Origin of the sequence: Psychrobacter sp. Choline-02u-9 (assembly GCF_002836505.1) — a bacterium.
Classification (GTDB): domain Bacteria; phylum Pseudomonadota; class Gammaproteobacteria; order Pseudomonadales; family Moraxellaceae; genus Psychrobacter.
In genome coordinates this window covers 1-115,343 of record NZ_PJBF01000059.1, presented here as the reverse complement: position 1 = coordinate 115,343, position 115,343 = coordinate 1, and the positions used below count along the sequence as shown (strand labels likewise).

Genomic DNA, 115,343 nt, shown 5'->3' with positions numbered 1-115,343 from the left:
ATGCTGGCACCGTTGCCTCATAAAACGGTGCTAAGCCACGAACCCAACCTGAATTGCTAAGATAGTTGGCCGTCGAGGCTAGTGCATCACCAGTCGCCCAAGGATTGCGATGCCCATTGCCATCACCATCGACCCCTTGTTTGAGCCAAGTCTCAGGGATAAACTGGGTTTGTCCCATACCACCTGCCCAAGAACCGTCCAACTGTGACCATGATACATCACCGCGTTGTAGCAGTGTCGCTAACGATAGCAACTGCGTTTCAGCAAACTCTTGACGACGACCATCATAGGCAAGGCTGGCAAGCGAACTTGGCAAATCACTATTACCGGTCACAGCGCCATACGATGACTCCATGCCCCATATCGCAGCGATAATCTCTGCATTGACCCCATACTGAGACTCTAGCTGAGACAAATAAGCACGCTGCTCGGCAAATTTACGCTTCCCTACACTGACGCGTCCACTTGATACCGCAGAATCTACGTATTCCCACGGCATCTTGGAAAACTCGGGCTGACCTGAATCTAATGAGATGACTTGCTGGTTTAGATAAGCAGAATCAAGCAATCGACCAATAACTTGGGCATCATAGCCTGACGATATGGCACGCATAGAAAAGTCTGACTTCCAATCAGAAAAGCTACTATAGCTAGGCTTGGGCGCAGGCTGCGGTTTTACGACTGGTGCAGGTGTTGGTTTGACCTGAACGGTTTGGGTTTGAGTAATCTCAACGCCGCCTTGACGAACAGGCTTACTTTGCATTGCCTGCTGGCTTGTACACCCGACCATCACTAATGCTGGCATAAGGGTGAGGTATTGCTTTTTTAATCTCATAAAAAATCTCAAACATGAATAAATAAAATGGCTCACAGTGGCCAAGCTATCCGTAGCTATTATTTAAGTCTAACGCCCAAGTACGCTACGTGGGTCAATAGGATTACCATTTAAGCGAACTTGAAACTCTAAGCCTACCTCATTGGTCTGACCACTGCTACCCATACTAGCAATACGTTGGCCACGCTGTACTGTATCGCCCTCTTGCACCAATAATTGGCTATTGTGCGCGTAGGCTGTGATGTAGTTATCACTATGACGAATCATAATTAGATTGCCATACTCTGGCAGACCGTTGCCTGAGTAAAGCACAGTTCCTGATTGGCTGGCAAGTACTGGATCACCAACCTTGCCCGCAAACCACATTCCCATATTACCCGCAGCAGGGTCAATATTACGAGTCACTGGGTTACGCGTAGGATAATCATAACCAGAGGTCGAGTTGGCAGTGGCTTCATAGGCTGGTATTTGAGATTGGGTCACAGGTGGCGTATAAGTTGGTTGCGTTTGAACTGGAGCACTGTAGCTATTGTTACTTGCAGTGGTGGCCACATTGCCTTGCCATAGTTTGAGCCATTGGCCACTATAGATGGTGTATTTACTATCTAGATTGTTCATCGCTCCGATTTGACGGTAGTTCAGACGATAACGCGCTGCAATCTGGCTGACCGTATCGCCGCGTTGTACTCGGTGATAGTTAGGGACGCCTTGCGCGTTAGTAATAATCTTAGGACCTGCTTGGTTTGCTGATTGATAGGTAGGCTTCGTTGCACAGCCAACGACAGATAGAGTAGCGACTGCCATAGTACCAATCAACGCGGCTTTAACAAGATGCGATCCAGCTATGATTTTTTTCATACAAGGTTCCTATTCTTTGTGTTGCTCATTCATTGTTTAATCATTCAAAAGCGCTTGATATCATACAAGAGTCTTCTGATATTCTCATAACACGTCAGTGTTTAATAAGCCGGTATGGACTATATCTTATAGAATTTATAGCGCGAGTGTTGATAATCTCTCCAGCGCTGCCGTTGGCGTATGATGTAGGCGTACTGGTGATAAACTGACATACCCTGCCGCTACAGCCTGATAATCTGTCATCACATCCTGCTTTGCTTGTACCGCATCGATTGACGTTTCTAATGGTCGCTCATTTTTACCTTTGCGTAGAGACAACCAGTATGCATCTCGGCCGCGTGGATCTATCATATGGCGTACTGGCTGAGCAGCTTGCTTATGTCCTAACGAGGTTATTTTTCGACCCTTGATACCGTCAGCATGCTGCACATCAGGAATATTAACGTTTAATACATGATAGGGCAAATTTTTGAGCAGCTCTAAAACCGAAGTCTCGGTAAGCAGTTTGACGATTTCATGTGCGGCCACTTGATAATCACTGGCTGATTCTTGCCCGCCATTTTTGACACCCCCACCTACCAAAGACGTTGCTATAGCAGGGATACCAGATAGTTGCGCCGTCAATGCAGCACCGAACGTACCAGAGAACATCACATCCTGTCCCAAGTTAGCCCCTGAGTTGATACCTGTAATCACGCAGTCAAAGTCACTACCACGATATAACTCATGCAGGGCCAAATAAACACAGTCAGCTGGTGAACCATTTACCGCTACAAATCCAGAAGGCAGCTGATGCGTATGCAGTGGTCTTGAAACACTTAATGCACTGGCATAACCGCTTTGTTCATCGTTCGGGGCGACGACCATCACTTCACCAATAGTCGATAATGCTTGAGATAGTGCCAATAATCCTGGCGCATATACACCGTCATCATTACTAATTAAAAATCTCATTTCTACTCAGTATGTGGTTAATGTTTTATTAGCTGTCTTTCTACATCTCTATTTGGTAATTCTACTATCGCGCCATGTCTGTTCAAGATATGGCATAAAAATACGATGATCATATTTAAAATGAAAACATGATACTCTAATTCTTCAATGACATGACATCTCAGTCTAACGAAAAAGTATCATTTTGATAGCATGGGCGATTATAACTGAATAATATACAGACACGAACCCTGTCATTAGCAAAGTATCATGTTCTTCTTATGCTAATGATTATATGAGAAAAATAACGTGACAAATATTTGTATAGAGCGGATGACAACCAGTAGATTCAGCATCGCGTTACAATACGCAACACCCCACAACAATACAAACCGATGTACTGATACTGAAGTAACGTCATTAGGGTATGCTACTGATATGTTGCTAAAAAATGGTTTTGGCTCACAAGATATCTACACATAAATCAATATTTTGTGTGACTTTTGTTTTTTTACCGATTAACATATGACCATTAAATAAAGACGAGCGAGTGTAATACTGAATGAATAAACAATCGATATTATCTATAGCTTCTGTGATAGCAAATACTGCCTCAAAAGTTGGGATTGCAGGACTGATAACGTCTGTTGCTATGCTGTCTCAAGCTTCTAATGCTGCGAATAACTCTGGCACTACCATTCCGCTAGACATGTCTGGCATCAATATCACTAAGCACGAAATTGCGGTGATGCAGGTACTATCAGAGATATGCCCACCCATGCTAAATGGTAAGCAAAAACAGCGGTTCTATAAGTCGTACACTGTACAGCTGCATGAGCTAATGCCTTCTCTAGAAGATCCAAAAGCTGCGATTCAATACCTATCTACACAGCAAGACTACCGCCAGATACTACAAGGTATTCGTAGTTGGACGATGGGATTCTCAAAGCAAGAAAACAAAGCACTATGTGAAGATTTGGCAAACGCGGATTATTAGACAACTAGCTAGTTTAATTCAATAACTAGCGTCCTCTGCTTAATGTGTTAATAATATTGGTATCAATGATAATAAAATAAAAGCTATGTACTCTTTATAACATTGGTTAAGCAAATATTATCAACTGGTTGTTTAGACGTCTGTAGCATCAAAGCTTGCTGTCACTTTACTTGTTATTCACAAGCAGTGCAGCAGGCTTTTTTGTGAGCGTTGAATTCTCCATTGCAGAGACTGGTCAGATGATAGTCAGAATAAATATATGATAGGCCTTCATTTTTCTTTTCAAACTTGCCTTATTTTTGCATTTATCGATTCCCCATCGGTAGTCATTTTGCTAAGATAAGGCGTTAATTTTATGTCTATTGTGTAGGCGTTACTATTTTCATCGATACATTATTTTAAACACTGCATTTAAGACATGCTGCTTAAAATAATGTATGGAAATAGGTACAAAACATAAGCGATAGATACATTTGGTTCCATGATGCGGTGTAATGATATATGACAGTAAAGCGTGTAAAAAATCAGCTGATACAGCTGGTAGTTGGTGTAAGTATCTCGATGAGTGCAGTAGTGGCAAACGCAGCCATTCAACCACCTGAAATGGACAATACTGCCTATGTGTTGATGGACTATAACACTGGCGAAATTTTGGCTCAAAAGAACGCCAATGAGGCGCTGCCGCCAGCATCTCTGACTAAGATGATGACCAGTTATATCATTGAGCAACGCTTAGCATCAGGCGACCTGAAAGAAGATGAACAGGTATTGATGAGTCCAAACGCATGGTGCCGTGGTAGCAGCAGCCAATCTTGTATGTATGTGCCTGTGAACAAAACCGCCAGCGTCATCGATATGCTACGCGGTATTATTATTCAATCAGGTAATGATGCATCAAAAGCCATGGCTGAACATATTGCTGGTAGCGAAGCCTCGTTTGCAATATTGATGAACGAACAAGCACAAAAGATTGGCATGGAGAACTCTAACTTTGTCAATGCTACGGGTATGCCTGATGAAGGTCATTTAGCATCTGCTTTGGATTTGTCTAAACTCGCGCGCGCTATTATCAAAAACAGCGGCGACTACTATAGTATCTACGCAGAAAAAGAGTTTACTTATAACGGTATTACCCAAGGTAACCGTAATGCTCTGCTGATTACTGACCCAACTGTTGATGGCTTAAAAACTGGCCACACTGATGCTGCAGGCTACTGCTTGGTTGCATCAAGCAACCGTGAAGGCATGCGCCTAATCTCTGTCATTATGGGTACCAAGAGCCAACAGGCTCGCGCCGATCAGTCACGCGAACTACTTAACTGGGGTTTTGGGCACTTTACAACGGTTACTAAGGCGCCTGCTGGACAGTTCGTTAGCAAGCTTCCAGTATGGTTTGGAGAAGCTGACGAGGTAGAACTGGCAACTGGCGACAACTTGCAAATTCTAACCAGCAAAACCCAGAAAAATAAAATCACTACAGTGGTCGATATTCCTGAGAGCTTAGAAGCACCGATCAAAAAAGGTCAGGAAGTTGGTAAAATGATGGCTGTCATTGATGGTAAAGCGGTAGCCTCAGTTCCTATCATCGCAACCAATGATATCGAACAGTCAGGCTTTATGAGCCGTACGTGGGAACATATCGTACGCTGGGTAAAGAATCTTTTCTAAGAGAAACTTTTAAAAAGCAATTCTAGCTAAAAACTGTTTAAAAAAAGACGCCTCAAAATGGGCGTCTTTTTTGTTTTTATGCCTACTTTATTTTAAAAGTGCTTCGGTATTGAAAGGTAGTAAATATATAAAATGCTACCTAGTAAAATAAAACCAACTAGGAACACGGATTTGGTAGAACAGTACTACGTCCAAACCAACCATTGTTTTAATAAGTCGCTTAACGCTTTGTCCTTATAAGTAGCAATATGACAATAGTCAATGCCAGCTGCCTTTAAACCATACTCAAAACTGTCTACATGGCGCGCCCGATGCTGCGGATACCAATATACCAATAACGCACGATGCTCGCTCTTACTACCCTCATCGCTTTCATACTGACGAATACGTTTGGCTAGTATCTCAGCTTTTTCTGGGAAAACATCTTCACCAAACATCACCATGTCAATTTTCTGCTTACGCATCTCGTCTATGACAAGTTGGTTACCTTGGCGACAAATAATCGTAGCACCTAAGTATTCCAGTTCCTCTAACAAGGAGCCTGTCTCATGATAGTAATAATAAATAATCGTCAGACCAGACAGTAAGCGCTGCTGTTTTGATTGCTGTTGATTGGGCATCGCTATGGTCAGCGTAAACTGTGTACCTACACCAAGCACACTATCAACATCAATCGTAGCACCCATAAGCTGTGCCATTTGTCTAACAATCGGTAAGCCAACCCCTGAGCCTTCGTACTGGCGAGTTTGCGACGAATCTACCTGAAAGAACGGATTAAATATATCGTCTAGGTGCTCATTATTGATACCAATACCCGTATCTTTCACGCTAATCTGCCAACGATTACTTTTATTAAAATGTGTCAGTTGCGACGTAATCGTAACTTTCCCGACAGGCGTGAACTTAATCGCATTATTGAGCAGTATCGATAGTATCTGATATATTTTTTCTGAATCACCATATAGGCTATAGTCTATATGATGAATATTACTGATTAACTCTAGCCCTTTTTGAGTAGCCATATTTTCAAACTTAGCTAACAGATCAGCGATTAGCTGTAATGGGTTAAACTCATTTTTATGAATTCTTATCTGGCCTTTTTGGATCTGGTTCAACTGTATAATATGATCTAACGACAATACCAATTTATCACTACCACTACTGATAATCTCTACCGCGTCTTTTTGCTCTCTGTTTAGCGCCTCATGATCCAATAGTTGTAAACCGCCTACAATTGCATTCAACGACGTTTTTAACTCATGAGAAATCATGCTTTGAAAATTGTGCAATTGCACATCAAGTGACACGTCTTTATTGTGCAATTGCTGTTCAAAAGCTGCAAGGGTTTCATAACCTTGCCGTGCTTCTTGTAAACGATTGAATAAAACAATCAATGTTTTCTTGATTTGGGTCAGTTCTTGAAAATTAAATTGTTGCGGAATGACGGGTAGTTGCTCTAGATTTGCGTTGTTTATGACAATGTCACAAACATCAGTTAACACTTCAATATCTCTAACTGGCCAATTAAGCTTTCTAAAAATATATAAGGCGAATATAACAATCAGTACCACTGTTGTTAGCCATAACCACAGGATATTTTGGAACCAATGTAAACGTATCAATTCTACGTCCATCGTAATATTAATATAACCAATCAATGTACTATTTTCGGTAGCTGTATCAGTCGCCTCATCTGGCGCTGACGATTCGCTCATAATGTTTGATAAAGTCAGTGCTAACTGTTGATTGGAATCGGACTTATTGGACGCCATAATACTGGCATCGAGGTCTTTACTAATCACTGGATAGTTGAAACTGACCGTATGCGCAAATAAAGCATTTTTCCAATCAGCAAGCGACTGGTCTATATCCTCAATTGGCTCAGAGGTTGAATAGAAAACAATGCTCTGAATCGTCGGCTCGTTTTCTAACAAGATATTGACTTGTTCAGCCACAACATCTGCCCCATCTGCAGTCGATGCGCTAGTCGTTAGTAGCGATGCCAATTGCTGAATATGCTGTTCTTTTTCTTGATAGTGATGCACTAAACCATAAAGAAAAGGCAATAAAAAACCTGCCAGCACTGCCAATACGACAGCTTGTATGACAGAACGCCAGATAAGTACGGGAATGGTTTGAGACGAACGGTTGTTCATATCACTCTACTGAGTCGCGTGCAGCTTTCATTTATAGTACAGGTATTTTAAAGATGTGATAAGTAAAACATTTGAGTATTTTTTGAAACTAAGATAGTTATTTATAAGCCCAAACTATAGCGTATTAATAGAAAAATGTCATCGCGCTATCGAACGCGATGACATTAATCATAAAGCTAAAGATATAACGCCTAAAATATGAGGATTAACGAGGCTTTTTATCTTTGGTAGTAAATTTCTGTGATCTATTACGCTCACGCTGACGCAATTGCTGGGCTTTTGCCTTAGTCGGCGTGTCGCTTTTATTAGCATATGGGTTGTCATTTTGCTTCAAGATAACGTTAAGCGGTGTGCCTTCTAACTTAAATACTTGACGGAATTGGTTCTCTAGATAACGCTGATAGCTCTTAGGAAGCGCACTGGTTTGGTTACCATGAATAACAATAACGGGTGGATTGTGGCCACCAATATGCGCATAACGTAACTTGATACGACGACCAGCAACGGTTGGTGGCGGATTGGCCGTTACCGCATCTTGCAAAATCTGAGTCAAACGGTTGGTCGATACTTCGAACATTGAAGATTTGTACGCACGTAAGATAGACGGATATAAATTACCGACACCTGTACCATGCAGTGCTGAGATCAAATGTATTTTTACATAAGGAATAAAGCTAAAGCGGCGATCCATTTCAAGCTTGATATAGTCTCTTTGGTCTTGCGTTAGGCCATCCCACTTATTGATCGCAACGACTAACGCTCGTCCAGCGTCAAGCGCATAACCAATCATATGCAAATCTTGATCCACGATACCTTCGTGAGCATCAATAACAATCACGGTTACGTTAGAATCTTCAATCGCTTGCAAGGTCTTGATGACAGAGAATTTTTCTACTTTTTCATCGATTTTACCACGGCGACGTACACCAGCAGTGTCGATCAAAACATAATCACGACCTTCACGCTGATAAGGAATATAAATACTATCGCGCGTCGTGCCTGGCATATCGAATACCACTACTCGGTCTTCGCCAAGCAGGCGGTTGACGAGCGTCGATTTACCCACGTTTGGACGACCAATAATGGCGAGCTTCAAGCCTCTTGGTTCTACTATGTTTTCTTGCTCAGGCATATCAGCCGTTAGCACTTCAAGCAAATTGCCCACACCGCGACCATGACTGGCTGCCATCGGATACGGCTCGCCCAATCCTAGTGCATAGAACTCAGCAGGCGCTGCATCATGTACACCGTCGACTTTATTGGCAACAACATAGACAGGCTTGCCTAACGTATGCAAAAACTTACCAATTTCAGCATCTGCGCCAATCATACCGGCACGAGCGTCAACGACGAATACAATAATATCTGCTTCATGGATTGCTGTATGCGACTGCTCAGACATATAGTCATCGATATTACCGCTACCGTCGTCAGCTTCACCGATACCACCCGTATCTACAACGATAAAGGATTTGTCTTCATAAGTTGCATCACCGTACTGACGGTCACGAGTCAATCCTGAAAGGTCAGCGACCAATGCCTGCCGACTTTTTGTGAACTGATTAAATAAGGTGGATTTACCGACGTTTGGACGACCAATTAAGGCGACCACAGGCTTGATACTCATGGGTTACTCTCAGTGAAAGGCACAATGACGGGCAGTACAGTTATTCTTATAACCAGTGACATAACAATAGTAATAGTAATAGATATGCTGCAATTGACCGTGAATTAAAATGAATGATAGAACAATAGCAAAAATAATAGATGGCTATTTTACGATTAAAAATAGTATATAGGATGGCTTCATTATACATAAATAAGTAGTGTATATGGATAGCACATCGGTCGCATAGAGTACGCGAAAGCCTGTGTTTAAACAAGCAATTTACACAAAGCACTAAACGCTGACTAAGCAGCGTTTGTGTTTCATAAATGACAATCAAGAATAGGCTTAAAGGCTATAGTGAAATATTAAAATTCGTTAATCACCTAACTACATAGTTATTAGCGTACTAACTGCCAGATAGCAACTTGTCCTGACGTACTTTGAGTCATTAAACGGCTACCTTGTACTTGCAAGTTGGTCAACGCACCTTTTGTCTCTACACGACTAACGATGCTACCCGTAGCAGGATCAAGCAAATGCACTACGCCATCGAAATCACCAATGGCGATATAGTTGCCAATCATCACAGGATTGGTGAGATCACGGTAAGCCAATTCGTCACTTTCCCATAGCGTCTCGCCACTGTTGCGATCATAAGCAACTACTTTGCCATCTAGACTGGTAGCGATAACTTGCTGAGTATTTACCGCCAATGATTTGAGACTCGCAATTTCATTGACAAACATCACCTGACGCGAGGCCAAATCAATACCTAATAGCTGACCACTATAGCTGATCGCAAACAACTGATTTTTATCTACGATAGGTTTGCCATCGACGTCACTCATGCGTTCAACTTCACTACTACCAGCACCTACGCCAACACGTCTTGACCATAGCGGAAGACCGTTATCGACAGTAATTGCGTGCAGGCGACCATCAGCTGTGGCCAAAAGCGCTGTCTCATTGTCTAATAAAGTTGGCGCAGCGCTACCGCGAACGCTGATAGCAGGTACTTGAGTTGCGAACTGCCATACCGATTGTCCAGTTTGTAGTGACAGACCATGTAAGAAACCATCATTCGCTGATAATACCACACGATTATTGGTAATCAGTGCTGGCGTCAAAACCGAACCTGATAACTGCTGCTGCCAGCGTTTTGCACCAGTCGTGCTATCAAACGCCATGACCTTGCCACCACGAGTACTAACGATAGCTGTCTGGCTCAATGCATCTACTGCAACACCGCCGGTGATTTGGTCGTCAACATTGATTGACCATACGCGCTCGCCTGCACTATTAAACCCTGACAGCTCACCACCGCGTGATGCAGTAACGATTTGACCATTGGCATAGCCAACTTGCAAATCTAACGGATCTTTTTTGCTGGCTTTTTTATTGCCAACATCGGTACTAAAAACAGGCTGTACTACGCTAATCGGCTGAGCGATTTGTACCAATTTTACCGGATCATTAACCACAGGCTTAATACCGCGATTACATCCAATCACTGCCGTGCTCATTACTGCCAGTACGGCCACATGCATGACTGTCTTTTTGATAGTCTTGGTGTTTAACATTTTGCTAGAGCGAATAGATTGAGTCATTGTATGTTCTCACTACAGATAAATTATTATTAATTGGTAAATTGGCCAACCGCAAATTAGTAATCATTAGGTTATATTAAAAAAGAGCTTTGGATGATTACCAACTCTCAATACTATACTACTGACTTAATATCTAGCCTACTGACTTACTGCCCTGCTTCGACAGCGACTTCGTTCGAGGTATCCATCACTAGCGACGGCTCAGGAGCAGATGGCTCTTGAATAAGACTGGTTTGCTCAGCAATCGGCTCAGCCGTGATACCTAAGCTTTCCATCTTTAATGCCAATACTGCACGCGTTTCTTGACGGCTACGTAATAGCTCCCACGCATTGCTATAAGATTTAATCGCTGAATCTTTATTGTCTTGCGCTAAGTAAATATCCCCTAGCAGCTCCTGCTGACTTGCTTCAAACGAGCTTGGCATATCATTGTTTGCTTCTGAAAGTGCAGCATCTGTATCACCTGCAGCCAATAATGTTTTTGCATAGCGTAAACGAGTAATCGCTTCTAGACCAGCATCACCCAAATCGATGGCCAATGCTTTTTTGAATGTCTCAGTCGCTGCTGCAAAGTCATCATTGTCTACTTGTTGACGTGCCTTTATCATTAGCGCTTGCCATGCGTAAACCGACTCACCGTGCGTACTGACCAAGGTATCAATATCTTTGTCTAGCTGGCTACGACTTTGGGTAAGTGCTTCTTGAGCCTCTGCCTCCAAATCTGGGTTTTGCGAGGCCAGTTTGACCTCTTCGTTTAGCTGCTGAATATCAGCATATTGATCGGCGGCGACGGTATCTACTCGCGCATGGTTGTTTTGCCAGTATGTCCAACCAAAGTAGGCGGCCAGTGCTAACAAAATCGCAGTAACGATATAACTACCATATTGCTTTAGCGCTTGCATGGAGTTATCTGCATTCGGCGAATTAGGTGTCAGAGCCATATATATTTACCTGATAAAATTTACATTAAATTGCTAGTGCGACAAACAAAGCTTATTAGTCAAAGTCGGTTAGCGACGAGAAAAGTTATCTTTATTTGATAGCCAATCTTGGGCGACCGTCTTTTGCTCACCTGTCTGCATATCTTTAATACTAATCGTATTATCATCCAGCTCTTGCTGGGCGATGATGACTGTCAATGCCGCGCCTGACTTGTCTGCCTTCTTCATTTGCGCTTTTAGACTCGTGGCACTGGCCATCTTTACTCGTACATCTGGACGACTGTGACGTAAGTTCTGTGCATAGCTTATACCAGCACTATACACCTCAGGATGGGCCACCACGAATACATCACAAGCAGGTACGTCAGCAATCGGCGCAACCGCTTCTATCAATAACAATAGACGCTCAAGCCCCATTGCAAAACCAACACCAGGCTCAGATTTGACTGGTTTACTGCCATCTGTACCGATTGATTTTAATTGCCCTACTAGCCCATCATAACGACCACCAGCACAAACGGTAGCTTGGCTTCCAAGCTTATCCGTTACCCACTCAAATACCGTTTTATTGTAATAATCAAGGCCACGTACTAAGTGCGGATTGATTTCAAAATCGATATTAAGCGCAGTCAGATAGGCTTTGACCTGCTCAAAATGCGCCACACTCTCTTCACCTAAGAAGTCAGCAAGCTTTGGCGCATCTGCCAATACTGCTTGCGTACTCGCTTCTTTACTATCCAAGATACGTAAAGGGTTAGTCGTTAGACGGCGCTTACTGTCTTCGTCTAGCTGGTCTTTTTTATCAGTCAAATAAGTAACCAATGCTTCGCGATAAGCATAGCGCTCATCCAGCTCACCCAAACTGTTTAGTTGCAAACGCATCTCATTGTTGAGGCCTAGCTCTTGCCACATCAGATGAGTCATTGCAATCAGCTCAGCATCAGCATCTGGTAATGCACTACCGAAGCTCTCGACACCTAACTGATGAAACTGGCGATAGCGGCCTTTTTGCGGACGCTCGTAGCGGAACATCGGACCGATGTACCAAAGCTTGGGCGTGTCACCGCGTAGCAAGTTGTGCTCGATAACTGCGCGTACTGCTCCAGCTGTGCCTTCAGGACGCAACGCTAATGGCGTTGGTGGCTCAGATTTATCAGTAAAGCTGTACATTTCTTTTTCGACAATGTCAGTCGCGCCGCCAATAGCACGGGCAAATAGATCCGTTTGTTCAACGATAGGCAAGCGAATATGCTCGTAACCGTACCTACCAAGTACATCAGCCAATATCGCTTCTAAATGCAGCCACTTTGCTGATTGGTCAGGCAAAATATCATTAAAACCTTTGATAGCTTTGATCATGGTACGGTCGTATCCTTAAATGTTTAACAGGTATTCTATTATTGTTTTCTATATCTTCAAATAAGCGCTATATCTAATTGATGCTATGACGATATAGCTTAACGTATCAATCTAATGTATGGCTTATTTTACGCGAATGATTTCATTCTCACGTTTTTTCGCCAACTCTTCTGCATGGGCGCGAACCATACCTTCTATTTCATCGACCAGATTGCCTGTATCAATAAGGTGGCTTTTTTCACCCATACGATAGACCAATGATCTAGGGGCAGCACCAACGATACCGATATCGGCCTCTTTTGCTTCTCCTGGACCATTCACTTTGCACCCAATCACAGATAGATTCATCGGTTCACGAATATCTTCTAGGCGAGACTCTAACGCTGTCATTACTTTAATCACGTCAAACTCTTGACGCGAGCAGCTTGGACAGGCAATAAAATTTACACCGTTCGAACGAATATTAAGCGATTTCAGAATGTCAAAACCAATCTTAATCTCTTCTTCAGGCTCGGCGGCTAATGAGATACGAATAGTATCGCCAATACCGTCTAGCAATAATCCACCTAGCGCGATAGCAGATTTGACAGCGCCCGTACGGTAGACACCCGCTTCCGTCACGCCCAAATGTAATGGATTGTCAATTTGCGCTGATATTAAACGATAAGCATCCAATGTCAAAAACACGTTACTGGCTTTAACAGATACTTTATATTGGTCAAAGTTAAGACGCTCTAAAATATCAATATGGCGCATTGCTGATTCAAGCATTGCCTCGCCAGTTGGCTCAGTATACTTGCGCTGTATGTCTTTTTCTAAAGAGCCAGCGTTGACGCCAATACGAATAGGAATATTATGATATTTGGCGCAAGCGACCACTTCACGTACTTTGGCATCGCTACCAATGTTACCAGGATTGATACGTAAGCAGTCAGCGCCCGCTTCAGCAACGGCCAAAGCGATTTTATGATCGAAATGCACATCAGCGATCAAAGGCACGCTTACCAATTTGCGAATTTCACCAAAGGCTTTGACCGTATCCATCGTTGGCGTTGATACGCGCATCAAATCTGCACCTGCTTCGACACAACGCTCGATTTGAGCGACAGTGGCTGCTACATCACAGGTATCAGTATTGGTCATGCTCTGTACGCTAATTGGTGCATCACCACCAACCGCGACATCACCGACATAGATTTTTTTGGTCAGACGACGATTAATAGGCGATGGCATTGACATACATAAATCCTTGAATCAAAAATAGAAAAGCCCTAGGCCTTTGTACATATAATATAAACCAGCTAAATCAGCATACACATATTCGCTTTATTCAAACACATAGATGCTTCATCTAAACATATTAGTGCTTTATTTAAATTTGGCACTTATGCAACTGGCTATGGTGCCAATTCGAAAGTAGCTTGCTTATCTGTTGCATACGTCTCTAACGCGACTGGTTGTTGATCGAGCATCAAGCTAACATTATCGATATTATCAATTTGCACATTAAACGGTGGCATACCTGACAAGTCATAGTTACCCGCAGACTGAGAACCATTTATTAGACTGTTTCCAGAAGCATCCGTGATACTAACCACAGCGTCGCTTGTCAATACAAGGTTTAGGGTAGCAGTCGTTGCAGCATCACCCAGATTCAATGCAGAGCCAGAAGCACCAACGCCACTTGCATCACTATTGATGGCGGCACCTTGGGCTTGCTCTATCGCTGACATGTCCTCCACAGCTGATACAGGCTCTTGGGTGTTTTCTTTGCTAGCGTTACTCACCATACGGAATAGGAACACCGCCAAGATAATCAATCCGATAACGCCTATGATCAATAGCGGGTTAAAGCGGATACGGTTATGAGTATCACGCTGCAAAGTCCCCATTGGGCGCAGCGGCGTATCGATATTGCTGGCTGATTTGGCCTTTAATTCATTAGGATAGGCAGCATCGAAGCTACTAGCGATTTTTGCTGAATCTAAGCCCAAATATTTGGCATAGTTAATCGCAAAACCACGAGCAAATGCAGCCTGTGGTAGCTCAGCGAAGTTTTCGCTTTCTAAGGCCTCCAAATGACGCTTTAGAATGAACAGCTCAGCCGCCGCTGCTTCTAAAGTTACTTGCTTGTTTTTACGGGCTTGCTGCAACACGGCACCAAATGATCCCTGAGCGTTAGATTGAGTGTTAGATGATGGGGTGATCATTTCCATGGTGCCTCTGGATTGTTAAGCCAAGTCTTAAGTTGTTTTGCTTCATCACTTAGCGGATAAGCGGATAAAAGCTGCTGTGCCAATTGCTGGCGCGTTGTTATATTACTTTGTGCTGCTGCAAGCTTGATACCTTGTAAGAGCAAGCGCGGGCTAACACCCTGCCCCTGCACCAATATCAGCGTCTCATCATACAGTCTCTGTGCCTGCGGTACACGCTGTTGTTGCAGCAGCAAATCTACCAATTCGATATGAGCAATGATGCTGTTACGATTGCCATCGAGTGCGCGTAAAAATGCTTTTGAAGCGGCACTATTATCACCTAACTGTAGATAAGTGCGACCTAGGTTTTCTAGCGCGCCAATACGGCCTTCATAGCCTAGCGTCGCCCCTGCAATCTCAAACTGTTCTGCTGCTTCACGATAGCGCTTTGTCTGTGACAGATATACGCCATAATTATTGTGTGCTTGTACAAAGTCTTTATCTAGCGCGATTGCTTTTTTGAAGTACTCATCAGCTTTGGCTAGATTGATACGGCTGCCTTCTTGCTGCAACAAAACGCCCATCATATCATAGGCTGGCGCATAACGGCTATCGGCAGCAAAGGCTTTTTCAAGCTGCTGCTGCGCGGTATCAAGCTCATTTTTTCGGATGTATTGCGCGGCAAGTGAGGTACGTACACGGGCGATTTCCTGCTGATCTAAATTTCGATCGTTGCTAGCGCGCGTAGATGTTTGATAAGGAGAGTTACCTAGCAAATCATTAGTCGGGGTGGTCTGACAGCCACTTAATACAAGGACGCCAAATACTGCCGACAGCACTGCACGCTTTGGCAAAGCGGTTTGGGCAGCATTGATACTCGACTGCTTATAAAATTTAGAAAATGATTTTTGATATTTGAACTGACAAGAATTTTTAGAAGTCATCATAGCCGCCATCATAAAACTGGGATTCAATGCGTTCGATCTTCGAGACCTCAGTTTAATAGATTTAACCCCTATAAGTACAATTTAGTTGTTATTAATTGCCACGTTCTGCAATCTTGACAGTCATTGCTACATTTTCTTACCATTGCGACAGACAAAAGACAGCTAAAACGCTATACCAGTCGAATATAACGTTTATCTTCTAGAGAACGTGCTAAACGCTTTCACGATCTTTAATGCTCTGCTGCCACGCGGCTGAGCGTCTAGTACGATCGGCAACTTGTCCAACCAACTGACCACAAGCGGCATCGATGTCATCACCACGTGTTTGGCGAATCGTACAAACGAAACCCGCTTCGCTCAATATATTACTAAACGCATGAATACGGTTGTTGCTTGATTTGTCATACGGTGCATGTGGGAATGGGTTGAACGGAATAAGGTTAATCTTACTTGGTAACCCTTCTAATAAAGCAACTAACTGATGGGCATGCTCATTACTGTCATTGACGCCATCAAGCATCACATATTCAATCGTAACGTGCTTCTTATGACGTGGATTGACATCATAGACATAGTTTTTTGCCGCTGCAATCAGCTCTTCTAACGGATATTTTTTATTAATTGGTACCAGCTCGTTACGCAGCTCATCATTTGGTGCATGCAGTGAAATAGCCAATGCCACATCGATGTCTTGTGCTAGCTGATACATTTTCGGAACGACACCAGAAGTCGATAACGTGACGCGACGCTTTGACAGTCCATAAGCATGATCGCTTAGCATCAACTCCATTGAACCTACTACAGGTTTATAGTTCAATAGCGGCTCACCCATGCCCATCATCACCACGTTGGTGACGTTATTTTCCCATAGGCTATGATCAACGTTTTCTAAACTTTCATTTTCATCTGTCATATATGACGCATTAGCGACCCATAACTGACCGATAATTTCAGCCGCACTTAAGTCACGCTCAAACCCTTGCTTACCTGTACTACAGAAGCTACAGTCTAGTGCACAGCCTACTTGAGAAGACACGCATAATGTCTTACGGCCATTTAACTTGCTATCATCTGCAGGAATAAGCACCGTCTCAACCAACGAGCCGCCAGTAACTTCAAATACCCACTTACGCGTACCATCATCGCTGTATTGACGATGAATCACTTTGGGCGGTACCACACAAGCATTAAGCGATAATTTGTCTCGCAACGACTTACTCAAATTGGTCATTTGCTCAAAATCGGTCACGCCATGCTGATAAATCCACTTGATTACCTGAGTAGATCGAAATGGTTTTTCACCAATACTCTTGAAGTAATCAGCCAGTTGCGCTTGCGTCATACCCAATAGATTGGTTTTGGCATGTGCCTCATCTACTAGCTTAATGCTATCAGTAATCTTAGCAGGTACGTGCTGAGTAGGTGCTTGAACAGTTGACATAATAGGTAACCTTTTTGCAGAAGCTTAGATAAGCGGTGCAATTATTTATATGGGCTTTGCCATACATACATGAGTGCATGAGCAATCCGCTATGAGCGCAGTTTTTCGAATTAATGAAAACATGCTGATAAGGGATTGATAACGCTAAGTAAAATCAATAATGAGGCAAGTCACTAAGAATTTCAATGAATAATATAATTACAGAACTCTAAAGCAGATACAAGGCAGCCAACTGTAGATTGTACAAGTAGTACATCCCAGGAGGGTAACGCCCTAGCAGTTTAGTAACTCTTGGACTATAGGATTATTATAATAGCTAAAACGGCCTATACCCATAAGATATAAGCCGTCTCGCAAACCAATTATGAACAATCAATGTTGTAAATAATTCGTCTGTAGTCAATCAAGTATAAAACTCATACAGGTAAGATCAGTTTAAATCGTAGCTGTCTTATTATAGCAGTTACCTCGAACAAATCGAATGCCGTAAAAGCTTATCGCTGATTTACTATATTAGCGTGTACGTGCACAAACTTCATCATCGCTGAAGAAGTAGCTGATTTCACGTGCTGCTGATTCAGCTGAATCTGAACCATGTACTGCGTTTTCGTCGATGCTGCTAGCGAAGTCAGCACGGATAGTGCCTTCAGCAGCTTCTTTTGGGTTAGTTGCACCCATGATTTCACGATGCTGAGCGATAGCGTTTTCGCCTTCTAGTACTGATACCAATACTGGACCTGACATCATGAAAGATTTTAGGTCGTTGTAAAATGGACGCTCAGCGTGCTCAGCATAAAAACCGCCTGCTTTTTCATCATCAAGTTGTAGCATTTTAGCTGCAACGATTTTTAGACCAGCTTGTTCAAAACGGCTATAGATAGCGCCGATGTGATTGCCAGCAACTGCGTCAGGTTTGATGATAGATAAAGTACGTTCGTTAGCCATGAGAAGCTCCTAATAAATGATAAATTCAATAAAATATGAAAAATTAATGCGTTGTTTTAGCTTTAGCCACAATGTTGACTTGGACTGTTTTACACAACTCATGGTATATCAGTGTATAACCATAAGTGCCAACATCGGATTGCTGCCTATTATAATGATTAAGGCCATAAATGATAGGGTTAATTTATGACCATACCTTGCATAAAAGTAAATTTATAACAGTATCTTACTTACATCCAAGTTAAGTACTCATCAACAACAGATGCATGAGCTATCGACTTACTTACCTTATCGCTACTCATATTTATCACTTATAGCTACCAGACTGATTTTATAGAGTATTTATATCATTATTAATGATTAGAAAACCCTCAACACACCTTGCTAAGAGTTTTGCTAATACATACTACCAATCAAAACATTTAATCATCTAAGCGACTGTCTCGACAACTACCTGCATTGCATTCACGCACACGTTCATTCAAAAAATTAACTCGATTAGCTGTCTTATTGGTGGCACAGCTCATATTGACAAAGAAACCATCACCATCGTTATAACTACATTGGTCGTTGCGCTCGCGCATCCACGCTAATTGTCCGCGTTTAAGCGTGGCTTTTTGCTGTTTGTTTAGGAGTTTACTCAATTTACTGTAAGAGTTGTTAAGCTCTTTATCTGCTTCTAAGTATACTTTCGTCAGGCAATATAGCCCATCAAAGTCATTGTTTGGTTTGTCACAGTTTTCTGCACCCCAAGCAAACATAGGCAACATGAAAGCTGCGGATGTAACTATTGCTATAGAGGTATTGCGAATCGTGGATTTAAGCGTATTCGTTGTCATAGCAAATTCCTTTTTGTATGTTGATAAAACCAAATCCGTCTATAATATCTTACACTTAATTAAGCCAAAATAATGTCAGTATATCCATTATTTATGATATTTTTAGATGATATTATAGCTAGTAGCCCTACTCTTACACTGTTGAAATTCAAGGTAATCAATCAATTTCTTGAAGTAGCACACACAAAAAACCCCAACGCTTAGCGTTGAGGTTTTTTATTAATACTAAAAACTATTTAATCAAGTTTGTAGTAAAAACTAAGCGTCGTACGGATCACGCAATACGATAGTCTCTTCGCGATCAGGACCAGTTGAGATAATATCAACTGGGCAACCGATCAATGCTTCGATACGTTTGATGTATTTTTTAGCGTTTTCTGGAAGCTCATCATAGTTCGTAATGCCAACGGTAGACTCGCTCCAGCCTTGCATTGTTTCGTACTTAGGTGTGACTGACTCGTAGAATTCAGCATCATGCGCGCCTGCACACTCAGTTTCAGGTAGGTTGTAACCTACACCGATTAGCAATTCTTCAAGACCATCTAGTACGTCAAGCTTGGTCAAGCAAATACCTGACATAGAGTTAAGTACTACTGCACGGCGTAATGCTTCAGCATCGAACCAACCACAACGACGGGCACGACCAGTCGTCGCACCAAATTCATGACCGACTTTGGCTAAGTGAGCACCAACATCATCGAACAATTCAGTTGGGAATGGACCACTACCAACGCGCGTAGTGTACGCTTTGGTGATACCAAGTACATAGTCTAAATACAATGGACCGATACCTGTACCCGTTGATACACCACCAGCAGTTACACTTGAGCTGGTTACAAACGGATAAGTACCATGGTCGATATCAAGCAGCGTGCCTTGAGCACCTTCAAACATTAGGTTTTTGCCAGCCAGACGTAATTGATTTAGGTCTTCAGTTACATCAGTAACCATACCTTTAATCTCTTCTTTCCACTCTTTACAAAGCTTAAGTGTCTCATCAAAATCAATCGCTTCAACTTTATAGTATTCAGTCAGTTGGAAGTTATGATATTCGATTAGGTTACGTAGCTTTTCTTCTAGATCTTCACGGAACAAATCAGCAAGTTTAATCGCACGGCGTGCTACTTTGTCTTCGTATGCAGGACCGATACCGCGACCTGTTGTACCGATTTTACCAGAACCACGCTTGGCTTCACGAGCTTGATCAAGTGCCACGTGATAAGGCATGATAAGTGGGCAATTAGGAGAGATACGTAGACGCTCACGTACTGGTACGTTGTTGTCTTCTAGCTCTTTCATTTCCTTTAGTAATGCGTCAGGTGCTAACACCACGCCATTACCGATAAAGCAAGTGACGCCTTCACGCAAGATACCTGATGGAATCAAATGCAAGACAGTGGTTTTGCCATCGACAACCAACGTGTGACCAGCATTATGACCGCCTTGGAAGCGGGCTACTGCTGAGGCTTTTTCGGTAAGTAAATCAACGATTTTACCCTTACCTTCGTCGCCCCATTGGCTACCCAAAACTACAACATTCTTACCCATGATCAATCCTTACCTTTATGTATTGAGGTGTGTGCAATAAAAGCTGAAAATTAAAATGATTTTCTTAGCTATATCTTTTTATCTCAGTGATTTATGAAATAGAAACACTGAAATATCTAACAAATAATTTTACGTTCTCGTAATCTGTACTGAATAATTTTGGCTACGTGTGCCGCGTGCGCCATTTAATCGCCTACTATTAGACAATTAAACAGTTTGTAGCTGCCATTGACTGTCATCATCCATGCTCAAACGATGCGTAACATCATCTGGACTGTCCTGTGCATCTAATGGCATAGTAACGCGATAGCCTTGCTGACGTAGACTCTCTACTTGTTGCAGTAGCGTCTGCATCTCATCTGTATTTGCATTAGACAAAGCGGCAAAATCAACCAAGACAACGGTTGGCGCATCTAACTGTGTATGAGCCAGCAATCGGCTGACATCCATACTAAAGCCTGTGGCTGCACGTAATGCTTGCGTCTGGCTTTGCATACCATCAAAACGACCACCACGTACGAGTGGCTGAGTCTCATTATTGATATAACCATTGAAGACGATGCCAGTATGATAGTGATAGCCTGATAGCTCAGTCACATCAATACTGACTGGGCACTGCCATTGGTCTTGTAGATAGTTTTTCAAACGCTGTAGCTCATCAATTGCCGTTGCGATTTGGCTGTCTTGCTGCGCCGCATCTGATAATTTGGCTAATAGGTTTGCGATATCGTGACCAAAGCGTGCCAACACATAAAAATCATCACCCATTGGCAAAGCGCGACAAACACGCTTGAGCTCTGGTAAGTTTTTATTGGCATATAAGTACATCAATTGTTCAGTATCACTGTCTGACAATTCAGCCAATTCAGCCAAACGTTTGAATATCGCTACGTGACCCAAATCGATATGGAGCGCTGCACTCATATTGAGTTTATTCACCATCGTAAATAGTACATCTATCAGCTCAATATCTGCTGCTAGTGACGCACAGCCAAATATCTCAGCACCTAACTGTAGCGGCGTACGAGAGCCAAACAGTCCTGATGGCAAGGTATGAATAACATCACCAACGTAACAATAACGCGCAATACCCGTACCGCCATGATGCGCATCTATACGCAAAATCTGCGGGGTGATGTCAGCGCGCACGCCCATTAGACGACCCGTCAACTGATCGATAATTTTGAAGGTTTGGCGTTTTAGATCTTCTGACGCATCACTTAGTAAAGACTCAGTAAACTCGATCATCGGTGGACAAACCAGCTGATAACCATGAGTAATAAGCTGCTCGATTAACTGATGTCTAAGCACTTCTTGCTTATGCGCATCTTCAAACAGGACATCAACCACCCCATCAGGCAATAGCCAACTATTGGCAACATCACTGCCAAAGTTACTCAAATATGGCATGCGATTGGGTGCAGCACTGTTTTCGGCAGGCTGAGACACTGTTTCGTTGGTAGAATTTGGCTGGGCAGGTTTTGCAGAATCAGAACTAACAGACACAATAAATCCTTGTTTGGCGTATCGCTTACCAAAAACGCGGTACTGATGCGGTACTTAAAGGGTGATTTGCCGGGTATTGACGCTGTGTGTATTTATTTTTAACGCGCAACATCATTGACCCAATTATTTATAAACAAACCAGGTAACCGCAAAAGGGTGAATAATAAGTATAATTTAGAATGATAAGACGAGTATCTTTATGCGCTAAAAAATTGCGACAAATAATCAAGGCACTTTATGCTTTAGTTTAGCATAGCACTCAAGGTTCGCCTAGTGACAATTAGCCACAATCACTATCTAATTACAGTTCAATTGCCACTTATTAGCTTAGCAGATGTAACAGTCATCGTTGATGTATTTGGCTTAATATTGGGCGAATAGCCGAGAGGTTTATTTTTTGTTAACCATAAGATAATGAGCGTGATTACGGCAGCGTCATCAACACAGACTCATGATACACTAACACATATTTTTATCTCGGAAGCCTTATGTCATCTGATTACCACCCAAACCCTGCCATCAACCAAACCAATGTCTTAGGCACCGCCCTTGCCAGCTGTTGTTTCGATCCCATCACTGGCTATTATCGCAATGGTTTTTGCCATACTGGCAACCATGATGTTGGTCAACATACTGTCTGTGCCAAGATGACCAGCGAGTTTTTAAACTTCTCTGCCAGTCGCGGTAATGACCTAATTACCCCACTACCTGAATACAATTTTCCTGGTCTCAAACCTGGCGACTACTGGTGCATCTGCGCGCTACGTTGGGTTGAAGCATTGGACTTTGATATCGCACCGCAAATCAAACTAGAAGCGTGTCACGAGAGCCTGCTAGCATTGGTAGATATCGATACGCTAAAAAGCTATGCCCTATAGAAATCTATGCCCTATAGATAGTATTGGCACACGATAAAACCGTAGCCACGTTCACAGCATATTTGGATTATTGAAGTTTTTTATTATATGACAGGAAAGTATATGGAAAATGATAATAATCAATTGATTAAAAAAACGGCTCATATAGCGCCTGATTCCAATATGAATCATATCTATGCCAATATGAGTGACAAGCATCTCTATTTGGACGATGATGATAGCTATATCTATGGTGATGTGGACGCCACTACTGAAGACACTATCGAGACCATGACGGTCTACGATCCTGACTCTGAACGCTATGAAGATATTGACTCATCGAGCGCAGGCGAAGTGGTCAATTGCTACGCTTACTCACGTAAAACAGGTGAGAACCTTAATAGAGTGGCGCTCAATGATGTGAGTCGTACGCTAGGGAACAACGGTCAATTTATTTGGCTTGGGCTATATGATCCAAGCTTAGAAACCATGGTCAAAGTAAAAGAAGCCTTTGACCTGCATGAGCTAGCGATTGAAGATGCTTTTGCTGATCATCAACGCGCCAAGGTCGAAAACTACGATAATGATATGGTCTTTGTGGTGCTACGTACAGCCAAGCTCGAAGACAATGTCATTCGTTATGGTACTACTGCGATATTTATGGGTAAAAACTACCTCATTACAATTCGCAATGGTCCGTCAAACTCTTATGCGCCAGTACGTGAGCATTGCCATCGTCGCCCTGAGAAGTTACGCATGGGCCCTATCTTTGTACTGCATGCTATCCTCGATTTTATCGTTGATAACTATATGCCGATTACCGATCGATTGGGCCGTTACTTGCGCGAGCAAGAACGCTATGTATTTACCTCTGAGTTTGATAAAGGCACCCTAAAAAACCTTTACGAGCTAAAGTCACAACTGGTACATATGCGTGCCATTATTTTACCTGTGCAAGACATCTGTAGCTTTTTTATCAATCATAAAAAAAGTGAGATTATCTCTGGATTTTCTCAAGCCGCTAAGCCGTATTTTCGCGATGTTAACGATCACCTATTGCACTCCTTAGATGCTATTAATGGTCTTAATGAAATGCTGAGCGTGGTGATGAATACCTATATGGCGATGGTCAATATGGGTCAGAATGAAGTCGTGCGTAAGCTCGCGGCATGGGCAGGTATTCTAGCAGTGCCGACAGCCATCGCTGGTATCTATGGCATGAACTTTGACTTTATGCCTGAGCTGCATTGGAAATACTCTTACCTTGTCATAATGGTCATTATTATCGCCCTATGTAGCTATCTGTACTATAACTTCAAAAGATTGAAATGGTTGTAATACCAAACGCTAGGCATAAAAAAAGAGCAACCACTGGTCGCTCTTTTTTTATGTTGCTATCTTTTTGTAACGCTATCTAATTATTCACGGCGATGCTTATTATTCACGACGATGCTTAGTATGGCTATCGGGCGCTTGAGCATTATCAGGCAATAGCGCCTTAACTGTTAGATTTGCATGCTGCTTATCAAGATTATCCTCTGGGCGACCAAATGTTTTGGCCGTCCAAGTCAGGATTACAATAGAGCCGCTCAGTAGCATGATGGCCACGGAAATTGTCGCAAGCAGCCATAAATGGAAATAGTCTGAAACCGCCTGCACATCAACCACCAAATGTCGTGACAATGCTGTTATGGCAATAAATATCAAAAACTGTACTGGCAGTCGGTGGGTTTTAAAGTAAATACCTATCATAGCCAGTAGCTCAAGGTAAATAAATAACATTAATATGTCTTTTAGATCCGCTGAACCCTTTTGGACAATATAAATAAACTCTTTACCTGCAGTCCAAACGACAACCACACTGATTAGAAATAAAATAACGTAATGACAGACATCGACAAACTCTCTACCAATACTTTGTAGTCGCTCATGAACACCTACGTTTTTTTTAGCCATGTTTAGGTCCTATCAACTGAAATGTGGTTGATTTAGCCTGAGTCTATGTTACCTCAGGCCCCTTATGTATCGGCAATCAGTATTCGTATGACTATTTTTTTAGCCTTTATTCAAACCCGCTGATTTTTCAGCAGCATCGACCGTTTGGCGAATAAGCGTGTTGATAGTCATCGGTCCAACGCCGCCTGGTACTGGCGTATAAGCGCTGGCAATGTTTTCCATGCCTTGCATTTCGATATCACCAACACCGCCATCATCTGTTGGATGGAAACCTGCATCAACGACAACCGCTCCTGATTTGATCCACTCTGCTTTAATCAGCTCAGGTACACCTACGGCACCAACCACGATATCTGCACGCTTAATATGCGCCGCCAAATCTTGAGTTCTTGAATGACAGATAGTCACTGTACAGTTAGCATTCAATAGCATCATCGCCATTGGCTTACCTAAGATAGCACTACGCCCTACGACCACTGCTTCTTTACCTGATAGCTCGATATTATGATGCTCTAGCAAATGCATGATGCCCTGCGGTGTGCATGAGCCATAAGCTGACTGCTGCATCGCCATACGACCAAAACCAAGACAAGTCACACCATCGACGTCTTTTGCTAAACCAGTCTGCTCAAAACAAGCACGCTCATCAATATGCTCAGGAACCGGATGCTGTAGCAAAATACCATGTACATCTGGATTGCTATTTAACTCATCTATCTTTGCCATGAGCTGCTCAGTGGTCGTGGCACTTGGCATCTCAACGCGTATAGAGTCCATGCCAACACGCTTGCAAGCGTTGCCTTTCATACGAACATAAGTGGCAGAGGCTGGATCGTCACCAACCAATATCGTCGCTAAACTTGGGGTGCGGCCAGTCTTTTCCTTAATCGTATCTACGCGCGTGCGCAGATCCTGTTCTATTTGTTTGGCAAGTGCTTTGCCGTCCAAAACGGTGGCGGATTCTTGGGCAGTAGACATAGTAACTCCAATAGAGGGTACGATATAAAAAAATAAAGACAGCGCGCGCAAATACTTTGCATGCCTGTCCTTTGCTTCGTCAATCTTTGACTAAGAGTAATATTGTACCTGTGTACGCTACAAAATCCTAGCGTAAGATAAAGCTTGCACACTGATAATTTTTTATAATAAGTCAATTAAACAGTATTGCTTATATATAGGCAAATGTACCTTATGCTTTTAGTAAGAGTAGCATCGACCACAAAGTAAATTTCTAAAAATAATCATTCATTGCCATTTTATTCGACCATCGAACCAAATACACTATCGATCGCCCGCATCGTCAGTTCAATTTCAGCCGCCGTAAGCGTAGGATGCACTAGAAACATGAGACTACTCTCTCCTAGCTTCTTCGCCATTGGCAATCTAATACTTGGACGCAACCCTGTATTATCAAAGGCCTTCTCCAAATAGACTTCTGACGCAGATCCAGAGAAGCAAGGCACATCTTGATTATTAATTGCTTCAATAATGCGGTCACGTGTCCAGCCATCAGGTAGATTATCGGACTGTACATAGACATATAATTTGTAGTAAGCATGGTTAGCGTTTGAGAATTGCGCTAAATGCTCTAGTCTCGGCACGAGAAGATAACCTTTGGACTCCCATTTACTACAGGCGTCTAGTATGGCTTGCGCATTAGCAGTCCGTTTAGTTGTCCACTCACTCATTTTATTTAGTTGAATACGCCCCAAAACGCCTTGCATCTCAGTCATACGCAAATTGGTGCCAAAGCTTTCATGCAGCCAATTGTAGCCAGGTGATTGCTCCGTTTCATAGACTGCCGCATAGCTCTTACCATGATCCTTATACGCCCACATTTTCCGCCATAGTAGCTCGCTATCGGTGGTGACCATACCACCCTCACCTCCTGTGGTCATAATCTTATCTTGGCAAAAACTCCATGCCCCAATATGACCAATACTGCCCACGCTTCGCCCTTTATATCGTGCACCATGAGCTTGTGCGCAATCTTCAATGACATATAGGTCATGCTCATCTGCCAATGCCATAATGCTTTCCATATCACATGGCCAGCCAGCCAGATGGACGCACACGATACCTTTGGTTTTATCACTCAGTACAGCTGTGATGGTCTCAGCGGTAATATTACCAGTTGCTTCATCGACATCTGCAAAGATGGGGGTCGCACCTGCATTGACGATTGATGAAATACTGGCAATAAAGGTACGCGGTGTGACGATGACCTCATCACAGGCACCTATATCAAGTGCTTGTAACGCGACATCCAATGCCAAGGTGCCATTACCCAACGCTATTGCGTATTTACTACCTGTCCAGTCAGCAAACTCTCGCTCAAACTGACGACATTCTTCGCCTGTCCAATAATTGACTTTGTTAGATAGTAGCACTCGACTGACAGCATCAGCCTCATGTTGCGTAAATTTTGGCCAAGGTGAAAAAGGGGTATTTAGCATATGTTCCTCTATGGTACTTATGTCTAATGTTGTGTCAGCTCTACAATAAACTGCTCACTATGTTATTAACCTTGCTATCTATAATGACTTTCTTGATGCCTAATATCTTTTGGTTAACTGTATTGCTATTAGCAAAGAGTACTTTTAAAGCATTTCTTCATTAATACTATTGCCCGTGAATTTACTCATAGTCGCTTCTCCCTCAGCACTAATGCCATCTTTGATAATGACCTTTTCCACTGTTTTAAATAAAATCTTGATATCCAGCCACAGCGACTGATTATCCACATACCATGTATCAAGTGCAAACCTTTCATCCCACCCAATAGCATTGCGACCATTGACTTGAGCATACCCTGTAATACCTGGGCGGACATCGTGTCGGCGCGCTTGTTCATCATTATATAAGGGCAGATATTCCATCAATAATGGTCGCGGGCCCACTAGACTCATATCACCTTTTATGACATTCCAAAGTTCAGGCAACTCATCAAGGCTGGTATTACGCAGCGCTTTACCAAACGATGTTAATCGCGCGCCATCTTCCAAAGGGTTGCCATCTGCGTCTATATCATCCTTCATTGAGCGAAATTTTATCATCTCAAATGGCTTGCCATACAGACCTGGACGAATCTGACGAAATAGAACAGGCGCACCAAGATTTTTACTCACCTTGTATGCAGTTGCAGCATAGACAGGAGACAGCACTACTAACGCTATCGTTGCACCTACAATGTCAAATAGTCGTTTTATCATTTATAAACCCAACATATTTATTAGTCGTTTATTGACTTTATCTGCATCAAATTTCTCTTGTGCTAGCTTGTAGCTTTCATCACCCATCTCTTTAATTTGTTCAGGATGTTCTATAAAGTAAATCATTTTCTCTGCCAAAGCTTTTGGGTTCCATTTCTCTACTAAAAACCCATTTACTCCATCAATAACCGTCTCACGGCAACCAGGTACATCAGTAGTGATAATAGGTCTTCCAATTGCCATCGCTTCTTGAGTGCTGCGCGGCACACCTTCTCTGTAATAAGATGGGAGAACAAATACGCTAGATTTTGTTATCCAGTCTGAAACATTATTAACATGACCTGGATACTCTATAATACTCGCCTTTATAACTTGTCTTAGTTCTACTTCTGTCAACGCACCTAAAGCTACTTTATCTATTGCTCCTAACACAACAAACCTTGCCTGTGGATATATATTTTTTACAATTTTAGCAGCGGCTATATAATCATGAATACCCTTTTCTGCTAATAATCTTGCTATGAAAATAAATACTGGGTTTTTAGGGTAGTTGTTTGAATAACTATAGTCATCAAGGTTTAAACCAATCCCCCCTAAAACCTCTACTTTTCTAACTTTTATTGAGTATTCTTCCAATAGGTCATTTGGATCATCTGGGTTAAGAAAGATGAGAGTATCTAACCTTGGTAAAGAAATTCTATACAACGCTATTTGTATTTGCTTTATTAATTGCGTTCTTTTTATCAAGCCTTTGGGTTGCTTAGTAAAGGTATACCCTAATCCCTCAAGCATACCTATTACCTTAGGTACTTTAGCCCACCTAGCTGCCAAAGTACCAAATATTACTGGTTTAGAAAAATAAGAAAATACTAAATCCGGTGCTATAGCTTTAATTTTATTTGTTAAGAGATATGTTGATATTACATCTACCAAAGGGTTTAAACCACCTCGCTTTTGCTCATAAGTGACTGGTATGGCACCTAACAACTTAATTTTCTCTAGTTCAGAATTTGTATATTCTGACGTGAACGCATAAACAATATGATTTTTCTGAATCAGTATCTTTATCAGGTCAGCACGGAAACCTAAAAAACTAGAAGCTACCGTACCAATAATAATAATAATCATCTAGAATAATCCTATTCTTTTTATTTCTGAATAACTTTCACCATAATCACTAATATCTTGGTCTTTACAATCATCATGCCTACTTTTGAGCAAAATACTCATGAGATTAAAAAAACCTAAATATTTCACCACTAGTTTTTTTAACCTAAATCTCCTAATTATTTTATTTTTTCTACTAACAGACACTATACCTTTATAATTACTATTAATGATTTCCATTTGCATATCATAACCTTGAATCATTTTTTTTACAGTTACATTCTCAACAACTCTGTACCAATATAAAGGTTGTTCAACAACTAAATAATTTAAGTCATTATTTTTTGCAGCTTGTAACCATAAATCGAAATCTTCTGCCAAAATTCTACTTTCATCATAATTATTTCTTATATACCAACTTTTACGTGCTAATAGCGAAGCATGTAACAGATTAGTCACTCCCTCTAGAATCATTTTTGCATTCATTTGGTAATTATCACCTAATCGCACACCTGTCAGCTCATTATTTTTACCAATGGTAAAACAACCTGTAGTAACAAAATCAATTTCCTTATTACTTTCTAATACTTGTATTTGCTTCTCAAGACGATGGTTACTCATCAAGTCATCAGCATCCATGCGTGCAATATAATCATATTTGGCTTCACGAACAATTTGATTTAATCTATAGGGTAATTTTTTATTTAAACCATCAGATATCACCCTGATCCTAGTATCTCTACTCTCAAAATCTCTAGCAATTTCCAATGATTTATCGGAAGAACCATCATCAATTAAAATCAATTCCCAATATTGATACGTTTGAGCTAAAACTGAACATATAGCATCTTCTAGATATTTTTCTGTATTATAAAATGGAATGCCAATTGAGATATAAGCGTGACTTTTCATCAGAACACCTCAAACATAGGATTGATAATATAAGGACTCAGATTGCTGAACTTTGATGTCGTCAATATGAAATACGCAAGGAAGATAAACACACTGATGATATAGACATAAATGTTATTTATCTTTTTCAAAGCCACAGGCAGTAACAAAACCAAAGTCCATGTAAAATACGAAATGATTCTTTGCGGGCCTGAAGCGCTAGTACCCAACAGCGCTAGCGGTATAACAAAAACCACGCCTGATGCATAAAACATCAATAGCTGTTGAAAGCTTTTGTCTTTAATTTTATATACATAGCTCGCAATAATGATGAGAAGCATGAGCACTGTGTAAAACCCAAGTGTCAAAAACCCGCCCGACTCTTCAGATACTTTTGCATAGTCTTCATATCGATCATTAGTAGATGAAATATAAGATACGAGTAACCTACTAACGAATAACGACCCAAAAAACGTCGCAAGTATTTTATAAGCTGGCTTCACTCTCAAATTTACAATGAAATAAAATGGAATGATAAATAAAGCCGTGATATGAAAAAACGATGCAATGGCACATATTAATAGATAAGGAAAAAGCCGTTTCTCTAGCAGATAAGGAATGGCCAAAGTAAACAAAGCCATTGCGATTCCTTGACGCAATCCATTGAATGAAAAGGTATAGACGCCTAGCGTAATAAACAGAAATACAGAGAGCCAATAGTTCACACTGTATCTTCTGATGACTTTCAAATAACAATAGACGATAACGAAACTGGTGATAATCAGTAGCCAAAAATAGTTATTTGTCACATGCAGTAACGAATACTCAAATAGCTGGTAGCCGTACTCAACATCTTCATTAAATCTAAAGGATTCATGACTCAATTTATTATTAAAATTTCTGGTATAGCTCCCTGTATCTGTACCGACCCAATAGCTACGACCGCCTGCGAATAGGGCTAAAGTAATTAAGGGCAGCCAAAAAGACGTACGATTGAGAGATTTTTTCTCCAGTACTATCCAGAAAACAACAAGGCTAAGGACTAACAGATAAGGAAGCATTTAACCCTCTATAAAGTAGCTGAATATTAAGTAAAAGCCTTATCGCATATTCAAATACATTTGCGTTAACTTCTGCGAATTGGTCGCGGCGCTAAAGCCATGTAAATTTAGCGTCTTTATTACTTCTGCTTCATTGGATATTGGAGGCTGAAAACTCAGCAAACTATCCACCCAAACATTGGCTGACTGTATAGGCAAAAAACATACAAGTCCAAGTCCTAAATCTACTTCAGTTGATACTTGATCAGAAACCAATGCCATAAGTCCTACTGTCTGGCTTTCTACTAAGACTACTGGGAAACCTTCATGCAGGGATGGCATAATCATATAGTCAGCACTGGCCATTAACTCAGTAATATCAGTGCGCATACCCAAAAACTTAATGTTATCCCCTAAGGCCTGCTCTTTCACTTGTCGTCTTAACTGGTCTTCCAATGGACCTTGTCCAACGATATATAAGGTAAAGTCGATCTGACGTTTTTTCAGCTGCTCAGCGATTTCTAAAGAAAACTGATGGTTTTTAACCTCATTGAGACGACCAACTTGGATGATTTTTAACCCTTCATCTCCAAGTCTTTTAGCACCAAACTTCTGATCGATATAATGCCGTGATTGGTTAGCGACTGATATCATCTTCTGTATATCAACAGCATTGGGCAGTAGCCAAACATCTTTTGTAGTACCAAATAAGTAATTTGCAGCACGATCACCGCAGCTGATTCTCTTAGTAGCCAATGTACGATTGGTAATTAATGCCCATTGTTCATATATTTTTTTAATAATATTGGTTTTACCATTACTGGTGCTATGAGAGTGCGAAATGCGATGCGGCACGCCAGCACCTTTAGCAGCCAACAGATGAAAAGCATTGTTTAATAGCATATGAGCATGAACGATTTGATAATCAGGCTGCTGTTTAAGGAATTTGTTAAGTTTGAGCATGCGCGTTAATGAATGACCAGCTAAAATCGGTATAACCCTACCGCCCAACGCTGTTATCTCAGCATCATAGTCGCCGATCTCGTCGGTAAAAGTGACAAAATCAAACTGAATCTGGCTATGATCTATATGACGATATAAATTCATAAGCATGGTCTCTGCCCCAGCACGATCCATTTTCCCCACTATGTGCAGCACTCTTCGGATAGTCATATCATTTACCTTTTAAGAAACATAAAGCCAACTTTGCTTCTCTTAACTATTTCCAATTTACTTCCTTTTAACCTTGTTTCTTTCTTTAATGCTTGACGAAGCACCTGCATTATAGGCAGCGCGATTTGGCTTGGCATACGTACTATATTGCTGATTACTATATTTCTTAACGTCCACTTGTTCTGATAGCCTTTTAGTCGTAGCGCTTTATCTGCTTTTTTAGCTTGTACTAATGCCTTTACTAAATACTCATTGTCTATACGGGTGAGAATACTCCAATGACTTTGTCGTATTTTATTAGCGAGTATTTTTTTAACTTCATCCGCTTGATAGTCTTCTACTAGATTCATGACTTTTGAATGAATAACGAAAAGGTCTAATAGCTTTTTATCTGTTGAACCCGTAATCGACGTGTCTCGCTGTCTATACAGGTAAAAATTAATAGGCAACTGATATCTAACCTTAGTAGATAAGCCAAGATGCCAATGGAAAGGCCAATCCTCGTAATACAAACCCACTGGAAAACTTAGAGAAGCCGTTTGCACGACACTGGATTTAATAAATTTAAGCCACGCAAAATGCGGTAGGCTAAAATACGAATCGTCTATCTTGGTTGTCTCGGATGCCAAGCTAGCAGCTGGATACGGTAGTTCATTCTCTGCCGCTCCTTCTTTGAACGGTGCAAAACCATATGTCACTACTTCTGCATTCGTAGTAAGAGCACAATCTACACAAGCTGCCACTAAGCGAGTATCTACAATGTCATCAGAATCAACAAACATCATATAATCACCTACTGCAGATTTAATACCAGTATTGCGAGCAGCAGAAAGACCACTGTTTTCATTATGTTGAATGACTCTGATACGCTTATCTTTGAGATGTAAGGCAAGCGCTTGTTTTGAATTATCAGTAGAGCAATCTTCAACGACAATGATTTCAATATTCTTATAGGTTTGCTGCTTGATAGATTCTAAACACGCGTCGATATATAGCGCGACGTTATATACTGGCACGATAATGCTCACCAATGGCTCTGCTACGTTAGTCATATAATAACCACCGACTTTTCTAAATCATGGTATTCATTGATATGAACGGGTGACTCATTCATGGTGCCATGAGACAGGGATAGAAGTTTGTCGATATGTTTTGAAATCTCAGCAACCTCATCTAATTCTAAAAACACAAGCCTTGGATGATTACGTAACCAGTCTGATTGCGTTTGCCTTATCTTATGATTGGAGTTCGGCAATACCAAGCAAGGTGTACCCGATAGTAAACATAAAATCATGCCATGTAGGCGGTCAGTCACGACCAATTTTGCAGCTCGAAACTGGCTAAGTTTGTCAGTCAATAATTTTTTGCAATGTACCTCATCGAGTTGCGAACCACCAGCATGGGTATCTGTCTTTTCAATATGATAGCCAGTATCTGCTAAGGCTTTATCTATAAAGCCGTATTGTTCAGTGGAGAGAGCAGCTTCTTTGTCATTCCTTAAGCATCGCAGAATAGTTGACGACTCTACGTCATTTGTCGTCCCAAGTACTGCTGCATTTGCACTCATAACGATATCTGGCACAAGCCCAACATGGACATTGCTATACTCGGCAAAAAGCTTGATAAGTTTGGCCGCTGTCATCGACTCTCTAGCGAAAATGTGTATATCTGGATGCTTGGCGTAGACCTTTACGATACGATGCAATGCTCGCTTAGACTTAGCAGAATCACTCCAATCCAAGGTTTGAGGAAAACACACAACGCGATTCTTAGGAAATGTATTGATAACTAATTGGCGCAGCTCTTCAATATCAGGATACGAGCTACCCATATTTCCTCCCCCAATAATAGTGACAATATCTCCGTGCTGTATTTGTTGTTTAATCGAATTAAGCACCAATCTGGTTTGACTAATAGGAACACTGACAACTTCATAATCAGTCATCACATGTTGCAAATATTGCTTTTGAGCATAAGAGATAGCGATATCACCAATATTACCGTAGTCAGCCGCCAGAAAAATGAAGCATCGATTACTACTAGGTAAGGGTAAATCTCGCGCGCCCATATAAGTAACTAAGTGTTTTTTTAGTCTAAGTGGTATGAGCTTTTTTATGGCGGTAGTATTCATTTTTGACACTCCCTTATTTATTTCTCATTAATATTTTTTTTACCCACATGCGACGTTTTGACCCAAAAGGAAATAACCTACTCAATTTTGGAGATGATTTACGTTTGAGTACTTTTTCAATATACGGAAGCCATTCAAGACCCCTGCCCGTTTCAATCATCTCTTGACGAATTAGAGACCAGTCTATGCGTACAGCGTCACTTTTCAGAACCATGAACCTGAAAAGTGACGACTCTATCGGGGTGTCAAAACAAGCAGGGTTATCAACACCTGCAAGTAAGAGATTCAGTCGAGTTCGTACACATTTTTCACAGTAACCGCAGTTTCCATCATGCCTATTACCAGCCCAGCAAACACGTAAATTTCGTATGCCTATAGACCAATTTGAAAGAATGATTAACTTCTCAGATCGACGAAACCCTGCACCATCATGAATAATTCTAAAATTGCCACAGCTCAATAATGGATCTGTTATGGGATGTGATCCCCATGGAGTAAGTAATACATCATAAGAATCGCCACTACCGATGAGTCCAATTCCTGCATATCGTTTCAATCCACATAGAACGGAGGCAATGGCAGCCGCGTGATATTCTTCCCAATCGATAGACCACAATACTCGAACATTCGTCTTAACCGGCAGTAGATCAACATTAATATCAGAAAGTACTTTGGTTGCTATCTCTACAGCACTATCAAAACCTTCTGTATCATCTAAAGGTATATCAAAACCATGCACGAAAACTCCTGCCTTAATATCTCGCGTGGCATATCCTGCTCTGCCTGTCGCATGACGATAAGCGGTAAATTGTGCATCCACACCACCAGAAAATGCAGCAATCGCACCTTCTACTTGTACGTCGCGCGCTCTAATACGATCAACTTGTATATCAATCAAAAAATAACGCTCTGGTAACCATTTATTCCAGACATACTGTAGTTCTGTCAGATTGGCTAATAGCTCGTGGGACACACTGCCATGGACACGAATAGCCGCACGCAGTTGCATCGCAGGCAACAATGTGGCTAACAAGTAAGAGTCGCAATCATCGGCTTCTGGCATTGGTAGATTGATAGGATATGCAAACCACAACTCTTGCTCAGTGACACTTTCACCCATGGTTGTTTGTTTCAGCAAACAAGAACGAGTCTGTCCATTTTTGTCACTTTTTAAAGCCTGAGGAAACAAATCAATATTAAACATGTCTTTTTACCTTCGCTTTAGACCAAGACAGTTGTAAAAAAGCCAATGTCATCACATACCAACGTCGTGAAAAACATGAAATCAAAATACGAATGCCGCGTGCTGGGTGCAGTTGATGGTAATGTGGCAAACAGCTCTGGTAAACGAAAGACTGACGTATCTTCATCAACTCTGCATGGCGTTTTCTCATCTGAATATGAGCCAAATTATTGAGTAAATATGGCAGCATATGCTCGATATAACTACGTGCGAAATCTGATAGCAATATTTGTCTCTCTGTAGCACCGATAGACCAGTCATGTATCCTGACTCTGGCGTTGTAGTCTGCTTCTATAGACTCGATCAGCCCTGGCTTATATTGCAAACTCGTCATCGAAGTAACATTTTCATAGTAGTTATAGGGACAGTCGAGTACGACAGATAAATGACTAGCTCTGTTTAAGCATTCAATATTGAAAATACCGTCTTCACCAAGTTTTATGTCACAATCAAACCGTATATCGCCTATTAATTTTCTGTTATAAACTTTAGTACATGCATACCAATATATATTTCTATTTTCTGTCACTCTCAGTTGCAATGCTTGAATTTCCTGCTGTGAATATTCTGCTGTAATGTTACGGCGCTCGAGCACATCGCCATTTAGCATGATGCGCTTATGACCAAACGCCAACATCTCAATATCCCGATTAACCGTTTGTGCAATGATAAAGTCAAAATACCAATCATCGATAGTGTCGTCCGCATCTATAAAAACGATGTAGTCGCCGATTGCGGTATCAAGCCCAGTATTACGAGCATCTGCCAGGCCTCCATTTTTTTGATATTTCACCGTAACCCATGCCCTATCACTTTCCCACCTGTGCAATAACCTAGCAGTGTCATCATTAGAACCATCGTCAATAACGATCAACTCAATCTCATGGTTCTTTTTCGCAATGTCAATACTACTAATACAACGATCAATAGTGACAGCGGCATTAAATGCGGCAATAATAACTGAAATCATAGTGAGCCTCTTGAGTTGAGACTTCTAATGCATATCCTTTGTGCCATCCAACGCAGTCAACATATTTACCTACTGCTGCACTTTATGAATATGAACCAGACGCCGAAAAGCGACATAAACGATAGATAAGCTAAGCAAGACCCCAACAAATGAGAACAGGGCAATGGCTACCATATCTGACTCAAAAACGTAAAAACCTACATACAGCGCTGCAGCACGAAATATCACTGCAAAAATCTCTCTAATCAAAAGAAAACGCTGCAAACGTAATGCTGGCAATGCCGCAGTGCTTGCACCTGATACCAAGCTGGTCAAAAGCCAAATAGAAAGCCACTGCGAATAACTCCCTGCTAATGCCCACTCTGTGCCAAATACTAAAGAAAAAAGGTAATCGCCAAAAACGAACACTGTACCGAAGGGAACAATACCAACCACCAATAGAATTACCGTCACTTTTAATAAAAATTGATAAGCTTCTGGTGACTTTGATGTGATCGCACGCGTAATCTTAGGATAAAAAACCTCTCCAACAGCTTGCCCTAACAACATCGCTGGTGCACCAAGTACAAGAACAGCCAACGAATACTGCCCAGCAGCAGAAGCACTAAATAGTGATGCTAACAAGATAGTTGGCAGCCCTACTGAAGCAGCATTAAGCATACTTTGCGGCATACGGTATATGGCAAAGTCACGCTGCGATATAGCAGCGTTACGAATACCAACTGTGCCAAACCAGTCTCGGACATTTAATACACCAATCCTAGGCACCCGAAGCATCTGCATCATAAAATTCGTGAGCTGTCCTGCTATCGTTAATAAAATAAGCAACATACTAGAGGGGGCCCACATACCCCCTACTAACTTACTGATATCTGTCACAAACTTGCTCTCTACATAAGCACGAGCCTTGGCTTTGAACAAACCTACTCTGATAGCAGACTGATCAGCAACAGATAGAAACGCGCCGGCCAATAGCGTCAACGGTATGAGATACAACATGTATGGTGCACTTTCCATACCCGTCCATCGTGCCAAATAAACATTGCCGAAATAGACAGCGATGAACGCTATAGCCGTTATAAAGAAACTGAGTAATACAGACAGTCTAATAATGGCAGCGGCATCCTCGTCACTGTCAGGCATCACAATGGCATTGGCATAACCCATGGTCGCAATCGGAGTAATAATACTAATGACTGCGGCAAATGCGGCAGCGATACCAAAATCTTCAGGACTATATAATCTGGTGAGAAACGGCATAAAGACCATAGCGATTGCCTGACCAGCAGCAATACCGCCTCCAACCATGGCCACATCTCGTACAAAGTGACTGGTTTTCAATCGACTGATTACGCTCTGTATCGATAAAAACGCTTCAGAGGCCATTACTCATCATCCAATTTGGTATGTCACAGCATTTATATAAATCACCATATCCTAAACAATCTTACCAATAAGTGATTTCATCATCTTTTCAATATCAACCCTATCACCGCTATTTAATACCCTTACTTAGTATCACTACTACTCCTTAACCGACCACCTCTAACTGCTCTACATCTGTCTTTGTGACATCAGCTTCATCGCCTTCTCGGTAGCCTTCAACGAAGGTCCTAAATTGTGCTTTCAACCATTCAGTATCGTGCCGCTTTGATCTTTCGATAAACTCAAACAAGATAGCTTCGATATCTTCCAATGGAAAACTATGCTCCATTGCTTGCATAATGAGTGGATGAAACGTGGTCTCTATGTTGTCAGCACCAATGATTAACTCTTCATAGAGCTTTTCACCTGGCCGCAATCCAGTAAACACAATTTCGATATCACCATTAGGATTGCTCGCATCTTTTAGCTCGCACCCTGTCAGACGAATCATACGTTTGGCAAGATCGACGATTTTGACGGGTGCACCCATATCAAGTACAAATACTTCACCACCGAACGCCATAGCCCCTGCTTGGATAACCAAACTGGCTGCTTCCGGTATAGTCATAAAATAGCGCGTGATGTCTGGATGGGTGATGGTAATCGGACCACCCTGCTCAATTTGTTTGGTGAATAGTGGTACTACAGAGCCCGATGAACCCAAGACATTACCGAAACGCACCATACTAAAACATGTATGACTGTTGCTTTGGCTCAGACCTTGGCAGACAAGCTCAGCCAAGCGTTTGGAGGCTCCCATCACGTTGGTCGGACGCACTGCTTTGTCAGTAGAGATCAGTACAAACGTATCAACATGAGCTTTTATCGCGGCACAGGCACAATGGTAGGTGCCTTTAGTATTGTTGATTGTGCCTTCAAATGGATTGGACTCGACAATCGGTACATGTTTGTATGCTGCAGCGTGATAAATCGTTTTTATATGGTATTTTTCGAATATATTGATTAATTTTTTTTCGTTGCCCACGCTTCCAATGATGCTGACAATCTCAGTATCTTGATATTCAATATTACTAATGACATTACTAGCGATGAGACTTCTAAGTTCCTGATCGATTGTGTACAAAGCGTATTCAGACTGCTCGTATAACACCAAGCATGCAGGTTTATTTTTCATGATTTGTCTACACAGCTCACTCCCAATAGAACCCCCTGCCCCTGTTACGAGTACGTTTTTACCCGTAATGTTTTTTTGGAGGAGCTCAGCAACTGGCTCTACAGTCTCTCTTTCAAGCACATCTAGTATATCAACCGGACGTATATGGCTGACTGTTACGATCTCATCAGCAAGCTCTCGTAAGCTCGGTAAATCTTTTAATTTGACAGAAACACCTGACAGGCTATCCATAATCTGTTTTTTACGACCACGGCTCATAGAAGGCATTGCCAAAATCACTTGCGCGACATTTAATTTTTCTATTAACCAAGGTAACGCATGAGCAGCATATATTTTTTTACCATGTAAATAAGCCCCTATCAGCTGCGGATCATCATCAATATATGCCACTACATTGTATTTATGAGAATGTCTCAAGCTCTCTAATAGCTCTCTACCAGCCGATCCTGCACCATAAATAATCACGTTATCACAGCAACTATCTAGGCGATCTTGATTGTCTGGTTTCTGTAGTCGATTCAGCAACCCACGAATCATTAGCCGACTGTTCCATAACCAAATAAAGAATAAGAACAAAAATATAATTGGCGCTGAGCGCGGCATCATTGACACTGGGTTCACATAAATGATGAACTGATAAACGATAATAAGTAATAAAAACAACTGTAGTACTCGACCCATCGCCGCATCGAAAAACCCTCTAGAGGCGCCTCTATAAAAGCCAATCAGATATAAGCTGACGACAGGTATCAATGCATAAAAAGCCAACACCATAGGGCCAATTTGATCATCGACATAACCTTGACGCAGTGCCAATGCCGCTATCAAACAAAGGACAGCAACTGAAAAGTCGATGCCAAATAAGATAGAGCATTTCGCAAAGCGTGGTAAGGCTAATAAAAACAGCGTCATACGCTTCGACCATCGATTGAGATCGCTTGGCGTGTGATAAGCATTGTTAGACTCTGTTTTTATAAACATAAGATCCACCTACTTAAGTTATGACGCTCGTTTGCCATGGACAATGAACAGTCACTAACTATGAATTGTGTCCATAAGCATAATGGTAGTGATAGCTGTACCTGTTCAAGATACTTTGCTGTATGTCATTTAAGATGATGCCATCGACTTGTACGTTTGCTTTACTCATCTGTTTGATGGCATAGACCAGCTGACCTTCTACTGAATGATCAAATTTGGTGACGATCAGTACTTTGTCTGCATGCTGTGCCAATACCATGGCGTCTGATGCAGCCAATATAGGAGGTGCATCAATAACGATATAGTCGTACTTCGTTTTGAGCGCTGCCATCAAATGATTGAACCTCTCTCCTATCAATAACGAAGTCGGGTTATGCGATGGTCGCCCCCGCGATATAAGGTCGATATGCTCCATACCAGTCGGCTGAATAAAGCTCTCAAGGTTTAACTTAGCCATATCAATATCTAATCGAGGCTTATCGGCTGATAGAGTGCTATCTTTATCTTGCAATAAATAATCTGTGAGACCACTGTCTGGATTCATACCAAACATTTTATGCAGCTCTCCTAAACGCATATCTCCATCGATAATCAGCACTTTTTTGTCAAGCTGTGCAAACACCTCAGATAAATTGGCCGTAATAAAAGACTTACCGACACCTGGACTTTCTCCAGTGATTAATATGGTCTGAGCGGATTTCTCATCTGCTGTCTTCGTCGTCTTACCAAATAAAAGGTTTGTCCGTAAATTTTTAATTGCTTCATAGCTCAAGCCGTTGTGATCAACGTGAGCAAGCATCCGACCAGTATTTTTTTTGTTCCTACCTAGCTTAGATATCGAGGTCGAACGTGGAATCGTTGCAATGACAGGAATTCCCGTTTTAGACTCTAGATGCTCTGGGTCCTTCACGACATTTCTAATTAAGTTTCTGATTAGAACCAGCATTACCCCAAGTACAGTACCTACGAGTAGCGCCAACAGCATAATTTGGAATTTGTTTGGCGCAATGGCGTCGAAGGTACTGGTCGGTCGGTCTAGAATACGGGCATAACCAACCTGACCAGCTCTAACGATTTTTAGTTGCTCATAGTTTTTGAGCAGCGTGAGGTAAATCTCTCTATTGATAGCTGTATCTTCTGATAGCTTTAAGAACTCTCGCTGTATTTCAGGCAGTCCTGCGACGGTGCTACCTATCGCTCCTATTCGACTGTTGAGGACTTTTAGTTGCTCATTGATCTGGATGACGAGTGGGTGTTCATTGGTATAGTAAGTCGTTAGATCGGCTCTCTTTAATTTGAGATCATTGAGCTGCTCATCGATTCGAGACTTTTCATTTAATAATAACTCAGCTTCTTTACCTACATCGATGGTGCCGTGCTTTTTACGAAACTCATTGAACTGAGCTTCAGAGGTGTCTAATTTCTCTTTTAATGCTGGAATCTGCGTCTCCATAAAAGCCAATGTTTTGGTGGTTTCTTCTGTACCACGAGATTGGTTTTGATCGATATATGACTGGACTATCTGATCAAGTGTGGTCGTGATTTGCTGTTGGTTTGTGCCTGTCATCGACAGCTGAATAATATTGGTTTTATCGCCTTTTTCTTCCACAGACAATGCGCTATTCATTGCGTCTGTCGTGGTCTTTAAGGTCTGCTGAGTGATGCCAATAGGGTAACCGTCTGCAGGTAGCTCAGTCACCGTAATGTTAATCTCACCGTTTACCCCATTGAACTGATGCGGCTGACCCAATTGTCCTTTGAAATCATCTAGTCCATTACTCAAGACAAATCCTGTGTCAGACTGTGACAGCGTAAAAGACTGGTTTAAATACGCTGGTGAAACATCGAACTGATTGATTTGTACGGAACCGTTTTTTGTGCTCAAAGACACACCATCATTTGTGTTCAACTGAGTATTAATGCGGTCGTTTGTTATTTTATCGAGATAGCCAATATTAGGATCGGTCAGTTTGATGTCTAGATGTAGCATATCGACGACTGGCTCTAGTATCATCCGAGACCGTATAAGCTCGGCTTCTGCCTCAGCCTTGCTCACTTCTTCTCCGACCAACTCTGAGATATTCGCCCCAAGCGCATCGACTCCTTGGGAATTTTCTTCAATTTGGATCAGCGCATCAGACTTGAAGGTCGGATTAATATAGCGTGTATAGAAAAATCCTATTAAGAGTCCGATTGCTGCCATGAGCGCTATGACTTTCCAGCCACGCAACAAAACCAAAACCAGCGCTGTTAAGTCGATGTTGTCATTGTCGTTGTCACCCTTAGGTGTCGATAGGTCTTTTGAATCTATATTATTCATAACCATATACCCATTATTCAATGTTAATCGCTTAATAGCTTTCGCTTAGCTCCAAGACCCTAACTGCCCTTGACTGCAGTTAGATTGCTCTCTGCCTAATCGCACCTTATAAAATCTATCACTCTACTTCCTATTCTTATCTCTCAATTTCAGTATTAAAATTCAAAGCACATCCAGTATTTTCACTAGCTATCATTTATAACCCTGATATCACGTTTATGGCAGATGTTGACGGTAGTATCGCGCTAATCACACGATTCCAGCGAGCCAAGCCTGTTGGATCCACATAAAGAATGTCATTGGCTTGCATGTCAAAGCGACTGGCTAGTGCCAAGCTTATGATGCTCTGCATGTCGACGTAATAGATATTGGTGTACTGGTACTGAGGGTTGTCGCGCACGATATATACTTTGGCTGCATTAGCCGTATTGGAATTTAGTCCATTTGACTCGCCCAATACATGCGCTAAGCTCAGCCCCTGTTCTGGAATTGCCACTGGCTCAATTTTGCCAAACTCACCCAATACGTAGACCTTATTGCGGCTTTGGCTATTGACGTGAATAGAGTCACCATTCCGCAGATAGATTTGATTGGCAGACAGTCCCATTTTATGTAGTGACTGCACTCCTAAGCGATAGCTGTTGCCCTGACGATTTAGCACAATGTTATTTGAATCGCCTGTCTCAGTGGTACCACCTGCCATAGAGATAGCCCCATATACCGACACTGGCACATCAGCAATAGCAAACTCACCAGACTGCTTCACCGCACCATCTACGAAAAACTTGCTGCCACGGTAATTGATGATTTTGACTTGAGGATCTGAGTACTTGAGATAGCGCTGTAGTTTGCTTTGCAATGTGGCGGTGAACTGCGGCACGCTCAGCCCACTGGCTTGAACTCTACCTATCAATGGAAACTGTATATACCCTTGTTGATCTACCGTTAAGCTAGCAGTTGACGCATTAATATCTGGATAATTGGTAAGGATGATATTCAGCACATCCCCTTTCGCAATGCCGTAATTGACTCGTCCAGAGGTTTTGATCAAATGAGAGAGATCTTGAGTAACAGTAGGCGGCGCTGTACGTGGTAAAGTTGCCAGACTTAAAGGCTGAATATGAAATTGAAGACCGTTATCTGCGGTAAAGGTGCCAGATTCAGGAAGATTTCCTGACTGAAGTCCTGAGTTGATCGTACAGCCACTAAACAACCCCATCAGAAATAAGCAAAATATGCTCATTACCAAAAAGCGTTTGTGTACAAAAATGAAATATTTATTAACCATAACAGTTACTCATATTTATATTTGTGAATCAAACCAAAAACCTCACCACAGCATTTATATTCGTAAAAAAGAATATATTTAATAAATATACACCTAAACTATATTCAGTGCAATACATATAATCTGTCATAAAATAATTAAGTGACTATTTTGCAACTTCTCATCAAGCCCTTTATTTTCGGCTAATTGCAAAAATTTATATCGACTTTTAGATTGTTGAGCGATAAAAAAACGCAAGTAAAAACAGCTTCGTCATAAATAAAATTTTTATTTTTAATTTGAAAAACTTTAACTTAATAAAGGATTGTTTCGATTGCATTTATGATTGGAACTATCCCTTTAATGCCGGAGTAGTGTAAGTGTTTGTATCTATGTATTAACTTATATAGTCAGTCACTAAGACTCTTCGAGTCTATATTTCGTATACGACTAATAAACTTTTATTGATTAGCACAATGTTTGCTTATGCATTAATAATCAGTAAGCTATTGGTTTACGTGCTAAATTTGTTAAAATAGCGTAGAATAGTCAATCCAATTTTTTACATTGAGAAATGTAAACCCACCGACTCAAGGATATTATGATGAAAGATGAAAAATTACAGAAAGCACTCGCCCGTATGGGACTTGGTTCACGCCGTCAAATGGAAGAAGTCATCAAATCTGGCCGCGTAACGGTTAATAACGGTCCTGCGACCATCGGTGATCGCGTCTCGCAAGGTGATGAGATTCGCGTTGATGGCCGTCAAATCAAATACACTTCTGAAAATGAGAAGCGTCGCCGTGTTATCGCTTACTACAAGCCTGAAGGCGAAGTTTGCTCGGCTAAAGATCCAGAAGGCCGCCCAACTGTCTTTGAACGTTTGCCAAAGCTGACGCATGACCGCTGGGTAATGGTTGGACGTTTGGACATTAACTCAACTGGCCTATTGTTATTTACTAATGATGGTGAAATGGCGCATCGCTTGATGCACCCATCTGGTGAAGTCACTCGTGAATATGCGGTACGTGTATTGGGTGAAGTAACGCCTGATATCGCTCGTGCATTGACCGCTGGTGTCATGCTAGAAGATGGCCTTGCAAAATTTGAAGACATCAAAGAAGGCGGCGGCGAAGGCGTCAACAAGTGGTATCACGTCCAGCTAAAAGAAGGCCGTAACCGCGAAGTACGTCGTTTATTTGAATCACAAGGTCTAAAAGTTAGTCGTCTACTACGTACACGCTATGGCACGATTGTTCTACCAAAAGAGCTACGTACTGGTCGTTTCTTAGAGCTTGATAAAAAAGAAATCAACACGTTGACGGATTTGGTCAGCTTACGCCCACGTTATGGCACGGGTCTACATGGCGCTGCTAAAGAGAAGCAAGAACGTATCAGAAACAAGCCGCTTAAAGCGCGTCGCACTGATACTCGTAGCGATAACCGCAACAGCAGCGCGAAACCTAAAAGTAGCGCTAGCCCTGCCAGCCGCGGTACACGTAACACCCGTGATCGCAATGATAAGCGCTAGTTAAATTGGTTTAACATTATTCTAAGTCTTAAATAGATTTGGGATAAACATAAAAAAGCGGTCAATGATAAATAGTCATTGACCGCTTTTTTTGTGTCTTTTTACAGGCGTCACAGTTTTCAAGCATCACAGTTTCTCAGTATAGATATAACGGCTCAGCTATCGTGGCTATTAATATAGTGCTTCATGACTCGCAGCTCTTGTAGCTGTTCCTCGTCCATTTGCGCCAGTAGTCTATCCAAACGCTGTTCGATATTATCTAAAACACTCTGCAATAATTCATTAGCTTCCAATCTCTTTTCGTTATTTCTATTCTTGGCATTTATATCCGTTAATTGGTAATGAGTAGCCAGCATCTCGGGTAACCGTGTTTGCAACATTTTATTTAATACAAACTGCGCTTCTGTTATCGCTGGTGTCTTATTCTGAGTTTGTAGGGCTGCTTGATAAGCGTGATAGCTGCTTACTTTCTCATCGATACGTTTTAACTGGCGTAGTTGCTGCTCTGACAAGTTTTTTAAGTGCTGTTTATCTAACGTTAACTGCTGCAAGCTTAATGTGGCTAATGACAAGGGCGTATCATAATCTTGATAAGTGAGTACGCCAGGTGAGATACCGACGGCTTTATGAAAAGCCTGCCAGCCTTTTCTACCTAGATAGAAGGTAGTGATGGTCGTTACAATACCGATGCCTATTAAGATACTCATATACGCTTGCTCTTTACCCTTTCACCATTCAACTGTGTGTTCATAGCTTAATATCTTCAGCGCTCACATTTTCACCAGTTGGGCTTTCAATCGTTTGGATACTTACCTCACTGCTCGCATCACTACTGGCATTGCTATCGGGCTTTTGAAACTCTGTATTGCTAGCAGGTTTCTCAAAACGTTTCTGGAGATAGCGATTGGTTGCAAGTAGTTTTTGACCGTCTTGATGATATGACGCGTTGAGCAGGTCATCGAACTGTGTGTTAATTGTCTTAAGCACGTCTAACAAGGCTTCTTTACCAGTGACATTAGAATGTTTAATTTTGGTAGTATCAGCAAGCGCACTATCTGTCACATCTAAATCGTGCAAGCGGCGATAGTCAGAGAGGGCTTGTGGCACATGCCTATCCATGAGGTTCTGAATCATAATATAAGTTTCGTTGACGGCATCCTTATCATCAATCTTTCCATCATTATTGGTATCGCCATACATGACACGCAGCTTTTCACCCTTTGTGTTAATTTGCTCCAGAGCAGTTTTAACGGCGACGGGTAGGCTTTTTTCAGGTATATAACCCAGTTGCGGCATTGCCTTATATTCGAGCATTTTGGGTGCTGTGACTTTTTTAATGCCACGATAACCTAGATATAACCCAGCCGCTGGCAACAGCCCATACAAAACAAACATTACGAACATTGCAGTCATTTGGGTCATTATATTGTCCTTATTACTTATCAGAATGTCGTGGCTGATTTTTTATGGTTGTTATTATTAAACAAAAAAATAAGGCTCTATTAAAGCCCTATATTGTTATGCATTGGGTCGATTGTGTTTTTTGATAATACTTAACCTTTGCAAGTGTTCAAAAAAACATCATCAAAGAACATTTAACTTTGCGTACGGCTCTTAACATAACGGTGGGTTGAGGCAAGGCGGTTCAAAACTGTCTGATGCAATTCATCCAATAATTCGTCCAGCTCATAATCAATCTCTAAGAACAAATCTGTCAGCATATCACCAGCAGTCATCTTGCCCTGCACCATGTTATTTTTGGTGCGATGCGGACTAAAGCGTTGTAGCTGCTCATAATGATGTAATGCTTCAGGGATACTTTCGGACACCAATTTATCGATGACGAACTGACGCTCGTTATGCTGCTGCTGTTGCTGTTCGTTCAGCTCACTACTCCATTCACGATAACGCTTTAGCTTACTATTGATACGATCTAATATCGCAACGGCTTCAATAGGCATGGCATTTAGGGTGGCCTCATCGACCACATCAACAAGTTCAGTCATAATCGGACAACGTCCATGTTTGAGATACCACAAAGTATCTGGGTCAAAAGGCGGTCTATTGGTTGGGCGCATTTGAGCACGATTGCTCAGATAGCGATCGGTCAAAGGCGTGGATGATTGGCTATCACTGACTTGTGCCAACGCATCACATATACGGTTTACACGTTCAGGCGGAGTCAGTGTAGAACGCTCTTGTACTGCGTGATTGCTATCACTATTGGCAGTAGCATCTTGTTCATGATTGACGCTCATCTCCTGAGCATTCTTTGCTGCCAATGTCGGTAGGTCATCTTGAGCTTGCCCAAATGACTGTAGCATTCTTGTCAAACTGACTACCATGACTTGCTCTGCCCCTCGTCTATTACACTCACATTGTGCGCATATTGCATACATTCATTCAATAGCGTATCTTAGCAGGTTTTTGCTGGCCTGCCAGTAAGCAAAATGTCACCATTCCTACACGCCAACCGTTAAGCACCGTATTATGAATGCTCCCGATTATATTTCTGGTTTCCTACTTGGGTTATCTCTCATCATTGCTATTGGTTCCCAAAACGCCTTTGTACTCAAACAAGGTCTCAAACGCGAGCACATATTTTTTGTTTGTTTATTTTGTGCGGTGAGCGATGCGTTTTTAATATCAGCAGGTGTTGGTGGTTTTGGTGCAGTTACGGCCCGCTATCCTCACGTTATAGATATCGCAAAAATAGCAGGCGTTATATTTTTATTAGGATATGGCTTACAGAGTTTGTATGCCAGCGTACGCGTGTCACATGCTTTGACTGTCGAAGGACAAGTCGTGACTAGCTTAAAAAAAGCCTTGTTACTATGCTTTGGTTTTACTTGGCTAAACCCGCACGTCTATCTAGACACATTGGTACTCGTCGGCATGGTCTCTACGGGTGCAAGCAGTAAATTGACGTTTGCCGCAGGTGCAATTAGCGCTTCGTTCTTTTTCTTCTTTGCGCTTGGGTATGGTGCACGATTACTCAGGCCTCTATTTGAGAAGCCTAAGGCATGGAACATACTGGATGCTTTGGTAGGGTTGTTAATGCTGTATCTGGCTTGGCATTTGTATCAAAGTTGATAGAAATATAACTGAGAAATGATAGATAAGCTGAGTGTTGAATAAACTGAATGACGTCGATAACTGCTAACCACTGTATAAATATATATGGTTAGCGGTAATATTGTATTGATCATTTACATCAAGCTAGGAAAGAGCGTACGCAGTCCATTAACGATAATCTCGATAGAAACGGCGGCCAATAGCATACCCATGATTCGGCTCATGATATTCAAGCCAGTATCGCCTAGTAAGCGACTGATACGACCTGCCGCCATCAATGCCAAATAGCAAAACAGACTGATGAATAAGCCTGCAATCAAGATGGCAGATACCTGCAAAATACCTGATACTTGTGAAGAATAAATGATAACCGTGGAGATACCACCAGGCCCAATCATCATCGGAATCGCAAGGGGAACCACGGCAGCTGCCATCGAGACTGGCGCATCTTTTACATGGTCAACATCGAAGTTCTCTTGATCAGGTTTAACAGGGTTACCCTCTCCATTCATCATATTTAAGGCAATTAAAAATACCAATATACCGCCTGCCAACTGGAACGAGCCGATAGAAATACCAAGGGTTTTTAGTAGCGTCTCACCTGCAATCGTAAAAAAGCTGATGGTGATAAAAATGGTCAGACAAGCAACGCGCGCGACCTTACGTCGATTGTTCATCGAATAGCCGCGAGTCAAATCTAAAAATAACGTCAATGCGCTAAATGGATTGATCAATACCATAAAGGCTAGGATTATCTTGATAATTTCAGTATTCACTGAGCGCTCGCTTGTCTATTGATACCGCTTGTGCAAAAAGATAAGGTCATCGTGCGAGTGCAACGATGACCCAATAGGCAACTAAAAATAGCATTGTAGCATAGGCAGATAAGCTAATAAAATTATTAACTTTGCGCCGTTATGCCTATATGTCACCTTAGTAAAGCTTCAGTGCAAAAACAAGCATTTAACCGATTATCAGTACAAGCTGTCAGTATAAATTGCCATTCTATTAACTCGGTGATAGTCCTTTCGCTAAAATCGAGCGCATGTAGCGCTATTAACCTTTAGCACATCTATATTTATGCACTAAAATCTAGCCCAATATCCAAAGCAGTAGTACTGTGCGTCAAATAACCCATCGCGATAAAATCAACCCCTGTACTTGCAGCCGCTTGTACCGTTTCGGGCGTAATACCACCTGAGGCTTCAGTCTTTGCGCGCCCCTTACACATAGCAACCGCTTGCGACAATGTTTCAGGCGACATGTTATCTAATAGCACTAAACTCACACCTGCATCGAGCGCTTGCTCTAATTGCTCTAGCGTATCGACTTCGACCTCAATAGGAATCAGATGCCCAGCAAATCTCTGTGCTTGCTGAATGGCTGTTTTTATATCACCAGCAATAGCGATATGATTGTCTTTAATTAAAATCGCATCATCCAACCCTAAGCGATGATTGCGTCCGCCGCCGCAGCGTACGGCGTATTTTTGTACAATACGTAAGCCTGGAATGGTCTTACGTGTACAGGTAATTTGTGCAGGATATTGGGCCACGCTATCGACAATTTGACGAGTCGCTGTCGCAATACCGCTGAGATGGGTCATAAAGTTCAGAGCCGTGCGTTCTGCTGTCAATAAATGACGCGCGTTACCTTTTACCGTCGCTAACACCGCGCCAGCCTCTACTGTTTCGCCATCCTGTACTTGTGCAATAAACTCAATTTGTGCATCGACTAAGGCAAAAGACAAACGTGCCAAATCGATACCACATATCACGCCTGCTTGCCGCGCCTTGATCTGTAGCTGCGCTTGCATATCGGCTGGGATAGTAGCTTGTGAGGTTACATCACCACGCCTACCCAAATCTTCAGTTAGTGCATTCTCAACCAATGGTTTAAGCAATACGTCATCCAATGCTGGCTCTTGTTCAATTGTCATCTTTGACCCTTATCTAGGCATGATATTGATAGAAACTGCTCGTTATTTAAACTCAAAATGAGCATAAATATAGCGTAAAGTTAGCGACCCTGCAAGGAAAGGTGACAAATTTTTCGTATTACAAACCGATTTAGAGATAAAACGGACTGGCTTGAAATGACTACTTGCGCTTAGGAAGTTTGCTGTCCATCAATAAACTCTGTAATTCAATATCATGACGGAAGCGATATAGCTTGGCAGGACGACCGCGCTGGGCAGTGCTACTCTCTCCTGTCTCCATTACTAGGTTTTGCGAATCAAGCAACCGACGGAAGTTTTGCTTGTGCAAACGCACGCCTGATAGTGCTTCAACACTCTGCTGCAACTGCGATAAGGTAAAGACGTCTGGCATCAAACCAAAAATAAGCGGTCTATATTCAATTTTCGCGCGCAGTCTTGAGATAGCAGTAGCGATCACGCGACGGTGATCGTAATACATGGGTACACCTATGCGTTGTGACCAGTCCTCTGGCAAGGCAACAGCTTGATAATTGGGCGGATAATTAGGGGCTTCGGGTATCAGACCTGCTTCATAAAGCATCTCATAGCGTAGTAATACATGCTCTGCAATCCATTCTCTACTTTCATTATCGTGTTCGTTGACTGATTGGCTGTCAGTGAGTTTGCCGCTTGCCAAAAACGCTTCGTCCAGTCCCCAACATAAACCAATACGCTGACGCCTGCGCTGTTGGACAATCGAGTCGTTGGCAGTATTGGCCCATTCAAGTAGTGCTGGTACGATAAAGTCCATAATAATACTAGGCATACCGTCCAAATGATTTTCCCATGGGAAATAATCATACCAATCTCGCCAGAGTGCTTTGCTTTGGAGTGCCTGCGTTTGCGTCTCTTGCACCAAACCTAAATAACTCACATACACCAACGCATGGCCATCAATATTACGCCTGTTAGTATCGACAAAGGTATATAACTGCTCCAAATATCCAAGCGGTTGCTGCGTTTGCTCCTCTACCCATTGACGCACACCTGCTTGTAACGAGCGATGTAGCGGCATAAGTGGCCCATTTGGCAACAGCTTGCCTTGGTCAACGGTTAGGACACGCGCGATATGATCTGTGATAGCGACCAACACGGCGACCACTTCTGTCGTGCCGCTACCTTGCTGGTGCGCATGTGAATAAGACAACGTCATGGCTTTGGGGATTATCCTTTTTCTCTGAAAAACAAAAGGCTATCAAGGTTAATAGCTACCGTATGGCTTAGTATAGCTTGAATCTAAAACTATCATAGTCTGTCGTTGTAAGTATAAAAAATCAATATCGACATACCGTTTTGAAAGGCTAAAACCGAATATATTGAATAGATCAGTATAAAAAAATACTTGTAATTATGCTCAAAATGAGCATAATTAAGATAACTTATAAATTTGTTATGCCCAATTACCTATTTTTTAGCTCATACATTTATCGTTATTGCACCAACAAAGGCTGCCATTATGAAAAAATATCCTTACGACGCACCTATCATGAGTACGGACAATCGCATCGCCACTCAGATGAATATTGAATATGCCAAGGCTAAAATACCAGCAGACTTGCCTCGCGCTGAACGCATCGTGGTTGAAGAAAACATCAAGAAGCTACTAAAAGACAATAATGCCGTACTGGTAGCACACTACTATGTCGACCCTTTTATCCAAGATTTGGCATTGGCAACGGGTGGCTGCGTCGGTGACTCACTTGAAATGGCTCGGTTTGGACAAGCTCATAGCGCTCAAACATTGGTGGTCGCTGGTGTGCGCTTCATGGGTGAATCGGCAAAAATATTAAGCATGGAAAAGACTGTCCTCATGCCAGATTTGGAAGCCGAATGCTCGCTTGACTTGGGCTGCCCTGCTGATGAGTTTTCAGCATTTTGTGATGCCCATCCTGAGCGTACTGTGGTCGTCTACGCCAATACCAGCGCCGCGGTAAAAGCGAGAGCTGATTGGGTGGTAACCTCATCTGTCGGTATAGACATCGTCAGTCACTTACATGCCCAAGGTGAGCCTATCATTTGGGGGCCTGATCGCCATTTGGGTAAATATATTGCGCGTGAGACTGGTGCAGACATGCTGCTTTGGCAAGGGTCTTGTTTGGTACATAACGAATTTAAAGCCACTGAACTCCTGCAACTGAAAGAGGAGTACCCAGAGGCCAAAGTCTTGGTGCATCCGGAGTCACCTGATAGCGTGGTTGAACTAGCCGATGTGGTCGGCTCGACTAGCAAGCTTTTGCAATCAACGTATGAGATGGATGCTGATACCTTTATCGTCGCTACTGATTTGGGCATATTGCACGAGATGCAAAAACGCTCACCAAACAAGCGATTCTTGGCCGCACCGACTGCTGGTGAGAGCGCAAGCTGTAAGAGCTGTGCGTTTTGTCCTTGGATGGCCATGAACGGTCTAAAAGGGATTGAACAGTGCTTAGCCTATCAAAGCGGCGAAGTGCTAATGACACCTGAGCTAGCGACTGCAGCAAAAAAACCATTACAACGGATGCTTGATTTTGCTGAAGCGCAAAAGCAACGCGTAGCCGCCAGTGGCGACATTGTAAAAGACCGTGCGCTGTTCGCTAACGTTGGGGCAGCCTAGCATGAATCAGTCGCATTCAGTTGATCGTCCCAGCACCACTCGCTATGAAAATAACAGGAGCAGCAGTGATATGAGTAATATGATAAAAACTGATGTTCTTATTATTGGGGCTGGTCTGGCAGGCTTGAGCACCGCGCTATCTCTGCCGAAATCACTGAATATCACTGTTTTAAGCAAAGCCGCACTTGAGGTGTGCTCAAGTCACTACGCTCAAGGTGGTATCGCAGCCAGCTTAGACAAAGCAGACTCTGTGACTGAGCATGTCGCTGATACCTTAATCGCTGGTGCAGGATTGTGTGCGACTGACAATACTGCCCGTATCTTGGGTGCAGGACAGCAAGCGGTGCAGTGGCTATGCGAACAAGGTGTGCCATTTACTCAATCTACTTTAACTAAAGAAAATGATAATACACCTGATTTTGTAGTCTTAAAAACCAGTGACTTACACTTGACCAAAGAAGGCGGTCATGGCTGTAGACGTGTGGCTCATGCGGATGATGCAACGGGTCGGCACGTGATGGATGCATTAATTACCAAAGCACAAGCTGCAACCCATATCACTATCTTGCCTTATCATGAAGCATTAGAGTTACTGACTTCACCTATAATTAGCAGCTCCTCTTTTAGCATGAACGATAGCGAGATTAGACATTGCCGAGGAGCGTTAGTCTTTGATCATATCAACGAGCGCCAACTCACCATTCATAGTTCAGCTGTCGTACTCGCTAGTGGTGGCTTAGGTCAACTATTTAAGCGTGCCAGCGCGCCTAACGTCTGTGTTGGTGATGGCGTCATGATGGCATGGCAGGCAGGTTGCCGCTTGGCAAATTTAGAATTTATTCAATTTCACCCAACGGGTCTGGCATTAGATGACAGCAGCTTTCTGATATCTGAAGCATTACGCGGTGAAGGTGGACGACTCTATTGTCCACAGACTGGCGTGCGCTTTATGTTAGACGTTGATGAGCGCGCTGAATTGGCGCCACGCGATATCGTCGCTCGGGCAATAGCCAATCAGATTAGTAGTAACGGACTTGGCTACGTGCATCTTGATATCAGTCACTTGCCAGCCGCATTTATACAGGCACATTTCCCGCAGATTTATCAGACGCTGCTAGCACTCGGTATCGATATGACGACAGACCCTATTCCGGTCGCTCCGACTGCCCACTATAGTTGTGGCGGCGTGGTGACTTGCGCCAATGGTTTGACCGACGTCGCAGGACTATATGCAGCAGGCGAAGTTGCTTATACAGGGCTACATGGAGCCAACCGTTTAGCAAGTAATTCATTGTTGGAGTGTGTGGTGGTTGGTCGCAACATTGCCGCTAATTTGCCACGTTACTTAACAAAATTGGATCGCTTAAAGAACTTAGAAGCTTTAGAAAAAATGCCACAGCCACATACGACTGCCTACTATGAACTGCATCAGTTAGCTGCCGGTATTTGGCAATATCCGACATTAGAAAACACGCAGTTTGTTATTTTACCTTCTTCTAAGCAGTCATCACTCCCAACTTATAATGCCGATAAGGCGTTTCATTCTGACGTAGCTATTGCAGAGATAACTATAGCGTTGAAAGCTCTTTTGACAGCCAATATGGGCATCACACGTAGCGATGAAAAATTAGAGCAAGCATTGCGACAAATTGAGCAGTGGCAAGAGTCAATCGAACATAATAAAACCATGCTATCTGATATGAGTAGTAAAGCCCTTACTACTGACAGTGAGCTTGACATTTTTCAATTGGTGAGGCAATTAGCGTTAGCAACGATGATTGTCCAATCGGCTTATCAGCGCTTTGAGAGTCGCGGTGGACATTATCGCGAGGATTATCCTAACTTAGCTGAAACGCCTTTAACCAGTATCATTCTGCCATTAAGAAAAACTACGCTTAGCTCCTTTTCTCACATTATAGAAAATGAGCGTTGTCCGATACCAGTTACTGACCATATTTAAACCTACGACAGATAACAGATAATAGCCAAACCCATCAAGAGGATATCTAACACTATAGTTAAAGAAGCATTTAAGCTATCATTATGGATAGGCTTAAAATATTACCTCTTCTTTGAGTGTCCATGGCATGGCTTCTGATATTGTGTTTGTAATTGCCCTGATGATAATTGTCAGCTTGGCTTGGAGTGTACTTGCCGTACATCGTCTGCGCAAACGCTTGCCAAAAATCTACCTGATAGCACGCTCGTGGTGGTTGATGTTAGCCGCGCTCTGCACTTGCTATGTGATTGCAAAAATAACGAACGATACGCAAGGTTCTCATTTGCAAGTATATCCCTATCAATGGCTGTTCATTTTATTTTTTATATTAATTGGTTTACGCGGTAGCTACGAGATTAAACGCCTATGGTGTTTACGCAGTAAAGCCGTGCTCATTCATAAACTCCAAGCGCAAGGCTTACAGCCAAGTACGCTCCTGCTACCGAAGACCTCTCTCAATCCGACTCAACACTATACGCGGCTCAACTACTTAGACCTACTACTGAGTGTTACCTTCCTCTCACTCATCATTAGCCTTGTAGCCTTACAGCAATTGACCTGGCAACGCGAACAATATGGCGTTTTACTCTTCGTATTATTTGCCAGTCAGTTTAATGATATTGCCCAATATTTATGTGGGAGACTGCTTGGACGTAAGCTCTTTAAACGAGGTCTAGCGCCGACTATTAGCCCGAATAAAAGCATTGAAGGTGCTATCTTTGGTAGTTTAGTTGCGGCAATCTTGGCAACAGCACTAGGTTTTGGGCTCACCCCTTTTGATTGGTGGGTCTGTCTATTAGCTGCCTATGGCTTGGCTGTAAGCGGTATATTTGGAGACTTGTTGGAATCAGCATTTAAGCGTCAACATGGGGTAAAAGATACCGGAACGATGCTCGCTGGTCATGGTGGGGTATTAGATCGGATAGACAGTTTGCTGATTGGAGTGCCAGTATTTACCCTACTGTACTGGTTATTTGGTTAAATACAATCAAAGCACAGATAGCATAGTCATCTATGCTTTATCTAGTTTACTGCGCAATATCCAATTGAGCACAGGCTTAGGCAAATGATTTAAGGCACTCGTGATATAGCGCATTGAGCGTGGGAATATCGCTAGTTCTACATCATCGTCAATCGCCTGCATAATACGAACAACAGCTGCTTGCGTGCTCATGATAAATGGCTTATGGCTAGCATCGCCATCGTTTAAATCACGTAGTGCTTGAGTATTGATATAGCCTGAAGCAATACAGTTCACTTGGATGTTGTAAGGCGCAAGTGCTGCTCGATAAGCGCTAGCCGTAGCAATCATTGCACGTTTGCTTTTTGCATAAAGGCTAGCATAAGGATAATCCATCGTACCTGCGATAGAGGCAATACAGATGAGGCTAGTTCTGTCACTTCCAGTCAAATCCAACGCCTGATGTGATTGTTTTAACTGCTGCTTTAACTGATCACTTGCCCATCTAAAAACCTGCTCAAATGCCTGTAAATTAATTGCTAGCATTTGGTCGCTATCTGCTTGATTTAAGTGATGGATACGCTCATTGGTATAGCTACCAGCACTATAGATCAGCCTTTGAAATGGAATACCTGACAAATTGTCTAATAACGTTTGCGTTTGATTTGGTTCAGTTAAATCACACACATAAGTTACGATAGCAGGATGCTGGCTATTGATATCGGCTATCTTTGCTGCGCTACTACCAACAACGCTCACCTGCCAGCCAAGCATCTGATGATGCAACGCCAATGCCAAGCCAATGCCACTCGTACCACCAACGATAATAATATGCGGCGCATGGTTTCTAGTGATACCTTTTGCGATGTTTTTCATAATTTATGTTGCTGTATATAGTTGACCGTACGCTGATAGCCATATTGCCATTGCGCCTGCATTTGCTGCACAAAACCGTCATAGTCGCTGTGTATTAGCTCAACAGTCATTTGCTTTAGGTTAAACCGCTTTTGCACATTTTGACCTGCTAACTGCTGTTCATTATCGGCAAATGGTAACCAATGTAGCTGACGGTTTTTATTAATGGTTTCAGTGAGCGCCGACACACTGACTGGTTGATAACTGTGTACTGCTGCCAAGCGCTCATTGGGATCAAAACCAAAGACGCGCTGAATCGCTGGGGCGGCAAGCCATGGGTCATAACCTGCCTTGGTTTCTGCAAATACACTGTTACCCAACTGACAGGCCAGTTCGATAGGTGTGAGATTAATCACCCCACCTAAGCACCAGCCAAGCTCTGCGATGTGTGTGGGCGGTAGATAGTACATGTCAGCCATAGACGCGCGAATCACTGGGGCAAAATCCCATTGCGTCTGTACTTTTACAGACGGGTGTATGCGTCCGTTTGCAAACATATGCGCTGGTGACGTTATTTGTTCGTCAGCCAGACCTGATACGAAATTTGGTAAGCACGGCGGCGCAAATAACAACTCTTGCAGTGCGAGTTTTTCATTATACAAACCATCAGCAGGTGCTTGATACAGTCGGCTAGCAATGATTGCTATCTCTGGTGCTGCCTTATCAGTATTGCCACTATCATTATTACTAGTAGCAAACTGCGACAGCTCATCTAGCCAATACTGCTCGTTATCGATACGAAACATCGCCAGCTGCTGCACCTCACTTAACAGTCGCTCGTAGCTGTCTGCTTGACGTTGTCCTTGTCCATTATCCCTTTGCTTTGATAACCGCCAACGTTTGAGTGCATGTGTCATATAGCGCAGCTTTAGACGTTTATTGGCTTCATCTGGCGCGACATGTCTGATGGCAGTGATGACACGATATAACTCACGGCTGCACATCAATGCTTGCAAATCTTTAGGGTCGGGCGCAAGGTGTACTAAGTAGGCAGACAAACTACCACCGCAAGTACCGACGATAATATCTGGCGCTAAATCATGAGACACTAAGGCTGCATAACTGCCCAAATAGTAACCGAAACGTGACCCTCCCCCTGAAAACAGCTGAACACGTTCATAAGGTTTAACCTGCTCATTGTTCATCTATCACTCATCATCAGTTGATACAGTTTTAATCGCTAACGAAACAGTAAATATCCCAAAGCGATCGATACGCATCGTGACTTTCTTAAAGCCTGCACGCTCAACCAGTTGATCCATTTCTGCTTGCGAACGACAACGCATTACCCAACTACTACCACGGTGATTATTTAGTGTTTTACTGATAAACTCCTGCTCAGGGTGCCACGGTTGGTTGGTATAAATCAGATAACCGCCCGATTTTAAACTGTCATAAATACCTGCCAAAGCTGTCGCTGGTAGCGCATTATCAGAGAATAATTCAAATAACCCTGAAGCAATAGCAAGATCTGATTTTTTAGTATCGGTACTAGTATCATTCGTATGTGCATTGATATAACTGGAAGGATCAAAGGCATCCTTCTGACTGGTCACTACTCGATCAGCAATCACTAACTGCTGTGCTTTTGCTTGCAGTGCCTGAATATTATGCATCTCATAATCACGCAATTCAGCATACAAATCTGTAAATTCTGTCAGCAGATCAAACGCATAAAAACCATGTCCACTAGCGATATCTAATAATTTCGGTTGATATGGCTCAGCGTTTTTTTGCTTGGTAGTCCTAATGTCGGCTAATGCTTCACGTGCCAACTCCAATATATGCTCACGGCGAATGCGAATACCTTGCCAGCCGATATTGTTTAAATAAAATTTATCGACTGCCTGTCCGAATTTATTCTGACCGCTGGGTTTATTATAATAGACATGATCCAGTGAATGACCTGAATCAAATCCATGCTCAAGTCCTGTCGCAATCGCATCGCTAACATGACCAAACTTCTGCATCGCAAAACGGGTAATCGCAAAGTTTGGATTGAATGGTTTAATCGCCAAACGATCCACTTTATCCTTACTGGCACTGTTTAAGTGAGCCGTACTTAGATCAGGGACTTGTACTTGGGTGCTAAATATTTGCTCAGCAAACTCAATACAGTCGGCAAAGACATCGGCTTTATTGGTCTCATGAAAGATTGCATGGTAGCTGTCTGGATACAACTGCCAGCGTTTGATCGGTGTGTTAATCGCTTCATAAAATGTGCGCTCAGCCTGTTTATCGACCACATAATCCTTGCCCGCACATAAGACGAACGTCGGTACGGTGATAGCACCAGCATCATCGAGTAGACGCTGACCCGTTGCATGAGTGTCGATGAGTAAGTCGGTCGAGATACTGTTGGAAATTAACGGATCAGCATTGTAAGCTTGCTGCGCGTCTTTATCATGGGTCAGTACTTGTGCTTTAACATAGCTGCTGACACGTGACATCAGACCTAGCGTACGTGCCACCTTTAGCGATGGTATAAGCAAAGGGCAAATACAAGCGAATACTGAGCGCAGGCGTGCCAAGTATCATGCCGCGAATATTGGGCGCATAATCATGTACCCATGCTGCTGCCAATACCGCGCCGATACTACTGGCGACAATCAATGTATCCTCGATAGCAATGCCAGTCTGTCCCATAACCAACTGGACAAAACCCTCTAAATCTCGCTCAAGCTCGGTAACGCTATCAGCATGATCTTTGATACCCCCTGAGCGCCCATTGCCGCGCGCATCCCACGCAAACACCTGATAGCCAGCTGTTGCAAACTGCTCTCCTAGCTCTGCCAATCGTCCCGAATGCTCATGCCCTCGGTGCAATAAAATAACTTGGCGCAACGGTTGGTTGGCTTGCTTGATAGCTGATTTTTTCATGTCTTCTAAAGGCGTCGTTAGCCAATAGCGATAATAAATAGCCGTGCCGTCGTAAGCGTTATAACAGCTTTCACCATTGATGATTTTAGATGCAGACAAGTCAAAACCAACACTGGCCTGTTCTTCGAATTTTTGACTATCAACGGTTGTGGTTGGCATTTCTTTGAACTCCAATGGGCGAGCGTTATCAGTAGAAGTATTTGGCAAAACAACAGTAAGAGATAGTGAGTTGTTTGTTGACTCACCCAGTACGGATCGCAGCTCAGGTGGGTTACGCCTCAAGTATAACTCTGTCATATAACGTAGTCGATTGAGACAAGTCTTTAATAGCATTATCTCTGTTAGTATAAATAATTGACCTATTCTGACGGCAGGCGAAGCCACCTGCGTTTTAATACCGACTGGCGCTTTGGCTCTAATGCCCATAAACGCACCAAGCATACCTAATAAGAAGGCACGATCGCTTTTACCCAAAAGCCCTTGATTAGCACGAACACCTAACATGGTATCACTAGTAATACCTAACAGCTCAGTGCCAATACTAAGGGCGATCAGAGCAGTGATATGATGCTGAGAAGTTAATATATTCGTTGGCAAATTAACTATTAACGTTTGCTGTTCTTTATCATTGATATGATGGGTCAGAATATGAGGGGTCAGGCTCGCCAATAGCGCTGTATCGGCAATCATATCACCTACTTCGTTTAACACGGCTCCTAGCGTTGATGCCTGCCCATGTTCACGCGCCATCATGCCATCGATGGCATTGAGTGCCATACGTACAAACAATGATGAAGGCAATAAAAGCCACAGCCGCTGCTGTTCAGCTGCTGGTTTGGCAATGATATAAGCAGTACCGATACTTAATAAAACAGCGGATACCGTCACTTGGTTAGCGGTAATATTTTGCTCAACCAGCGTATTGCTTATCGGGCGTAGTTGATTTTGAAACTGAGTTTTGAGCTGATATAGTGACATGAGTCTAGCCAAATATTTTCAGTACTTTAATGTAGCAACAAAAGTTTATAAGGTAAAGAATTACAAAGCGCTCAAAAACGTTCAAACATTTTGAAAAAGATATTTATTAACATCATTATAATCGTCTAATTTTTCCATTTTAGTCAACAATGAGCGATGATTTGCAATGAATCTCAGTGGCTCATATCAATATTGTTAACCTTATATGGTACAATCTTCAGCTTCTTAAAAACGCCTTATTAAAAATGCTGCGAGCCCGTCATCATGGAAAGCCTAGTCACCCTTGTTCTGGTATTAATGCCAATGTTTATTGGCTTTGCCATTCCGTCTAACCCTACTATGACAAAAGTGGCCGACAAAGGTCTATCATACCTGGTATTTATCATCCTAGCTTTGATCGGCATTGAGCTGTCTCAGGTAGAAGGTCTGGGCAATCAGCTGGGTGAAATTGCCTTATATGTCACCGTCCTATCAATATTAACAATTGGTTCAGGATTATTTGCGCTTATGGTGTTTGACCATATACGCCCGTGGCATGCCAAAAAACCAAGCGTAAAATCTAAAGAGCATCGGGTGAGCATTCGAGGTAGCTTGGCGCAAGTGGTTTGTGTGGTGATTGGGATGGTGATTGGCTATTTCTTGCCTGCTGATTATATGCCGCCTGAAAACTCTATGACCGTCATGCTGATGATTTTGATATTACTGGTCGGTATAGGCTTAAAAGGCTCGGGCATCACCTTAAAAGAAGTATTACTGAATAAACGCGGCGTAGAAATGAGTGTCATCTTTACGCTAGCGGTATTGGCAGGCGGGCTTATTTTCGCGCTACTATTTACGGATGTGTCATGGACGAAAGGCTTAGCACTATCGTCAGGGTTTGGTTGGTACTCGCTGTCAGCGATTGTCATGACCGATGCTTATGGCGCGGTTTGGGGTAGTGTCGCGTTGTTTAATGACTTGGTACGTGAGTTCTTTGCATTAATCTTTATTCCGGTATTTATGCGCAAATACCCCTCCGCTGCGGTTGGGCTTGGCGGCGCGACCAGTTTAGACTTTACCTTGCCTATCATTCAGCAGTCAGGTGGTCTAAAAGTCGTGCCACTAGCGATTAGCTTTGGTTTCCTAATTAATATTGTCTCGCCAGTACTGATGGTGTTCTTTTCAGCGCTTGGCTAAGCTATATTTTGTAGATCAGCTTATTCGTATTTGATATTACGATTATTTTATTACTAACCATCTGTTTAACTAGCTTATCGATGGTTTTAGAGTCTTCATTACGTAAATGGCTTTTAAGATAGTTTGTTAAACTTGACTTTTTGGATGGTCGAGTACCTGCTGGTCTACTTTTTAGCTGTGCTATTGCACGTTGATATGTTGTAGCAGAGTCTTTGCTATTCTTATTATCATCTTGTGAAACTTTACTCGAATTTCCTTTGATATTATCGAAAGGTGAGTAATAGATAGCTTTGTTATCCTGTTTTATTATTGCCTTTTTTTTGAGGTAAGTTACAACTAAATCAATTTGATCCTGACTATTTGCTTGGCGATAACTTGCAAGTTTTTGCTTGATCACATTATTCAATCCATCAATTTCTTTTGCCTTACTTCGTAAAACTTGATCAGTGACTAAATCTAATATTCCTTGACTATCTATTTTATAAATTAATTTTTCTTCATTTTCATTAAGGCTAATAAGTCCTGCTTTGATAAATTTTCCAAAAACCTGTTCAAAAATATAATCTTGCTCAGTACTATTAAATCTCTTTAGTACTGTCACTGGAACGTACTTCTTTATCGAGTACAATAGGTTAGATTTATAGCCCGGTAAAAACACCTTACGATTGACAATGCTATCAAAAACCAACACGTAACACTCATGTATAACCGATTTGGGAACACTCTCTTCAAGGCTTTGCTCTAAAGATTTTTTATTGTCCATGGCAACGCTAGTAACGTCATCACACAAAACATGATGACTGTCTTCGATGACAAGTTGGCTTTTTTTTATATCTGATGCACTTTCTATGTTTGACTCGTAAGCCACAGTTAGCTGATTAGCATTTTCTAACCGCATGATACTCATACCATCATAGGCACTATTGAGATGCTCAACCAAGATATCATAACCACTATCTCTTGCTAAAATACAAACATCAGCACTAGGATCAATTTCAGAGATTTTGCCAAGATAAAAAGACAAGTAAAAATCTAGCGCATTCTTCCCTGCATGTTGCATCTTAATAATGTGCAAATTTTCATTATCAAACCTGAGCAAGTTTTCAACCAATTCAAGAGGTAGACTCTTCTGCTGATTAATACCCAAAAAAAGCCATACATGACATTCATCCACCTCTACATTATCGAAGCTTTTGGGCTGAATGTTCTCATAGTCGATTAAAATGTGCTTCATGAAAATATTCTTATTATTTAATTTAAATTGTTATTCCTAAACCCCACTCGCTTGCTTAGCAAATAAACGCATCAATGGCTTGATTTTGCTGACTCGGTACATACCCTCATTACGTATCTGCTGCACAGGACGCATTTGTGCAAGCGACCCTGCAAATAACCAATTAAGCGCAGAAAAGCTGTGCATCATCAGGCTATTATGCGGACGGCGCGAACGCTCATAATGACGTAGCGTTTGATTGCTGCCCCAAAGCGTACCGCCACTACGGGTAAAGTCATGCGTTAGCTGCTCACATAATACTTGCACGTCCAGCATACCAAGGTTCAGTCCTTGACCTGCCAGCGGATGTACGCCATGAGCTGCATCGCCAATAAGTACCAAGTTATCAGCGACGTAGCTTTTCGCTTGCTGTGCCGCTAATGGAAAACTAGCGATAGACTCAATCTGATTAATCGCACCCAACTCGTAATTGCTGGCAGCTGCTAACTTATCAGCAATAAATCGATCTTCTTCCTCTATCAATGCCAACGCTTGATTGCGCGGCAATGTCCATACGATCGACTGCCAATGCTGCGGGCTTGCCTTATCAACATCGGTTATATCAGCTAGTGGCAATAGTGCCAACGTACCTGTTGGTAGCATAGCTTGACGTGCTGTCGCTTGATGTGGTTTCTCAGTCTGAATCGCACAGCAGATGGCAGTTTGTTTATAGTCAAGTGTATCTACGCCAATCCCTGCTTGCTGACGGACAAATGAACCGCGCCCATCAGCACCAACTAATAGACACGCATCAATCGCTTCGCCATTGTCCAGAGTTACACGGTAGCCTTGCTGCACCCCTAGCCAATCCATATTGACAACTTTATGACCAGCGATAAGGGTCAGATAGTCACTGACATCAGCTTCATGCAAGCGTTGCCATAATGCGTGCTCGATAACAGCAGGCTCAACCATACTACCTAATAATATAGGCTCATAATTTTTACTGCTATTATCCTCGGCGCCGCTGTCTTCACTTTCGCCAAATAATAACTCACCCATCCCATTGAGCTGCCATACCTGCATTTGCGAGTAGTCTGCTTTGCGCTTAGAGACGGTAATATGTTGCCAAGCGCTAATATCTTTAAGCAAATTAATACTAGCCATACTGAGTGCATAGACACGTGCATCACGTTTGCTAAGTATATCTTGCCAAGCTGATTCATCACGCTCAGGACGGGCATCAATCAACGTCACTGGCATTTTATCTTGCGCCAACTTTAGAGCAAGCGTTGCCCCAACGATACCGCTACCGATAATCAGCGTATGGTTGTTTTTCATAAGGTGTCTCTCAATATTGTTCAATATTAGAATGCTTATTATCAATCTTAATTACAGTTAGTTGATTCAGTTTAAAAGAGAGACAAGGCAACCGAGTGCAGCTGTATAGGCAATACTTCAAGCGAGGTTAACGCTGTCACTCTTTTAAAGAGGATTTAACTATAGCGCTATGATTTTAGACCCATCGCATAAGTGGCGACTAGTGGTTTAAGATTTGGCAATTTATCAAAGGCCAATAGCGCCATATTTCGTGCCAGCTTAATCGCTGGGTTAGGATGCGTGAAGCCATGTACCACCGCATCACAAAAACGAATCACTCGCTTCTGGTCAGTTTGGCGTGCTTTTTCATAACGCTTTAATAACTGTGCATCACCAATATCTGCGCCTTTGAGCACTTGTGTGTTCAGCATTTGTGCCAATACATGAGCATCTCGCATACAGAGATTAAAGCCTTGACCAGCGACAGGATGCAGAGTGTGAGCTGCATTGCCCATAATGACGCAGCGCCCTTCTACCTGCTTATCCGCTAGTACGCGGGTCAATGGATAGGCGCCGCGGCGACCAGCAGCGGTAAACTTGCCAGCGCGTTGATCGAAAGCTTGTTGTAATGTCTGCAAGAAATGGGCGTCGTCTTCTAAATATCTGGTTTCTTCACCTGTTGGGCATACCCATACGACAGAGCGTCTGTAACCCTGTTGATAATCATCATTGCCATCGCCTTCTGGATCAGTCAATGGGAGCACGGCAAGCGGGCCTGCTGGACTAAAACGCTCAATCGCTGCATGCTCGTGTGGCGTATCTGTCTCTACTACTCCAACGATCGCCGTTTGCTGATAGTCATACGTGGTTGTACTGATATCTAGCAGTTGGCGTACCGTAGAGTCGCGCCCATCACAAGCGACTAATACGCTGGCTTGCAGCTGCTGCTCGTTTTCGGCTTCATCATTGTAATTAAAGCTAAGCGTCACACTATCGGCCTGCTGTTGGACAGTCGTCACATTGGCATTATCTATCAATGTAATTAGTGGCTCTTGCTGTGCGGCTAATAAAAGCTTACGACCCAGCCAAGCGTTTTCGATGACTTGTCCAAATGACTCGACCTTTTCCTCTGCTTTATTCAGCTGCGCACGCCCAAAACTGCCTTGCTCACTAATCTGTACGGTATCGATACGGCAGGCATGGCTTTGTAACTCATCCCACAGGCCAATCTCTTGATATATTTGTACCGTGCGCCGTGATAACGCTGTATTGCGACTGTCTAAATAATGGCTGCGAGTCCTATCATCCGTTGGACTGATGGTTGGATAGCTGTTTTTTTCTAATAAGGTGCTCGCAATACCGTGATGGGCCAATAGCAATGCAAAGGACAAACCGACATGACCACCACCCGCGATAAGCACTTGCTGGTCAGTTATCGCTTCTTTGTTTTTAGAGATGCTGTCGAACTTTTTAGGTATGCTATCAGCATTGGATAAATGTGAATCAGTATCTTGCATCGTTATTTTCCTAGTATAATTTTTTAGACAAGCAATTTATTAATGATAGATAGCCGCTCGTCACTGACGTTATTTTATAATTTTTATCATTTCACTACTGTTGTTAGATAGGTTGCAGCAAACTATGGTATCGCCCATAGATTACCACAAATTGTCTATTCTGCCGTGGTCTTAACCGTAGACAAATCGTTTCTCCACTCTCATCATAAACGAGATTTATATTTATAAAACTCAAAAACCTTAGTCTTATTAAAGCGCTATCATACGATGGGCAGCGATGAATCATATAGAACTGATAGCAATATCAAATCGATCTATAGAAAATCGCTGTAGCAGTTGCAATCCGCATACAAAAACAGCGTTATCTATCTGATGTATGGCTTGAAATTTGAAAATTCTCTACCATAATGAAGGCAAGACTTTTCATTATTTTCATTACTTTTATTTACGACCTTCCACAAAAACAACAATAATATTGCCGTCATTTTTATCATCTACAATTTTTTACCACCTAAATACTGTAACGCCACTAACTATTTTATCTCTGCAACCCGTCACGCAATTAAAACCAAATCATAGCGTCGGGTACACAATAAAAGGATAATCGCTTGACTGACTCCATGAGCCGCCGTATAAAGTTTGAATCACTGACCCCAGCACAGCTAAAAACCGTGCTTGGTGAATACAACAATCACATGAAATATATCCAAGAACGCCTCGATATTAAAATCATGCAGCGCCAAGGCGATTTTTGCCTGAGTGGCGATGTGACCAATGTCGAACGTGGTGAACGTATTATCTACAAAATGGTAGATGAAGCACAGAACACCAAAGACATCAGTGCAGAAGAGCTGCATCTCATCATCCAATCTAGCCTCTCTCGTGATGAAGACATCGAAGAAGACGAACAAGATCACGATGACATGGAATATGATGAAGATTTGGATGAGGCTAGCGAGTTTACGCCCATCAGTTTACGTACACGTAAAGGCCGTATCGTTCCGCGCGGTGGCAATCAACAGCGTTACGTAAAAAACGTCCTGAGCTCTGATGTGTCATTTGGTATTGGGCCAGCTGGTACGGGTAAAACGTATCTAGCGGTGGCATGTGCTGTAGATATGCTTGAGCGTAATGAGATTGAGCGTATTTTGCTAGTGCGTCCAGCGGTAGAAGCTGGCGAAAAACTGGGCTTCTTGCCAGGTGATTTGACCCAAAAGATCGATCCGTACTTACGCCCGCTATATGACGCACTCTATGAGATGATAGGCTTTGAGAAAGTCGGTAAAATGATTGAGCGTCAGATTATCGAAGTAGCACCGCTTGCCTATATGCGTGGTCGTACTCTGAATAACTCATTTGTCATTCTAGATGAAGCGCAAAATACCACGCCTGAACAGATGAAAATGTTTTTGACGCGTTTGGGCTTTGGCTCACGTGCCGTCATCACTGGGGATATTACTCAGGTCGATTTGCCACGTGGTCATAAGTCAGGCTTGGCACAAGCAATGGATATTCTAAAGGATATCGAAGAGATTCATATCACAAAGTTTGATTCAAAAGACGTCGTACGACATCAATTGGTACAACAAATTGTTGAAGCCTATGACGTATTTGATGAAGAGCAAATGGCTTTAGAAGAAAAACGTAAGTTTGAACGTATTAAAGAACAAGAGCGTAGACAAGCCGTCGCTAATGCAGCAGCCAATCTGTAATAATCAAGCTAATCATTGAATTACAATCATTTGCTATAAGCATTTAGCTTGTACAAGAAAACCGGATTACTAAAAGTAGTCCGGTTTTTTCTTACCAACAGTTTATTGAATTTAGCCCTTTCGCTACTAGTCGCCTACCAGTAACTTAGCTATAGTAGCCTCTATATATTCTATACATAGGTCTCTATTTATTAGCCAAAAATTTAGCGATAAGATAAACAGTGATTGAACTACTTTTATAGTAAAAAACTGGCAAATAAATCACCTAGAAGATGCAGCGTTAGAAACGCATTTATTTATAATAAAAAGGACAGCAATATGAGCCAACCTGACAATACTAATTTCGATGACAAGATTGCTAGCAATCATGCCAGCTTAGCAGCACTTGATATCAGTGCGACCGACAGTATTGAAGATGAAATATTAGATACTTTTTATAATCGCGAGCATTTACTATCAGTCCTGATGGCGACTTTAGATTATATAGACGGTCGTATTAATAATGGTCTGACCCTACCCTATTTTGCAGATATTGATCCTGAGCTGTGGCAAGAAAAGTCTAAAACGCTAGATATATATATCACTGATGACGTCGAAGGCCGTGCTTTAAATCTAGAAGCACGCGGCAAGGACTATGCGACCAATATTTTGTCTTATCCAAGCGAATTGCCTGCTGCCGTCATTGAGCTAATGCCAACGTTGCCTCTTGGAGAGCTGGTTATCTGTCATGAAGTGATGGTACGTGAAGCGGCTGAACAGGACAAAACCGTGGCGCAGCACATCAGCCATTTGCTAGTGCATGGCGTGCTACACCTACTGGGTTTTGATCACGAGCTCGGACAAGCTGAGCAAGATGAGATGGAGTACTTTGAAATTGAGATATTGGCAGGCCTAAACCTACCAAACCCTTATGTCTAAACTAGCACTGCTTTATTAAACAGTCTTCTAACTATTAAGCAGCTACTCATTAATCTTTAGTTAATGGTAGCTTTTGCGCTTGACCCATTTGGTTGATCATATGGTCTAAGCCTTTAACATGGACACTGCGCTGCGGGAATGGAATCTCGATTTTCTCATCATCTAAAGCTTGCTTGAATTGCTCCAATAGCTCGCATTGCATCGACCACCAGTCGGCATTGGTTGTCCAAACGTTTAGGGTAAGATCTACTGAATTATCGCCTAGATTGGTTACTCGTACGATAGGCTCAGGATCAGTGAAAGCCAATGGGTTATTTCTTGCCAGACTTAACATCACGTCTTTAGCCGTTTTGATATCAGCATCGTAGCCAATACCGACTGTAATATCGACGCGGCGATTGGGTAGCGCTGTATAATTGACCACAGGTGAAGTCGTGATATCGCTATTAGGAATGATGATATCGTGATTGTTAATGGTCGTCAGATGGGTATTAACCAAGGTAATCTCTGTCACTGTACCTGTGTAGCTACTAATCTGTACGTAATCGCCGCGTACAAACGGGCGAAACGTCACAATCATAATACCAGCGGCAAAATTTGATAGCTGGTCTTTTAATGACAAACCAACGGCAACAGCGGCACCACCTAAGATCGCAACGACCGAAGTAGTCTGTACACCGACTTTGCTAAGTGCAGCTAAAATCACTACGACCAGTAGCACGCCATACAATAGACGACTTAAAAAACTAGCAACTGTCTCGTCCAGATGGCTACGCGTCATCAAGCGATCGGAAAAAGCGACTGCCTTTTTGGCAAGCCAACGTCCAACGATAAATATAAGTATTGCTAAAGCGACTTTAATGACCAGCTCTAGGGCATTGCTCGTTAAGGTAGCGACATCGACGGTAAAACCTAAAAATTCCATACTGACTCTTTATTTTATAGCTGTGTGTTATGAACTTGGATATCTGTGATTATAAAAAATAGTGCGTTAAGCGTTATTCTTAACAATTGTATTTTCAGTGACATTTTTTCAGTAACTTTAATTTCAGTAGCTTTTTTCTTAGTGCTTGTCTTCTTAGCACCTATCTTCTTAGTGCATGAATACATTAACCTTAGTACGTTACTTCGACTGTATCACTATAGCGGTAAGTACGTATCAAGCGCAGCTCGACGATATCGCTCATGTCTTCGGTGAACTTACCAAAGGGTGCAGCTTGTCGTACCGACTGCTTGGCCGCTTCATCCAATATCGTAGAGTTTGAGCTTTCAAGCAAACGAATGGCCTTGATATTGCCGTCGTTACTGATGATAACCATTAGCCGTACTTCGCCCGTAATGCCTTGAGCGCGCGCTTGCACGGGATAATGCAAGTTACCCACACGCTCGACATGCTCGCGAAATGTATTGATATAATCGGCTGCCGCACCCCGTGTGGTCGAATTACTATCCATCGTCACGACTTTGGATTTGGTCGCATAGACCTGCTGACGCTGAGATAGCTGAGCTTCTAAGGTTGCAATCTGCTTACGTAGCCGCTCTTCTTGTGCCATCGCATCATCTTGCGCTTGCTCGCTGTCATTATCCGACTCTACAGTGGCCTGACGCCAACTTAACGTCGTGCGTAGGTAGCTTTCTTGATAGCGCTGCTGACGCACTTTACGCTGTAAGTTAACGATGTCTTGAGTCTCACTCATTTGCTCAGCAGACGTTGCACTTAGCTGATTGTTCTCTTGTCTTAGCTGCTCTTCTATTGTACCGCCGCCTTCTTGTGAAGCATTGGCAATAAAGTGTGCATCTTCACTGGGTTGCATATTGTCGGTCAGTACCTTTGCCACATCTTGCATCATAGCAGCTGGGTCTTTTCCCATAGAGAAGCTAATTCCGAAAATAATCAGCACATGAACAGCCACTGCAATAACAATGGCGACAGGCAAACTTATATCGCGCTTGGGCGCTTGCGCGGAAAAATGATAGCTCTGTGAGTCTTTTATATAGGCCACAATGAATCTCAGCTTATGAGCACATCAGTACAAAGCACTATTTAACAAGTGTTGTAACGATAGGCATGATTTATACTGGCGCTATCATAACATGACATAGAATTATGTCGCCAGTATAAGCACTGAGACGGCATTTTGACATTTACCATACAGTATTGGTAACCTTATCCGCTAATTGAAAAACATGCATTTAAGAATGTACAAGGCAGACGAAACACTGTCTATACCAAATGAATTGCTATAAAACGCATGTGTTCATTTTGAAGCCACTGGATTTGTTATATACTGCTTTAGCATAATAGCATTAGTAGCACGATACTTTGCAACAATCAGAACTGTGCATCGTGTTGATTAGGCACGGCAGATTATCAAGCAGCACAGTAAATGTAGATTCACTATGCACCAGTATCAGAGGTCAGTTTTTCGCTTTTGCTACCTATCAGTATAAAAATTACTAATGGTCGTAGATATTTAGAAATTATAGATGATTAGCTTTCGTTCAAATTAACGATAGCATGCAAAGTTTGTTTAGCCATTTTTACGTCACCGATTGAATGACGCGCCCTATAAGGATAATAAGTTTGAGTGACTTTGATAACGTGAATAATTCAGACAATTTTGATGAGTTCTTCGAGAGTATTGGCTATCGTTTTGACGAGTCATTCGGCAGTGGTTGGGAGCGTATCGCCCAATCGGTTAAAGATATCTATAATAAGACGACGGACAAGTTCGAAGATGAGTTGTCATTGCCAGTGGCACAGACTTACGTTAATGATGCACTACAAAAATTCGTCACCGACAATGTAAAAGCCATTTTAGAGCTACGTGTCGAGATGCATGAGGATTGGTTTCGTTTGTACTGCACTGTCAATGCAGGCGGCATCTATGCCGAGGTGGCAAGTAACTTTAGCTTAGTTCACGTCCAACTCGATCGCAATGTGCAGCGCTTTGTATTTGGTCAGCAAACTTATACCGATATATTGAATCTGCGCTGCGAATCTTTCGTGAAACGTCAAGGCGTCAAACTGGCGATTTGGTTTTATCATAGCGTCCTCAAAAAAGACCCTTTAGGCTTTATTCTGTCGTACGTCAATATTGCTCGCGCAAAAGACGAAGTGATTTATCTCGATATCCATCGTTGGTTAAAAAACAACAAGAAAATCATGAGTACCTTGCATAAGGTACAGATAAATTATGGCGAGCTAGAAGAAGAGCAAATGATTTTGAAGGCTCAAATCAACTATCGTGATTTACTGGCGGCCAGCAGTAACGAAGATATCATCGGTGATGATGATGATCCTGAATTGATGCAAGGCCCTATTAACCCCGTAGACGATGCGACTGAACCAAGCCAAGAGTAAGTCGCTAATTTTTTATCCCATAAGACAATACTTTATCCCATAAAAAAACGCTGCATCTTAGAGGTTATTGGCCTTATAGATACAGCGTTTTTTTATTGGAGTCGATAACTACCAGTAGTTCTCTACGGCAATATTACCCTCACCGCGGCGATTCATCACCAGTCCCAATGTCTTTAATGCCTCTTTGGTATCTTCTACCATATCTGGGTTGCCGCATAGCATGACATGCGTAGTATCAATATCTAATGCGATACCCGCACGCGCTTGCAACGTGCCCTCTAGCAACAGCTTCGGCAGACGCTCTGACAATGCACCTTCGACAGGCTCACGAGTGACGATTGGGATAAAGATAAGCTTTGCTGGATTATCAACCAGTGTACCGAAGTCTTCTTGTAGGCTTTCGATTTTCTCAACGTAAGCAAGTTCATCGAGCGAACGTGCGCTATAAGCCAATACGATGTGCTCGTAATCTTCCCATGTCTTTAAATCTTGCAGCATTGACAAAAACGGTGCTAAACCAGTCCCTGTTGCTAGCAGCCATAAGTCTTTGGGCAATGGTTTTTGGTAACGTGCTAACGTCAAAAATCCAAATGGCATCGTATTAAGTAGCAGTTCATCACCCACTTGTAAATGCTGCAATTGCGAGGTAAATGCACCATCAGGAATCACGATAGAGAAAAACTCTATCACCTCATCAAAGGGCGAAGAGACAATCGAATACGCGCGAAAGACATCTTCATTCAATGCGCTATCAGCAGTTTCATCACTTGCATCAGTCTGCTGGTAATATTTCAATTGACTGGGATTGACGCCTAAACGTACAAACTGCCCCGCTGTAAACTTAAAACTATCGGGACGGCTGACGGTAAAGCTAAATAAGTTCGGCGTCCATGTAGTTTTACTGAGCACCGTTACTGTTTGAATATTATCACTCATAATTATTCGTCACTTATACTTTATTAAACTGTATTTTTATAAGATACCTTTGATAGGCAAAAGAAAATAAATACCAAAAAGGTGAGCATAAAAAAAGATGCGCCAAGCTTATCATAAAGCTGGCGCATCTTGGTTTTTTAACCGTAACAACAGATAGATCGCAGCGACTTATCTGCCGTATTAACTCAGCGACATTACCAAATGCGAGCCAAACTTGCCCACTCAATCATACTATTTGGCAAGATACCAAAGAATAGGATAATCGCCGTCACAGCGATGACCATAATACCACCGGTTCGAATACCCCATTGCCCAGACACGTCAAACTCGATGAACTGCTTAGGACGTTTGAACAGCGTGAGTAATACACGTAAGTAGTAGAATAAACCAATCGCACTACCCAAGATAATCATCGCAGCTAAGAACCAGTTGGTGCCTTGTACCGCAGCTAAGATAGCAAATAGCTTGGTGATAAAGCCTGCCGTCAATGGAATACCAGCCAATGACAACATCATGATTGTCATGACAGCGGTCAATACTGGACGACGCCAGAATAGCCCTTGATAATGAGTCAATTCATCCGCTTCACCAGATAAGCGATACGGGCTCGACATCAACGTCACTACGCCAAAAGCACCGATAGAGGTAAAGGCATAGACTGCCATATACATACTAGAGATACTATCTGCGGCTGAGCCAATGCTGACAATCACGATCATCACATAACCCATATGGGCAATAGATGAGTAACCGAGTAGACGCTTAAGGCTAGTTTGACGTACTGCCAATAAGTTACCTACCAAGATAGATAATGTTGCCATGACCATCAATAGCATCTGCACTGATGGCAATGCCAGCAAAGCAGTATCGATTAAGAAACGCACAGCCAGTGCCATCATCGCCACTTTTGATACTGATGCTAAAAAGGTAGCAATAGGCGCTGGTGCACCTTCATAAACATCTGGCGTCCACATATGAAAAGGAGCAGCCGACAGTTTAAAGGCAATACCAAACATCATCATCGCCGCGCCAAGTATCAATAGCGGCGACTCAAACAGATTGCCCAATACCATGCTGATTGGCTTAAAGGCCAAGGAGCCCACTTCAGCGTAGATAAAGGCCATACCCATCAACAAGGTAGCCGATGCCGTCGCTGACAACACTAGGTACTTGAGTCCCGACTCCAGCGAACGGTTGCGCATATAGGTATAAGACAATAGACCATAAAGCGGCACTGAGAGCATCTCTAAGCTCATAAAGAACGATGCCATATGCTGAGCACTGACCATCAGTAGCGCACCAACCGTCGATAGCAAAATGAGCAGATACAGCTCATCTTTATTGTCTTTTAGGTCAGCTAAGTACGCATAAGATAACGTACAGCAAGCCAAGGCACAGATTAAAATCACCACCATGTTGAACTGAGCAAAGTTATCAATAACAAATAACTGCTCAGCGTTTGGTACCATCGTACCGCTTTCGATGACACCAGTCATCTGACCGATTAAGGTAAACAGGCCAATATTTAAACCGATTACCGTGACAGTACCCGTAACCATATGCGAGCGTTTGACGGTGATGGCAATCATTACCAGCAACACCGTAATCACCACGGAAATGATTGGTGCGTAAGGTAGCAATCCCATCAAATCATTCATCGTAATATCATTCATGACTTAACGTGCCTCCATTGCATCAAGCAGTTGCGACGCATCTACCTGTGTTACTTGACTGTATATATAAGCATTATTAATCCACTGCATCGCATGGCTTGAGGTATCAAGGAACGGCTGTGGATATAATCCGAGCCATACCAAACCAGCAGCCAACATCAATAATAGCGACAGCTCACGTTTGCCCAAATCTTTTAGCTTACGGGGTGGTAAACCATGTGACTTGGTCTCATGCGCAGCCAATGCTTCGATGTTGTTTTTACCAAACAATGCACGATGAATTAAAATGAGCGAGTATAGGCCTGCGAGTACCAAGCTGAAAGTGGCAAATACCACAAACACTGGATACTGAGCAAATGAGCCAAATAAAATCATAAACTCGCCAATGAAGTTACCGGTCCCTGGAATACCAAGTAAAGCGGCACAAAAGAACATTAATATCGGCGCATAGTAGCGGAACTGACCCCACATACCGCCCATCAGCGTCAAATCACGCGTGTGCAGACGCTCATATAATTGCCCTGCCATGATGAACAATGCCGCTGAGCTAAGCCCGTGCGCGAGCATCTGAATCATCAACCCTTGCAAGCTGAGTAACGTTCCGGCATAAATGGCCAATACCACAAAGCCCATGTGCGAGATACTGGTATAAGCCAATAGGCGCTTCATGTCAGTTTGCATAAAGGCTAGCCAAGCACCATAGAAGATACCAATGGTACCCAAAGTCATGGCGATCGGTGCAAACTCTTGTGAGGCGGCTGGAAACAATGGCAAGACAAAACGAATCAAACCATAAGCAGCTGTCTTAATGAGCACACCGGCCAAATCCACCGAACCTGCAGTAGGTGCCTGTGCGTGCGCATCTGGCAACCAGCCATGGAAAGGAATGATTGGCAGCTTCACCGCAAAGCCAATAAAGAAGCACAGCATAATTGGGTATTCCCAACCACCAAGTGAGGTGCCGAGTAAGTCATTATAATTAAAGCTCACTACCCCTTTTTGGGCGTAGCTGATAATGACCAACACCAAGATACCGATGAGCATGATAAGCCCAGACGCTTGGGTATAAATAAAGAACTTGGTTGCTGCATATTCTTTGGTCTTGCCAACGACATCATGACCCCAAATGGCGATCAAGAAGTAGATAGGAACCAGCATCATCTCCCAAAAGAAGAAGAATAAGAACAGATCAATCGCTAAGAAAACACCGATGACGCCGCCCAAGCTCCACAGCAGGTTTAGATGGAAGAAACCAACACGACGTTGAATCTCATTCCACGAACAGGCAACCGCGGCTATACCGAGCAGTCCTGTCAATCCCACCATCAATAAAGACAAACCATCTAATGCCAAGTGAAAGCTGATACCGAAGCTTGGTATCCATGGCACACTGAACTCAGCTACCCATGGCACGTTTGCATCCGGCGCAATCACTTGCTTACTCATGCCACTATAGTCGCCGTATTGCCACAGCACTAGTGACAATGCAAAGGTCAACGTCATACCAATTAAGGCAATCCAGCGCGGCAGACGTTTATTAAACCGCTCTACCAACCAACACAGCAACCCTGCAATAAAAGGAATTGCGATTAATGCTGGTAGCATCCACGTTTGTTGTAACTCAATCATCTTATACCACCGTCATCATTACCAGCACTAGCAATACAGCAACACCCAAGCCAAAGCTTGCAGCGTAGCCTCGAAGTGACCCTGTTTGCGTCGCAGACAATACTTTATTACCCGCTGAAGCCAGCTTAGGTAACAACAGCCACGTTTTATCGATAGGGTCGGCTTTAAATAAGCGGCCGATGAATAAAAAGGGTTTTACGAAAATCACATCATATAGCGCGTCGAAACCTAGGCCATGATAGCACCAGTGATATAGCGCCCCACCAATACGTGAGCGCTTAAAGCTGGTGAGCAAGCGACCTTTGTTGACGACATACAATAGTGCGGCCAATATCAAACCTGCTGCCATGGCACCCATCGCGATATATTCTGCAGTGTGCTTAGCATGTGCTTGACCTGCGACTTCTAATAGATGGCCAACGCTCTCTGGCAATACCCCATCTAATGGCGGTGTAATCCAAGCACCAACGGCTGTAGATAGCACTAGCAACACGGTCAAAGGCAACCAATACGACACACCTGATAGCTTATGAGCATGGGTTTTCTCTTCACCAAAGAAGATAATCCAAATCATACGGAACGTATAAATGGCCGTTAAGAACGCACCAAATACACCCATATAGAATAATACTAGATGACCTGTAGCATAGGTTTCCCAAAGAATTGCTTCTTTAGAATAAAAACCAACGGTAACCCAAGGTATGGCAGCGAGCGCACCACCACCGACGATATAACACCAAAATACCAATGGTATCTTTTTGCGCAGACCGCCCATCTTAAAGATATCTTGCTCGTGATGTACCGCAAGAATAACCGCACCTGATGATAAGAATAGTAATGCTTTAAAGAAAGCATGGGTCATCAAATGGAAGATTGCCCCTTGCCACGCACCCACGCCGAGCGCTAAGAACATATAGCCAATTTGACTCATGGTTGAATACGCAAGGATACGTTTAATGTCTGTTTGCGCGAGCGCACAGAATCCAGCAACGACCAGCGTCAATGCCCCGACGCCGCCAACCCAATACAATAAGATACCTGGGGTCAGCTCAAACAATGGATGTAGACGAGCAATCAGATAAACACCTGCCGTCACCATTGTTGCCGCGTGAATCAATGCCGATACTGGTGTTGGACCTGCCATCGCATCAGCAAGCCATGTATGTAGTGGCAACTGGGCTGACTTACCCATCGCGCCGCCGACCAACATCATCGTGGTAAGCATCATCGTTGGGTTATTAACATCGAATACTTCTGGCGCGCGCGTAATAATCTCTTGAATATTAAGCGTACCGAACTCGCGGAACAATAAAAACAAACCAAAGGCTAAGAACACATCACCGACACGCGTGACGGTAAAGGCTTTCATAGCAGCGCGACCATTGGCTCTGTCATGGTAATAATAACCAATCAATAGGTACGAACAGATACCCACGCCTTCCCAACCGAGATATAGCAAGAACAAATCATCTGCGAGTACCAGTAACAACATACTGGCCACAAACAAGTTCATATAGCTAAAGAAACGAGCAAAGCCAGTGTCGCCTTTCATATACCAAGAGGCAAACAGATGAATCAAAAAGCCAATCCCAGTAATGACACCTGTCATGGTCAATGCAAGACCATCAAAGCTCAAACCGAAATGTGGCGCAAAGTCGCCAACTTGGAACCATGTCCATAGCGGAACTTCAATTACCGTTCCAGCTGGATTGGTGGTCAAAAAGGTATAGCTAACCACTAGCGTGCATAATGCTGAGAGCAGCATGCTACCCACGCCAACAATCGCTGCGACCGTCTCTGATAATTTGTCGCGCATAAAGGCTAAAATCAAAAAGCCAATGAGCGGGAATATAAAGGTTAATGGTAATAAACTCATGACATCATCCTTTCATCTCATTGGCGCTATCGACATCGAGATGCCCACGCTGATGATAAAAACGCAATAATATTGCCAGACCAATCGACGCTTCAGCCGCGGCCAAGGTCAAAATAAAGATAAACATAATCTGTCCGTCTGGATCGACCCAGCGACTACCTGCTACTACAAATGCCAATGCTGCCGCATTCATCATGATCTCAAGACTCATTAGCATAAATAGGAAGTTACGTCGTACCATGACGCCGCACAGACCGATGGCAAATAAAATACCTGCCAAAATCAGTCCATGACTCATGGGTATCATACCCAGTACATTTTGCGCCTCAGCAACTGGCTGTACTAAGCCTGCCACCTCGTGGGCAAACGGCACGTTTGACACATCTTGTGCCACGCTTGCTGCTAGTACCATTAGTCTGACTCCTTGCGCGTAACTTTGTTCGCACCTACTTGACTGCCTGCTTTCGTGCCTACCTTCATACCTACATAGTCATGCGGATCAACATCTTTATATTCGTAAGGCTTAGCCATTTCTACGCCATCATGCTGTGTAAGCGTACTATCATTGTCGTATTGTTTGATACTACCTACGCTTGGCTTGAAATTTTGGCTATCATTACCAATGACCTCATCGTCGACTGTCTCTTTACCTAAATGATAAGCGGCGACCAAGGCTGCTAATAATAGCAATGCTGCTACTTCAACCAGCATAATGTATTTGGTAAATAACACCGTACCGACTGCTTTGGCAGAGATAGTCGTGCCACCCATCATGACAGCTTCATCATGATTCAGACCAATCATCGCGTAGAGCACAACGGCAATGATTATCGTCAACCCTGTTGGAATCGCCCAAGTTCCTGCATCGAGCCAACGCTCTTCGCGCTCGTCATTACTCATGCCCAAGTTCAGCATCATGATAACGAAAACAAATAGCACCATAATGGCACCAGCATAAACAACAATCTCTAGCGCACCTGCAAACGGCGCTCCTAATACAAAAAATATCCCAGCAATTGCCAATAACGACACAATCATCGATAAGATAGCATGCACTGGATTGGCCTGAGTCACTACGCGCAGACTGGCAAATATCGCCACTGCTGCAAGTGAATAAAACCCAGCCAATTCAGGATGGTTCAAAATATTCATCATGGTAGCAAGCTCCTTAGATCAATCGGTGCAGACTCATTTTGTGCTGCGCCTTTTGGTTTATCTGCTACCGCCATACCTGTCACACGATAATAGTTATAATCAGGGTATTTACCTGGTCCTGAAATGAGCAAATGCTCTTTTTCGTAGACCAAATCTTGGCGTTTATATTCACCCAGCTCAAAATCTGGGGTCATTTGAATCGCTGTCGTTGGACAGGCTTCTTCACACAATCCACAAAAGATACAGCGTGAGAAATTGATACGGAAAAACTCTGGATACCAACGTCCATCTTCACGCTCGGCTTTTTGTAATGAGATACACCCTACCGGACATGCCACCGCACACAAGTTACAAGCGACACAGCGCTCGTCTCCATCAGGATCACGCGTTAGGACAATACGTCCACGAAAACGCGGCGGTACAGGTACCGGCTCTTCAGGATAAAGGATGGTATCACGCGGTCTGAGCGCATGACTATTGACCATCCACATGCTGCGGACAATGGTAAATATACCAATGACGGTCTTTTTTATGGTAGTAAACATGGGATTATTATCCTTATCAGCTTTACCCTAGTTCATCAGTGATGGCTAGTAATGACTATAACGTTGGGGAAAAGATCAAAATGACCGCAGCAGTAATCAACAGATTGATCAAAGTTACGGGCAGACATACTTTCCAGCCAAAGTTCATCACCTGATCATAACGCGGACGCATGAGTGAGCCTCGAGCCAAAACAAACATGGTCATAAAGAACAGCGTTTTAATCATGAACCAAAAAGCTGGTGGAATAAATGGAATATCTAAATTGAACGGCGCAAGCCAACCGCCAAAGAACAAGCAAGTCATCAAAGCAGAAATCAAGACAACGTTGACATACTCACCAATGAAGAACATACCAAACTTCATGCCAGAATATTCGACATGATAGCCTTCGGCCAATTCTTGCTCTGCCTCTGGCTGATCGAATGGGTGCCTATGAGTAACCGCAACACCAGCGACAACAAAGGTCAAAAAGCCAAAAAACTGCGGAATGATATACCAGCCGTCAATCTGTGACTCAACGATTTCGCGCAAGTTAAATGAGCCAGTCAATGCGACCACGCCCATTAATGATAAGCCTAAGAACACTTCGTAACTGATGGTTTGTGCTGCAGAACGAAGACCACCCAATAGTGAGAATTTGTTCGCAGACGCCCAACCGCCGAACATCACTGCATAGACTGCAATACCTGCCATGGCAAAAAAGAACAAAATACCGATATCCCAATCAGCCACCCCAAGGGTTGGCGAGATAGGAATAATGGCAAATGAGGCCAATGCGGTAAACATGGCAACCGCAGGTGCCAAGGTAAACATAAACTTATCGGTAAAGTTTGGCGTCCAATCTTCTTTAAAGAAGATCTTTAGCATATCAGCAACCAGTTGTAATGAACCAAATGGCCCGACACGGTTTGGACCGTAGCGGTCTTGCCACAAGGCCAACATGCGGCGCTCATAGACAATCATCATCGCGGCAACCATGACCACCACTAAGAAAATAACCAGTGATTGCCCTACCATAAATAAAATGGACCAAGTATCAAAGCTCATACTGCCGGCCAAAAAGCTTGGCACATCAGGGATAATACGGGTAACTTGCATATTACACCTCCTGTGTGGTGGTCGGCGCTGCGTTTATTTGCGCTGTGTCATTATCATTAATCATATCGTTAGCCATGCTACCCATTATCGTCACTGGTGCATCCACTTTACGCACCGACGCTGGCATTGATGGGTGAATGATACTCACCTGCCCAACGGGATAGCCAATACAGCCTTCTGCTAAATAGCCGACGAGCTGAACGGGCAAGGTAATTTGTTGCTTATCAATCTCGATGGCTAAGTAATCACCAGCTGCAATGTTCCAGTCCTTGGCATCGTCCATGCCGATATGCCATGCCGCAATAGGCAGTTGCTCGGCAACAATTGGGCTACGTGATGCCATCATTGAGCTGGCATAAATATTATAGATAGGTACCAATTTAGCTTGTCCCTGCTGCATGTCAGTCGTGGTTGCAGACATGGCTTCTGGTGCCACATATTGACGCGTGGCCAGACGCTCTAGTTGGTCGAACAAGCGCACGCCTGGGTCACCGTTTTTGAGACTGCCGCCGACTTTGTCTTGATACTTATTCCATGCTTGCGGTGAGTTCCAACCTGCCGCATTGGCAAATGGAATCATCGAGCTTGGCGTTTGTTTACCACTATAGCCTTCCATTGAGAAAGTTAAGCCCGTATCCAAATCTTTTGGCTGCATCGGCTCATGTACTGAGATTGGGGCACGCATAGCAGTACGACCTGAGTAGCGGCGCGGCTGACGAGCGATTTTTAGACCCGTAATACGGTAATCAGCATCAGGCGCAGCGCCTTTGATGCCAGCAAGTTTAGGGTGTGTGGCAATCAACGCATTGATAACATCATCAAGCTGTGTCCAGTCAACATCACGACCTTCAATGCTGCTATGTACGGCATGTAACCAGCGCCAGCCTTCTTTGATGCTGCTCATCGGATGGTAGTATTCGTTATCATAAACTTGGAAGAAACGCTGCGCACGACCTTCAGCCGATATCAATGTACCATCCGCTTCTGCAAAGCTCGCCGCTGGCAATACAATATCGACATCTTTATGCCAATCAAGGAGCTGATGATCTAATGCGATGACTGTTTTATCAGTCAGTAGCTGCGTCAATTTATTAGCATCAATCGCATCTGTTAGCTGGTTTTCTGCAACCACAACCACATCGTAATCAGTGGCTAACAGCTCTTCAACTGACTGACCACCAAGCATACAGACACCCATGCTGTTGGCATCAGGAACAGTTAAGTAAATACCCGCTTGTGCATGATATTTTTTATTGACTTCTTTTAGCTCAAGTTTTTCCGCAGGCTCGCGTTCGACGTCATCTTGTGCTTCTGTATTCACGCCCGTTTCAGGTTTGTTTGGCTTAGCAGATAAATCTTGGTCTTCTTCAGGCTGGTCATTAGCCGCTTTTGCTTGCGCTGCCTGTACCTTGGCATTATGTGCCTCAACCTGCTGTTGCTCAGTCGCTTTAATTGCTGTGCGTTTTTTCGTGAGTACCTGAGTGATTTGCGCGCCTGCTTCTATTAAAGCAGTCGATGACAAACTGCTACCCGAGATGATTAATGGCTTATCCGCTTGAATCAAGTCATAAGCAATCTGCTGAGCGAGCGCCTGCATCGCATCAGTATCGACATCTTGTTCAGTCGATTGTGGATCTGCTATTGCTGCCAAGTCATCAGCAAAGTTAGCAATCTCATCAGCCACTTTAAAACCCAGTTTAATGATATCTTCAGGTGTGGCAACCACGCTGACTTTACTGATGTCTTCTAGCTTGGTTTGGGTCACATCGATGACATAGACTGGGCTTAACGCATCTTGCGCGATACGCTTAACCGGTTCAGCAAGCCAATGCTGCGTTTGCAGCGCCGCTGCCATTTTTAGGCCTTCGTTCTTTGCCGCTTGGCGTACTGATAGCGCTACTCGTGATGAGGTTTGCGTGATATCTTCACCCAATACCAACACCGCATCATGACTTTCAATGTCCGTCATACCTGGGTTATAAATACCCTCTGTGCTGAGCACTTCGATACATTTATTGACCAGTGCTTGCTGCTGATGATTAAGACCGGTTGAGAAGCTATCAAAACCAACCAAGTTCTTAAGGGCAAAGTTGGTCTCAAGGCTGGCACGCGGCGAGCCAATACCGATGACTTTTTTATCTTTGATGCGTTTGATGGTTTCATCCAACGCATAATCGATATTGATTTTGACATGCTTATCGTTGATACGCTCAAGCGCTTGCGTTGGACGATCGTCACGATTGACATAGCCGTAACCAAAACGGCCACGGTCACATAAGAAGTAACGGTTTACTTCGCCGTTATAGCGGTTTTCGATACGGCGCAATTCGCCATAACGCTCACCTGGAGAGATGTTACAACCTGCTGAGCAGCCATGACAGATACTTGGCGCATACTGCATGTCCCATTTACGGTTATAACGCTCAGAATGCGTTTTGTCAGTAAACACACCGGTTGGGCAAACTTCCGTTAAGTTGCCTGAAAATTCGCTTTCAAACTGACCATCTTTATCACGACCAAAATAAACGCGATTGTTTGAGCCATAAACACCCAAATCTTCGCCGCCTGCATAGTCCTTATAAAAACGTACACAGCGATAGCAAGCGATACAGCGGTTCATCTCATGCGCGATAAACGGACCAAGCTCTTGGTTATGATGGGTACGTTTGGTAAAGCGATAACGACGACGGCTATGACCTGACATATACGTCATGTCCTGCAAATGACAATGTCCACCCTCTTCACAGGTTGGACAGTCATGCGGATGGTTGGTCATCAGTAGCTCAACCATCGACTTGCGGAATGCTTTGGCTTCATCGTCAGTGACCGAGATGTACATGTCATCGCCAGGGGCAACCATACATGACATCACCAGACGACCGCGACCGGCTTCCATATCTTCTTTATTTTGGAATTGCTTGACCGCGCACTGACGGCAAGAACCGACTGAGCCAAGGGCTGGATGATAACAAAAATACGGCACATCAATGCCGAGTGATAAGCAGGCTTGTAGCAAGTTATCTGCGCTATCTACTTCGACAGTGGTCCCATCAATATGTATGACTGCCATGCCGCTCTCCTTATTTCACTTCTGGCTGTTGATTGGCTGCAGCATCAATGACATCTACACCAACCGCCTGCGCGATTTTTTGATCAAACTCTGGACGGAAATATTTAATCGCACTCATTAGTGGTTCCATCGCACCTGGCGCATGCGCACAGAATGTTTTACCAATCCATAAGTCACGCGTCAGGCCTTCTAGTTTTTCTACATCGCCCACTTGCCCTTCACCATCATTGATAGCGGTAAGCAGTTTAACGCCCCACGGCAGACCATCACGGCATGGTGTACACCAACCACATGACTCACGCTGAAAGAAAATCTCAAGGTTGCGCAGTAATGGCACCATGTCTTGTGATTCATCAACAACTATAATCAGACCAGTACCCATACGGCTACCCGCATTTTGAATGGTGTCAAAATCCACCACCACATCTAAATGTTCTGCGGTCAAAAAGTCAGTAGATGCACCGCCCGGTAGCCAAGCTTTCAGTGTTTTACCATCTTTCATACCACCCGCTAAATCTTCAATGATTTCGCGAGCTGTATAACCAAACGGTAATTCCCAAAGGCCTGGATCATTAACCAATCCTGAGCAGCCGAATAGTTTGGTGCCTGGCGTTTTACTTTTGCCTTTAATTTCAGATAACGACTGATACCACTCAACGCCATGATTCAAAATCGCTGGCATATTACACAGAGTTTCAACGTTATTAACAACGGTTGGACGACCCCATGCACCAGAGATTTGTGGAAACGGCGGCTTGGTACGTGGGTTAGCACGGCGGCCTTCTAGACAGTTAATTAGCGCTGTTTCTTCACCGCAGATATAACGTCCAGCGCCCGTATGCACATGCAGATTAAAACTAAAATCTGAGCCTAAAATATTGTCGCCCATGAGATTATTGGCTAAGCACTCTTCGATAGCAGCGACTAAACGCTCAGCGGCCAAGATATACTCACCACGGATAAAGATATAACCGTCAGTGGCGCCAATCGCATGAGCGGTAATTAGCATACCTTCGATCAGCTGAAACGGTAGACGCTCCATGAGCAAACGGTCTTTGAATGTGCCTGGCTCCATTTCATCAGCGTTACAGATCAGATAACGCGGCAAACCATCCGGCGGCGACATAAATGACCATTTAAGACCAGCATTAAAACCTGCACCGCCGCGACCTCGAACATTGGCCGCTTTAATCATATTGCCAACGTCTTTAGGCGACTTAGATAACGCTTCTTTTAGACCCGTAAAGCCTTTTAGAGACTCATAGGTGGCTAAATCAAGCACTGCATCATGATGCGCCAAACGCCACGTCAAAGGCTTGGTTTCGCTAGTGGCTGTCGCTTTATCACCATAGATTGGAACACGCTGTGCATTTAGCTGGCTTGGCGCTTGGCCTTGACCGCGACGAGCAATTTGCTCTGAAATCGTTAAACTCATGCGTATAGCTCCAATAATTGCGCGACCTCAGATGGCTGGACAGGGCCGTAAGTGTCTTCATCAATCAGTACCGCTGGTCCCTTATCACAGTTGCCCAAGCAGCAAATTGGCAATAGGGTAAAACGTCCATCAGCAGTGGTTTGACCGTACTCAATACCCAGCTGCGATCTAATCTCAGCTGACAGCGCCTCATAACCTGTCAAATAACAAGCCACAGAGTCACATATGAGAATCACATGGCGACCGACAGGTTGGCGATAAATACGGTTAAAGAAAGTCGCAACCCCATCCATATCTGACATCGGGATATCTAGGATATTGGCAATGGCATTTGCTTGCGCATCGTCGACCCAGCCGTTACGCTTTTGCACGATTTTTAGCGCATCTAGCGAGGCGGCACGCGCCTGTGGGTAATGGTGCATAAACTCATGAATGGCAGCAATTTCATCACTGGTGAGAATGCTTTCCACATCTACTTTTGGCATTTTGTCGGAAACAATTTTCATAATCTTCTGTCTTTCCTCACTCATCCTGCTCTATCACAAGCCAATATCAGTCTGCTTAAAACTGTGGTTATATTGACAAGTAACAGCATTTTGGTGTGCCATCAGGCAATAATATATTGATGAACAAATACTTATGAAGCAGCGGCTCTAACGATCACAATCCGCCATCACAATATCAATCGATGCCAAATACATAATGGCATCAGAAACCAGCGAGCCATTGATGACCGATGGCATCTGCTGTAAATGCGCAAATGTCGGCGTACGAATACGGGTACGATAGCTCATCGTGGCCTTGTCTGAGGTGATGTAATAACTGTTCAGACCTTTGGTCGCCTCGACGATCGTCGTACATTCGCCCGCTGGCATCACAGGACCCCAAGAGACTGAGATAAAGTGGTTAATCAGCGTTTCGATATCATTTAGCGTACGGTCTTTTGGCGGTGGTACGGCCAGTGGATGATCGGCTTTGTAAGGGCCTTGTGGCATATTATCCATACATTGACGGATGATACGTAACGACTGACGCATCTCTTCGACTTTTACCATACAACGGTCATAAGCATCGCCGTTGTAACCGACTGGCACTTCAAAATCGTAATTCTCATAGCCCATGTATGGACGTGCTTTACGCAGATCAAAATCAACGCCTGTCGCACGCAGACCAGCGCCAGTCACGCCCCAAGCAAGTGCTTGCTTGGCATTATACTGAGCAACACCTTGGGTACGGCCTTTGAGCACGCTATTTTGTAATGCCGCTTTGACATATTCGTCCAAGCGTTTTGGCATCCAATCTAAGAACTCACGAACCAAACGCTGCCAGCCACGTGGCAGATCAGCAGCAGTACCACCGATACGGAACCAAGCGGGATGCATACGATAGCCAGTCACGGCTTCGATAACATCATAGGCTTTTTGGCGATCGGTAAACATATAGAACACAGGGGTCATACCACCCGCATCCTGAATGAACGTACCGACAAATAGCAAATTATTGGTAATACGGAAAAACTCGCTCATCATCACACGGATGGTTTCAGCGCGTGGCGGTACTTTGATACCTGCCAGTTTTTCGACCGACATGATATACGGTAGCTCATTCATCACACCACCAAGATAATCAATACGGTCGGTGTATGGAATAAATGAGTGCCAAGTCTGACGCTCAGCCATTTTTTCGGCGCCGCGATGGTGATAGCCGATATCAGGGATACAGTCGACGACTTCTTCACCATCAAGCTGTAGTACCAAACGGAACGCACCATGAGCAGAGGGATGGTTAGGACCGATGTTCAAGAACATAAAGTCTTCATCACGCCCTGAACGCTTCATACCCCACTCTTCTGGGACAAAACGCAGGTTTTCTTGTTCGTATTGTTGCTTGGCCGTGTTCAAAAAGTACGGGGTAAACTCAGTTGCACGCGCATGATACTCTTTACGCAGTGGATGACCTTCCCAATATTTCGGCAATAAAATACGGGTCAAATGCGGATGACCTGTAAAGACGATACCGAACATATCCCACACTTCGCGCTCATACCAGTTAGCATTTGGCCAAATATTGGTGGCGCTTGGTACATTAACATCGTCTTCACTCAGCGCGACCTTAATACGTACATCACTATTACGCTCAAGCGACATCAAGTGATAAAACACCGTAAAATCACTATCTGGCAACCCTGCGCGATGCTGGCGTAAACGCTCATCTATCGCTGACAAGTCAAATAGCATGACGTAAGGCTGAGGCAGCTTGCGCAAGAATAAGAGAATATCTAATAAATCAGCACGCGCCACCCATACTGTCGGAATCTCATCCACAGTCTGCTGCACGACAAATTTACCAGCATACTTTTGCTCCAGCTCTGTGATGACTGCTGGGACGGGCTTGATCTTAGGATCTATGTTTTCGACTACCGTGACCATGAATGATGTATTCCTTCATTAATCATAACTGAACTATGTTAGTCATAACCGAACTATGTCAACCATAACTAAGCTATGTTAATCATAACCGAACTATGTTAATCATAACCGAGCTATGATAAGCGCATAAAATATTGAAACTGTTGCTACAAGTCTAAATGCTGTTTGAAACTTAAATACTGTCTGGGCTGCGCAAGTTTTTGACAGCGATACGATCTGCCTGCTTACGGTCACGCTCAGGCGTCATTTGCGGCTGATAGATACCCTGCTCATTGACATGGATACCCAGCGGACGACGCTCTTTAGTAATAGATTCTTGTAACAACATCAAACCTTGAATAAGCGCTTCTGGACGCGGCGGACAACCTGGCACATACACATCAACAGGGATAATCTTATCGACACCTTGTACGACAGAATAAATATCATACATGCCGCCCGAGTTGGCACAGGCACCCATAGAGATAACCCATTTTGGCTCAAGCATTTGCTCATATAGGCGCTGGATGACAGGGGCCATTTTGACAAAACAAGTACCCGCGACGATCATGACGTCCGCCTGACGAGGCGAGGCACGAATAACCTCTGCCCCAAAACGTGACAAATCATGAACGGCGGTTAAGGTAGTAGCGTATTCAACATAACAGCAAGAAGTACCAAAGTTAAATGGCCACAGTGAGTTCTTACGCCCCCAGTTTGCTGTTGAATGAACGAGGTCTTCGAGACGACCCATAAAGACGTTTTTATTGACTTCATCTTCGATAGGATCATTGACCGTTTGACTGGTCTGTGCAGGATAGGTATCTGCATCGGGGTTGGCTTTTGTTAATGTGTATTTCATAACATACAACCTTCATATTAGGCTTGGCGTGGCAATCATCTTGCTCGCGCTGTCACCATAATTTTATTATTAATAAGTGGCTAATCATCAGCGATCATTAATACAAACAGAACTGACGCCTTCATGCTTTGCTGCTCGTTTTTGCAAACGCTATAAGCTGAGCATCAACTGCTATTAACGTTCAGTTTTGTCCTGCTGAGCAGACGTCGCAAAATCCACAGAAGTAACGTTACCCGTGGTATTAATATGATCGATGTTTTGTAGATGACGACGATTGATCTCAATATTGTTTGAGACATTGATTTGACCGGATGACTGCGCGGGTACTTTACCTGTCGGATCGACCATTAGCTCATGAGCACCATCAAACTTGGTGATGTCTGCCAAATTAAAGCCTGCAGGCGCCGCATACAAGCGTGCTTTTTTGCGTAGCTTGTCAGCAGGTGCCCAGTTCATCGCACCCAAGCTCAGCTCATAAATCAAACCGATAATTAGAATAGTGATAAACGTACCAGCGGCGGCAAAGCCAAGCCAGCCAGCCTCTCGTACTGACACAGCATAAGCGTAGAGATATAGCGCCTCTAAATCAAAAATCACAAAGAAGATTGCGACCAAATAAAATTTGGCAGACAAACGAATACGGGCGTTGCCAGATCCGACAACACCCGCTTCAAACACTTCTTCCTTTTGTGAGCCTTGAGAGCGACCGCCAAGTAAGCGCGGTACGACCAGCATAAAGACAACTAGCCCAATGGCGGCTAAGATAAAAGCAATGGCTGACCAATTAAAAGCAGACATGATAATACGTGCTCCTCACCCAATCGAGTATTAGACACAGCGCAAGCACTGACCCACTCAGGCCATGTTGCGACAGGTATAACGCAGACGAAAACACAAAGCGACTGTATTTAAGTAACTGTCACTGTGTTTAAGTAACTGTCATTGAGTCACATGTTAGGTATTTTACTGGTAACAACCAATTATCAAGTGTATTGACGACGATGTCAGACGTGACCAACTGTAGAGATTCCGGTATGCGCGCGGATAAAAGCTGGTCGCCCAACGCATCTTCTAACAACGTAAGATCAACGTATTAAATCAATATCATATCTGACTGCTTACTTAATTGATTTAATAGCTCATTACACGTGGTCAACAATGACGTGACAACTGGCATAAATTATTTATGTACTATACGCATATCAGTGCCTAAAAGCTAGTTTTTAACTGTATTGAACGGTCACTTTCTGTGTAAAAAAAATGTGTTTTTTTTACTATGAATTATGATATAGACCTTACCTTATATTAACCCCAAATCCGTACTTTTGGCTATGAGCAAACACTGCCACGACGTTTAGCAGAAATCAAGTGTCCGAATACCCCACTTTCATCACCCAAGTCCTCCCCCAAAGTGAGCATTTTTGCTTTACAATGACCCACCAGATTTTTATGATATGCCATCATCAAACCTTAAATTCTATTATTCTTATAATAAAGATTATTAAAATATCGCGACGATACGAATGTTGATGATGCGCGCTGCGTTTATCTATCTTTGTCATATCAGCGCTACCCTCTTTTTTGCTTTTGTCTTACAGGTCACGTTATGAGTCAACTCAATCCCAAACAACAAGAAGCCATGCTCTACGTATCTGGTCCATTACTTGTACTTGCAGGTGCGGGCTCCGGCAAAACCTCTGTGATTACGCGTAAGATTGCTTACCTAATCCAAGAATGTGACATGCCAGCTGAGCGCATCACCGCCGTGACCTTTACCAATAAAGCGGCACGTGAGATGAAAGCGCGGGTAAGCAAACTGCTACCAAGCGAAAAAATGCGCGGGCTAACGGTGTCGACGTTTCACCAATTTGGTCTGCAGTTTTTGCGCTATGAGCTGATTCATACCCCGCTAAAAGGCAACTTTTCCATCATGGACAGCGATGACAGTAAGCGCTTGCTGATGGAGCTGATGATGCGCGACAACTTGAGTGGCGCTGAAAGCCGCGAGTTGGTCGGTAAAGCCATCAAAATGATTTCCGATTGGAAAAATGACTTGGTCGAGCCTGATAAGGCGATGGAAACGTTAGACGATCCAGAAGACATGATTTTCGCGACGCTATATGCGCTTTATGAGCGTAATTTGCGTGCTTATAATGCCGTCGATTTTGATGACTTGATTGTCTTGCCAACCAAAATATTACGTGAAAACAGAGAGCTGCGTGACAAATGGCAAAACCGTATTCGCTATTTATTGGTCGATGAATATCAAGATACCAATACTGCCCAGTATGAAATGATTAAATACTTGGTCGGTCCGCAAGGTCGCTTCACCGTGGTAGGTGATGATGACCAATCTATCTATGCGTGGCGCGGGGCGAAGCCTGAAAACATGGCCCTGCTAAAAGAAGATTTTCCAAAACTAAAAATCGTTATGCTTGAGCAAAACTATCGCTCAACCACGCGTATTTTGACCTCTGCCAACGCCGTTATTCTAAACAACGAGCATTTATTCGAAAAGAAACTGTGGTCAGATAAAGGTCAAGGCGAAAAAATCCGCATCATTAACTGCCGCAATGACGATGATGAATCTGAGCGCGTTGCCAAAGAAATCGTCACTCATAAGCTGCGTTTTGGTAATGAGTGGGAACAGTATGCGGTACTGTACCGCAGTAACTTTCAGGCACGTATGCTAGAGGCACAACTGCGCCAGTTGCAAGTACCTTATAAATTATCAGGCGGTCAGTCGTTCTTTGCGCGTAGTGAAATCAAAGACATCATGGGCTATCTACGCCTGATTTTGAACCCCGAAGATGACAGCGCATTTTTGCGTATTATCAATACACCTAAGCGCGGTATGGGACCCGCAACGCTAGAAAAACTTGGTTTATTTGCGCAAGAGCACAGCATATCGCTATTGGCTTCTTGTACCCATGCTGGCCTGACTCATGTATTGCCATCAAAGGCTTATGGTACGATAAAAGAGTTTGGTGAATTCATCGAGCACTATACGCGTGAGCTGGATCAACACCCAGACCCTGTGCCGATCGTACGCCAGATGATTGATGAGACAGGTTATATTGATTTCGTGCGTAGCGATGCCAAAACGCCGCAACAAGAAAAAAACCGTATTGATAATATCGATATGCTCTACACCAGTATTCAGTCCTTGATTAATCGCGCTGAAAAAGACGAAGATCGGACGATTGATACCATCATTCGTAAACTGGTTTTGCTTGATATGCTCGAGCAACAGCAAGAAGAAGAGAATACCAACAAAGTTAACTTGATGACCTTACATGCGGCAAAGGGCTTGGAGTTTGATTTTGTTTATATCATGGGGCTCGAGGAAGAGATGCTACCGCATCGCAACTCCATTATGAGTGAGACGGTCGAAGAAGAGCGCCGTCTGATGTACGTGGGTATTACTCGTGCACGTCGTGAACTAACATTGACGCTCGCGACCCAGCGCCGTGCTGGTGGTCAGATGCGCGTTACCTCAGAATCCAGATTTTTGGATGAGTTGCCTGAGGATCATATTGATTGGCCTGCCAAAGCGAAAAAGAAAAAAGCGACCAAAGACCCCGAAGCCGTTGCTGATGAATATCTGGCCAATATTCGAGCGTTACTGGGTAAGCGTTAATCTTACTCAAAACATTTAAGCATCTGAGTAATAAACACTTAAGTAAAACGCTTGCAAGAACACGCTTTAGACTGTGCAAAAAACGATTGTTATAATCGTTATTGTTCTTTATATACTGTAAAAACTCGACTGTAAAAACTCGACTGTAAAAACTTGGAACACTTATGCCTACCCCGACGCCCAATCAGGAACGAACCGCCATGCTGTCAGGAGATTATAACTCGGCTGAATATAGTGCCGAATATAAGCTTCTGTATCTGCAGGGGTTGGTTGCTGATAAAGCATACGAGGCCATTACAGAGTTTTTGGAAAAGCAGTCCGAATATGAGATTGCCAACCTACTAGAGTCCTTCCCAACTCAAAACCGTCTGTTGATTTGGGCGCAGGTGCCAGAGCATATCAAAGGTGAAGTGCTTGCCGAGCTAGATGTCGATACGCGCCAACCATTAATGGAGAACATTTCTTCTCAAGAAATCTCTTTGTTCACCCAAGATCTTGATGCTCAAGATATCTCTGAGATTTTGGACACTGTCACTGAGAGCGTACGTACCTCAGTCATGGCAACGCTAGACGAAGAGACGCGGGTCCAAGTCAACAAACTTGATACTTATGCTGATTGGGAAGTTGGTAGCTATATGGATCCTGATATTATTCAGATAAGGGATGATATCTATTTGGCGGATGTGCAAGAGTGGCTGCGTGAAAACGACGACCTGCTCGATGACGAGAGCCAAGAGCTGCTCGTTGTCGATCAAAGCCAGCAATTGCTGGGACTACTGAGTCTAGTGGATTTAATCAAGCATAAACAGAATACATTGGTCTCAGAGCTGATTGATACCGCCATTACAATTAATGATCGCTTGGATATTCAAGATGCCGCCGCGATTTTTCGTTCAGAAGACATTCGTTTTGCCCCCGTCATCAATAGCCATGGTGAGCTGGTTGGTCAACTAAACGGTGAAGACATCATGGAGATTATCCAAGATGATGTCGACAGCACCATGAAAAACCTCGCTGGTGTTAGCCAAGATGAAGAACTGTTTGCCCCTATCCTGACCAGTGCTAAAAGCCGTAGCGTTTGGCTAGGTATCAATTTATGTACCGCCCTATTGGCCGCAGCAGTGATTGGACAGTTTGAAGAAGTACTAGCACAAGTCGTGGCGCTAGCGATATTGATGCCAGTAGTCGCCAGTATGGGCGGTATTGCTGGCTCGCAAACGCTGACGGTCGTTATCCGCGGGATGGCGATGGGTCAAATCGGTGGTTCTAACCGTGTCTGGCTATTAAATAAAGAGCTGTGGGTGGGCGCGATAAACGGTATCATCTGGGCAATAATTATGGCGTTTATTGCTCAGTTATGGTTTCATGATATTAAGATCAGTGCCGTCATCGGTTTTGCCATTGCGATCAACATGACTGCAGCTAATGTCTCTGGCATCAGCATACCGCTGATGCTAAAAAGGATGAATATTGACCCTGCTCTATCTGCTTCGGTTATCTTAACGACCGTCACGGATATCGTCGGCTTTATGTCCTTTTTAGGATTGGCTAGCGTGTTGATACTTTAGTTTTTTGCTGAATTACTGAATTACTGAATTACTGAATTACTGAATTACTGAATTACTGAATTACTGAATTACTGAATAATTAAAATATAGAATTGTTATTTGTATAAAAATTTCGAATAAGATTTATTTAAACCTTAGTTCAGGGCTCTAGTTTTGAATCATAATTTAAAAACCATCAAATCGTTAAGTGAGTGTGTTATGCAAGCTGTACAAGTTAAAGTGGTAAACCCTAAAATTATTGAAGACGAAGCGTTTTCTCTACCAACTCGTGCCACCGATGGCAGTGCAGGTATTGATTTGCGTGCTTGTATTGACGAGCCATTAACGATTAAAGCAGGTGAAACCCATTTAATTGGTACAGGTCTTGCCGTTTATATTCAAGACCCTAACTATGCAGGTATGATTTTACCGCGTTCAGGTCTTGGCCATAAGCACGGTATCGTCTTGGGTAACTTGGTTGGGTTAATCGATGCCGACTATCAAGGCGAGCTGATGGTTAGTATTTGGAACCGCAGTAGCGAAGACTTTGTTCTTAACCCAGCTGAGCGTATGGCACAGTATATCGTGGTACCTGTTGCCCGTCCTGAGTTTGAAGTGGTTGCAGAATTTAGTGATGAAAGCGTACGCGGTGCAGGCGGGTTTGGACACTCAGGTCGCCAATAGTAGCTATTTTGTTGGTCAATTTTTCTGACAACTTTTTAGATAGCCTTTAAGGTTTTGCTTAAGCTATATCTAACACCTTGCGCTATTCATTTTTTATTTATCATTGAACACCTATCACGGTTATAAGGAGAATAAGCAATGCCACCTTCTGCGGCGCAGCAATCCTTATTCCGTGCTTATGATATTCGTGGTGCCAACCAGTATTTTACTAGCAGTTTTATACAAGCGTTAGGCGATGCTTTTGCTACTCTCTATAATGCGCAAAATAGCCAACCGACTCAAGACATCAATGCTAATGCCACTGTTGAGACTAAGCAGAATGTTGTCGTTGTTGGTTATGATATGCGTATTGGCAGTGAAGCCATTGCATCCACACTTTCTACTGTACTAGCTCATCATGGTTTACGCGTAATCCAGTTAGGTCTGATTACCACGCCGATGATGGCATTTTGGGCAATGCAGTATCAAGGTCATGGCATTGTCGTAACAGCGAGCCATTCTGCTAAAGACATACTAGGCATCAAATGGTTAGTAAATAACAAGTCCCCTAGTAGCTCAGAGATACAGACGCTCTATCATCAACTCACCGCTAATCATAGTTGTCACGCCTATCCCGATAGCCAAGCTACCAATCCTATCTTACATTCAGAAAACATTGAAAGCATTGAAAGTAGCCAAGACTCAAAATTACCAAGCGACCTACTTGAGCAATTACCTACTCATCAAGTAGCCAACGTCTATATCGATACTATTGCGCAGGTATTTGAAAAATTATTTCAGCACAATCACTCGGCAACTGCAGCCAATCAGAAAAGCGCTTATAAACTTGATTTGATCGTGGTTATTGACTGTATGCATGGCGCAACTGGGAGCATCGCTCAGCGCTTGTTTGAACGTTTTTGCCAACAGGTCACTTTTCTCAATGACATACCCGATGGTAATTTCCCCCTTGGTAATCCAGACCCCACCGAACCAAACCGCTTAAACGAATTGCAGCGAGCCGTTGTTTTGCACGCAGCAGATATAGGCTTGGCTTTTGATGGCGATGGCGATCGTTTGATGATCGTTGATAACAACGGCAAGATAGTTACGCCCGATCATTTGCTCTATTTATTGGCACGTATTGCTATTACTGAACATCCTAACTCTCTTAGCGACTCTTTATTAGCATCTGAAGTTCTTTTCGATATTAAGTGCGCCCATCATTTACCAAGACTGTTATCTGAGCTTGGTACTACACCTGTGATTAGCAAGACTGGCAGCAGCTTTATGCGCCAGCAAGTACAGCATCCTGACAATCAGATTGTCTTCGCTGGTGAACTATCAGGGCATTTCATCTTTAATGACAGCCGTTTTATCCCTTACGATGATGCGATGTATGCTGCATTACGGTTGCTACATTGGCTTGACCAAGTTCATAATGATACTAATGATAAAAAACCGCTAGCAGATATCATCCACAGCTTGCCCACTATAGTCAGTACTGCTGACCATTACTTGCCAATGCCGCAGACGACTACTACCGACTGCTCACTTGTAGAGCAATTAACGAGATTTTGTCATTACTTGCAGTATCTAGTAGATGTGTCTACTCATACTGATTCTTCATACAGTCAGCAGCTAGAAGATACTTGCCTGCCCGCCACAACCTGCAAGTCGTCAGTGTGTACTTGCGCTACTGCGAAGACGCAAATAGCACTAAAACAGACGCATGAATTATTACCTGTAGGGACCAAGCTGAGCTGTATCGATGGTGTGCGCTTGGATTTTGCGCATGGCTTTGGGGTACTGCGTCAATCAAATACCAGCAATAGCCTGACCGCGCGCTTTGCGGGCGATAGTATAGATGACCTAAAAGATATTCAGGCGACATTTGCCGTTTTATGCCGACCATTTAACGCAGATCTAGCAGAACAGATTCTTGCTATTCCTGCGGAGTAGCCTCATAAAACATATAACTGTCTCATTGGACACAGTAGAAAAACAACCAATTTAAACCCGGCCCTTAGGAGTTTGTAATGACGCTTAACTTAGATGATGCCAAAAACACCGCTGAAGTATTGACCACTGCTCTGCCTTATATCCAGCGTTTTGTTGATAAACTCATCGTCGTAAAATACGGCGGCAACGCCATGACCGACCCTGAGCTTGAGAGCTCATTTGCTCGCGATATCGTTTTGTTAAAGACAGTCGGTATGCATCCAGTAGTCGTACATGGTGGTGGCCCACAAGTTGATAACCTCCTAAAAGAGCTCGGACGTCAATCAGACCGTATCGATGGCATGCGTGTCACTGACAAAAGCACCATGGATATCGTAGAGATGGTCTTGGGCGGTAGCGTCAACAAATCGATTGTTAGCTTGATTAATAAACATGGCGGTCGCGCGATTGGTCTTACAGGTAAAGACGCCAACTTGATTCAAGCCAAAAAACTGATGATGGAAAAAATTGGCGCAGATGGTATCGCTGTACCAGTTGATTTAGGATTCGTCGGTGATGTGGTAAGCGTCAATAAAGACGTGATCAACATGTTAATTGCCTCGGATTTTATTCCCGTAATTGCGCCACTTGGCGTTGACGCTGAAGGCAATACCTATAATATCAATGCTGACCTAGTCGCGGGTAAAGTGGCGGAGTTTTTACAAGCAGAGAAGCTGATGCTATTGACCAATATCAAAGGCGTATTGGGCCGTGATGGCGAAGTGGTAACTGGACTCACACCAAAGAAAGTTGATAGCTTAATCGAAGATGGCACTATCTCAGGTGGCATGATTCCTAAAATTCAATGTGCGCTTGATGCGGTACGTAGTGGCGTCAAAAGTGCGGTAATCGTTGATGGCCGTGTTCCTCATGCAACGCTGTTAGAAATTTTCACCAACGAAGGGGTTGGTACGCTGATTAGTCGAGAGATAGACTCATCATTAAGCTAGAAAAATATAGCAATATTAAATGTAAAAAAGCTAAATGTAGAAAAGCCCGAGTTAATATAAACGCTCGGGCTTTTTTGTGCAGTTTTATCTTTAATAATGAGACTGGCTTAATTTTTATGAATTAAATTTACGAAAAAGCTTTATCAAACTCTGCTTCATCGAAACCACATAGTAATACTGCTTGAACTTTATCTGCCAACTGACCTTCTACAATCGGGCGTTTAATCATGCTGGTATTTTCCACGAGTAAATCTATCGCGGTGTCTACACTAGCATCAGCTGCTTGCTTTTGACTTTCGTCTAGCTTGCGCCATGTCGTACCGCGTTTATTAAGTACTTTTTCGATACCTAGCTCATTTACCCAGCGCTGTACTGTATCTTTATCAACACCTTGTTTTTTATAATCGTGAAAATCATAGCTGACATCTAGATCGTTTAGCTTAGTGAACGCTTTTTTCATCGTGCTACAAGACTTGATACCGTAAATGGTGATGGTCATGATAAATCCTCATAAATATTCATTAATTTATCTATTATACCTAAGGCTGACTGGATATAGAGAATGTATTACTTTTAATCGTCAAACCTAGTAAGCAACTGCATCATATCGTCGCAATTTTCGCCAAATTACGCTATGCTATGGCATTGTCAAATTCCACCTATTTTGATCAGTATTAAACAAATCCGTATTAAATAAATCAGTATCAACCAATTTCGAGCCGACTATGAGCAACGCCGTGACAGCAGACCAAACAGAAAACAACTATTATAACCCTCAAACGATAGAAGCCGCGCAGCAAACCAAATGGGCCACTGACAAGCGCTTTGAAGTAAGCAATGAGCCAAGCGACAAGCCAAGTCGTTACATGCTGTCGATGTTCCCTTATCCAAGTGGTAAGCTACATATGGGCCACGTACGTAACTATACGATTTCTGACGTATTGAGCCGTTATTATCGCCTAAAAGGCTATGAAGTCATGCAGCCAATGGGCTGGGATGGTTTTGGCTTGCCAGCAGAAAACGCAGCGATTGCCAACCAAACACCGCCTGCTGCATGGACATTTGCCAATATTGACAGCATGCGCGCGCAGCTTAAATTACTAGGCCTGTCTATTGACTGGTCACGTGAGTTTGCTACTTGTAGCCCTGAGTATTATCAGTGGGAGCAGTGGTTATTTTTGCAGTTGTACAAAAAAGGCCTAGTCTACAAAAAGCTGTCGACGGTCAATTGGGATCCCGTTGACAACACTGTCTTAGCAAACGAGCAAGTCATTGATGGCAAAGGTTGGCGTAGTGGTGCTGCGGTCGAAAAACGCGACATCCCAATGTATTACTTCAACATCACTGATTATGCCGATGAGCTATTGGATGATTTGGATCAGCTAGAAGGTCATTGGCCATCTGAAGTACTAACCATGCAGCGTAACTGGATTGGTCGTAGTGCTGGTATGGAAGTGCACTTCCCTTATGAGCTTGCTGGTGAAGAAAACACCTTAGATGTGTTCACCACTCGTCCTGATACGTTGATGGGTGTGACTTATGTCGCTGTTGCCGCAGAGCATCCACTTGCACAGTACGCCTCTGAGCAAGATGACGCAATCGCCCAATTCTGTGCCCTTTGTAAAAAAGGCTCAGTTGCTGAAGCGGATTTGGCCAAAGCTGAAAAAATCGGTATGGATACAGGCCTCACTGTGACGCATCCTTTGACTGGTGAAGAAGTGCCAGTGTGGGTTGCCAACTATGTGCTAATGAGCTACGGCTCAGGCGCGGTTATGGCAGTACCTGCTCATGATGAGCGTGACTATGAATTTGCGGTTAAGTACGACCTACCAATCAAGCAAGTCATCAATGTGCCTGACGGTTATTTTGATGAACTAAAAGCAGATGCCAAAGCGAACGATAGTGAAGTCAATCTTGCTTATACTGAACGCAACACTTTGGTTAATTCAGGTGAGTTTGACGGTCTAGATTTTGAGCAAGCGTTTGAAGCAATGCTAGCCAAACTTGAGCCAAAAGAGCTGGCTAAGAAAAAAATTCAATATCGCCTACGTGATTGGGGCGTATCTCGCCAGCGCTATTGGGGCTGCCCTATTCCAATGATCAACTGTGAGCATTGCGGTACGGTACCTGTTGAAGAGCAAGACTTACCAGTTGTGTTGCCAACTGACGTCGTACCTGATGGTCGCGGTAACCCACTTAAGAATATACCAGAGTTTGTCAATACCACTTGTCCTAAATGTGGCAACCCTGCTGAGCGTGAGACCGATACCTTTGATACCTTTGTAGAATCTAGCTGGTACTATGCACGTTTTGCTAGCCCAAATGATGCACAAAACATGGTCAATAAGTCTGCTGCCAATAAATGGTTGCCAGTCGATCAATACGTGGGCGGTGTCGAGCATGCGGTGATGCATCTGTTGTATGCACGCTTCTTCCATAAGCTGATGCGTGACGAAAACTTAGTCACAGGCGACGAGCCATTTGCCAATCTAATGACACAAGGCATGGTGCTTGCTGGTACGTTCTACCGCGTCAATGCGGATGGCAGTACGACCTACTACTTTGCAGAAGATATCGATATTGACTTTAACGAACGCGGTCAACCAATCAAGGCCATCTTAAAATCTGACGGCCAGCCAGTCACGATTGGTAAAATCGAAAAAATGTCAAAATCAAAGAACAATGGCGTAGATCCACAGCTAACCATTGATAAATATGGTGCTGATACGGTTCGTCTATATACGCTATTTACTGCGCCTGCGGATCAAACGCTTGAATGGTCAGATGACGCGCTAAAAGGCCCTTATAACTTTGTGAAAAAAGTATGGCGCATTGCTACCGACCATATGCAAGCGCTAACAGCCGCTAATATCAGCATTGATATGCTGAACAGTGCTACCTTGAACACAGACGGTCTAAGCAAAGAAGCCAAAAACTTACGCCGTAAAACGCACGAAACGATTGCTAAGATTGACAGTGATTTGGGTGATCGTTTGGCACTGAACACACCTGTATCAAGCCTGATGGAACTTGCTAACGAGCTGACTGGCTTTAACGCAAGTAATGAGCAAGAGCTACACGTCAAACACGAAGCATTGACCAATCTGTTGATTATGTTGTCTGTATATGCGCCGCACGTTGGTGAACATCTGCTTGAGCAATTGGGTCTTGACACCTTGACCCTAGACTACCCAACCGTTGATGAAAGTGCGTTGGTACAGGACATGATCACGATGGTGGTACAGGTCAATGGTAAGATGCGTGGTAAGATGGATGTGGCACCAAACAGCGATCCTGAGCAGCTAAAAGAGCAAGCTCGCACCATGGAAAGCGTGGCAAAATTCATCACGGGTGAAATCAAAAAAGAAATCGTCGTTCCTAACAAATTGGTTAACATCGTGGTTGTAGGCTGAGGTATCTTGAGCTAAGTATTTTAGGCTTAGTGCTCTAAGCCTTCTTATCATATGAGGATAGCGTTTATGTCATACAAGCATCGAGCTGAGCAGGCGCAACCAGAATCAAGCGCATACAGCCTAGCTAATAAAAAGTCCCAGGGCCAAAAGCTCGGAGCAGTCTTACTTGCTACGCTGCCAATGTTCGCCGTGGTAGGTGCAGCCGCTGCTCTTAGCGGCTGCGGCTTCCAGCTGCGTGGCTACGACTCAGCGATGCTGCTTGACGTCGAAAAAACAGCGGTCATTATCGAAGACAATCGCACCTCATTCCCGCTGAAACTACCATTGACGCGTCGCCTAAAGACATTAGGTGTCGATGTTATTGGTAATATGAGCTCGGAAGAAGTTGCTCGTAATAACCAACAAGCAGGGGCTGAGACTATTGCCGCTATCGATATCCGTAATGTACGTTTTAAGCGTTACGAATTGGTTGGTGTATTAACAGAGATTCGCTTGGTACTATCAGCAGATGTCAGCTATCAAACGATGGAAAATGGTAAGCCTGTAACACTGAGCAACCCCATTCAGGTCGAGCGAAGCTATCAGTACAACGAAGCCTCTGTTAGTACTGACGATCAGCAAGGCGATCAGACTCGCGATTGGCTCTATGATACTTTAGCTCGCCGTATCACTGACCAGTACGTTGCTATCTCGCTTCCAAAAGTTGCACCTGCTGCCAAACAATCTCTGCAAATAAATAAAGGCATGACACCAACCGTTGTCGTCGTACCACAACCGTAAGAGTTAGTCGTTCTGATTATCAAACGATACCATTTCTAGAAGTATGAGTAGCAAACTAAGCGAGCGTAAGTACTAGTAAACTCGGCTAGCTTGACACTGCTGATCATATTTTTGGAATTGATATTACCTGCTCATCAACCTGTGTAACACCACGCTATGCAAGATACTTTCATAAAAGCCTACCCAAAACTACTGCAGCCTTCCGTTGGAGTAGCAGGGCTATGGCTGGCGCACGGTGACGAGCCACTGCTGAGTCAATGGTTGATAGATGCGCTGCGTCCACACTGGCGCGCACAGAACTATGCAATCAAACGTATAGAGCTAATTTCTGTCAAAAGCTGGCAAGAAGTACTGTCTGAGCTTGGCAGCCAGTCTCTATTCGATGATGCCAGCGCTTTAATCGTAACGGGCAATCATAAACCTGACAAAGCAGTTATCACCGAGCTGGAACGTTTTGCGATCGAGGCACAAGCGGGCACACACGGTCATAGTGTATTGTGGCTTACACCTAAGCAAGACAAACGCAGCCAGAGCAGCAAATGGTTTGCTCCTTTTGCGCAATATGGCAATGTCATTGATTGCAATTTATACAATGAGCAGCAGCGCCAACAGCTACTACAAATACAAGCTCAGAAGTTTGGCTTACGACTGTCTCAAGAGGCCTGGCAGCTACTCATGTCACACACTGAGCATCATCTATTGAGTGCTTATCAAACCCTATGGCGGCTGTCCTATTTGTTTGCACCGCAGCTAGTTGCTAATAACAGTACTAGTGAAGATAGTGCTACTGACAACAGTACCGAACAATCTAATAGCTTTTCACAACCTGTGAATAATGTGGCATTGGATATTGCAGACCTACAAGCAGCGTTGGTCAGCGATGCGCAGTTTAGTGTGTTTGATTTGTCTGATGCGATGCTCGCGGGTAATAGTACGCAGGTCGCCAAAATCATGTTCCAGCTAAAATCGACCGATGAGCCCACTACTTTAGTGCTCTGGGCTATCAGCAAAGACATGCGTCAAATCATTCAACTTATAGACGGTCAAGACCCTCAAGCATTAGGCATTTGGCGTAGTAAACAAGGGTTGTACCAACAAGCCTGCCGCCGTCAGTCAAAAACGCACACGGCCGAATGGCCTGCCCTGCTTTACCGCTGTGACCAAGCTATTAAAGGTCTTATTCGTCAGCCAGCATGGGAGCTATTATTGCAAGCAGCACTAGAGCTTGCAGGTAATCGTTTATTTGCGATGCGCTAAGACTAACCTGCTTGTCACCACCTTATATTATTTTTCTTATTAACAAGTTATCCATCTCTTCTCTTACTGATTTATACATTTAAACGCTATAAATCCAGATTCTACTACCCTATCTTGTTTTCTTATAATCTCCGTTTTATTGATTTTTAGTAAGCATTTCTTTTCTATACCTAACTCTGTTCTTGGCTACCTTAACCTTTCGTAAACTAATTTTCATTCCCTTTTGTAGGTGAAGTCTCTACTATATCTACACTTGATTTAATTGTGATTGGATTGTTGTCATGCACAAAATAAGCAAAAAGTCTGCTATCAAATGGGGTGTCATCACCTTAATTATCGTAGCGTTAGGGGCTTTGGCCTATACTTTTTTAAAACCAGAAGAAACCACGCCTAACTACCTAACCGCAACCGTTGAAGTCGGTGATATTGAAAACAATGTCATGGCGTCCGGTAAAGTAAAAGCGTTAAACACCGTCGATGTAGGGGCACAGGTATCTGGTGAAGTAAAACGCCTGTATGTTGAAGTCGGTGACGAAGTCAAACAAGGCGATTTGATTGCGCAGATTGATCAAGTGACTCAGAAGAACAGCCTGAGCAATGAACAAGCCAGTCTTGAACAAAGCGAAGCCGCGCTACAAAGTGCGCAAGCAGAATCGTTAAGCAAACAAGCCAGTCTGAAAAGTGCCTATGCCGACCTTGCCAGCCGTCAGTCTGAGCTCAAACAAGCACAGTCTGATTTTGCACGCTTGCAAGACTTAGTCGCTATCGATGCTATCTCGCAGCAAGAATACGACACGCAAGCGACCAGTGTTGAGACCGCAAAAGCAGCCGTTGCCAATGCACGTGCGGCTATCGACACAGCTAAAGCCGCGATTGCGACCACAGAAGCCAATATCAACAGTCAGCAAGCAGCATTACGCAAATCACGAACCAACGTCAGTACTGCTGAAGAAGATCTAAGCTATACCACGATTCGTGCACCAATATCAGGTACAGTCGTTTCTATTACGACTGAGCAAGGTACTACGGTCAATGCTAACCAAACGGCGCCCACATTGGTGACGTTAGCAGATTTATCGACCGTACGTATCAACGCGCAAATCTCAGAAGCTGATGTCATTAACGTCAGTGCTGGTATGCCTGCTTATTTCAATATTATCGGTAATCCAGACAAACAGTATGATGCGACATTAACCGCTATCGAACCTGCCCCAGAGCAGATCAGTAGCACCAGCTCGACAGACGCTGCTATCTATTACGTCGGCTACGTAGAAGTACCAAACCCTGACCGCTTGTTTCGAATCGATATGACGGCACAGATATATATCATCGTCAACGAAGCCAAAAATACTCTATTAGTACCATCAACAGTGATACAAGAAAAGCGAACTAAAGGTAAAGAAAAAGGCAAAGTAGCCACTGGCAAGTTTGTACGTGTATTAAGAGATGACGGAACCGTAGAAGAGCGTACTGTAGAAGTCGGTATTGATAACCGAGTAAATGCGCAAATCTTAAGTGGTTTGAAAGAAGGGGAAGAAGTAATCATCAGTGAAGAGAGCGGTAAGAAATCAGATAGCGGCCGCGTACCTGGTGGACCTCAAATGTAACTTGTGCTTTGACTATGTTGAGTAAGAAAGGCTTGCTAAAAACATAGCAGCCCTTTCATAACAACACTATCACGCTTTTTAGCCTTTATTAAAGACACTGCTATGACTATATCTCAATCTCCTAAACCGTCGAGTGAAGATAGCTCTGAAAGTAGCACGGCTCAAAACTTAGGGTCACACACTACTGCTAACCCTTCAAACAGCTCAGATAACTTAAGTAATCCGGCAAAAACCAATACCGCTAACCATCCTGCATCAGGCAAGCCCATTATGGAGCTGTCTGGCATTATCAGAGAGTTCCCTGCTGGTGAGCAAACCATTCGCGTCTTGCATGATATCAATCTGACGATTCACCAAGGTGAGATGGTTGCCATCATTGGACAATCAGGCTCTGGCAAGTCCACCTTGATGAATATCTTAGGCTGTCTAGATCAAGCCACTGCTGGTGACTATAAGATTTATGGTCAATCCGCTCGTAAGCTTGATGCTGATCAATTGGCTGAGCTGCGCCGTGAGCACTTTGGGTTTATTTTTCAGCGCTATCATTTGCTTGGGGATATCAGTGCCAAAGACAATGTCGCCGTCCCTGCCGTGTATGCGGGTATGGATACCGAGGCACGCACCAATCGTGCTGAGAAGCTACTAACTGACCTCGGCCTTGGCAATAAGGTCAACAATCGTCCCAATCAGCTCTCAGGTGGACAGCAGCAGCGTGTTTCTGTCGCTCGTGCACTGATGAATGGTGGCGATGTGATCTTGGCAGATGAGCCAACTGGTGCCCTAGACAGTAAGTCTGGCGAAGATGTCATGGCGATTTTGCATGACCTCAGCGCACAAGGTCATACCATTATCATGGTCACTCATGATCCAAAACTAGCAGCACAAGCGGAGCGTGTGATTGAGCTCAAAGATGGCCATGTCATCGCTGACTATCAAACTGAGCATTATAAGCACACAGACAAAAAACCAGAATCTATCCTTGGCGAGCACCGTAAAAGTGCCTTTGGTAGCTTTATTGATCGACTGCTTGAAGCGTTTAAAATGTCTTTGCTGGCTATGCGCGCGCATAAGATGCGTACCCTACTAACTATGCTCGGCATTATTATCGGTATTGCCGCAGTCGTATCTATCGTAGGCCTTGGACAAGGCTCTCAGCAGCAAATCCTTGCCAATATCAGCTCGTTAGGTACCAATACCATTACCGTCAATGATGGCTACCCTAGAGGCGATCCTAGACGCCGCTATAATGATGACAACTTGACGCCGGAAGATGCAGAGGCGGTCGGCAATCAGCCCTATATTATCAGTGTCAGCCCTCAGGTAAATGCCAGCTCTAGTGTCCGCTATCGTAATATACAAGAGGATGCTACTGTCAACGGCGTTGGTGAAGACTATCTAAACGTCACTGGTGAGACATTAACATTGGGCCAAGGGTTTGATGCAAAAAGCATTACATTACGTAGTCAAGATATCATCATCGATGATAATGCTAAGCAGACCTTTTTCTCAGATATTGATAACCCTGTTGGCGAGGTAATATTGGTTGGTAGTGTGCCTGGACGCGTGATTGGCGTCCTCGAAGAGAGCGATGGTGGCTTTGGCCCCAGTGTGACGACGCCTACTATCTATATGCCTTATACAACGGTGATGTCGCGTGTCACGGGTAGTACCAATATTGACCGCTTTGTAGCGTTATTAGATGACAGTATCTCTTCTAGCGCCGCAGAGACTGCCATCTCTGATTTAATAGAGAGTCGCCATGGTAAAGATGACTTTGAGCTGCGCAATTCAGACTCTATCCGTCAAACCATTGAGTCGACGACAGGCACGATGACATTACTTATCTCATCGGTCGCGGTTATTTCATTGATCGTCGGCGGTATTGGGGTGATGAACATTATGCTAGTCTCTGTCACCGAACGTACCAACGAGATTGGCGTACGTATGGCAGTGGGCGCGCGTCAGAGCGATATTATGCAGCAGTTCCTCATTGAGGCCGTTCTGGTCTGTATTTTAGGGGGACTGATTGGTATCGGACTGGCCTTTGCCATTGGTGAGCTGATTAATAGTCTAGGCGGTGATAATTTCAAAGTTATCTATTCATCAACCTCTATTATTGCTGCTTTTGTTTGTTCGACGTTAATTGGCGTGGTATTTGGATTCTTGCCAGCGCGTAATGCCGCCAAGTTAGATCCTGTTGAAGCCCTTTCTCGAGACTAATAATCGATTATTGACTCGCTTTAGCCAAAAATAGAGCAGTCAATATCGATATAATGGCAAAAATTTAAAGAAACTGGAATAAATTGGCGATTTTATAAGAGAATTACACTTTTTTTATCATGTGGGGTTGTAATTGTCATAATAATATATATAATGTGCTCTCACGTTTAGGGATACAAACACTTTAAACGTTAGGGCTGTTAGCTCAGTTGGTAGAGCAGTTGACTTTTAATCAATTGGTCCCGCGTTCGAGTCGCGGACAGCCCACCATATTTAGTTTAATCTTTATTAGTCGTTCTACCCTATACGGTAGTAGACTAATAAAGATAAGTTTAAAAGACATCGTTAAGATGTTTAGTTTTAGAAAGTTCTTTAGTTAGAATTTTCTCTTGTAGAGTTAAAAAGCATCGCTTTTTTATATACTCTTCAGGGCTGTTAGCTCAGTTGGTAGAGCAGTTGACTTTTAATCAATTGGTCCCGCGTTCGAGTCGCGGACAGCCCACCATATTTAGAAAGCCCAGTTACTATCTTAGTAATTGGGCTTTTTTTCGTCTGGGCGTTTTAAATGTTGTTTCTTAGCTTTTATATACCTCTATTTATTATGCTTGCGTTTAAATAGTCTAAAGTTATCTCTCTTGCGCCATAGTAGTTTGTGTCTGATCGTATCTTTGATGGTACGTGGGTGCTTAGGTGCATGAGCAATAAACTCATCGAACTCTGCCTCACTCATCGCTAGCTCTCGACCATGTGCCATCATCACCATTGACGGTTGCAATGCCCTGATTTTTTTTAGCGATTGAACATAGTCTTTAGGGTAGTAGACAGGAAATGGTGCTACGAACTTGTGTCGCAACTTAATGATTAAATCAGCGGTATATACTTCGCGACTGGGCAGATGAAACAAAGACAAATCGCGATCCGTGTGACCTGGGGTCTCTAATACTTGCCATTCATCAAAGTGTGGCACAAGCTCACCATCTGTGACGGTGATATCTGGTTTCAGACTTGCCGAGTAATATAGGTTTTTAAATGGCCTACCTTGACGTCTGGCCACATAATATCCTAGATGTATATCTACGAAGTACATCGTGCACCCGCCAATACCGCTATACCACTGCTTCTTTTTATCAGCTGAGACAATCAGGCAGCCAGTCTCTTCTCGAAACTTATTCGCACCGCCTGCATGATCCGGATGCATATGCGTGACTACTACTACTTTTAGGTCGGTGATGGGTCGTTTCAATGTTGTCTCAATATAGTCAAGCACCATCGGTACATCAGCACGACAACAGCCATCTAACAGCATTATTTTATCTGGATATACTGCCAGATAGCTACTCTGGATATATCCTTCTAAACGTACAATTTCACATAGACTCATTGGTGTTCCCTACCTCATTCGTCATTATTATTGTGAGGCTTTTGTTCAGTTTTATAGCCAATCTTTAGTATAGCGCCCGTCACCACAAATGAAATGATTTTGAGTGAACGCTTGTGACTATATACAAGAGTAAGGCGACATAAAGAGACGATGCGGCTAACAATTAACTATGGACAACTTACTACTCATAACCGCCTATATAATTCTATCCATGATAACTCTCACCTTATTAGTAAAAAGCAAAAAACCCAGCGCTTAGGCTGGGTTTAAGGAAACACTTAGTATCTTATTTAGTATTTTGGATAATTCGTAAATTACCTACTTATAAACTATGCAAGGTCACGAACCTTTGGCTCACGTTCCCATAGACGAGACTTAGCATTGCTAATAAAGGCATCTAGCTCGGCCAATGGCGTTACGAACTCATCTTTTTCAACTGGGAGCTTACTTAGGATAAATTCATCAGTCGCGCCGCAATAGGCAATGGCTTTGCAATGATTGTACGCGTCGTTGAACCAATCTAATGCTGAACTGTCTTTTGCGAGCTTTTTAGCTTGGTCAGGCATGATGATACTAACGACGGCATCAAACATCACTGACGGACCACCAGCAAGGCGCTCATCAGCTTGTATGCGTGTACCATCATCCAATACGACTTCTTTGTTAGGCGCTACGATTTTAACGCTAGCACCCTGCGCTTTGGCAGCATCTTCGAACTTTTTAACTTCACTACTATTAGAACCTTCCGCGACTAATATACCGATCATACGGCCTTTTAGGCTATCAGGCGTTAGCCCGATAGTTTGTACCGCTTTAGAGGTTTCTAAGTCTTGCACAGGTGCAGCTGCGTCAGCTGGCTCTGGTAGCTCCATACCCAATGCGGTTGCTACGCGACTGGCCAAGTCTTCATCGATATGAATCAAATGGCTAAGCATACGCGTACGTACATGGGCTGTATCTACCTTACCTAGCTCAAACGCATAAGCGGTTGCGATATGGGCTTGTTCAGTTGCTGTCTGACTACGGTAGAACATACGTGGCTGACTATAATGATCTGCAAAGCTCTCGTCACGGACGCGACCTTTTACGCCATCATCTAGTTGCTCATGGAATGAGTTGAAACCACGTTTAGCGCTTTCACGAGGACGAGTTGGATCTAGGCTTTGTGGCTCATAGAGTACACGTGTCTTAGGCACTTGCATCTGCATATGACCATCTTGCTGATTATTAGCAAACGGACATTTTGGTGCATTAATAGGAATCTGGACAAAGTTTGGCGAGCCTAGACGTGATAGCTGCGTGTCTAGATAACTGAATAGACGACCTTGTAATAATGGGTCATTACTAAAGTCAACACCCGGTGGCAGATGCGATGGGCAGAATGCTACCTGCTCAGTCTCTGCAAAGAAATTATCTGGATAACGGTTCAATACCATCTTACCAACGACTTTTACTGGTACCAATTCTTCTGGAATCAGTTTGGTTGCATCTAGATGGTCAAATGGGAACTCATTAGCTTCTTCTTCGGTAAATAACTGTACACCAAACTCCCACTCAGGATAGTCACCGTTGTTGATTGACTCAAACAAATCACGGCGATGATAGTCAGGATCAGCACCTGAGATTTTTACTGCCTCATCCCACGTGGTTGACTGTACGCCCAATACTGGCTTCCAATGGAAACGTACAAAGGTACTCTTACCTTCTTTATTGATTAAGCGATAGCTATGAATACCGAAGCCTTCCATCATGCGTAGGCTACGTGGCAGACCACGATCACTCATCAGCCAAATTAGATTGTGCATGGTTTCAGGACTTAGTGAGACAAAATCCCAAAACGTATCATGAGCAGAAGCTGCTTGCGGGAAACCGCGATCTGGTTCTGGTTTTACTGCATGAATCAAATCGGGAAACTTCATCGCATCTTGAATAAAGAAGATTGGCATATTGTTACCAACGATATCCCAGTTACCTTCTTCTGTATACATTTTCACAGCAAAACCGCGAACATCACGTGGCGTGTCTTTTGAACCTTTGTTACCTGCTACTGTTGAAAAACGCGTAAATAATGGCGTTTGCTTACCTGTTTCGGTCAATACTTTAGCAGTCGTATATTCTTCTAGTGATTCTGTCAGCTCAAAATAACCGTGTGCTGCACTACCACGAGCATGGACGATACGCTCAGGGATACGCTCATGATCAAAATGATTGATTTTTTCACGTAATACAAAATCCTCTAACAACGTCGGCCCACGTGAGCCTGCTTTTAGAGAGTTTTGGTTATCAGCAATAGCCACACCTTGCTGCGTGGTCAATACTTTAGTGTCATCACCTGCACACTGATGGGTTTCACCACCATTGCCACGTTCAGTGTTCATGTTTTTGGCGGGGTCCGTATGATCGATATTATTATTCATAAAAAGTCCTAGCTAATAGATTGAGAGTGCTCTTTCAAATCATTAAAAGAGTGCCTACACAGGTTTGATATCCTTTGAGGTAATGGTGACTTCATCTGTCATTTATTTGTCTGTGTTTTCAGCATTGCCGATCGTTAAATTGATATCGCACTAAAATTCGTAAAGGAATAATAGGCTTAGGACTTATACTACCCAAAAAATAAGTCAAATATAGTTGCGTATATAGTAAACCTTGTTGATGTTTGGTTAAGGTTTATAGATGCTATAAACCAGCTGCTTTAGATGGTCTTAAAGGCGCATAAACGTTAACAATAGAATCTTGTAATGTAGTTATTCTTTAAGGTATGCTTTTTATGCAGTACTAGAGACTATTGATAAATAAATTGGCAGGGTTTTAGCCTTATATTTATCTTTTTTATATTATTAAATTCAGATAATTTCGATACAAGAAAACCGAGCTCAAGCTATACATTAGTATGGTTAGCGAGGATGACGATGTAGCGGGTTTATAGGGATTTGACGATGCGACTATTTTTTATATAACTATAAGACTACCTACCATGTTACCAACTCTAAGCTCCCCAACTAAAAAACCTTATCACTCATTGCTAGTAGGCGCGTCAATGGGTCTAATGGCATTAACGTTCAGTCAAACGGCTGCTGCTATCACAACCAAAAACGTGACCTACACGGTCGATGACCAAGCATACGAAGGCTATTACGCCAAAGCGGACAAAGCTAACGCACCTTTTATCTCATTGATTCATGATTGGGATGGTCTAACTGACTATGAGCGCAAACGTGCTGACATGTTAGCGGCTGAAGGCTACAACGTATTGGCAGCCGATATGTTTGGACAAGGCATTCGCCCTACTTCTATCGAAGAAAACAAACGCCTAACTGGGGAGCTATATGATGACCGTAATAAAATGCGTCGTATCTTGGCAGGGGCATTAACAGCAGGACAACTACAAAGCAATGATGTGCGTAAAGGCACGACTATGGGTTATTGTTTTGGCGGTACGGTCGCGTTAGAGCTAGCACGCTCAGGTTTTGAACAAAAAGCCTTTGTACCCTTCCACGGTGCCTTCGATATTCCAACTGGTCAAAGTTATGACAAAACTACAGGAGAAATCCTAGTATTCCACGGCTCTGCTGACCAATCTGTCTCGCTAGAGAGCTTTGCGACTTTGGGCAAGACCTTAGAAGCAGCCAAAGTACCTCATGAGATGGTCACTTATAGTGGCGCACCACATGCCTTTAGCGTATTTGGCAGCGATAGATATGACGCTCGCGCCGATCAGCGCTCTTGGAAACGCTACTTGGATTTTTTAGCAGAAGAATATAAATAGTCTAACAGCGTAAAAAATAAGTAATAATATAAGCAAGCCCAAACAAAAAGATACCTTAATAAGATCTAATAATGATCCATTAAGGTGTCTTTTATTTATTTAATTTTTGCTAACGCTTTAAAACTTAGCGCTTATAAAATACCAATAGCTGATTATTAGCAGGCATCGCATACGTTTGAGAAAGTTGTAGATGATGAGCCTTTGCTAGACTAACGATATCTTCTTTATCGCGAATGCCGCTGTCAGGATTACCTGCTCTCAACATCGCATCAAATCGCTGATTACCTTCACTGGTATATTTACCATGCTCATTAAATGGGCCATATACAATCAGCTTATCATCCATCTGCAAGGTAACGCCTGCCAATGCAAATAATCGCTCCACCAAAGCCCAGCTAATGATATGCAAAGTATTGGCTGTAAATATCACATCATAAGGTTTGGCTATATCACTGCTATTTAAATGATTACTATCTAAATGACCACCAACAGGTACAGAGTCATGCGCTAAATCAAACGCTAATGGTGAATATAGATTGGGTGCAGGATACGCATTGTGCCAAGCGATTATAGGACGGTGATTACTAATGACATCACTGGTTTGCCAAGATATCTCAGGCAGATTAGGAGCAAAGTAAACACTATGCTGACCTGTCCCAGAGCCAATCTCTAGCACATGACTAAAGCCTTGTAGCTCTGTTTGAAGTACTTTTAGAATAGGCTGCTTATTATTTTCACACGCTTGAGAAAACGGCAATGCAGAAATATCTACTTTACTATTTGAATTATCACTATCCAGATTATTGTCATGCATCACTATCCTCCCAGACCGTTTGTTATGCTAAGCGTTGGTAGCAGTAGATTAACAAGCACTGTCTAATACTGCCCTAGTGACTACCAAACAACTCACAACTCACAACTCACAACTCACAACTAATAAATACCTGCCTCTACCCCAGCAGCCAACGTCATAGCAAGCTCTTCTACTTGCTCAGCAAAGCTATCTTGCCAATCGCCTTGTAGTATCAGCGCCTCTTGAATCCATGACCAACGTAGCCCCGTCGTAATCGTTTTGAGCGCAAGTTTAGTACCTGTACCATCGTGCCCTGCCCGTATATATAACGCAAATGGCATACCTTGCTTTTCTTCTAGCACGGGATAATAGCAACGATCAAAAAAGTCCTTGGTCAGCCCTGCCATATACGCTAGATTTTCGGTCGTACCTAGCAGTAACGCATCAGCAGCCAATACATCCTCAGGCTGCGTATCCTGCGGTGATTTCAAAATGACAGTGATATCTATATCAGGATGATTGGCACCGTCATAAGCTGCCTGCGCCAATTTCTGAGTATTGGGCGATGGCGCATGAGCCACGATGAGTAAAGTCTTAATGGACATATTAGGCTTCTGTGCCATTGTTAAACACTAGATTTTGAGTGATAGCAGGATCCAAGCTATTACCTACTGGACAGGTCAATGCGGTTTTATAAAATCTCTTTAAGGTACTCTCATCCAATACTTTTGAAAAATTGACTACGACATGTATTTCACTCACACGCCTTGGTTTGGCAGCCATGACTTTGGTGACTTCTGCGGTCGTACCTGAGATATCAATATCCATCGCTTCGGCTTTGATACCAATAATCGTTAAGATGCAACTACCCAAACTGGTCGCTAGCAAATCCGTCGGGGAAAACGCTTCACCCTTACCATGATTGTCCGTCGGTGCATCAGTAATGATTTGATTATTCGACTGTAGGTGAATAGCTTGGGTACGTAAATTGCCTTGGTAGGTTACTTTTGAGGTAGTCATAATCTTGCCTTAGTTTATTAAACTAGCTGCCTGAGAAATAAAGATGCTGTGATAGTTATTTGATAGATGCTAAGATAGCGAGCATTTGTGCAAACATTAGTTCTGTAAAGGAAATTGTAATATGTATGTGTATGAGCTCTCAGAATACCAAGTTTATCAATTAAAATCGATAGACCCAGCATTAGGTGGTAACTGGAAAACCATTCTTATCAGTATTTTGCCGCAGCTCGATATACCCAGTCGTAAAAGTGTGTACGAAAAAATATTATCAAAAAGGAACATTAGCCCAAATTTTACTTATATTATTCCAGATGATTTGAGAAGTTTGTTATCTAAAACAGCAATTCGTCATCGAGAGCTAAAAGCAATTGCTATACAGATGTTGAAATTTATTGAGTCCAAGCCGGATTCATATGATGCTATTGAACTTGCTGATAAAGTAGAGGCGATGATCGATTATCTTAACCGTATTGATATAGGTGATCATATTTTAGACCAAAAAAGTCGTGAAAGTATAAAAAAAGCATTTTTGTACGATTTAGCATTTTGGATCGATAATGTAAATCTTATAGTACAACCTGGTATAAGGCACTTAAATACTGATATCGTAAAAACATACTTTAAAGAAGTATTTATTAAGCAAAAGATTCAGGGGCGAGACTTTCTCGCATGGGATTCTACTGATATAGACTTTCAGGAACAAGACAAATTACCTGATATTATAAAAAGAGAGGCAAAGCGTAAAAAGTTCTTTGTCATTGAAAGTGAGCGTTACTGGTTTTTAATAGGTATTGCCGACAAATCAAGACAAAATCCTTATTCTATTAAACGTTTTTTACATGAAGATGGCGGTAGTAATGATTTATTTGTATATCTGACACACGTTGTCATTAGAAAAGAGCTTATAGATGAAGAACGTTATATACGACACGTTAAATACTGTACAAGTCGACTATACACTTTAGATGCTGGTGTATCAGACACAATCATCAAATTTATAGCAGAAGCACAACATCTCTGTAAGACACAAATTATACCTCTACTCAAAAAAGAATTGAAAAAAGACGGCGAAGAGACAGAGTATCATATCAGTAAGCGTATGAATGACTATGAGCACCAAATCACAATTTCGATTTTGAATAAATTACCTAATATAATTAATAATGCAGTCACTGATAGTGATGATCGATACTATTTATTTTATTATTTGACTAAAATTTTTAATAAACTTATAGATAATCTCCAAAACTTTCAATTAAGACCTATCGCTACATACTCTTCTAATGTAGAAATTATGATTGCCAGGCTAATTAGCTTCAAATACTTTCTAGATACGATTTATGATTCATTAGAGGATAAAAAATTTGAGATTAAAAATTTCACTAATGC

At 43.0% G+C, this 115,343-nt stretch carries 90 protein-coding genes, 2 tRNA genes and 1 pseudogene (1 of these 93 running past the window's edge); 27 read left to right on the top strand and 66 right to left on the bottom strand.

The genetic code is table 11. The features are described from left to right. From CXF69_RS11870 to surE, 3 genes are all read right to left on the bottom strand, one after another. Positions 1–835, bottom strand: partial view of a lytic murein transglycosylase gene (locus CXF69_RS11870; RefSeq protein ID WP_101206205.1) — the 5' portion only. It extends 464 nt beyond the left edge of the window; only the first 835 of its 1,299 coding nucleotides appear in the window; the start codon lies at positions 833–835; its stop codon lies beyond the left edge, outside the window. A 69-nt stretch (positions 836–904) separates the two neighbouring features. After that, positions 905–1,693, bottom strand: coding sequence for a M23 family metallopeptidase (locus CXF69_RS11865; protein ID WP_101206206.1), 789 nt, complete (start codon positions 1,691–1,693; stop codon positions 905–907). A gap of 135 nt (positions 1,694–1,828) precedes the next feature. Further along, positions 1,829–2,647 (bottom strand): 5'/3'-nucleotidase SurE, encoded by an 819-nt coding sequence (gene surE, locus CXF69_RS11860; protein ID WP_102078149.1) that lies wholly within the window; start codon positions 2,645–2,647, stop codon positions 1,829–1,831. A gap of 541 nt (positions 2,648–3,188) precedes the next feature. Between surE and CXF69_RS11855 the strand changes: the two genes are divergently transcribed. Continuing rightward, positions 3,189–3,623, top strand: a complete 435-nt coding sequence (locus CXF69_RS11855; protein ID WP_057759051.1) for an MCR_0457 family protein — start codon at positions 3,189–3,191, stop codon at positions 3,621–3,623. Between the two features lie 501 nt (positions 3,624–4,124). Further along, positions 4,125–5,291: a D-alanyl-D-alanine carboxypeptidase family protein gene (locus CXF69_RS11850; protein WP_101206208.1), complete on the top strand. Its 1,167-nt coding sequence runs from the start codon at positions 4,125–4,127 to the stop codon at positions 5,289–5,291. 185 nt (positions 5,292–5,476) lie between these two features. On the opposite strand, the gene CXF69_RS11845 is transcribed toward CXF69_RS11850, so the two are convergent. The 13 genes from CXF69_RS11845 to CXF69_RS11785 all read right to left on the bottom strand — a co-directional run bounded on the left by CXF69_RS11845 (position 5,477) and on the right by CXF69_RS11785 (position 22,384). Next, the gene (locus tag CXF69_RS11845; protein WP_101206209.1) at positions 5,477–7,447 is read right to left on the bottom strand and encodes a sensor histidine kinase; all 1,971 of its coding nucleotides are present in this window, start codon (positions 7,445–7,447) and stop codon (positions 5,477–5,479) included. Positions 7,448–7,652: 205 nt separating this feature from the next. Then, entirely contained in the window at positions 7,653–9,074 is a 1,422-nt protein-coding gene (gene der, locus CXF69_RS11840) for a ribosome biogenesis GTPase Der (RefSeq protein WP_057759046.1), read from the bottom strand. A 380-nt stretch (positions 9,075–9,454) separates the two neighbouring features. Further along, on the bottom strand, positions 9,455–10,663 hold the full coding sequence (bamB, locus tag CXF69_RS11835) for an outer membrane protein assembly factor BamB (protein ID WP_102078150.1): 1,209 nt from the start codon (positions 10,661–10,663) through the stop codon (positions 9,455–9,457). Positions 10,664–10,809: 146 nt separating this feature from the next. Then, positions 10,810–11,604 carry a YfgM family protein gene (locus tag CXF69_RS11830; protein WP_102078151.1) on the bottom strand — a complete coding sequence of 265 codons (795 nt, stop codon included), beginning with the start codon at positions 11,602–11,604 and terminating at the stop codon, positions 10,810–10,812. A 69-nt stretch (positions 11,605–11,673) separates the two neighbouring features. Further along, positions 11,674–12,963, bottom strand: a complete 1,290-nt coding sequence (hisS, locus tag CXF69_RS11825) for a histidine--tRNA ligase (protein ID WP_102078152.1) — start codon at positions 12,961–12,963, stop codon at positions 11,674–11,676. A gap of 123 nt (positions 12,964–13,086) precedes the next feature. Next, positions 13,087–14,202, bottom strand: coding sequence for a flavodoxin-dependent (E)-4-hydroxy-3-methylbut-2-enyl-diphosphate synthase (ispG, locus tag CXF69_RS11820; RefSeq protein WP_101206213.1), 1,116 nt, complete (start codon positions 14,200–14,202; stop codon positions 13,087–13,089). A 158-nt stretch (positions 14,203–14,360) separates the two neighbouring features. Next, entirely contained in the window at positions 14,361–15,173 is an 813-nt protein-coding gene (locus CXF69_RS11815) for a helix-turn-helix domain-containing protein (protein ID WP_101206214.1), read from the bottom strand. Then, on the bottom strand, positions 15,170–16,105 hold the full coding sequence (gene pilW / locus CXF69_RS11810) for a type IV pilus biogenesis/stability protein PilW (protein WP_227522979.1): 936 nt from the start codon (positions 16,103–16,105) through the stop codon (positions 15,170–15,172). The genes CXF69_RS11815 and pilW overlap by 4 nt, the downstream gene beginning before the upstream one ends. A gap of 211 nt (positions 16,106–16,316) precedes the next feature. Beyond that, on the bottom strand, positions 16,317–17,546 hold the full coding sequence (gene rlmN / locus CXF69_RS11805) for a dual-specificity RNA methyltransferase RlmN (RefSeq protein WP_057759033.1): 1,230 nt from the start codon (positions 17,544–17,546) through the stop codon (positions 16,317–16,319). 513 nt (positions 17,547–18,059) lie between these two features. Continuing rightward, complete coding sequence (gene ndk / locus CXF69_RS11800) at positions 18,060–18,491, bottom strand: nucleoside-diphosphate kinase (protein WP_057759031.1); 432 nt, start codon at positions 18,489–18,491, stop codon at positions 18,060–18,062. Between the two features lie 422 nt (positions 18,492–18,913). Further along, entirely contained in the window at positions 18,914–19,330 is a 417-nt protein-coding gene (locus CXF69_RS11795; protein ID WP_101206216.1) for a lysozyme inhibitor LprI family protein, read from the bottom strand. A 258-nt stretch (positions 19,331–19,588) separates the two neighbouring features. Beyond that, positions 19,589–20,878, bottom strand: coding sequence for an adenylosuccinate synthase (locus CXF69_RS11790; protein ID WP_057759029.1), 1,290 nt, complete (start codon positions 20,876–20,878; stop codon positions 19,589–19,591). A 207-nt stretch (positions 20,879–21,085) separates the two neighbouring features. Beyond that, a complete protein-coding gene (locus tag CXF69_RS11785; protein WP_101206217.1) occupies positions 21,086–22,384 on the bottom strand; it encodes an ATP phosphoribosyltransferase regulatory subunit in 1,299 nt (432 codons plus the stop codon). A 488-nt stretch (positions 22,385–22,872) separates the two neighbouring features. Here CXF69_RS11785 and CXF69_RS11780 point away from each other — a divergent pair, with 488 nt between their 5' ends. Next, positions 22,873–23,262, top strand: coding sequence for a DUF2237 family protein (locus tag CXF69_RS11780; protein WP_057759025.1), 390 nt, complete (start codon positions 22,873–22,875; stop codon positions 23,260–23,262). Between the two features lie 162 nt (positions 23,263–23,424). After that, positions 23,425–24,579: a magnesium/cobalt transporter CorA gene (corA, locus tag CXF69_RS11775; RefSeq protein ID WP_404944629.1), complete on the top strand. Its 1,155-nt coding sequence runs from the start codon at positions 23,425–23,427 to the stop codon at positions 24,577–24,579. Positions 24,580–24,678: 99 nt separating this feature from the next. On the opposite strand, the gene CXF69_RS11770 is transcribed toward corA, so the two are convergent. From CXF69_RS11770 to CXF69_RS11695, 16 genes are all read right to left on the bottom strand, one after another. Next, complete coding sequence (locus tag CXF69_RS11770) at positions 24,679–25,197, bottom strand: phosphate-starvation-inducible protein PsiE (RefSeq protein ID WP_057759021.1); 519 nt, start codon at positions 25,195–25,197, stop codon at positions 24,679–24,681. Between the two features lie 99 nt (positions 25,198–25,296). After that, positions 25,297–26,175 carry a bifunctional methylenetetrahydrofolate dehydrogenase/methenyltetrahydrofolate cyclohydrolase FolD gene (folD, locus tag CXF69_RS11765; protein WP_101206219.1) on the bottom strand — a complete coding sequence of 293 codons (879 nt, stop codon included), beginning with the start codon at positions 26,173–26,175 and terminating at the stop codon, positions 25,297–25,299. A gap of 278 nt (positions 26,176–26,453) precedes the next feature. Next, on the bottom strand, positions 26,454–27,653 hold the full coding sequence (locus tag CXF69_RS11760) for a DegT/DnrJ/EryC1/StrS family aminotransferase (RefSeq protein ID WP_101206220.1): 1,200 nt from the start codon (positions 27,651–27,653) through the stop codon (positions 26,454–26,456). Positions 27,654–27,797: 144 nt separating this feature from the next. Beyond that, on the bottom strand, positions 27,798–28,409 hold the full coding sequence (locus CXF69_RS11755) for a sugar transferase (protein WP_101206221.1): 612 nt from the start codon (positions 28,407–28,409) through the stop codon (positions 27,798–27,800). Further along, positions 28,410–29,537, bottom strand: coding sequence for a glycosyltransferase family 4 protein (locus tag CXF69_RS11750; RefSeq protein ID WP_101206222.1), 1,128 nt, complete (start codon positions 29,535–29,537; stop codon positions 28,410–28,412). Further along, entirely contained in the window at positions 29,538–30,428 is an 891-nt protein-coding gene (locus CXF69_RS11745) for a glycosyltransferase family 2 protein (RefSeq protein WP_101206223.1), read from the bottom strand. Beyond that, positions 30,428–31,468: an EpsG family protein gene (locus CXF69_RS11740; RefSeq protein WP_101206224.1), complete on the bottom strand. Its 1,041-nt coding sequence runs from the start codon at positions 31,466–31,468 to the stop codon at positions 30,428–30,430. Before CXF69_RS11740 ends, CXF69_RS11745 begins: the two co-directional genes overlap by 1 nt. Positions 31,469–31,507: 39 nt before the next feature. Further along, positions 31,508–32,620 carry a glycosyltransferase gene (locus tag CXF69_RS11735; RefSeq protein ID WP_220455983.1) on the bottom strand — a complete coding sequence of 371 codons (1,113 nt, stop codon included), beginning with the start codon at positions 32,618–32,620 and terminating at the stop codon, positions 31,508–31,510. 5 nt (positions 32,621–32,625) lie between these two features. Continuing rightward, complete coding sequence (locus CXF69_RS11730; protein WP_101206226.1) at positions 32,626–33,672, bottom strand: glycosyltransferase family 2 protein; 1,047 nt, start codon at positions 33,670–33,672, stop codon at positions 32,626–32,628. Next, on the bottom strand, positions 33,669–34,751 hold the full coding sequence (locus CXF69_RS11725) for a polysaccharide pyruvyl transferase family protein (RefSeq protein WP_101206227.1): 1,083 nt from the start codon (positions 34,749–34,751) through the stop codon (positions 33,669–33,671). Before CXF69_RS11725 ends, CXF69_RS11730 begins: the two co-directional genes overlap by 4 nt. Before the next feature lie 13 nt (positions 34,752–34,764). After that, the gene (locus CXF69_RS11720) at positions 34,765–35,955 is read right to left on the bottom strand and encodes a hypothetical protein (protein ID WP_101206228.1); all 1,191 of its coding nucleotides are present in this window, start codon (positions 35,953–35,955) and stop codon (positions 34,765–34,767) included. After that, on the bottom strand, positions 35,948–36,964 hold the full coding sequence (locus CXF69_RS11715; RefSeq protein WP_101206229.1) for a glycosyltransferase family 2 protein: 1,017 nt from the start codon (positions 36,962–36,964) through the stop codon (positions 35,948–35,950). The genes CXF69_RS11720 and CXF69_RS11715 overlap by 8 nt, the downstream gene beginning before the upstream one ends. Positions 36,965–37,033: 69 nt before the next feature. After that, positions 37,034–38,350: a lipopolysaccharide biosynthesis protein gene (locus tag CXF69_RS11710; protein ID WP_101206230.1), complete on the bottom strand. Its 1,317-nt coding sequence runs from the start codon at positions 38,348–38,350 to the stop codon at positions 37,034–37,036. Between the two features lie 145 nt (positions 38,351–38,495). Continuing rightward, positions 38,496–40,505 carry a polysaccharide biosynthesis protein gene (locus CXF69_RS11705; protein ID WP_101206231.1) on the bottom strand — a complete coding sequence of 670 codons (2,010 nt, stop codon included), beginning with the start codon at positions 40,503–40,505 and terminating at the stop codon, positions 38,496–38,498. Positions 40,506–40,563: 58 nt separating this feature from the next. Further along, the gene (locus CXF69_RS11700) at positions 40,564–42,825 is read right to left on the bottom strand and encodes a polysaccharide biosynthesis tyrosine autokinase (protein ID WP_101206232.1); all 2,262 of its coding nucleotides are present in this window, start codon (positions 42,823–42,825) and stop codon (positions 40,564–40,566) included. A 196-nt stretch (positions 42,826–43,021) separates the two neighbouring features. Beyond that, a complete protein-coding gene (locus tag CXF69_RS11695) occupies positions 43,022–44,068 on the bottom strand; it encodes a polysaccharide biosynthesis/export family protein (RefSeq protein WP_227522980.1) in 1,047 nt (348 codons plus the stop codon). Positions 44,069–44,696: 628 nt separating this feature from the next. On the opposite strand from CXF69_RS11695, the gene rluB reads away from it, so the two are divergent. Further along, on the top strand, positions 44,697–45,623 hold the full coding sequence (gene rluB, locus CXF69_RS11690; protein ID WP_101206234.1) for a 23S rRNA pseudouridine(2605) synthase RluB: 927 nt from the start codon (positions 44,697–44,699) through the stop codon (positions 45,621–45,623). A gap of 155 nt (positions 45,624–45,778) precedes the next feature. On the opposite strand, the gene CXF69_RS11685 is transcribed toward rluB, so the two are convergent. The 3 genes from CXF69_RS11685 to CXF69_RS11675 form a co-directional block, all read right to left on the bottom strand. Continuing rightward, positions 45,779–46,330 (bottom strand): hypothetical protein, encoded by a 552-nt coding sequence (locus CXF69_RS11685; RefSeq protein ID WP_101206235.1) that lies wholly within the window; start codon positions 46,328–46,330, stop codon positions 45,779–45,781. A gap of 40 nt (positions 46,331–46,370) precedes the next feature. Continuing rightward, positions 46,371–47,045, bottom strand: coding sequence for a hypothetical protein (locus CXF69_RS11680; RefSeq protein ID WP_101206236.1), 675 nt, complete (start codon positions 47,043–47,045; stop codon positions 46,371–46,373). A 173-nt stretch (positions 47,046–47,218) separates the two neighbouring features. Beyond that, positions 47,219–47,947 (bottom strand): hypothetical protein, encoded by a 729-nt coding sequence (locus CXF69_RS11675; RefSeq protein WP_101206237.1) that lies wholly within the window; start codon positions 47,945–47,947, stop codon positions 47,219–47,221. 166 nt (positions 47,948–48,113) lie between these two features. Here CXF69_RS11675 and CXF69_RS11670 point away from each other — a divergent pair, with 166 nt between their 5' ends. Continuing rightward, positions 48,114–48,716 carry a LysE/ArgO family amino acid transporter gene (locus tag CXF69_RS11670; RefSeq protein ID WP_101206238.1) on the top strand — a complete coding sequence of 201 codons (603 nt, stop codon included), beginning with the start codon at positions 48,114–48,116 and terminating at the stop codon, positions 48,714–48,716. Between the two features lie 116 nt (positions 48,717–48,832). Here the strand turns inward: CXF69_RS11670 and CXF69_RS11665 are convergent, their stop codons facing one another. The 3 genes from CXF69_RS11665 to CXF69_RS11655 form a co-directional block, all read right to left on the bottom strand. After that, positions 48,833–49,474 (bottom strand): MarC family protein, encoded by a 642-nt coding sequence (locus tag CXF69_RS11665; RefSeq protein ID WP_082624565.1) that lies wholly within the window; start codon positions 49,472–49,474, stop codon positions 48,833–48,835. A gap of 302 nt (positions 49,475–49,776) precedes the next feature. Next, the gene (nadC, locus tag CXF69_RS11660; protein WP_101206239.1) at positions 49,777–50,637 is read right to left on the bottom strand and encodes a carboxylating nicotinate-nucleotide diphosphorylase; all 861 of its coding nucleotides are present in this window, start codon (positions 50,635–50,637) and stop codon (positions 49,777–49,779) included. A gap of 160 nt (positions 50,638–50,797) precedes the next feature. After that, positions 50,798–51,829, bottom strand: a complete 1,032-nt coding sequence (locus CXF69_RS11655; RefSeq protein ID WP_101206240.1) for an NUDIX hydrolase — start codon at positions 51,827–51,829, stop codon at positions 50,798–50,800. 303 nt (positions 51,830–52,132) lie between these two features. On the opposite strand from CXF69_RS11655, the gene nadA reads away from it, so the two are divergent. The 3 genes from nadA (at position 52,133) to CXF69_RS11640 (ending at position 56,253) form a co-directional block, all read left to right on the top strand. After that, positions 52,133–53,272, top strand: a complete 1,140-nt coding sequence (gene nadA / locus CXF69_RS11650; RefSeq protein ID WP_101206241.1) for a quinolinate synthase NadA — start codon at positions 52,133–52,135, stop codon at positions 53,270–53,272. 70 nt (positions 53,273–53,342) lie between these two features. Further along, the gene (gene nadB / locus CXF69_RS11645; RefSeq protein ID WP_101206295.1) at positions 53,343–55,232 is read left to right on the top strand and encodes an L-aspartate oxidase; all 1,890 of its coding nucleotides are present in this window, start codon (positions 53,343–53,345) and stop codon (positions 55,230–55,232) included. 127 nt (positions 55,233–55,359) lie between these two features. Continuing rightward, entirely contained in the window at positions 55,360–56,253 is an 894-nt protein-coding gene (locus tag CXF69_RS11640) for a phosphatidate cytidylyltransferase (RefSeq protein ID WP_101206242.1), read from the top strand. 30 nt (positions 56,254–56,283) lie between these two features. Here CXF69_RS11640 and CXF69_RS11635 read toward each other — a convergent pair whose 3' ends face one another. From CXF69_RS11635 to CXF69_RS14660, 3 genes and pseudogenes are all read right to left on the bottom strand, one after another. Continuing rightward, positions 56,284–57,108, bottom strand: coding sequence for an SDR family NAD(P)-dependent oxidoreductase (locus CXF69_RS11635; protein ID WP_101206243.1), 825 nt, complete (start codon positions 57,106–57,108; stop codon positions 56,284–56,286). Next, on the bottom strand, positions 57,105–58,292 hold the full coding sequence (locus CXF69_RS11630; RefSeq protein ID WP_101206244.1) for a patatin-like phospholipase family protein: 1,188 nt from the start codon (positions 58,290–58,292) through the stop codon (positions 57,105–57,107). Before CXF69_RS11630 ends, CXF69_RS11635 begins: the two co-directional genes overlap by 4 nt. 6 nt (positions 58,293–58,298) lie before the next feature. After that, a pseudogene (locus tag CXF69_RS14660) lies at positions 58,299–60,915 on the bottom strand (alpha/beta fold hydrolase); the annotation flags it as partial. Between the two features lie 354 nt (positions 60,916–61,269). Between CXF69_RS14660 and CXF69_RS11615 the strand changes: the two are divergent. After that, complete coding sequence (locus tag CXF69_RS11615; protein ID WP_101206247.1) at positions 61,270–62,181, top strand: LysO family transporter; 912 nt, start codon at positions 61,270–61,272, stop codon at positions 62,179–62,181. A gap of 1 nt (position 62,182) precedes the next feature. Here the strand turns inward: CXF69_RS11615 and CXF69_RS11610 are convergent, their stop codons facing one another. From CXF69_RS11610 to CXF69_RS11600, 3 genes are all read right to left on the bottom strand, one after another. Beyond that, a complete protein-coding gene (locus CXF69_RS11610) occupies positions 62,183–63,415 on the bottom strand; it encodes a PIN domain-containing protein (protein ID WP_101206248.1) in 1,233 nt (410 codons plus the stop codon). A gap of 36 nt (positions 63,416–63,451) precedes the next feature. Further along, complete coding sequence (locus CXF69_RS11605) at positions 63,452–64,735, bottom strand: FAD-dependent monooxygenase (protein ID WP_101206249.1); 1,284 nt, start codon at positions 64,733–64,735, stop codon at positions 63,452–63,454. Between the two features lie 167 nt (positions 64,736–64,902). Then, a complete protein-coding gene (locus CXF69_RS11600; protein ID WP_101206250.1) occupies positions 64,903–66,231 on the bottom strand; it encodes a UbiH/UbiF/VisC/COQ6 family ubiquinone biosynthesis hydroxylase in 1,329 nt (442 codons plus the stop codon). A gap of 608 nt (positions 66,232–66,839) precedes the next feature. Between CXF69_RS11600 and CXF69_RS11595 the strand changes: the two genes are divergently transcribed. Together CXF69_RS11595 and ybeY are read left to right on the top strand one after the other, a co-directional pair. Beyond that, entirely contained in the window at positions 66,840–67,943 is a 1,104-nt protein-coding gene (locus CXF69_RS11595) for a PhoH family protein (protein WP_179798643.1), read from the top strand. A gap of 318 nt (positions 67,944–68,261) precedes the next feature. After that, positions 68,262–68,861, top strand: a complete 600-nt coding sequence (gene ybeY / locus CXF69_RS11590; RefSeq protein ID WP_101206252.1) for an rRNA maturation RNase YbeY — start codon at positions 68,262–68,264, stop codon at positions 68,859–68,861. Between the two features lie 49 nt (positions 68,862–68,910). Here ybeY and CXF69_RS11585 read toward each other — a convergent pair whose 3' ends face one another. Both CXF69_RS11585 and CXF69_RS11580 read right to left on the bottom strand, forming a co-directional pair. Then, positions 68,911–69,786: a mechanosensitive ion channel family protein gene (locus CXF69_RS11585; RefSeq protein WP_101206253.1), complete on the bottom strand. Its 876-nt coding sequence runs from the start codon at positions 69,784–69,786 to the stop codon at positions 68,911–68,913. Between the two features lie 190 nt (positions 69,787–69,976). Then, positions 69,977–70,864 (bottom strand): TonB family protein, encoded by an 888-nt coding sequence (locus CXF69_RS11580; RefSeq protein WP_101206254.1) that lies wholly within the window; start codon positions 70,862–70,864, stop codon positions 69,977–69,979. A 581-nt stretch (positions 70,865–71,445) separates the two neighbouring features. On the opposite strand from CXF69_RS11580, the gene CXF69_RS11575 reads away from it, so the two are divergent. Continuing rightward, positions 71,446–72,225 carry a hypothetical protein gene (locus CXF69_RS11575; protein ID WP_224737876.1) on the top strand — a complete coding sequence of 260 codons (780 nt, stop codon included), beginning with the start codon at positions 71,446–71,448 and terminating at the stop codon, positions 72,223–72,225. A 108-nt stretch (positions 72,226–72,333) separates the two neighbouring features. Here the strand turns inward: CXF69_RS11575 and CXF69_RS11570 are convergent, their stop codons facing one another. The 14 genes from CXF69_RS11570 to ndhC all read right to left on the bottom strand — a co-directional run bounded on the left by CXF69_RS11570 (position 72,334) and on the right by ndhC (position 89,711). Beyond that, positions 72,334–73,161, bottom strand: coding sequence for a ferredoxin--NADP reductase (locus CXF69_RS11570; protein WP_101206256.1), 828 nt, complete (start codon positions 73,159–73,161; stop codon positions 72,334–72,336). 194 nt (positions 73,162–73,355) lie between these two features. Beyond that, positions 73,356–74,834, bottom strand: coding sequence for an NADH-quinone oxidoreductase subunit N (locus tag CXF69_RS11565; protein ID WP_101206257.1), 1,479 nt, complete (start codon positions 74,832–74,834; stop codon positions 73,356–73,358). Between the two features lie 3 nt (positions 74,835–74,837). Then, on the bottom strand, positions 74,838–76,463 hold the full coding sequence (gene nuoM, locus CXF69_RS11560) for an NADH-quinone oxidoreductase subunit M (RefSeq protein ID WP_101206258.1): 1,626 nt from the start codon (positions 76,461–76,463) through the stop codon (positions 74,838–74,840). A 1-nt stretch (position 76,464) separates the two neighbouring features. Then, positions 76,465–78,339: an NADH-quinone oxidoreductase subunit L gene (nuoL, locus tag CXF69_RS11555; RefSeq protein WP_101206259.1), complete on the bottom strand. Its 1,875-nt coding sequence runs from the start codon at positions 78,337–78,339 to the stop codon at positions 76,465–76,467. Positions 78,340–78,343: 4 nt separating this feature from the next. Then, positions 78,344–78,652 carry an NADH-quinone oxidoreductase subunit NuoK gene (gene nuoK / locus CXF69_RS11550; protein ID WP_025653102.1) on the bottom strand — a complete coding sequence of 103 codons (309 nt, stop codon included), beginning with the start codon at positions 78,650–78,652 and terminating at the stop codon, positions 78,344–78,346. Between the two features lie 98 nt (positions 78,653–78,750). Further along, on the bottom strand, positions 78,751–79,494 hold the full coding sequence (nuoJ, locus tag CXF69_RS11545) for an NADH-quinone oxidoreductase subunit J (RefSeq protein WP_101206260.1): 744 nt from the start codon (positions 79,492–79,494) through the stop codon (positions 78,751–78,753). Beyond that, complete coding sequence (gene nuoI / locus CXF69_RS11540) at positions 79,491–80,039, bottom strand: NADH-quinone oxidoreductase subunit NuoI (protein ID WP_010198902.1); 549 nt, start codon at positions 80,037–80,039, stop codon at positions 79,491–79,493. Before nuoI ends, nuoJ begins: the two co-directional genes overlap by 4 nt. A 55-nt stretch (positions 80,040–80,094) precedes the next feature. Continuing rightward, entirely contained in the window at positions 80,095–81,087 is a 993-nt protein-coding gene (nuoH, locus tag CXF69_RS11535) for an NADH-quinone oxidoreductase subunit NuoH (protein ID WP_180952622.1), read from the bottom strand. Between the two features lie 52 nt (positions 81,088–81,139). Further along, positions 81,140–84,208, bottom strand: a complete 3,069-nt coding sequence (gene nuoG / locus CXF69_RS11530) for an NADH-quinone oxidoreductase subunit NuoG (protein WP_101206262.1) — start codon at positions 84,206–84,208, stop codon at positions 81,140–81,142. A 10-nt stretch (positions 84,209–84,218) separates the two neighbouring features. Beyond that, complete coding sequence (nuoF, locus tag CXF69_RS11525) at positions 84,219–85,643, bottom strand: NADH-quinone oxidoreductase subunit NuoF (protein ID WP_101206263.1); 1,425 nt, start codon at positions 85,641–85,643, stop codon at positions 84,219–84,221. Next, a complete protein-coding gene (nuoE, locus tag CXF69_RS11520) occupies positions 85,640–86,149 on the bottom strand; it encodes an NADH-quinone oxidoreductase subunit NuoE (RefSeq protein WP_057758927.1) in 510 nt (169 codons plus the stop codon). Before nuoE ends, nuoF begins: the two co-directional genes overlap by 4 nt. A 147-nt stretch (positions 86,150–86,296) precedes the next feature. Next, complete coding sequence (nuoC, locus tag CXF69_RS11515; RefSeq protein WP_101206264.1) at positions 86,297–88,072, bottom strand: NADH-quinone oxidoreductase subunit C/D; 1,776 nt, start codon at positions 88,070–88,072, stop codon at positions 86,297–86,299. A gap of 172 nt (positions 88,073–88,244) precedes the next feature. Next, complete coding sequence (locus tag CXF69_RS11510) at positions 88,245–88,913, bottom strand: NuoB/complex I 20 kDa subunit family protein (protein WP_101206265.1); 669 nt, start codon at positions 88,911–88,913, stop codon at positions 88,245–88,247. 174 nt (positions 88,914–89,087) lie between these two features. Continuing rightward, positions 89,088–89,711 carry an NADH-quinone oxidoreductase subunit A gene (gene ndhC, locus CXF69_RS11505; protein WP_101206266.1) on the bottom strand — a complete coding sequence of 208 codons (624 nt, stop codon included), beginning with the start codon at positions 89,709–89,711 and terminating at the stop codon, positions 89,088–89,090. Positions 89,712–90,519: 808 nt separating this feature from the next. On the opposite strand from ndhC, the gene CXF69_RS11500 reads away from it, so the two are divergent. The 5 genes from CXF69_RS11500 to argB all read left to right on the top strand — a co-directional run bounded on the left by CXF69_RS11500 (position 90,520) and on the right by argB (position 97,714). Then, positions 90,520–92,553, top strand: a complete 2,034-nt coding sequence (locus tag CXF69_RS11500; protein WP_101206267.1) for a UvrD-helicase domain-containing protein — start codon at positions 90,520–90,522, stop codon at positions 92,551–92,553. 164 nt (positions 92,554–92,717) lie between these two features. After that, positions 92,718–94,121, top strand: coding sequence for a magnesium transporter (gene mgtE, locus CXF69_RS11495; protein WP_101206268.1), 1,404 nt, complete (start codon positions 92,718–92,720; stop codon positions 94,119–94,121). A 198-nt stretch (positions 94,122–94,319) separates the two neighbouring features. Then, positions 94,320–94,784 (top strand): dUTP diphosphatase, encoded by a 465-nt coding sequence (gene dut, locus CXF69_RS11490; RefSeq protein WP_101206269.1) that lies wholly within the window; start codon positions 94,320–94,322, stop codon positions 94,782–94,784. Between the two features lie 138 nt (positions 94,785–94,922). Then, on the top strand, positions 94,923–96,725 hold the full coding sequence (locus CXF69_RS11485; RefSeq protein ID WP_101206270.1) for a phosphohexomutase domain-containing protein: 1,803 nt from the start codon (positions 94,923–94,925) through the stop codon (positions 96,723–96,725). Positions 96,726–96,802: 77 nt separating this feature from the next. Beyond that, positions 96,803–97,714 (top strand): acetylglutamate kinase, encoded by a 912-nt coding sequence (argB, locus tag CXF69_RS11480; protein ID WP_057758912.1) that lies wholly within the window; start codon positions 96,803–96,805, stop codon positions 97,712–97,714. Between the two features lie 127 nt (positions 97,715–97,841). Here argB and CXF69_RS11475 read toward each other — a convergent pair whose 3' ends face one another. Then, complete coding sequence (locus CXF69_RS11475; RefSeq protein WP_101206271.1) at positions 97,842–98,213, bottom strand: Spx/MgsR family RNA polymerase-binding regulatory protein; 372 nt, start codon at positions 98,211–98,213, stop codon at positions 97,842–97,844. A 226-nt stretch (positions 98,214–98,439) separates the two neighbouring features. Between CXF69_RS11475 and leuS the strand changes: the two genes are divergently transcribed. The 7 genes from leuS (at position 98,440) to CXF69_RS11440 (ending at position 107,496) form a co-directional block, all read left to right on the top strand. Beyond that, positions 98,440–101,127, top strand: coding sequence for a leucine--tRNA ligase (gene leuS, locus CXF69_RS11470; RefSeq protein WP_101206272.1), 2,688 nt, complete (start codon positions 98,440–98,442; stop codon positions 101,125–101,127). A gap of 66 nt (positions 101,128–101,193) precedes the next feature. Next, complete coding sequence (locus CXF69_RS11465) at positions 101,194–101,907, top strand: LPS-assembly lipoprotein LptE (protein WP_101206273.1); 714 nt, start codon at positions 101,194–101,196, stop codon at positions 101,905–101,907. A 156-nt stretch (positions 101,908–102,063) separates the two neighbouring features. After that, positions 102,064–103,164, top strand: coding sequence for a DNA polymerase III subunit delta (locus tag CXF69_RS11460; protein ID WP_101206274.1), 1,101 nt, complete (start codon positions 102,064–102,066; stop codon positions 103,162–103,164). A 281-nt stretch (positions 103,165–103,445) separates the two neighbouring features. After that, entirely contained in the window at positions 103,446–104,771 is a 1,326-nt protein-coding gene (locus CXF69_RS11455) for an efflux RND transporter periplasmic adaptor subunit (protein ID WP_101206275.1), read from the top strand. A 270-nt stretch (positions 104,772–105,041) separates the two neighbouring features. After that, entirely contained in the window at positions 105,042–106,991 is a 1,950-nt protein-coding gene (locus tag CXF69_RS11450; protein ID WP_227522983.1) for a MacB family efflux pump subunit, read from the top strand. Between the two features lie 194 nt (positions 106,992–107,185). Next, positions 107,186–107,261, top strand: a tRNA-Lys gene (locus CXF69_RS11445). 159 nt (positions 107,262–107,420) lie between these two features. Next, positions 107,421–107,496: transfer RNA gene (locus CXF69_RS11440), tRNA-Lys, on the top strand. Between the two features lie 87 nt (positions 107,497–107,583). On the opposite strand, the gene CXF69_RS11435 is transcribed toward CXF69_RS11440, so the two are convergent. Then, positions 107,584–108,372, bottom strand: coding sequence for an MBL fold metallo-hydrolase (locus CXF69_RS11435; RefSeq protein ID WP_101206277.1), 789 nt, complete (start codon positions 108,370–108,372; stop codon positions 107,584–107,586). A 329-nt stretch (positions 108,373–108,701) separates the two neighbouring features. After that, positions 108,702–110,789, bottom strand: a complete 2,088-nt coding sequence (locus tag CXF69_RS11430) for a catalase (RefSeq protein WP_102078239.1) — start codon at positions 110,787–110,789, stop codon at positions 108,702–108,704. A 560-nt stretch (positions 110,790–111,349) separates the two neighbouring features. On the opposite strand from CXF69_RS11430, the gene CXF69_RS11425 reads away from it, so the two are divergent. Continuing rightward, the gene (locus CXF69_RS11425; protein ID WP_101206279.1) at positions 111,350–112,141 is read left to right on the top strand and encodes a dienelactone hydrolase family protein; all 792 of its coding nucleotides are present in this window, start codon (positions 111,350–111,352) and stop codon (positions 112,139–112,141) included. A 124-nt stretch (positions 112,142–112,265) separates the two neighbouring features. Here the strand turns inward: CXF69_RS11425 and CXF69_RS11420 are convergent, their stop codons facing one another. The 3 genes from CXF69_RS11420 to CXF69_RS11410 all read right to left on the bottom strand — a co-directional run bounded on the left by CXF69_RS11420 (position 112,266) and on the right by CXF69_RS11410 (position 113,954). Beyond that, entirely contained in the window at positions 112,266–112,955 is a 690-nt protein-coding gene (locus CXF69_RS11420) for a DUF938 domain-containing protein (RefSeq protein WP_101206280.1), read from the bottom strand. A 119-nt stretch (positions 112,956–113,074) separates the two neighbouring features. Then, complete coding sequence (locus tag CXF69_RS11415; RefSeq protein ID WP_101206296.1) at positions 113,075–113,539, bottom strand: flavodoxin family protein; 465 nt, start codon at positions 113,537–113,539, stop codon at positions 113,075–113,077. A gap of 1 nt (position 113,540) precedes the next feature. Beyond that, the gene (locus tag CXF69_RS11410; RefSeq protein WP_101206281.1) at positions 113,541–113,954 is read right to left on the bottom strand and encodes an OsmC family protein; all 414 of its coding nucleotides are present in this window, start codon (positions 113,952–113,954) and stop codon (positions 113,541–113,543) included. A 121-nt stretch (positions 113,955–114,075) separates the two neighbouring features. Here CXF69_RS11410 and CXF69_RS11405 point away from each other — a divergent pair. Further along, on the top strand, positions 114,076–115,343 hold a 1,268-nt coding region (locus tag CXF69_RS11405), incomplete at its 3' end, for a hypothetical protein (protein ID WP_145990570.1).

Excerpts from the sequence above, each read along its gene's own strand:
- CXF69_RS11865 (WP_101206206.1), bottom strand. The coding sequence starts at position 1,693 with ATGAAAAAAATCATAGCTGGATCGCATCTTGTTAAAGCCGCGTTGATT.
- surE (WP_102078149.1), bottom strand. The coding sequence starts at position 2,647 with ATGAGATTTTTAATTAGTAATGATGACGGTGTATATGCGCCAGGATTA.
- CXF69_RS11855 (WP_057759051.1), top strand. The coding sequence starts at position 3,189 with ATGAATAAACAATCGATATTATCTATAGCTTCTGTGATAGCAAATACT.
- CXF69_RS11850 (WP_101206208.1), top strand. The coding sequence starts at position 4,125 with ATGACAGTAAAGCGTGTAAAAAATCAGCTGATACAGCTGGTAGTTGGT.
- CXF69_RS11845 (WP_101206209.1), bottom strand. The coding sequence starts at position 7,447 with ATGAACAACCGTTCGTCTCAAACCATTCCCGTACTTATCTGGCGTTCT.
- der (WP_057759046.1), bottom strand. The coding sequence starts at position 9,074 with ATGAGTATCAAGCCTGTGGTCGCCTTAATTGGTCGTCCAAACGTCGGT.
- bamB (WP_102078150.1), bottom strand. The coding sequence starts at position 10,663 with ATGACTCAATCTATTCGCTCTAGCAAAATGTTAAACACCAAGACTATC.
- CXF69_RS11830 (WP_102078151.1), bottom strand. The coding sequence starts at position 11,604 with ATGGCTCTGACACCTAATTCGCCGAATGCAGATAACTCCATGCAAGCG.
- hisS (WP_102078152.1), bottom strand. The coding sequence starts at position 12,963 with ATGATCAAAGCTATCAAAGGTTTTAATGATATTTTGCCTGACCAATCA.
- ispG (WP_101206213.1), bottom strand. The coding sequence starts at position 14,202 with ATGTCAATGCCATCGCCTATTAATCGTCGTCTGACCAAAAAAATCTAT.
- CXF69_RS11815 (WP_101206214.1), bottom strand. The coding sequence starts at position 15,173 with ATGATCACCCCATCATCTAACACTCAATCTAACGCTCAGGGATCATTT.
- pilW (WP_227522979.1), bottom strand. The coding sequence starts at position 16,105 with ATGATGACTTCTAAAAATTCTTGTCAGTTCAAATATCAAAAATCATTT.
- rlmN (WP_057759033.1), bottom strand. The coding sequence starts at position 17,546 with ATGTCAACTGTTCAAGCACCTACTCAGCACGTACCTGCTAAGATTACT.
- ndk (WP_057759031.1), bottom strand. The coding sequence starts at position 18,491 with ATGGCTAACGAACGTACTTTATCTATCATCAAACCTGACGCAGTTGCT.
- CXF69_RS11795 (WP_101206216.1), bottom strand. The coding sequence starts at position 19,330 with ATGACAACGAATACGCTTAAATCCACGATTCGCAATACCTCTATAGCA.
- CXF69_RS11790 (WP_057759029.1), bottom strand. The coding sequence starts at position 20,878 with ATGGGTAAGAATGTTGTAGTTTTGGGTAGCCAATGGGGCGACGAAGGT.
- CXF69_RS11780 (WP_057759025.1), top strand. The coding sequence starts at position 22,873 with ATGTCATCTGATTACCACCCAAACCCTGCCATCAACCAAACCAATGTC.
- corA (WP_404944629.1), top strand. The coding sequence starts at position 23,425 with ATGAATCATATCTATGCCAATATGAGTGACAAGCATCTCTATTTGGAC.
- CXF69_RS11770 (WP_057759021.1), bottom strand. The coding sequence starts at position 25,197 with ATGGCTAAAAAAAACGTAGGTGTTCATGAGCGACTACAAAGTATTGGT.
- folD (WP_101206219.1), bottom strand. The coding sequence starts at position 26,175 with ATGTCTACTGCCCAAGAATCCGCCACCGTTTTGGACGGCAAAGCACTT.
- CXF69_RS11760 (WP_101206220.1), bottom strand. The coding sequence starts at position 27,653 with ATGCTAAATACCCCTTTTTCACCTTGGCCAAAATTTACGCAACATGAG.
- CXF69_RS11755 (WP_101206221.1), bottom strand. The coding sequence starts at position 28,409 with ATGATAAAACGACTATTTGACATTGTAGGTGCAACGATAGCGTTAGTA.
- CXF69_RS11750 (WP_101206222.1), bottom strand. The coding sequence starts at position 29,537 with ATGATTATTATTATTATTGGTACGGTAGCTTCTAGTTTTTTAGGTTTC.
- CXF69_RS11745 (WP_101206223.1), bottom strand. The coding sequence starts at position 30,428 with ATGAAAAGTCACGCTTATATCTCAATTGGCATTCCATTTTATAATACA.
- CXF69_RS11740 (WP_101206224.1), bottom strand. The coding sequence starts at position 31,468 with ATGCTTCCTTATCTGTTAGTCCTTAGCCTTGTTGTTTTCTGGATAGTA.
- CXF69_RS11735 (WP_220455983.1), bottom strand. The coding sequence starts at position 32,620 with ATGACTATCCGAAGAGTGCTGCACATAGTGGGGAAAATGGATCGTGCT.
- CXF69_RS11730 (WP_101206226.1), bottom strand. The coding sequence starts at position 33,672 with ATGACTAACGTAGCAGAGCCATTGGTGAGCATTATCGTGCCAGTATAT.
- CXF69_RS11725 (WP_101206227.1), bottom strand. The coding sequence starts at position 34,751 with ATGAATACTACCGCCATAAAAAAGCTCATACCACTTAGACTAAAAAAA.
- CXF69_RS11720 (WP_101206228.1), bottom strand. The coding sequence starts at position 35,955 with ATGTTTAATATTGATTTGTTTCCTCAGGCTTTAAAAAGTGACAAAAAT.
- CXF69_RS11715 (WP_101206229.1), bottom strand. The coding sequence starts at position 36,964 with ATGATTTCAGTTATTATTGCCGCATTTAATGCCGCTGTCACTATTGAT.
- CXF69_RS11710 (WP_101206230.1), bottom strand. The coding sequence starts at position 38,350 with ATGGCCTCTGAAGCGTTTTTATCGATACAGAGCGTAATCAGTCGATTG.
- CXF69_RS11705 (WP_101206231.1), bottom strand. The coding sequence starts at position 40,505 with ATGTTTATAAAAACAGAGTCTAACAATGCTTATCACACGCCAAGCGAT.
- CXF69_RS11700 (WP_101206232.1), bottom strand. The coding sequence starts at position 42,825 with ATGAATAATATAGATTCAAAAGACCTATCGACACCTAAGGGTGACAAC.
- CXF69_RS11695 (WP_227522980.1), bottom strand. The coding sequence starts at position 44,068 with ATGAGCATATTTTGCTTATTTCTGATGGGGTTGTTTAGTGGCTGTACG.
- rluB (WP_101206234.1), top strand. The coding sequence starts at position 44,697 with ATGAAAGATGAAAAATTACAGAAAGCACTCGCCCGTATGGGACTTGGT.
- CXF69_RS11685 (WP_101206235.1), bottom strand. The coding sequence starts at position 46,330 with ATGAGTATCTTAATAGGCATCGGTATTGTAACGACCATCACTACCTTC.
- CXF69_RS11680 (WP_101206236.1), bottom strand. The coding sequence starts at position 47,045 with ATGACCCAAATGACTGCAATGTTCGTAATGTTTGTTTTGTATGGGCTG.
- CXF69_RS11675 (WP_101206237.1), bottom strand. The coding sequence starts at position 47,947 with ATGCTACAGTCATTTGGGCAAGCTCAAGATGACCTACCGACATTGGCA.
- CXF69_RS11670 (WP_101206238.1), top strand. The coding sequence starts at position 48,114 with ATGAATGCTCCCGATTATATTTCTGGTTTCCTACTTGGGTTATCTCTC.
- nadC (WP_101206239.1), bottom strand. The coding sequence starts at position 50,637 with ATGACAATTGAACAAGAGCCAGCATTGGATGACGTATTGCTTAAACCA.
- CXF69_RS11655 (WP_101206240.1), bottom strand. The coding sequence starts at position 51,829 with ATGACGTTGTCTTATTCACATGCGCACCAGCAAGGTAGCGGCACGACA.
- nadA (WP_101206241.1), top strand. The coding sequence starts at position 52,133 with ATGAAAAAATATCCTTACGACGCACCTATCATGAGTACGGACAATCGC.
- nadB (WP_101206295.1), top strand. The coding sequence starts at position 53,343 with ATGAGTAATATGATAAAAACTGATGTTCTTATTATTGGGGCTGGTCTG.
- CXF69_RS11640 (WP_101206242.1), top strand. The coding sequence starts at position 55,360 with ATGGCTTCTGATATTGTGTTTGTAATTGCCCTGATGATAATTGTCAGC.
- CXF69_RS11635 (WP_101206243.1), bottom strand. The coding sequence starts at position 57,108 with ATGAAAAACATCGCAAAAGGTATCACTAGAAACCATGCGCCGCATATT.
- CXF69_RS11630 (WP_101206244.1), bottom strand. The coding sequence starts at position 58,292 with ATGAACAATGAGCAGGTTAAACCTTATGAACGTGTTCAGCTGTTTTCA.
- CXF69_RS11615 (WP_101206247.1), top strand. The coding sequence starts at position 61,270 with ATGGAAAGCCTAGTCACCCTTGTTCTGGTATTAATGCCAATGTTTATT.
- CXF69_RS11610 (WP_101206248.1), bottom strand. The coding sequence starts at position 63,415 with ATGAAGCACATTTTAATCGACTATGAGAACATTCAGCCCAAAAGCTTC.
- CXF69_RS11605 (WP_101206249.1), bottom strand. The coding sequence starts at position 64,735 with ATGAAAAACAACCATACGCTGATTATCGGTAGCGGTATCGTTGGGGCA.
- CXF69_RS11600 (WP_101206250.1), bottom strand. The coding sequence starts at position 66,231 with ATGCAAGATACTGATTCACATTTATCCAATGCTGATAGCATACCTAAA.
- ybeY (WP_101206252.1), top strand. The coding sequence starts at position 68,262 with ATGAGCCAACCTGACAATACTAATTTCGATGACAAGATTGCTAGCAAT.
- CXF69_RS11585 (WP_101206253.1), bottom strand. The coding sequence starts at position 69,786 with ATGGAATTTTTAGGTTTTACCGTCGATGTCGCTACCTTAACGAGCAAT.
- CXF69_RS11570 (WP_101206256.1), bottom strand. The coding sequence starts at position 73,161 with ATGAGTGATAATATTCAAACAGTAACGGTGCTCAGTAAAACTACATGG.
- CXF69_RS11565 (WP_101206257.1), bottom strand. The coding sequence starts at position 74,834 with ATGAATGATATTACGATGAATGATTTGATGGGATTGCTACCTTACGCA.
- nuoM (WP_101206258.1), bottom strand. The coding sequence starts at position 76,463 with ATGATTGAGTTACAACAAACGTGGATGCTACCAGCATTAATCGCAATT.
- nuoL (WP_101206259.1), bottom strand. The coding sequence starts at position 78,339 with ATGAGTTTATTACCATTAACCTTTATATTCCCGCTCATTGGCTTTTTG.
- nuoJ (WP_101206260.1), bottom strand. The coding sequence starts at position 79,494 with ATGATGAATATTTTGAACCATCCTGAATTGGCTGGGTTTTATTCACTT.
- nuoI (WP_010198902.1), bottom strand. The coding sequence starts at position 80,039 with ATGTTTACTACCATAAAAAAGACCGTCATTGGTATATTTACCATTGTC.
- nuoH (WP_180952622.1), bottom strand. The coding sequence starts at position 81,087 with ATGAGCTTTGATACTTGGTCCATTTTATTTATGGTAGGGCAATCACTG.
- nuoG (WP_101206262.1), bottom strand. The coding sequence starts at position 84,208 with ATGGCAGTCATACATATTGATGGGACCACTGTCGAAGTAGATAGCGCA.
- nuoF (WP_101206263.1), bottom strand. The coding sequence starts at position 85,643 with ATGAGTTTAACGATTTCAGAGCAAATTGCTCGTCGCGGTCAAGGCCAA.
- nuoE (WP_057758927.1), bottom strand. The coding sequence starts at position 86,149 with ATGAAAATTGTTTCCGACAAAATGCCAAAAGTAGATGTGGAAAGCATT.
- nuoC (WP_101206264.1), bottom strand. The coding sequence starts at position 88,072 with ATGGTCACGGTAGTCGAAAACATAGATCCTAAGATCAAGCCCGTCCCA.
- CXF69_RS11510 (WP_101206265.1), bottom strand. The coding sequence starts at position 88,913 with ATGAAATACACATTAACAAAAGCCAACCCCGATGCAGATACCTATCCT.
- ndhC (WP_101206266.1), bottom strand. The coding sequence starts at position 89,711 with ATGTCTGCTTTTAATTGGTCAGCCATTGCTTTTATCTTAGCCGCCATT.
- CXF69_RS11500 (WP_101206267.1), top strand. The coding sequence starts at position 90,520 with ATGAGTCAACTCAATCCCAAACAACAAGAAGCCATGCTCTACGTATCT.
- mgtE (WP_101206268.1), top strand. The coding sequence starts at position 92,718 with ATGCCTACCCCGACGCCCAATCAGGAACGAACCGCCATGCTGTCAGGA.
- dut (WP_101206269.1), top strand. The coding sequence starts at position 94,320 with ATGCAAGCTGTACAAGTTAAAGTGGTAAACCCTAAAATTATTGAAGAC.
- CXF69_RS11485 (WP_101206270.1), top strand. The coding sequence starts at position 94,923 with ATGCCACCTTCTGCGGCGCAGCAATCCTTATTCCGTGCTTATGATATT.
- argB (WP_057758912.1), top strand. The coding sequence starts at position 96,803 with ATGACGCTTAACTTAGATGATGCCAAAAACACCGCTGAAGTATTGACC.
- CXF69_RS11475 (WP_101206271.1), bottom strand. The coding sequence starts at position 98,213 with ATGACCATCACCATTTACGGTATCAAGTCTTGTAGCACGATGAAAAAA.
- leuS (WP_101206272.1), top strand. The coding sequence starts at position 98,440 with ATGAGCAACGCCGTGACAGCAGACCAAACAGAAAACAACTATTATAAC.
- CXF69_RS11465 (WP_101206273.1), top strand. The coding sequence starts at position 101,194 with ATGTCATACAAGCATCGAGCTGAGCAGGCGCAACCAGAATCAAGCGCA.
- CXF69_RS11460 (WP_101206274.1), top strand. The coding sequence starts at position 102,064 with ATGCAAGATACTTTCATAAAAGCCTACCCAAAACTACTGCAGCCTTCC.
- CXF69_RS11455 (WP_101206275.1), top strand. The coding sequence starts at position 103,446 with ATGCACAAAATAAGCAAAAAGTCTGCTATCAAATGGGGTGTCATCACC.
- CXF69_RS11450 (WP_227522983.1), top strand. The coding sequence starts at position 105,042 with ATGGAGCTGTCTGGCATTATCAGAGAGTTCCCTGCTGGTGAGCAAACC.
- CXF69_RS11435 (WP_101206277.1), bottom strand. The coding sequence starts at position 108,372 with ATGAGTCTATGTGAAATTGTACGTTTAGAAGGATATATCCAGAGTAGC.
- CXF69_RS11430 (WP_102078239.1), bottom strand. The coding sequence starts at position 110,789 with ATGAATAATAATATCGATCATACGGACCCCGCCAAAAACATGAACACT.
- CXF69_RS11425 (WP_101206279.1), top strand. The coding sequence starts at position 111,350 with ATGTTACCAACTCTAAGCTCCCCAACTAAAAAACCTTATCACTCATTG.
- CXF69_RS11420 (WP_101206280.1), bottom strand. The coding sequence starts at position 112,955 with ATGCATGACAATAATCTGGATAGTGATAATTCAAATAGTAAAGTAGAT.
- CXF69_RS11415 (WP_101206296.1), bottom strand. The coding sequence starts at position 113,539 with ATGTCCATTAAGACTTTACTCATCGTGGCTCATGCGCCATCGCCCAAT.
- CXF69_RS11410 (WP_101206281.1), bottom strand. The coding sequence starts at position 113,954 with ATGACTACCTCAAAAGTAACCTACCAAGGCAATTTACGTACCCAAGCT.